Source organism: Paenibacillus camerounensis (assembly GCF_000723885.1).
Classification (GTDB): Bacteria; Bacillota; Bacilli; order Paenibacillales; family Paenibacillaceae; genus Paenibacillus_AQ; species Paenibacillus_AQ camerounensis.
This window is the reverse complement of sequence record NZ_CCDG010000008.1, coordinates 1-115,343: the sequence shown is the minus strand read 5'-3', so window position 1 is coordinate 115,343 and position 115,343 is coordinate 1. Positions and strand designations below refer to the sequence as shown.

The window sequence follows — 115,343 nt, the reverse complement described above, 5'->3', positions numbered from 1 at the left end:
ACATAGGTTACGTTGTCCTGAATGGTAATGATTCCGATGTCCTCGGCGGTCATTCCCTCAAGCCTGACAATTGTACCGACAAAGTCGACCGCGCGCAGCTTCTTTTTCTTGCCGCCGTTGAAATAGAGCTTCATGATATTCCGGTTCATCACTTCGGTCTTGCCTGCCTTGCGGACCTGCTGCTTGCCAAGCTTCTGTTCAAAAGCCGGTTTAGCATAGGCCACAGCATCCTCCGAAGGAGCCTTCATGTGCGGGAGTTCAAACCCGATATAGCCCTCGATGTCCTTTACCCACTTATGCTCGTTGGGCGTGACAAACGTAATTGCTTTGCCGCTTTTGCCTGCGCGGGCGGTCCGGCCGGTGCGGTGCACGTAGCTCTCTTTTTCCATCGGAATATCGTAGTTGATGACATGGGTAATGTTCTCGATGTCAATGCCGCGGGCAGCCACGTCCGTAGCAATCAGATAGCGGAACTGGCCCCGCTTGAACGCATTCATCACTTCAAACCGCTCATCCTGCATCATCCCGCCGTGCAGCTTGTCAGCAGGAAATTCCTGGTCAGCCATCCCGCGGAACAGGTCGTTTACCTGCTCCTGTGTCCGGCAAAAAATAATACAGCTGTCCGGGTTCTCCACCGTCAGCAGGTCCAGCAGCAGCCCGAACTTGGCAGCCTGTCTAACCTCAATCAGCGCATGCTCAATCGTCGCCGTCGTAATCCCGCTGGCTTCAATCTCAATATCCGCAGGCAACGTCATATATTTGCGGCACAGGTTCTTGATGGCTTCCGGCAAAGTGGCCGAGAACAGCATCGTTACCCGTTCCTTAGGCAGCTGCTTAATAATCTTCTCAATCTGCTCGATAAAGCCCATGCTGAGCATCTCATCCGCTTCGTCAATGACGAGCGTTCTGATCTTGTTCAGCGGCAGAGTGCCGCGCTCGATATGGTCGAACACGCGTCCCGGCGTACCAACGACGACATGTGTTTTTTGGGACAATTCAATCTTCTGCGGGGCAAAGGGCTGCTTGCCGAACAAAGCTACCGCCTTGATCCGTTTGAAACGGCCGATGTTGGTAATATCCTCTTTTACCTGAGCGGCGAGCTCCCGTGTCGGCGTCAGCACCAGCACCTGCGGCTTGTTCTCGGCCCAGTCCACCAGCTCGCAGACGGGTATACCGAATGATGCGGTTTTGCCGCTGCCGGTCTGTGATTTGACAATCAGATCCTGCCCCTTCAGGGCAACAGGAATAACCTTGCTCTGCACTTCAGTTGGATGGGTGTAGCCCAGCACGTCCAGCGCCTTAATAATCTCTTCATGTAACTCATAATCTCTAAATTGTAACTCACTCATGTAGTTGTTTGTTCCTTCCGTGTTAAGCATTGTCCCATTATAACAGCTTCCGGCTGCCTTGATTCCATTCTTTATAAAATTGTTCCAGATACAGCAGCATAAAGGCATGCCGCTCATCAGCCAGCTTACGCCCGTAGGCAGTATTCATCAGGTCCTTCAGCTTCAGCAGCTTCTCATAAAAATGGTTAACCGCCGTCCCTTTGGAATAATCGCGGTATTCCTTCTGCAGCGATTCATCACGCGGCGCCTCCTGTGGATCGTAAACCGGACGGCCCTTGGCTCCCGAGAAAACCATCGTCCGCGCGATTCCGATTGCCCCCAGGGCGTCCAGCCGGTCCGCATCCTGTACACATTGGCCTTCCAGAGTAGACATCGGAGCACCTCCGCCGCCGCTGAAGGACATAGTCTCAATAATGAGCATGATATGCCTGATCTGTCCCGCATCCTCCATATGTTCATCGAGCCATTGCTGAACCTTGCTTAAGCCTGCTTCCTTGGAAGTATTGAGCTTCTCGTCGGCCACATCATGCAGCAGTGCGGCAATGGTGCAAATGAGGACATCCGCGCCTTCCATTCCGGCAATCAGACCCGCCGTATTCCGTACACGGTCTGTATGGAACCAGTCATGTCCGGTAGTATCCCGGCCCAGCTGCTCCTTGGCGTAGCCTTCTGCTTCCGCTATCAATTGTTCATGATTCATAATAAATGCCTCTTTTCACGTTAGTCATCCATTATCCGGCCCCTGTTTATTTTGCCGCTTGCACAGCTCCAATCCATCCGCTATAATGTGCATTAATCAAAATGTGCAGGGAGCTGATTTCGGTGAACCTTATAAACAGCATTACCATCATACAGAATCAGCTTCATCATCACAAGCGGCGTTAGCACACCTGAAGGCATTCAGGGAGGGCTAACGCTATTCGCGTTTGACCTCCCTGCGGAATAGGAACGCGCAGGACCACGGGGTCCGGCGCGTTTTTTTATATTCCAAACCTAAGGAGCTGTTGAATATGCAGAACATTAAAGGAACTTATGATTATTACGGGGCTGAACAGGCGGTAAGACAAAAGGTCCAGACTGTGCTGCGCGGGCTGTTCGGGCTGTATGATTACGAGCCGATGGAAACGACGCTGCTGAATGAGCTGGAGCTGCTAACCTCCAAGTATGCCGGCGGCGATGAGATTCTCCGGGAAATGTACCAGTTAACCGATCAGGGCGGCAGGACACTGGGATTACGTTATGATCTGACCATTCCATTCGCCAAGGTGCTTGCATTGAATCCGGGTATTGCACTTCCCTTTAAACGATATGAGATCGGCAAGGTATTCCGCGACGGTCCGGTTAAAAGAGGGCGTCTGCGCGAGTTCCTGCAATGCGATGCCGATGTGGCCGGCATTGCCGGACCGCAGGCCGAAGCCGAGCTGATGCAGCTGGCGGCAGATGTATTCCGGCAGCTGGATATCCCTGTCGTGCTCAAATGGAATAACCGCCGGTTTCTGGGCGAAATACTCTCAGCAGCCGGTGTTCCTGCAGAGGACAGCCTGTCTGTAATGCTGACGCTCGATAAGCTGGCCAAAATCGGCTCGTCCGGTGTGCTGGCAGAGCTGCAGGACAAGGGAATCAGTGCAGCAGCAGCAGATTCGATTGAAAGGCTGCTGGAGTCAGACGATACGGATTTCAGCAGTCTTACAGACAGCTACAAGCTGGCCGGACAGCCGGGTGCACTTGAAGTGCTGGCACTGCAGCAGCTGATCGATGCCACCGGATTGTCCGCGATCTGCATCTTTGACCCGTTCCTCTCACGCGGCCTGTCCTTTTATACCGGAACGGTATATGAAATTTTTGATGCAACCGGGGGCTATACCTCAAGTCTCGGCAGCGGCGGACGGTATGATAACATCATCGGCAGGCTCGTCGGACGGGAGGATCTTACTATTCCGACGGTCGGCATCTCCTTCGGCATGGAGTCGATTATGGCCCTGCTGGGAGAACGTCCGGTGCCGGAGGCCGATTCCGGCGTGCTGCTGATTCCGATCGGTGAGACTATGCCGCAGGCACTTACAGCTGCTGCCGTGCTGCGGAACGCAGGCATCCGGGTCAATGTCGATACCGGCACACGCAAGCTCAAAAAAACACTGGCCGCCGCCTCTGCTAAGGGCATCCGGTACTGCCTGCTAATTGGCGAAGATGAAGCGGCACAGGGAAAGCTCCGGATCAAGGATATGGTGCCGGGGACAGAGCAGTTGGTTACAGCGGACGAAGCAATACAGATTATTTCCGGTTAAGGCCGTTCAGTATAAAAGCCGTATCAGCTCCTCGTCTGATACGGCTCTATACCGGCTTACTCTCTGCTTTTTAATTTATTCAAGCTTTTCCCCGTTGCTTTCAATCACCTGCTTATACCAGCCGAAGCTCTTCTTGCGGAATCTGGCCAGCGTTCCTCGCCCATCATTGTCTTTATCTACATAGATAAAGCCGTATCGCTTCTTCATTTCCCCTGTCCCTGCGCTCACCAGATCGATGCAGCCCCAAGGGGTGTAACCGATCAGCTCTACACCGTCAGCCACGGCTTCCTTCATTGCCGCGATATGGCCCTTCAGGTAGTCAATCCGGTAATCATCATTGATTGCGCCGTCCGCTTCTACAGTATCCACAGCCCCAAGGCCGTTCTCTACCACCATCACCGGAATCTGATAACGGTTATAGATATTATTCAGTGACCATCTGAGACCCTGCGGATCGATCTGCCATTCCCAGGCACTGGCCTGAAGATATGGGTTTTTCAGTCCCATGGACAGGTTGCCGCCGATGGCTTCCTGATCCGGATCGGCGCTTACACATGTCGAGGAATAATAACTGCAGGTATAGAAATCAACCCGGCCCTCCAGCAAAATCTGTTCATCCTCTTCCTCCATAGCGATTTCAATGCCATTGTCGGCAAAATACCGTTTGGCAAAGCCCGGATACGCGCCCCGCACCTGAACATCCGAGCAGAGAAAGTTCGATATATTATCCTTTTGCTGCGCGAGTATAATGTCCGCAGGATTGCAGGTCAGCGGATAGGAGCACATGTAGGCGATCATACAGCCTATTTTGAACTCCGGATTAATGGAATGCCCCAGCTTCACCGCTCTTGCACTGGCGAGAAACTGGTGGTGCAGCGCTTGATACCTGAGCTGTTCATCACCGGAAGCTGCCGGAGCATGGCCAAACTCCGTATTGCCCTCCGGCAGGATCGCTCCGGCCATGAATGATCCGAATGGCATCGTCAGAATGTTAATCTCATTAAAGGTCAGCCAATACTTCACCACGTCTTTGTACCGGTTAAATATCACTTCGCAATAGTTAACATAAAAGTCCGCCACCCGCCGGTCGGTCCAGCCGTTGTACTTCTGCGCCAGATGGAACGGAGCTTCATAGTGGGAGATGGTGACCAGCGGCTCAATGTTATATTTCCGCAGCTCGGCAAATACATCATCATAGAACTTCAAGCCGGCTTCATTGGGCTCGGCATCATCCCCGTTCGGAAAAATTCTCGTCCAGGCCATGGACATCCGGAACACCTTGAAGCCCATCTCCGCAAACAGCCGGATATCCTCCTTATAGTGATGATAGAAATCGACCGCTTCGTGGCTCGGATAGTTCAGCCCCTGCTCAGGAACCGGTGTGATTTTTCGGGGAGTGGTGTGCGTGCCGGCTGTGATTACATCTGCAGTACTGAGTCCTTTGCCGCCCTCGTTGTAACCGCCCTCCAGCTGGTTCGCCGCTGTTGCTCCCCCCCACAGAAATCCTTCCGGAAAATGCTTGGTCAATGGTAACATCATTATTCCTCCTTCAATAAGTTTGTGTTAGATCATTACGGTTAGCAAATCCTCTCTGTAGCCGATAGACTTCTTCCCGGTTTCAATAACATCCAGGTAATTGTTTGAATTCGAAACGATGACAGGTGTGGTCAGAATATAGCCCGCCGCTCTGATCGCCTCCAGATCAAATTCCATAAGCAGATCGCCTTTTTTCACATTGTCCCCTTGCTTCACTCTTGGTGTAAAATGCTGTCCTTTCAGCTTAACAGTGTCCTTGCCGACGTGAATCAGAATATCTACCCCGTGATCGCTGGTGATTCCAATCGCATGACCGGAGGCAAACAAGGAGGTTAACACCCCGTCCACCGGAGCAAATACTTTGCCTTCCGCCGGTTCAATGGCAATTCCTTTGCCAAGCGCCCCTGTAGAGAATGCCTCATCCTTAACATCGGAAAGTGCGATAACTTCACCTTTTAACGGACTGCTTACCGTCTCCTGCTTCACCAGAATGTCACCTTTCGGACCTTCGGCAGGCTGATCTTTTACAACATCATCCTTAAAGCCGCCGAAGTACATCAGCAGGAACCCGAGCACAAAGCTCACGCTAATTCCGATAATGGCCCCGTAGAATCCCGCATCCATCCCTTCAGGACTGATATAGCTCGGAATTCCGAAAATCCCCAGACCGCCCATGATATAGCCCTTGGTTCCCATCAGCCCGATGATACCGCCGCCTACACCTGCTGCGATACAGCTGAGAATGAACGGCTTTTTGCGCGGAAGGGTAATCCCGTAGATGGCCGGTTCGGTAACCCCGAAGATCCCGGAGATGACCGCCGGAATAGAAAGCGATTTCAACTTAATGTTTTTGGTCCGCAGCAGAATCGCGAGCACAACACCTGTCTGGGCAAAGGATGCTCCGAAGACGCCGGCCAGGATCGGATCATATTTCAGCACGGTGAGGTTGTTGATGGCAATCGGCACAAAACCCCAGTGCAGGCCGAAGATAACAAATACCTGCCAGAACGCGCCAAGCAGAATGCCGGCAATAACCGGACTCAGATTATAGATGAACAAAGTGCCTGCACCAAGCAGCTGGCCTGCCCAAGTCGCAACCGGACCGATGACAATCAGTGCCAGCGGTACAATGATGAGCAGGGTGCAAAAAGGAACAAGGAAGGTCCGTACCACGCTTGGAATGATTTTTTTGAACACCGCTTCAATCTTCGCGCCCACATACGTCGAGAGGATAATCGGAATAACGCTGGACGAATAGCTCATCAGGATTACCGGAATGCCAAGAAAGGTCAGGTAAACCGGCGATTCAATGACACTGCCGCTAAACAAGGTATACAGCGGTTGACCGGAAGCCGTTATCGACGAAAATGTAGGATAGACCAGCGTTGCCCCGATTGCCATCCCCAGAAAGATATTGGCGTTGAATTTCTTGGCCGACGTATACCCCAGGAAGATCGGGAAGAAGTAGAACAGGCAGTCACCGATTGCGCTTAGAATCTGATAGGTACCTGAAGTACTCGTTAGCAGCCCAAGGGATAGGAACAGTGCGGTAAAGCCTTTAATCATCCCTGTTGCGCACAATACGCCCAGCGCCGGTGTGAACACACCTGAGATGATATCGATAAATTTATTAAAAAGGCCAACATTCTCATCCGGTATTTCAGCTGCCGCTGACTGAAACCCGCCAATTGCCGAGACCTCTGCATATACCTCCGGCACATGGTTGCCGATAACGACCTGATACTGGCCTCCGCTCTGGATTACCGTTACAATCCCGTCCATGCTCTTCAGCACCTCGGTGTTCGCCTTGCTCTCGTCCTTTAATTTAAACCGTAAACGGGTGATGCAGTGTGTCAGACTGTTAACATTTTCTTTGCCGCCTACGTTCTTAATGATGGCTTTTGCGAGCTGCTCGTATTTCATGTTGACCGCTCCTTTATTAAATATTTCTTATAAAAAAGACGAGACCTAATAGATAACATACAGAGCATGTTATCTATTTTGGTCTCGCCTGCTTTACCAGTAACAATCCAAAATGATTATTCAGTTTGCCGGTCTGTTACACGATGCACGTGAATGGTCAGGTACAGCTTTTCCTCATCCGACAGTTCGGTATTCAGATACTTCTCAATCTTCATCATGCAATGATATGCATTCTTATATTTTGCCTTGACTTGCTGTAATAAGAAATCATCATCCAGCTCCATCTTCTTCTTCTGATGAATCCGCTGGAAGTAGAAGCGCAAATGGGTTATGAATCGCTCGAAGCTGATCGACTTCTCATCGAGGGTGATATTGTAAGTGTATTTAATAATGTTCAGAATGTCTTGTATTTTCTGGGTCTGGCCTGCTACGTCCGATGTCTTATGGTACGAGCTGTTGATCTGGGCGTTAATTAAATGAAGAGCGATGTTGCCCGCTTCATCTTCTGACAGCTCTTTATTGACAGAATCCCGGATGAATTCCAGCGCCTTTAAGCCGACGGCAAATTCTTTGGGGTAAATCTTTTTGATTTCCCAGATCAGCGGATTAGGGTTCTGAATCCCTTCGTCATACATCTTGAACGTATTATAGATGTGATCCGTGAGTGTAACATAAATATATTCACTTAAGGGTACCTCCAGCATGTTCTTGCCGTATTCAATGATATCGTAGCAGAGCGATACATATTCAGACGGGACATCCTCAAGCAACAGCTTGAACCGCTCGGAGGCTTCCTTTTGCTTAAGTATGAAGACCTTTTCTATTAATCCTTCTTCTACAGCATCACCAATGTTCTTTTTGAAGCCGATTCCGCAGCCCATGACGACAAGCTCCTGCTTTTGCGAATCTTTGGCGACAATGGCGTTGTTGTTAAAGATTTTTTTGATAATCATCCAAGCTGCCTCCTCTATATCCCTAAATAGTGTACCCGCAGGATTTAGACACTGGACGAAAAGTCTCAGGCCAGCCGACACTGTTAAGCGCTTCCAGGGAGACTAAAATTTCAACATCACCTGCTTTGTTGTATTAGTTCTGTAACTGTAGCGAGTACAAGTAGTGAGACTAAAAAAAGGCAAAACCCAAAACATGTCTCAACACATGTCCTGGGTTTTGCCTTTTCAGTAACAATCCCAAAGTCAGAATAACATGTTTCATTGCCTTTGACAAGTAAAAAGTATGCGCTTTCTTTCGGCCGGGAAAACAATCTGCTTTTGCCGGAAGTTCAATTAGTACTATTAGTACTATTAGTACTATTAGTACTATTAGTACTATTAGTAGAAGTTCTTACCAAAAATCGGGATTCCCCGGTGCCGCACATTATCAACGATTCCGGTGCAGCCGCTCACGGTATTCCTTCGGGCTTCTGCCGCTGTACTTCTTGAAGGCGCTCACGAAAGTGCCCGGGCTGTCATAGCCGACGAGCAGGGCGAGGTCGCTCAGCTTCAGGCTGACATCCGGCAGCAGCTGCTCCGCTCTGCCCATCCTGATCTTGACGGCATAGTCAGCAGGCTGCATGCCGACATGCTGCTTGAAATGCCTCAGCAGACTGTCCTCCTCCATCCCGAAGATCCGGGCTGCCAGGGCAGGCTGAATCTCCCAGCCGTAATTCCGCTCTATATATCTTCTTACCGCCTCGGCAAGTCCTCTTTCCGGAGACTGGCGGGCCAGCTGCACCTCCTCCATGACCAGCAGTCCCAGCGCAGACAGCTGCTCTTTCAGCTCCGGCGCAGTTATGCAGGCTGCAAGCGCGCTGTGACTGTTCCACACATATTTGGACAAGGCACTCCCCCGGAAAGCGAATTTTCCGGCAGTAACGGCCAGCAGGAGCTGAATCCGCAGCCCCTGATACAGCTGAAAGCCTGACAGCGGCGCATCCTGCCTTCCCGGTCCGAATAGCGCATCCAGTTCCTGTCCGAAGGCGAAGGTATCTGCAGTCCCAATCAGGTGCAGCAGCCGTCGTTCTTCATCTGGAGTCAGCCAAGTCATGGCGGAGGCAGCCCCGCTGTCTTCTCCTTGCTGCATCTCCGGCAGGCTGCCCCGGCCGAGGGCGCACAGACAGGAGGCGAATGCATTTTTCAGCCGCTTCAGGCCCTTGAGCTCAGCGCCTGCTGTAATCGTGCATTCATATTCCATGCGGGTGCTCAGCCTCTGCCCCAGTTCTTCCATAAATCTCCCGGCACGGTCCGCATGCTCTGGCCCCTCCTTGGCAGGAATCAGAAAAAAAAGCTGCAGGGAATTAGCTTCACTGGCAAACGGATAGATATGCTTCCAGCCTGCTGCCGTCTCCCGGCAGGCAAGCTGGAAGTTCATCCCCGCTGCTTGCTGTCTGCGTCTGGAAGCAGGAGACAGCTCCTCCGGCGGCAGCTTCAGCTCAGCGGCGGCAAAACGCAGCCTTAGACCCTCAGCAGCCAGCGAAGAGAGCTTGAGCTGGCGCAGCCGGGTTCTGGCCTGCTCGGTGCTCAGCCAATCCTCCCGGATCAATTCCAGCAAAAAACTCTCCTGCAGCTGCTGCACCTGTATGCTTCCCGGCAGCCGCTCCTCTTTAAGTGAGATTTCTACCATGCTGTTCCCCCTTTCAATGTGCCATAATCGGTAAACCTGACATCCTATTATATTCTTACTTTAATTATGGACTAAAATACCAGGAAGAACCGCTGTAGAGCCAAATTTATGTTTTCCCCGGACTCATTCCCCGGAAAAGCATGCAAAGAAGCGGTCCCTGCAAGCAGGAACCGCTAATTGTTTTACAGTTATATTTTGAATTTGTCGACCAGGGTCTGGAGCTCCTTGGCGCTTTGGGTATTCTCATCCGCCATAGCTGCTTCGTGAAAGGTTTTCTCAACGATGTCAGCGGTTTTCACTGCAATATCCTGTACTCCGATTGCCCCCTCATTAACAGTAGCAGCCACTTCGTTCACAGCAATGGCAATACTGCCTACAGTCTCATTCAGATGATCGGCAGCCTCGGCAAATTGCCCCATTAGCCCGTTTATCGTGGAAGCATCCTCGTTATACTGCTGGCTGACTTCATTCAGACGTTCATAGTCGGCAAGCACGTTCCGGTCAATGAAGTCCAGTACGGCTTCCGAATGCTCCTTCATCAGTCCGACGGAGGTGTAGACATTTTTGACTACATCGTGAATGCCTGATGCGGTCTCCGAGGATTTCTCGGCCAGCTTGCGGATTTCGCCGGCCACAACCGCGAAGCCCCGGCCTGCCTCACCCGCCCGGGCGGCTTCAATCGCCGCATTGAGCGCGAGCAGATTGGTCTGGCTTGTAATCGACAGGATGGTATCCGCAAGCACGTTGATCTCGTTGATGGCTCCGGACTGTTCGATCGCCTGTTCCATTTCAGTGCGTACCGCCTCGTAGATCCGCTTGGCTCTGTCCGTCGATTCCAGGGCATCATGCTGCAGGGCCAGCGCACGCTCTGTAATATGGCCGGACACTTCTGCCCCTTCTCTGACCCGGCCGGAGATCAGCTGGACATTGGTCTGTACCTCATGGATCGCTGCCGTCATCTCCTGGGTGGAAGCCGCCGTCTCCTCCATCCCTGCGGACAGCTGCTCAGTTGTAGCCGAATTGTCATGCGCATTTTCGCGCACGTCAACCGAAAGCTTTTCCAGAGTCACCGCATTATCCAGCACTTTGGTTGAAATGTTCACCAGACTTCCGGCCATATCGCGCAGAACCGCACGTGTATGGAACATAGCTTTGGCAATTGTACCTGTCTCGTCCTTATTCCGCACCAGATGCTCATATTGCTTATCATATTTCAGATCCAGCTCCGCCGTCCGGTTAATCAGCTCCGTCAGCTTGATGATCGGTGAAGAAATCCGGGTTGCCACAATAATGCCGATCAAGAGCGTCAGCAGCAGGCTGACCAGACCGAGCAGGATAATAAAGGTTGTCATACTGTCGACAGGCTTCATGATTTCACCGATGTCACCGGTCAGCACAAGCGTCCATTTGGTATCGGGCATTACGGTGAACGCGGCCTTTTTCTCCATTCCGTTAAAAAGATACTCTACGTTATCATCCGGAACCTCAGCCCCGGTCTTCACCTGCTCTACTACAGCCTTTATCTGCTCATTCTCGACAGGAAGGCCAATCTTGGTTTCATCAGGATGGTACAGCATATTCCCGGTCTCATCCACCAGATAAGCGTAGGAGGAAGGGACATTGGCCACCTTGGCATCCGCCAGATATTTAATAATGCTGTTCGCGTTGACGGCTGAGGCGACGAATCCGATCATCTCGCCGTCATTCATTACCGGATGGGCAAAAGCCAGCACATAAGCCCCTGTCGATTTGGACTTCAGCGTTTCGCTGATCACAGCCGCCTTGGTTTTGATCACATTGATCGTGTAATTACGTTCACTGAAATCTGTGCCCACCAGCCCCGTGTCACTATCAGCAATCCCGATTCCCTGCATATTAACTACAAACATGTGCTCGAGGTTGCCGGCATCCTTGACCTGTGTCTGGAGCCTTACATTAACCTCAGCCTGCAGCTCATCACCGGCGCTTAATTCACCGGACGCATCCCTCGCCAGCAGCTCAATAATTTCCGACTCGCCGGCCGCCTGCTGCATGCTCCGCTTTTCTTTGTCGATCATGGCTTCGATTGTCTGTGCTTTGTTGGTATTAACCTGTGCCATCGCAGATTCGGTGAGATCCATTATCGTGCCGGTGGATTTGTTATACGTGAAAACCCCCATCATTGCCGTAGATAGCAGTGTAACGACGACCATCATAACCGATAGCTTCATCCGAATTTTCATTTAATAAGCACCCTTCCGCCCTCATCTTATCCATCTTCTTAAAAAAGTCTATTTTTTGTAACATTTATTACAATTTATATCGGATTGTACCGGTGGATAGTGAAGATAACATGAAGAATTTCAGCGAAAAATATCACACTTTGTCGAATTATAGGGTTATTTAGCAGATAAAATAAAAATGGACCACGGCAAAAAGACCGTAGTCCATTTAATCAGGCTATTGCTCCGTAACGGGAGCACGCCGTTTTACACCTCTGCCGGGAAAAGAGCGTCCAGTGCCGGACAAGGCAGCTTTTCCAAATACCGCTCCAGCGGCTTCGGCATATTGCTGTAGATTTCAGTAAGTGAAGTGCCTTTGTAAATGTTGCCGATAATGACCGGATGACACAGCTCAGATATCAGAATATCGCCGTTGCCGTGCAGATGCAGCTGCTTCTTGCCTTCAATACAGTGCGGGAAGTAGACGCCCGGCTGCTCTGCAAAGCCCAGTCTGTCCATGAACCGGTCCATACAGGTAAAGTACAGCGTGGTGTCCTCTTTCCGGTTATCAATCAGCTGCTTAACGGCATTCTTCAGGTTCTCCTGTGCCGCAATTGCCTTCCAGCCGGTGTGGCCCATAATAATGCTGTTCTGGATTTCGTGAGTCCGTACTCCCATGGAATATACATGGTCGCTGATCTCCTGCATGTTATCCTGCGTCTGGTCGAACAGCAGCGTTTCCAGCACAACGTTCACCTCTGTTTTGGCGAACAGGGTGATGTTCTCTCTGATTTTTTCGTAGACTGTCGGGTGAATGTTGTAATATTTCGAGAAGCCCTCAGCCGTCGTAAAGTTAAATGAAATATGTATCGTGGTCAGGCCCGCCTTCACCAGCTGTTCGATCCGCTCCGCATTCAGCAGACTGCCGTTAGAATTCAGCTGGGTCTGGATGCCGCGGGAAGAGCAATAGGACACAATCTCCACACAGTCCTGGAACTTCAGCGTTACCTCGCCGCCGGAGAGGCGGACCCGCTTCAGCCCCGGAAGCTCCTCCAGAATGCGGATAACCTCCTTGCCGTTAATGGCCTCACCGTCGTTTCTATTATAGGCGCAGCAGTAATCGCAGCGGAAATTGCAGTTCGAGGTGACGCCTACTTCAAGCCCTTCCAGCTCATAGGTCAGCGGCTTATCAAGCTCCAGTGCTTTATATTTTATGCTCATGCTTAAACGTCCTCCTGTAAGTAAAATAGTCAGCCAAGGGTCAACCTTATAAATTATAAAGGTTTCGGGCTCAGGTTAATGTGACATTTGTTGTGATGGACTTGTTCCATATGTCCCGAGAATGCAAAAAAGAGACTGCACGCAGCAGCCTCTTCATCATTAACAACATTATAATTCCACGGATTTACTCATCTCGTTCCATACCGGCTGGCCGATGAGGCCCAGACGCCAGATGGCGATGCCCTTTAGGCCGTAACGCTTTGCCAGGCCGATCTTCGCATTCACAGAGCTCTCATTCTCACTGTATACCGAGATGCCGAGGATCAGCTTGTCCTTGCTGACCTGCTCCAGCGCCAGGCGGATTCCCTGATCAACCTTATCCAGCGGCTCCGGTCTGGATTCATCTTCATAGGCATACGCCATAATGACGAGATCATCGGCCAGTGAAGCTAGCGTCTTATAGTCATAGCCCTTATAGGAGCCGTTCAGCGGCGGCAGAATGACCGTCAGCTTGAGTCCTGCCGGACGGGCTGCCGCCGCCAGATTCTTCACGAACGTATTGAACTGGCTCTGCACCAGCTGCTTGTCCCCGGTCAGCCCCAGGCCCTCCAGATCAAGTCCGATCCCCTGGAAGCCCTTCTCCGTTGCCAGCGAAACGATGCTTGAGATGGTCTGCTGCTGCAAGGCGGGGTCTTCCAGATTCTTGGTCAGCTCAAGCTCCTTATCTCCCGAATAGACCATCAGATAAGGGGCCGTTCCTCCGGCTGCAGCGTTCTGGACAATCGATTCCGGCGTCACATCACCGTCAGCCTTCGGCCACCAGAAATCTGTACTGCCTGTCGTAAACTGCCCGCTGCGGTCAAGCCGGCTCCAGCCGAAATGGACGGCATCGAAGCTCGGAATCAGCGATACTTCGCCGTAAGATTTCTGGGCGTAGAAGCCGAGTGTATACAGGTCTCTTTGGGGAGAAGTAATGGACACGGTTTTCGTCGCCTGATTCCAGCTTACCCCTGCCCCGAACTGCTGGCCGAAGAAGCTGAGCGGAATCATCGTCGTGCCGCGGATATTCTGCGGAGCAACAGCCAGCTTGACTGCTGCGCCGTTGACTGTTGCTGTTGTGCTGCCCAATGTAAGAGTGACCACCTTGGAGCCTGAGGCGCCGGTCTTGGTTGCCGTAATTTTCTTGGCTGTCTGGTTCCACTCCACCTTAATCCCGAGCGCTTCGGAGATGGCCCGGAACGGAACCATCGTTGTTCCGCTCATGACTGCCGGTGACACCGGGAAGGGCAGCGGATAACCGTCCAGCATTATGGTCACGCTGCTTGCTGCAGCTTGCGCAGGCTGTACAGGAAGAGCAGCGAAACCGCTCATCGAAATTGCAGCGCATAATATCAGCTTACTTAAGCTTTTCATATCTTCTATTCTCCAATCTGCAAGATTCTGAATGACGGACAATCACGACCCTATCATTTTACCAAACTAGCACAATTTAGCAAATTAATAGATTGTTACTTTTGAATGTCGCTGATGACATGTCCTCAGAATCCGGCAGCCGGGACAGCCTACATAAACGCACTTAAAAAGCCACCGACCGCACGCCGGGCATCCACTCCAACAGCTACCTCAATAAACTCCCCAACCTTGGGCTGCGCCCGCAGATCGGCTACGACCATCCCGCAGGTATGCTCCCCCTGATGCTCGACACGCACCTTCATCTTCCGGCAGGTCAGCAGATCCGGCTGCAGCGCAGCCATCAGTGCCAGCGGATCATGCAGCGGTGCTGCATTAATAATGTAATTGGCCTCACGGTAAAAGTTGAAATAATGCTGCAGCGACCGGTCCATAAAGTCAATCACTGCCCGGTTCTCTTCCTTGCCGCACCGTTTCAGCAGCTCCATATGCTCCGCCGTAATCAATGTTTCCAGCGTCACATCAAGGCCCACCATCAGCACAGGCAGACCGGAGGTAAATACCCGGTCAGCCGCCAGCGGATCACCCCAAAGATTGGCTTCGGCCACAGGGGTCACATTGCCCGGCTTATAAATCGTACCGCCCATCACAGCTACCTTTTTCAGCTTGCCTGTCAATCCAGGGTCCAGTTCAAGCGCCATCGCCAGATTGGTCAGCCGTCCAAGCGTCACCAGCACAATTTCTCCGGGGTGCTCATTAGCCAGCCTCACAATAAATTCTGCAGCTGTCTCTTTAACCGGCTGCCGGGAAGACGGAGGGAGCTGAACGCCGCCAATGCCGTTCTCCCCGTGCACATGGGGCGAGAAGCCGCCAAGCTCCCGGGCCAGTGCCTTGGAAGCGCCGATGGCAACAGGAATTTCATAATCCGGCTTAGCCAGATCCAGCAGCCTGAGCGTATTCTCTGCCGCCTGCTCAACACGGGTATTGCCGAAGCCGATAGTAATACCTTCAATTATTACACCCGGAGTATGGAGTGCATATAGTATTGCAAGTGCATCATCAATGCCGGTGTCGCAGTCAATAATCATTCGGGTTGTGCTCATGTACAGTTTCTCTCCATTCATCTCTGTATCTTGCATAGTCAAGCAAAAAGCCTGCCGCGGTCCTCTGAACAGCCAGTGTTCAAAAGGGCTAACGGCAAGCTTACTGAAATGTTATATCGTTTTACTGCTGGACGTAAGGTGCAGCCGCCCGGCTGAAGCGCTCCAGGGCCTGGGCAAGGATTGAACGCGGACAAGCCAGATTGATACGCAGATGACCTTCACCTTCTGCACCGAAAACAGAGCCTTCATTAAAAGCAACCTCCGCCTCCTGGTACATCAGCTTCTTAAGTCCGGCTACATCTAGCCCGAAAGCAGAGCAGTCCAGCCACAGCAGATAGGTTGCTTCCGGACGCATAACCTTAACCGCAGGCAGATGCTCTCCAAGATAGCTGATCGCATAATCGGCATTTCCGGCAATATGCTGGATAAGCTCGTCCAGCCAGGCTTCTCCTTCATTATAAGCCGCTTCTACCGCCTCCTGGGCAAAATAATGCGACATATGCAGGCTAAGCGTCTTCAGCTTGCGCTCGAATTGGCGGCGCAGCTGCGGATTTTTGGCTACTATATACGAGGTCTGCAGGCCCGGCAGGTTAAAGGTTTTGGTTGCTGCCAGTGTGGTTACCGTAATATCTGCAAGCTCCTCTGACAAGGAGGCAAACGGGATATGCTGATGTCCAGGCATAATCATATCGCAATGAATCTCATCCGAGATGACGGTGACACCGTAACGCAGACACAGCCCGCCCAGACGCAGCAGCTCCTCACGCTTCCATACGATTCCGCCCGGGTTATGCGGATTGCACAGCAGCAGCAGCTTGGCGCCGCCCTGCATCAGCTCCTCGAGCTGGGCATAATCCATCTCATAGCGTCCGCCGCTTAAGATCAGCGGGTTCTTGGCTACTATGCGGTCATTCATGTTAATGACATCATAAAAGGGATAATAGACCGGTGATTGCAGAATTACTTGATCCCCCGGCTTGGTTAGCAGCTCAACTGCAAGGCTGAGCGAGGTGACGATCCCCGGAGAATCTGTAATCCATTCCGGCTGAAGCTCCCAGTTATGGCGGCGGCTGTACCAGTTCACAATCGCCTGTCTGTATGATTCACCAGTGACACTATATCCGTAGATCCCGGATTCCACCCGGCGCAAAATAGCTTCCTTCACCGCAGGCGGGCTCTCAAAATCCATGTCAGCCACCCACAGCGGCAGAATGTCGCTGTTGCCAAACAGCTTTTCACTCTGATCCCATTTGTAGGAGCGGGTATTGCGGCGGTCAATTATGCGTTCAAAATCATACATTCCTTCCATCCCCTGTTCTTTGGCTTTTCAGAATATTGTATCACAGGGGGAGTCCATCCGGCATCCTTTACTGCAATCAGCTGCCTTTACGCAGCCGTTCCAGGGATTGGACCAGCCTGTCCTCTTCAAACGGCTTTAACAGATAATCAACAATCGCCTGGTCAAATGCCCATAACGCATGCTGTTTACTCTCCGTGGTGACTACAATCTGGATCGCCGGCAGCAGCTGCTTGATCTGTTCGGCGACAAGAACTCCCTGCAGGCCCTGAAGCTGAAGATCCAGAAACAGCACATCCGGCTGAAGCAGGGTCATCTGCTCCAGAGCACTCTGCGGATGAGAAGACTTTCCGATCACAGCGACTTTTCCTGACCTGTGCAGCATCGCATCCAGCTTGTAGAGATCCTTCTGATTCACATCCAGCAAAAACGCTCTAATCATGCCTCTCCCGCCTTTCTTCAGGAAGTTGTTTTTTAAAAAAAAGCTGTCCTGCACGCCTAAAATCAGACGCCTTGGGACAGCCATCATTTGTAATAAGACCTGTTTATCCTTCTGCCCTGGCAGGCACCTTATTTCAGTACCGGCGGCAGCAGGCTGCGGACATCATCATTGTTAACGATCAGATGAATATTGTTCATCGTCCGCAAAGAGCCCGAGATCACACCGGCCAGCTGGCCGTGTGCATCCATCAGCGGCCCCCCGGACATTCCGCTTGCTACCTGTGCCGAGGTCAGAATTCTGCTGCGGCCGTTAATCTCTGCTGCAGGCGTGTTGACGATGCCTTCGGTGATAATATTCGTATTTTTTAAAGGATACCCCAGTGCGAATACAGCCTCGCCATGCTCTACCGCATCTTTGCGCACCTGAAGATAAGCATAGACATTGTTCTTCATCTTCATCGCGGCGGGCGCAGGCAGCTCAAGCACTGCTACATCCTTCAGCTCATCGTATTTCGTAACTTTGATCGGACTGATCACAGTCCCGTCTGCCATTACACCTTCCATCCGGTCAGCACCTTTTACAACATGGTACGCGGTTACCGCCGTGCCGCCGGGGGACAGGATTACTCCCGTACCCGTGGCACTTGCCGTCCCGTCACTTTTCAGCACCCGAAGGTAGAACATCGCTTTTTCAGCAAGCTGATAGGTCTGTTCGGCATTGTTGACGACCTGCGTATCGGCACTGGTTGTGCCGTTGTAGAAGAGGGCTGCGGACAGCAGGGATACTATGATGCACAGATAAGCCAGCTGTTTTTTCATCCGCTACTCATTCCTTTTTCGTTTATTGCACTGCTGACATGATATCTTTGAACGCCCAGTGCGATGCCGGCAGATCGTTATATTTCACAGCCGTTACCGTCAGCTTTTTGGTGCCGACAATCCGGTTGATCATAACAACAGCTTCTGCACGTGTAATCGAAGCATTCGGCTTGAAGGTTCCGTCAGGGAATCCCTGTACATACCCGGCCTTGGATAAAGCATTCACATACTGCTCTGACCAGTGGCCCTTCAGATCGGACTGCTTCGTCAATCCGGCATTTGTAACATCCAGATTCAGCACAGTGGTCATGATCTTCGCGAACTCGGCTCTGGTCAAACCTTTGGTTCCGCCGAACCCGCCGTCAGGGTAACCCTGGATAATGCCAGCTGAAGCAAAGAATCCAGTCAGCTTGTCATACTCTGCTGTCACATCAGTAAAGAGATTGCCTACATTTACATTCTCCATATCAAGCAGCGGGGCAAGGGATGCGATCAGTTCATATCTTGTAATCGCTGCGCTTGGTTTGAACGTACCGTCCGTATAACCGGTCATGTACTTAACCTCATTTGCAGCGCTCTTCAGATTGTACTTCGCGTTCTCAACCGCATACTCGATAGTGATGACCGTATCATCCTGATCGGTAATCATTTTGATGGTCATATTTCCGGTAATCAGAAGCTCTCCGGTGTACTTCGTGCTGTTCACCGTCGGTGTACTGCCGTCCAGCGTGTAGTAGATGACCTGCCCTTCAGGAGCAGTCAGCTTCAGCTTGCTGTTCTTGGCAACCTTCACCGGCGCCTCGCTGTCACTGTTGATGCTTGCGTTGCTGGTGACCGCTGTAATTGCCGGTTCTTTGACAGGAGGCACGAAGAACCCGCCCCCGCCTCCGCCGCTTCCACCGCTAGGAAGCGTCCATGTTTCTGTCCATACCTTGCTGTACTCTTTGCCTGTAACAATTGTAACAGCCTTAACTGTTGTGGCTGTCTTCAGCACAATCGGTGCAGTGTACAGCAAGGATGTTTCATTAGGCGTGCTGCCATCCAAAGTGTAATAGATGCTGCCGCCCGGCTCATCTGTTCCAAGGACAACCGAAGTCTCCGTTGTAATGATATTGTCCTTGGCATCTGAGCGCAGCTCAGGTGCCGCTGCTGTTGCCGGATATTTCACTGCCGGCTCGTTGATCATTACGCTTCTGCTCAGCCCTTGAGCGGACACCGTAAGTTTGGTTCCGGCTCCGTCTCTCAGTGTTCCAGTCGTTCCGTTCAGAACAACTGCTGCCGGATCAGCACTCCAGTTAACCCCTTCTGCACCTTTCAGCGCAAAGCCGGATGCTATCCGGTTGACCAGATCCTGCGGGCTCAGAACAACTGCGGCTGTGCTGAGCATTCCTTCCTTCGTCCCCTCAAAAGCTGTGAGTCCAGGATAGTATCCGTTATGCGCTGTCCAAGATCCGGCTGTAAGGCCGGCAGGAAGTGTCCCGTTAACCAGCTCGGCCGCTTTGAGCCCGGATACATTAGAAGGGCGTGTTACTGCTCTGCCTTCAGCATCAGAGTAAGCAATATTCACCTTCAGCATCTGTGTATTAAACACAGAGCCGCTGATAGTGGCTTCGTCCGCCTTCTGTCCGGCAATACCGCCGAAGAATGCAGCACCAGGTGTAAGCACACCGTTCACTGCTGCTCTAATCTCGCCGGTATTCAGGGAAGCCGCAATTGCTCCGTCTGCAGCATATCCGGCAATACCGCCGCTCCATGCTTTCTGAGTACCCTCTGCAGAAATTCTTCCTGCAGAATAACTGTTACTGATGCTGCCGCTGTTGGTTCCGGCAATACCGCCGGCAACTGCTTCAGCTGCAGCTGCGTTAACATCTGCATATGACATGGAATCAGTGATAATACCTGCCGGTGCGTTCTGGCCTGTGATGCCTCCGGCCGCCTGTCCAGTTCCGTTAATGCTTGCACCGGAGCTGGAAGCCGAGATTGAACCGGCGTTCACACCGGTAATTCCGCCGATACGTCCGGCACCGGACAACGTCAGGTCTACAGCATTAACCTTGCTGATTGTTCCTTCGTTGACGGCTGCTGCACTGCCTGCAGCTTCAGTCCCCTGCAGTGTACCGCTGATGGTAACACCTGAAATTGTTCCGTTGCTGCGGTTTATTCCGGCAGCAGCTCCGACATTTTTACCTGAAGCTTTAACACCTTCAAAGCTAACATTAGTAATGGTGCCGAGATTCTCAGTTACAAATCCAATATAGGATTGCTCTGCGGAATCCAATACAAGACCGGATACTGTATGGCCTTGACCATCGAATATTCCTTCAAAGCTATGGAACGGAACCCACGGCTTACCTTCCAGATTAACGTCGGCAGCGAGATTGAGGGTATGGTAGACCGGTTTTTCGGTAGCCGATCTGTTGTAAAGAACATAATAATCCAACCCGGTCTCATTATAGAGCAGGACTGCTCCGGTTAATTGCTCCGCAGAGTTCAGTGATATTACACCCTCTGCGGCATTATCCATGAACGAAGTATCATGATCCATGTTCCAGGCTCCGGATGCAAGCGGATCAAGTGCTGATGCCGGTGCCAGTTCAGCAGCATTTACTGCAGCGCCGGCATTTTTTCCTACTGCCGGAAGAGTGCCTACATAGCTGGAGCCATTAACTTTGCCGTCACGGAAATTGTAGCCGACCAGTGCGCCCTGCTGGAAATCAGCTCCCGGTGCGCTGGCAGTAATGGCCGGTACGTCTGCGTAAACATTGCTAAGGGTACCGTCATTGTATCCGGCAAAGCCGCCTGTGAAGGAACGGGTTGCCGATTTAATTCCTGTCGTGGAAAGCTTCGCCTGCAGCGCGTAAGAGCTGCTGATGCCGGCGTTTCTTTCTACAGCTGCGGCAAAACCGCCAGTGCGTGTATCAAGTGCAGTGTTCGCCACATCACCGGATGCATAGGAACTGCTGATGCTGTAGTGGTCAACTGAACCGGCGAAGCCGCCGACATAAGAACCCAGTCTTCCGCTGACATTCAGCGCGCCTGTGGCATAGGAGTGTGAAATCTGTCCTTCGCGCACATCGGTATCACCGAGCAGACCGGCGAAGCCGCCTGCGTAAATGGTGTTGTCTTTATTGGTATCATTGATATTTACCGAAATGTCCGCATGGGAGTAAGTAATCACAATATGATCACCCATACCCACAATTCCGCCTGTACGGGTAGCAGGCAGCGAGTTATCCAGCGTCAGGGCAGTTCCTACCGTAATTGCCTGTCCGGCAGGTGCTGCTGCTTCACTGTAATGAATCTCGCCGTCAGCTCCCTGACCAACGATACCGCCGACATTATAGACACTGCTGTCATCAGCCTTCAGGCTGTTGGCAGCGTAGGCGTCCACAATAATACCGTTGCTGTAGCCTGCGATACCGCCAAGATTTACTGTTTTACCGCCATGGACATTAAGGTCTGCTGACGAGCTGGAACGGTAAATCGAAGCATTATTATTACGGCCGGCCACACCGCCTGCATACAGATCCATCACATGGTCTGTTCCGGCAACTGTTACAGTACCGTTATGAACATTGGCAAGATAGATTCCGTTGTATAACGGATACGCCTTACCGAAATCAAATCCTTCATCTCTGTTACTGCTGGAGATAGCTCCGGCAATACCGCCCGCTTCAGCTTCACCTGTCTTGGCTGTCACTGTAATTACCGGTGCAGCATCGACACTGTAAAGAATGGAGCTGTCGGATTGTCCGGTGATTCCTCCGGCAATTACCGATTCACCCGGAGCTTGAATCGTACCTGCAAATGAGCTGTTATTCACAGCAGCATTCACTATGCGTCCGGCAATACCGCCGATTACAGCCTGCAGAGAATCTGCTGCTGAGGCAAGTGTTACTTTATCTACGGTCACATGATCAATATCAAAGGTACTGCTGAGTGAAGCAATGGATTTAAGCTTCATGCCGCCAAGTGTGCCTTCCTTATAACCAACCGCTGCACCAACGGTACCATTACCGGACAGCTGTACACCGTTTCCGGTTCCGTTAATTGTAATATCCTTGAGCACTGTACCCGCTGCCGCTTGTCCGGCAACACCGCCCAGGATGGAGTCAAGCCCGGAGGCTTCAATTATTCCGTCTGTAAAGCTTACTTCCAGTCCGCTTGCTGTGCCTGCGGTAAATGTACCGATAACACCGCCAGCTATGCTGTTCATTCCAGAAGCACTAATGCGGAGCTTGCTGGTTACTTCAGTTGTCAGCCCGCTGACATCGCCGGACTGAACACCGATTACACCCCCGACTACAGCCTGATCCGCAGAGCTGCCGATGCTGCCGTCGATGGCATTGACGGAGTAGGTTGCCGCGGTCAGATCGGATGTGTTATCACCGATAATGCCGCCGGCAATGCCGCCGCTGTATACAGTCTCGATCCGGCTTCCGCCGTCAAGAGTCAGGTGCAATCCGGTAACATTACCTGTATTCTTGCCGATTACAGCTCCAACCGTTCCGCCGCTGATTTTGATACCGTTCAGCAGCTTCAGATTTACGTCGGATACCGTACCCAGGTTAAGGCCGGCCAGAGCGCCGGTGAACTGGATACCCGAGACAGTCAAAGGCTCAAGATTAACGGCAGATACTGCTCCAGCTTCCCCAATGATTCCGAACAATCCGGAGTAGGTGAAGACCGGCTGCAAGGTCAGACCGTCAATCAAATGGTTACCGCCGTTGAATGTGCCCTCAAAAGCATTCTCTTCCTTATCGCCGATCGGAACCCATTGCTTGGACTGAATGTGAACCGGGTTCGTGATTGTAATTGTTCTGCCTGCAAAATTGAATTTGTCCACACCGGCGATAGTGCCGTTGACAATGGACGCAAGACCCGCAAGCTCAGCCTCGGTAGTAATCTGGAATACGATAGCGTCCTTATCCTTCATGTACCAGTTGATATTGGCATTGACGTCATTGCCGAGATCGCCGCCCGTATTGGCCTCACGGTTCACTTCAGGATATTTGTAATCTGCATTCAGTGAGCCGTATTTCCATGCACCGGCGAAATCCCAGCCGGACAATTCAGGGAACACCGTTCTGTCTTTCAGCGTCGCTGAAAGAATGGTAGTCAGCCGTACGTGCACGTTCAACCAGCGGTGGTTGCCTTCTGCAAAGTCCGGCAGATCCTTGTTGATGTTGAGCGATTCATCTTTAATATAGTAGGTTTTGTATAAAAGCTCTTTGCTGGCATTGTCATAACGTCCGGCAAAGCCGCCGGCGTATGCGCCGTTAGTGGCCGAAACCTCAGCCGCAGAGTAGGCATTAGAAACTTTACCGTCTTTTATTCTGCCGATAAAGCCGCCTACATAGGAATGATCACCTGTTGCTGCCACGCTTTTAGCTACATATGAGTTCTTGACTGTACCTCCGGTAAGCTCGCCGATCAGTCCGCCTACGTTCGTGTAAACTCCGCCGGCAGTAACTCTGGAGGCAGTGTAAGACTGCTCTACAGTACCAGCGCTGTTGCGGCCGATCAGTCCGCCAAGGAATACGGATTGGCCTGCTGTACCGGTCGCTTTACCGTTCAAATCGATATCGATGTAAGAGCCTTTAACTGCTCCGGTATTCTCGCCTACCAGACCTCCGGCCAGAGTGCCTGCGCCTTCAATGGTAAGATTGGCGTTTGAATAGGTGTAGTACAGCGTACCCTTTTCGGTGTTGAGTCCGGCCAAGCCGCCAAAGGTTACGTTATTGCCCTTGGAGGATACCGAAATTTTATCCGTAATGCTGTTATTGGCAATCAGGCTGCGGTTCTCGCCGACCATCCCCCCAAGAATGGAGGAAGGTGCCGTTGCCGCGATGCTGCCCAGTGTGCGCGTGTTCTGAATCGTACTCACTGCCGATCCCGGGTTCATCACCGGATCACCGGGACGGGCATCGTTGAGTCCGACAATTCCACCGATGGTAGAATTGGCCGCTGTTGCATTTACCTTCAAGCTGAGTCCTGTTAAATAGCTGTTAGTGATAACTGCTGAATTGGTACCCAGGTTGTAGGCGGCAATCCCCGCTGTTTTGGCGTTAGCACCGTTGATCGTCAGGTTAAGTGTCTTTCCGACCAGGCGCTCCAGTCTGGATTTGTCATTATAGCCGACAAGTCCGCCGGTATAGCCGTTTGCCGCATCTTTAGTAGTATTAATAAGCAGGTTCTCCAGGTTGACAGTCGTTGTGTCTCCGCTTAGTGTACTGTTCTCCAGTGCACCTGCCAGACCTCCGACTCTTGCCCCTGTTCCTTTAACCGAAATATTGACATAATCCGGCGCTGTTGCTGCAACGACTGGATTAACAATATCCGTAGCCTGGGCGTAACCGACAAGTCCGCCGGCTTTGACATCTGTACCGTTAACGGTAACTACTGCCAGCTCGCCGGCATGAAATACCGGAGCGTTGATGCTGGAGCGGTTAGTAACTGCATCCGCACCTGCCGAACGTCCGGCAATACCGCCGGCTTCGGTGCGGATCCCGCCTGCTGTGATGCTTACGGCATTAGCTGTTGCATCTGTAAGAGAGCCTGTATTCAAGCCGGCAACCCCGCCCAGCAGCGCATCTGCGCCTTCAGAGCTGAGGATGATGTTCTCGGCCAGCACATAGGGTGCTGCACCATGGTTCTCTCCAAAAATACCGCCGGCATGGGCGGATGCACCCTTAGCCTTAATCTCAATCCGCTCGGAATGCAGATGAAGCGCGGAAGTCCGGTTGACACCGATAGCACCGCCGACAATTCCGTTGTCCGCGTTCATTTCAATGACAAAGTCCTTCGCCACAACCGGTGCTTCCGTTGTACCGATCACCGCCAGCGTGTTCAGGTTACCAGCTACTGTACCGAGTGTGTAGCCGCTTCTTCCGCTTTCAGTGATCAGTCCCACTCTGGCAGCCTGGCTGTTAGTCAGAGTAAGAGCTTTGTCATTCATACCGACAAGTCCTCCGGCAGTAACATTATCTGCACCCGCAGCAGGGTTCTTCACCGCTGCCTCGATGGTCAGGCTGTTGTAATCTGCACTGTTGGCATCCCCGGCATAAGCGCCGTTGATTGTTCCTTGCGCATTACCGGCGATACCGCCGATTACACCGCCCTCTAATGTTGCTTTCAGACGGATGTTTTTCACAGCTGCATTGTTAATGGTACCGTCCAGATAACCGGCGATACCGCCGATTGTTCCGTCAGAGGTAATGGTTGGAATAATGGCTGCATTGCCTGCCTGCGAGGACAGGATGCTTCCGCCGATTTCATACCCGGCAATACCGCCGGTATACACATCTGCCGAGCCTACGGCATCAATCGCACCAGTAAAGGAGGCGTTGACAATGCTTCCGCCTGCATCATACCCGGCAATACCGCCGGTGTAAATGACGCTTCCTCCGCTAGCCTGAATGTGTGCGGTATTCAGGTAAGCATTCACTGCCGGATTGTTAAGAACAATCCCCTTCTGGGCGTAACCGATTAATCCGCCTGTGTAGATATTTTGTGAGCCTGTAGCTGTTACATTTGTAGCATTGTTATACTCTTTGGTCCAGGTAACCGTGCTGCCTGCATAACCGGCAATCCCGCCTGTATGCACATTTGTTCCGCCGTTATTGGTTACTGGTGCCGTATTCACAAACACAATACTGATATCGGGAACTGTTACAGTACCTACTGCACCGAAAAGGCCTCCCGCATACGTGCCTGTTGCTGACGGAGCATTGATGCTGACAGCACCGCTGTTATTCGTCGAATCAGAGAATACTGCTGTATTATCGATTTGCCCGAGAATACCGCCCGCATATACAGTGGAGCCTCCGTTTACAGTAACCGGACCACTGTTACTGATGATCGTGTCTTCATCATTCATCGTTACGGAGCCTATAGTATGGCCCGCGATACCCCCGGCATAGATGGAGTCGCCGCCCTGTCCGTTAGCAAGCACAGCACCGGTGTTTGAAACCTTCTTCAGCTTCAAGCCTCCGGCATCCGCATAGCCTGCAATACCGCCGATAGCGGCTGTACCGTTAGCTGTGATAGAAGCATTGTTGAACGAGCTGGCAATGGAGCCTTCACCCATCCCGACGATCCCGCCGGCATATGTGTGGTAAGGTGCACTGTCTGTTGCAATCTTGATGTTGTTCGTAATGTCGTACACAATGCTGGAACCGGTCATTTTACCGACTGCAGCCCCTGCATACACATCGTAGGTCACGCTGGTCACGCTGATTGAGCCGTTATCAGAGAATATAAATCCCCCTACGGTACCGTTTATCATATTGCCGACAAGACCTTGATAAGACAAGCCTGACGGCAGCTTCATTTCAGAAATAGTAAGGATAGATCCGTCTTTGGAAATCAGTGTTCCGCGGAACGGATATTCGCCGTTACCGATCGGTACCCAAAGATAAGCACCGAGATTCATGTCGCGGTCTATTTCAAGGATTTTACCGCTAAGCCCGTTTACCTTGCCGCCGTCTGCGTCAACATCCTCATTGACGAGCTTTGCCACCCCGGCCAGCTTGGCTTCGGTATCAATCTTAAAAGTTGTATAAACCGGGTTGTACCATGACGTATCCGCTGCACCCGACCAGGTCTGCCCGTCGGCTTTGACCATCAGGCCACCTGCAACCGCTGCGATAGTCAGAACTATCAGTGCAACCGCCAACCCAAGGATTGATTTTTGCTTTATTGCCATCATGACACCACCTTAACTAGTATGAAATGCTGTACAGTAGGATACCCGCATCAGCCACTCAGCTGATGCGGGCCCTGCCGTTCTATTGTTTGTCTGTAATATACTGATCCAGTCTGATTGCAATAGTAGCAGCTTCAGCTCGGGTCAATACGCCGGCAGGATTGATGTTTCCGTCCACACCGCGGATGATGCCGTATTTGATGCTGAGTGCAATGGACTGCCGGGCCCAAGCCGGAATGGAATCCTTGTCAGCATAGGCTGCAAGAATCTGTGTAACCTCAGCCTCGCTGAGTGTCTCGCCGCCGGCGCTGATTACATTCAGCAGTCTGCCGACCATGGTCATTGCTTCCATCCGCGACAGAGTAGCCTGCGGTGCATATTGGCCGCCGTTCTGGCCGGTGACGATACCCAGCTCAGCTGCGATTGAGACACTGCGGCTGTACCAGCTGTTCGCCGACACATCCGAGAAATTCTGCTTACTGAACGGATTGTTCATCAGCCCTGCAACTCTCAGGAGAATCGTCGGCAGCTCTGCACGGGTAACCTTGGATTGAGGTGCAAAGCTGTCAGCCGCTTTACCCAGAACAAACAGTTTACCCGAGGCGGCGTTGATATCCTGCTGAGCCCAGAAGCCTGCAGCCACATCCTTAAATACCTTCTTGTTACTGATGAAGAACAGGCTGCCTTCACCGGTCAGCTGTACATCCACAGCAGTACTGTTGCTGTTCAGCTTCCAAGGTATCGTTGTCCAGTTTCCGCTGGCATCCTTCAGAACCACTGCGGTGATACCACCGGCAGCTATGCCTGAAGGGATCGCAACATTGGCTTTAAGGGCAGGTGCCCATTTGCCGGAAGGCAGATTGACGGCAACATGTACCCCTTCGCCTGCTCCCAGCACAGTGAAGTTCTGGGTTGACGCAATTGCGGACATTGCTGTCTTATCATTAGCATTATTGCTTCCAATGCTGATCCGGAGCGGCCCGTTAAGTCCTGACAGATGATCCGGTGTCAGGACGAGTGATCCGAACGGCACTTGGATTACCACATTTTTCTTGGCTGTAACAGCCTGCTGCACGACGCTCTGATCAACCGTAATATCAAAGCCTCCTGCTGCTGTATCTGAACTGCTGATTGTAATATCCCCTGTACCGTCTGCAGCTTTGCTGCTGTCAGTCAGATGAATGACGGCTGTAGTGCCGTTCCAGGTCGCTTCTACATCCTGGCCGTTCAGTGTTGCTTTAGGCGCACCTTCAGGAGCCGGTGCAGGAGCTACTGGTCCAGGAGCACCTGGAGCACCCGGAGCACCTGGAGAACTTGGGGCACCAGGTCCATTGCCCGGTAATGCGGAGTAAATGACCGCAGTTACTTGGGCGGCTGCCATTGCCAGTTTATCCATGGATGTCCGCTTGGCAACGACGATCTCATCACCCGGCTTCACGAATACAGCACCGTCAGCCGGCAGGATCTGCCAGTCGCTCAGATCCGATTGGAATGCCGGAAGGGCCCCGCCTTGACCTGAGCTGTAAATCTTGTAAGCCAGTTGTTGTCCGGTCATATCCCCGGAGTCGGATACAATAATTCTGGTCTGGGTTGTATTCGTCCCTGCAGGCACTGCAGAAATAACCAGGCTACCCAGCTTCACAGGCTCAGGCACTTCAACCGAAGCAACCGTATAGCCCTGGATGGTTACTCCATCCGTTACTGTGTACTCCCCTGTAATCAGGCTTGAGCCGGTTGCGAGGGCTGTAACAGTAGTGGTGCGTTTTTGTGTTGCCTGATCCACGACAGTCACAACATCAACCGAATCTCCGGATGCTACAGAGTAGGTGATTTTACTCATGTCACTTTGGCTTACTTCCACCTGCTTATACTTCAGCTTGCCGTTCTCGTCCTTGCCGTCGGCTACCTTAAGGTAGGCCTTGGCAATGATGCTCTTGTCTCCAGGCTGCAGAGCAGGAACCTGTTCGAGAATCAGCGCCGAAGGAACATCAAAGCTTTCATTGGAGATGTTCACAACTGCCGTATTTTCATTACCGGCACCGTCTGTAGCGGTGAATTGAAGCGCAACAGTCGGATCAGCCGATGCCACAGGCACCTCTGCATTAAAGGTGCCGTCTTCAGCAACCGGCACTACCGTACTGCCTACTTTCAGCAGCGTTCCTTTAGTTGTAGTACCAGCAACAGTGATCTTGTTGCCCGAACCGTCGTTAGCCGTTCTTGCTCCGGTCGCCGGCTGGTCAATGTAGAGCACCGGTGCAATAGTATCAACCGTCAGATACAGCATGGTTACCGAAAGATCCTTGGTTGCTGTATTCGTTGCACGCAGCTCTACAGCAAACGGTCCGTCTGTCTGGAACTTGGTCAGCTTCAGCGTCCCCTGGCTTCCGTTAGCCGTATTGCTAAGCGCTACCTTACCGATTGATTCTTCCGCATAGAACGCTTCTACGGTTACATTCTTCTGATCCGAAGTAAACGTCAGTGTCTGCTCCGTTTGCTTGGTAAGCAGATTGATGTAAGCGCCAGTGTTCTCAAGCGTACCTTGACCTGTTACATTCAGCTTAGGCTTAACAGGTACAGGAAGCAGCTTCTTCGCAGCAGCAATCCGGTCTGCATAATGGTAATTCTGGTTCTTGTCATCCGCTTCAGTCGGAACCGTTGCTGCCGACACGCCAATTTCGTATTCATAGCCGACTTCAAGACCGACATACTTGACATCCTTCAGGTCCATTACGGTTCCTTCAAGACTGCCGAGATCCACCTCATCAGTAGTTGAGGTTGCGGACCAGCCGCCGATCAGAATACCCTCATACTTGCCTGTTGAAGCATTCCAGTAAGGGGCAAGCTCCTCTTCAGTGAACAGAATTTCGCCGAAATTGTCATAATCCTTCATTTCGCCGTCCTGCAACCGTTTTGCATCAATAATATAGCTGTGTTCATAGCCGCTGTGTCCGGCTTTCTTCGCGCCCGGTTTGAAGGAAAGGGCAAACAGTCCGTTTCCTGCCGGTTCAACCTTCAGATCGCTTACGTTCTGCGGTGCAAACGGATCGACAATCTCAAACTTTTGCACCGAAGTCTTCGTAGCGAAGGTAGCGCTGGATTTCAGCTCGGCACGCAGATAGTAATTTCCTTGTCTCAGCAGTCCGCGGATATCCTCCGGATTGCCCATCAGGGTTACATTGGTAACATCAATGCTTGTGCTTCCGCTGGTTACTCCGCCGCTGACGCCGCCGTTCTGGCCGACCGGAATATCCTTGGCAATGAGCAGACCGGGATCGCCTGCTTCAAGCACGGGTTCTCCGTTATCCAGTGTCGTTGTTTTCTTGGAAACTGCGTCCTGAGCCAGATACAGATTGATTGTATCTCCTTCGGCTGCATTGGCTACTTTCCAGGAAGCGTTGAACTTGTCCGCATTCGAGTTGTCCTTAGCGAGAACGATATCGTTCAGCTGCGGTGCAGTCGGAACGTTAAGCAGCTTGGTTTTGACCGGAGATACTGCAGTCAGTGTCCATTTGCCGCCATTTACCTTATCTGCTGGAACGATAATATACGCTTTACGCACATCGACCTGGTCTTTGGAGCTGCTGGCCGGAATGTACTGGGTGAATGCATTAGCCGTCGGGTCTGTATTCGTATTATCGAATTTAACCGGGAACGCCTTCCCGCTTCCATCCTTCAGCGTGAATTCCGGACGATCCTTAGACTCATATTCCATTTCGATAACCGCATTACCGGTTACATTATCCATTGGAATCTCATGCACTCTGCCGCTGTTTTTAACCGTGATGCCGCCTACGCTGACGTTCAATGAACCATTCTCAACGTAATCCACACCTTCAGCAACTTCGCGGTATACAATTTCCTGATTCTCCTGCTCAGCTGCCGGAACAGCCGCCTCAGAGGTTGCTAATGTCTCTACACCTTGTCCGATAACCATCAGGCGCGGTCCGAGCTCAGGGTCATCTACAACCAGATGAATAACACCATCCGGCAGCTGGTCTGTCGAGGTTCCGAATTCAACCCCGCCGCCCCAGTAATATGTGATTCCGAGCGAGATCAGCAGAATGCCGATACTGCCCCATACCTTATCATTGTTGACTCCGAGGAACATGCTGGAAAGCGGCATACCGCCGACAATCGGCACACTGTTCGGAATTTGGATTTTGGAGCCGATATAGCCCTCGAAATCTGTACGGTTCTTCTCCAGGTTCTGTCCGACGAAGATTCCCGCCTTACCGATAATGATATCCCAGCCGCCGATATCCATCTCAGCCTGAACGCGCACGAACCATGGGGTTACCCACTGGGCTTCAAGCAGCGCCTTGGTCAGCATCGGCAGCTTATCATCATCCTCCGGCTCTGCCATCGTGGAGAAGTCCATCTTGCCTTCTACTTTAAGTCCGGTCCGTTTAACCGTAAGATCGACATCTCCGAAGAAATACGCCGGAGCCATCCCGAATCTCAGGCTTACACCAGCTGATACAGTCAGCGGGAACGGGTCATCCTTGCTTCCGCCCGCAATGGTATCGGCAAGCTCACGGACCGCGCCGCGAATTCCTGTCAGATACGTAGCACCCGTGATCAGAATACCCGGGGAAGGAAGTCCTGCTCCGAAGGCAATAACATCCGGGAGGATACGGCCGTCTCTGACCTTCTTCAGTGACAGCTCAACGGACACTTCGAGCATGTTCTTAAGCTGGGCATCGAATGCCAGTCCATACTGGTTCTCTACCGGCTCTCCGCCGATCTCCTGAACAAAGTGGGTTACTGTAATTTCACCGCTTGGACTCTTAGGCCCGTCGTCATCTTTTTTCTTGGCGCCTTCCTTCTTAGGTCCGAACAAACCGACCGATTCGCCCAAGTCGAATTTAAGTGCCGCATCAATGCCGACAAAACCTTTATCGTTAAATACGACGTTATTGATTTCTGCATTAATAATCTTCATTGACAGGGAGCCGCCGAAGGAAATCCCGCCTTCTCTTAACATAAAGTCATTAAAAGAAAGTCCGAATCCGTCAATTGAGAAGCTCGGTGCTGCGAACAGCGACTGTCTGTTGAAATATACATCCTCGATCATAACCTGGCGCAGCGGATTCAATCTGTCGCCTACGCCGCCGACGGCCCATTTCAGGCTGCCGTTCTGGGTATCATCTTCAGGGTTCGTATTCTCTTCTTCTTCTTCATCCTCATCATCTTCAATGCCAGCGGACGGCATATTAAAATTCTCGTCGCCCAGCGATTTGTTGAAGCCGTTGAAGAAGTCCAGCGTCCATTCCCCTTTGTGGAAAATAAAGCCGCTGCTGGCAACGCTCAGCGTTCCATCCCCTTTAATAAAAAGGGTATCCAGGAACGGCATGTCATCTGACTGGGTCTGTCCGAAGATATTCAGCTTGCCGCGGACAAACGCCAGATCCTTACCTGTATAAGCTACAGCATCATTTATAATGGCCGGTTCAGTCTTTGTATCTACAATAACCTGTTCATCGGCTTTGGAGCCGACCTGCTTGATCATCCCGCGGATCACTACAACGACTTCGCGGTCAATTTCTTCATCCTCTGCTTCAGCCTCGAATGCCTCCAGGTCTTCTTCAGAATCAAATAATTGATAGTTGTAAAGCGGTGTTTCTTCCAGCGCTTCATCATCCATAAATTCACTCAGTTCAAATTCAGGATCAACGGCCTTACTGGCCATTCCGATAACCGCTTTGGTCTTCTTGTATTCTGTTACTGCATTATAGAGGAATGCTCCGTCTTTAAACGGCTCATTCGGGAAAAGGCTGTTCAGATCGTCGAGCAGATCTCCGCTTACAGACGAACCGTTCGCGATACCGCTGACGTCCACCAGCTGCTTGTACACGACCATAATGCCGGCTTCGCGGATACGCGATTCGTCATTGTCGGATACAAGGATGGTCTGTTCCGTGGTGATGTCATACATGGAGGCAATTTCCTCATCGCCGCCGGCATCACCCTTATAGTCAATCTCCACCTGATACTCACCGAGCGGCAGCTCTGGTCCGAGATCAGCTTCAATTACATTGCCGGCCTCGTCAACCATATCCCCGCCGCGGTAGGTTATACGCATATCACCGGACATTCCGTCATCCGTTGGCTGCATAACGACGGCGTCCTGGACATTAATTTTATAACGTTCTCCGGTCACGGTCTCCTTCAGATACAGATCGAAGTTAGCCGCTGTCGTATCGTTACCGGTGTTGTAGGCTTCGATATTCGACAGGTTGACTGTCATATACTTCACGTCCGTGCTGTACAGCTCATCCGGTGACATTCCGTATACATAAGTCGGAGTCGCTTCTCCCACCGGCGGCAGCAGAATGAAATTCGATTTGCTCGATTCATACTGTGCCTTGATGCTCTCATCCGCGATCCCTTCAATTTCACTCTGGGTCTCCGGACTGCTGGCGGTAAGCATATATTCCCGCGTTACCGGCCAAGGTCTGCCTTTGGCCTTCACCTTGAATGAAGCTGCAATCGTATCACCCGGCTTGTACTTCGGCTGAATACCCTGCTCCGCTTCTTCAGGCGTTGCCGATTTCTTGAATTCCAGCGTCCGGCTTCGCGTATTCTCAATAACCGCATTGCCGTTGGCATCTCTTACAACTGCCCCTTTACTGTCAAGCTTGACGAAATCAAGTCCGCTTTCCAGCTCCAGCTTCACATTAATCTTGGAATGCTCCATATTGAATGCGGCCAGATTTTCCACCTCAGCGGTGATATCAAAAATGCCTTCGTCGCGGTAAGCACTGTTATCTTCAAGCGTAGCCAGCTGTTGAATCTGGTCTACAAATCGGACAGAGAATACTTTGTCCGGGGCAATGATTTCCCCGAGGCCGTATACTGTCTCGAAGCTCTGGAAGCCTCCGGCTGCAATTTTGTCCGGGTTCCAGTAAAAGGCGACTGCAGAGTCGGCGCTTCCGTAATCATTGGTGTCACGGGTGAAATCCAGATTCGGATTCACCTTGTAATCCCATTTTGTATTAGCCAGACCGTTCCAGTGGCCGACAATCATCTCATCCACAATATTGATATTCTGCTCGGCAATATTGTTGAAGCCGTAGGCGACAACATTCGTCGCCTGCGGATTGGTCAGGTCCAGCTTATCACGCATAACCCAGTAGGAAGGAAGCTTGTAAAGGGCTGCGTCCTCTTCAGGAATGCCCGCTGCCCGCGGGTCATGTGTAAGTTTTCTTTCAACCATCAGCGGAGCCTGGTAAGCTGTACCGATCTGGAACAAGGGTCCGTCATTGGCTCCGACCATAGTATCCAGCAGGATCCGGCTGCCGACTTCTACGACAGCACCGCTTTTGTTATTGACTTCATAGCGGATATTGATATTTCCGGAATTCACCTTATCCGTGCTGTCAGTGTAGAGCATGAGAATCTGCTTGATCTCTACGCCCTTAATTTTCCACAGCATTTCAAGCTGCTTGGTTCCGTTAGAGTTTTCCACAACCTTTGGTGCTGTTGTTTCGGAATAAAAACTGCTGTCGAACTTATATTTGTTACCGTAGATATAATCTGTCCCATCAATCCGGAACGTCGTAAACGACGTTTCCGGATCATCTCCCTGGAACAGCAGATTGGTATTCTGGTCCTTTTTGCGTATGGGCTGGCCATCCACTGTACGGACACCGTAACGGCCCGTAGCGTTATCCACAGTGACTTTAATGAAGTCATTGGTAATCGTGGTTGTATTCGTTGCCTTAGCCGCATCCGCCAGGGCATGCAGGCTCTCTGATGTAGACAGGAATACCATCACAAAGGAGAGCATCATCGCACACGTTTTTTTAAGCAGCTTCACCTATAGTCCCCCTGTTCATAGTTCTTTCTAGTTCGTGCTGCTGACGAAGAAGGTCGCATACTCACGGTCGCGCTCCTGCGTTCTCACGATAATTGTGTACCAGCCGGCTTTCGGGAAAGTAACCTTGTACTGTCCGCTTACCAGCTGATCATAGGTGATTTTGGTAGCGATAGATTTCATTTGCCCTTCGCGGTAGAGACCTGACTGATACATCAGATCAAACGTACCCCACTCGTTCACTTTGTCAGTGCCTGAGACCTTCATAGTGTTGTAGCCGCTGATTTTGAAGGTAATGGTATTGCTGCTGAACAATGCGGATTCTCCGGAGGATGCTGAAATCAGGGTATCATTCCCGAAAATAAGCAGCCCGCCGTCTTTGACTACAATGACATCCTGCGTTGCAACCGTCTTGTTGCCCACCTGGTCAGTAGCAGTATAAGTAACCTGCTGGCGTCCAAGCTTAGTCAGATCAAGACCGGCAGCCTCAACCTTCACATTCGCTGCCGACGATACATTATCGGAGACCGTGTAGCCGCCGAGATCAACGGCAAAGTTGAAATTCTGCTTGTTCTGGGCGATGCCGACAGCACTCTTTTTCAATGTCAGCTCAGGTGCGGTGTTATCCAGACCTTTTACCGTAACCGGAATCTTGCTCGAATTGCCGAGCAGATCGGAGATCGTCATTACGGTTGAACCGGCACTTTCGAATTCTCTGGAGTAAGTGAACGTGCCGTCAGCCGCGCTGATTTTGTTAGTGTAGCTTGCGCCTGAGCGGATTGGCTTCAGTCCAGAGAACACCATATTCGGCGCTGTCGTCTTACCCGACACTGTCACCTTAACCTTGCCCTGTGCGTATTGTTGTCCGCCGATTGTAATAACCTTGCTGTCAGAAACTGCATTGCCTGCAGCATCAACGAATGTATAAGTGATTTTGTCCGCATCCGGTGCTGTGTTCAGGATATTGGTTACGGTCTCTTTGACAACTGTCGTATTACCGAACTGGTCAGCTACAGTAAAGGAAGCTACACCGTTCTCTTTCAGGGATACAGTCTGGTTCTGGCTCGTAATAAAGATCTGCTTCGCCGAATTATCCGCCTTTTGCACTTCAAGCGTTACTCCGGAAGAGAGCACCACATTGCCGTTGCCATCCTCAATTGTGCCGAACACCTTGCTGCCGTCAGCCCCGTATTGATAGGAGCGGACAATTTTCACTTTAGGTGCTTCCTTGTCAATATTGTTCACTGTAGCTACCGCTGTGCCTGTGTTACCTGCGGCATCCTTGAATTCAAAGGTGAACGAGCCGTTTTCCTTAAAGGTATACGAGCTCTTGCCGTTGTTGTTCGTAATAATAATCGGCTCTGAAGGGTCAACCAGCAGTGCCGTTACATTGCTGTTCGTCAGTGCTGTGAACGGATATTCCACGGTAGCCATAGGCACCGTACCATCCACATTCTTAACCACGATGTACAGGGTGTCTGTACGCTCAGCATCATTAAGGTCAATGAGATCAAAGCTGTAGAAGCCGTTTTCCTTGACATTAAAGGTGTTGCCTGTGCGTGTCGGTACAGTCGGATTCACCTTGCCGACAATGACTTTTACGCCTGGAGGGGCTGCCACCTCAATGTTCGCACCAATCGTCGCATTCACCGGACTCGTGGTGTTCATGCTGGCCAGAGCATAAACCGGAGCATCTTCCGGCATCTGGGCCGGTAACTTCAGCTTGGCTGCGTCACTGATTTTGCCGCCCGGTGTTCTGTATTTCACCATCACTTCCAGGAAAGCAGGATTACCTGTCGGAACCTTAACCGATACAAAGTTGGTGTAAGGCTTCCAGTTCACCCAGCTGCTGCCGTTATCCGGTGAAATCGAATATTCATAGCCGGCTTTATCTTCTGTGTCGAGGCTCAGCTTCACAATGGCCGTATAGCCGTCTTCTGCATCACCCGACAGATACAGGAGTGCCGATTCGGCATCTGCCGGAGGGGCTTCCTCATCTCCGCTGGCCGAAACCTTAAAGCTGTCAGGAGTATGCACGATTACACTGTTGCCTGCTCCGTCAATAGACAGCACATACAAGGTATAATCAGCCACTTCACCCGGCTTCAGATCCTTACCGGTAATTTCAACAGCTCCGCCGACCGGAAGAGCCGTCCAGCCCGTTGAAGCCATATCCGGTGCAGCTTCAGCCGCTTTGACCCACTGATACTTGGTGATTGCGCCTGTCTTGCTGAACAGCTCAGATACGGTAACATTCAGCGTCTGCTTAGGCAGCGGGTAGTTAACACCGTTCTTGCTGAAGGTTACCAGTGAAGGCTCGTTATCAAAATAATAGGCTTTGGAGTAGTAATACGCCTTATCGCCTTGCTTCACAATTAAATGCACATACTGTACACCGTTCTTGGTTGTGTCGGCCGGAATCAGATAAGTGAGCTTCTCCGGCTCTTCTGCAGCCAGCAGCATGGCTGCCTGATCGGTATCTTCTGCCGGCTTGGCATCCGCTGAAGGTGCAGCAGATGCTTGAGAACCACTTTCCGGTGCCGCTGTTGCTGCCGGTGATGCTGAAGCTTCCGGCTCAGGTGTTGCTTCCAGTGTGTTGACAGCTACCTGCTTAAAGCTGCCTGCATTCAGGAGACCGGCAGACAGCAGCTTCATCATTGCTGCCGGTCCGACCGCTGCACCGATCACAGGTTCAATTGCCGGATCTGCTGCAGGTGTTGGTGCCGGAGTGATTTCAGGGCCGCTGCTCTCCACCGGTGCTGGAGTCGGTGCCGGTGTTGCTGCTGCGCCGCCGTTGACGGCTTCCGGTGAAGGAGACGGTAATGCTTCAAGAAGCGATTTTTTACCCGTCACTTCTGCCGGCTCAAGTGCCGTAAATTCGCTGTCGCCAGCCGGATGATTGGAGCTGCCGGTAATGGCATATCCGACGAAATCCGGTGTAATGCCACCGATGCTGAACATAACATCATGGCTCTGCACATAATTCGCATTGGCTTCCGGCGAGAAGGCAGCCGGCATGCTGTCCTGTGAATTAACAGTGACCGTCTTGTCGTAAGCTACATTCGTAGTTTCATTCCCGGCTTTGTCAGCCGCCTTTAGATAGAGCCAGTAGCTGCCATCCTCAAAAACATCTTCGTAAGTGGATTGGGTTACTGTTGTGCCATTGTAGTTAGCAGGCTTCCAGTCCACATCCGCCGGCTGATTGCCGTCCTTAACCCACTGATACTTCACGGTATCGATTCCGCTGTGCGGATCAGATACAAGGGCTGTAATCTCAACACTGTTGGAGTTGTCGTTGCTTGGAGTCCCGTTAGCAATGACAGGAACCTGATTGTCCAGCTTCAGGATACCCACGTTATGCGTCCAGTTGGAGTCAGCCTTCTTGAAGTAGTCCAGCTTCCATACATTCGTGTCCCCGTATTGTCCTACAGCAACCAGTGCCTTGTTGTCGGCATATAGGATCTTCTCATCTTCATTCCCTGGTGCTTCTGCAAGCCATGCCTTGTACTGCTCATCATGTTCTCTGACATATTGCTGCTTCAGCTCATACTGCTTAAGCTCACGCGCTGAATCCCACGTCATGTCTGCAGTCCATGTGTGCAGGTACCATTCTCCGCTGTTCTCGGAAGTAAAGGCTTCTGCCGGAGGTGCCAGCAGGTTCGTCTTGTTATTGGCAACCTGGAGCTTAATATCATGGAACTTGTCCGGATACAGCTCCTCGGAAGGCTGCTTCGCAGATAGTGCATACCGTTTAAGCGCGGCATAGTTGTCTTCCGGTACGGAAGCGAACGGGTCTGCCGGATTCTGGCTCCACAGGTAGTACACCAGGCCGACTGACGGTGAAGCCGAGCCGGTCATATTCGAAGGGCGGTAAATCCCCCGGCTTGGTCTGTCAAGGCCGCGGTCTGCAGCTATCGGATCAAGGGAAGGCACCTTTACTGCCGGATCATTGGCATCAATCGTTACTTTTCCTTTTTTCTGATAAGTGGTGTTGCTGCCCCCGCCGGTTTCATAGCGGTAGCCGATGATCGGCAGCGTGTTGTCGATGGACAGGTTCGCCCAGTCGATCTTGGAGTTCACCAGCGACGTATCGCCGTCCACATGCTCGCCGTCATAGTTAGCCGGCTGGAACAGCAGGTTGCCTGCATAGTCCTGTATAACGTTAATGTCCGTGTTATCGCCCTTAGCATCATTGGAGAGCGCAATTACCTTAAGCAGCGGCGCTTCTACAGCAGTACCGCCAGGCACGGTCATCCGGAACGTCCAGTTCTTTGTATTGGAACCGCCGGTGTAGTAAGCCTTCATGCCGTTGTTGAAGCGCAGGAAGGTCTGAGCCGTAGTCCAGCCTTTTTTCACAACAGCTTCTTCGGTCATTTGCACCGTAAAATCAATAATATCGCCTTCATTGAGTGTTACCCCGGTCAGAATCTCCGGCTGGATGCCGTTACCGACCTTGGTATACTTCGGCCGCACCGCATCGACAATGACCCGGTAGCCGCCGCTCTTATAGTTGAACGGGTCAACGGTTCTGCCCTGAACATTCGGCAAGCTCGCTGTGCTGCCGGCATTCGGGAAGCTGATCGTTGCCATGTTACCCGCCGCATCCGCTAGTCCGGCTGCTGTGAATTTCTCCTGCATGGTCTGTTCCATTGGCGGATTGTTCGGGGTTGTCCCTGCAATCTTCGGCTCCACCGGAAGGTTTCCGCTCTGGGAGTACTCGTTCGGGCTGTAGGAGAAGGCGATCGAATTATGCAGCGTACTCAGATTGGAGGAGCTGTAAGTGATGTTCTCCAGATACTGCTGCTGGCCTGCTCCCGGAAGTCCTGTACCCGCCGGATTCACAAACAACGGATGACGGAGGAAGAAGTCAGAGTTGCTTGCCACCAGAGAGGTCGGCAGAACGGGCTCTGTGAAATTGTAGGCGACCGTAACATTTTCGCTCTTTTTCACATATAGCTCGGTTTGGTTAATCGTTGTATTCTCACGGGTTGCACCGTTGCCGGTGAAGGTGTAGTTGTTCAGGACCGGGCGCTGCATGTCCTCGAAATTGAGGTAAAAGCCGCGTACGCCTGCTGCTTCACCGTCATCATCGCCTTCACCATAGACCCATATGTTAATGACAGAATTGGGCTTGATGACAGCTGAGGCGGACTTGTTATAAACCTGGCTGCTCCCGGTTCTTTCATTAATAAGCGTTGTTCCGTCAATACTAATTCTTATGGCCGATTGACGTGTCCACAAGAATCCGGAGTGACGTCTTAGAACCGCGAACCCGGTCTTCATCTCGGCATGTCCGCTCTTGGCCATCTCGCGCAAAATCGGATTATCCGCTACACGGACCTCGAATTGAACGGTCGCTTCATTATCGTTAACCCCGGCAAAAATATTTCCGCCCGCCCAGTCATATTGGGCATCCTTGTCGGTTTCAGTCTGTCTGAACCCTTCAACCTGATTATTGTAGAAGTTAATAAATGTATTGGTGGCACTGTAGGACAGATTTCCTATACGCGCACCGCTCTTAAAGACCACTTCAATGTCCTTTGCCGCAGCCTGCACTCGCCCTGTCCACACATCGGGTATCAAAGACAGCAGCATAATAATCGTTAGACTTAATGCGGTGTATTTCTTCGCTTTCCTGCTCATCAGCAATTCGATGCTCCCCCTTATTGTTTCATCATTCTCCGTCCGCCGTCCTACAAGAATTGTTTGTGTTTAGTCTTATATACCTTGTGTCTGCACGCTCTCTCCTTTCGGCTCCCTTACGACGGACAAGAATGATTAATTACTAAATACCTATTTTTTCATATCTGAAGTCCATTCTAGCAGGCGGCTCTAAACAAACTCTTAACAAATCTCGACAAAATGCTGTTTCAGAGGGGTACAAAGGGGGTAATCTGAATAAAACTTCGTATTTTTTTCGCTTTTATTGAATTTTTTTTATTTTTTTCGACTATTGCACTCAGAAAATTGTCGAATACGACTATAGAAAACAAAAAAAGCCCGGACAGTAATTATTGTCCAAGCTTGAAGCTCTTGCCTCTATTTAAATGTACCCACACTATCAATCATCGCCGCAGACAGAATAAAAGACAGCGCCAGCCCCACACTGATTCGCACATAATCTCCTCCGGTTACCGGCTCCCACTTTTTTATTAAGAATACAATCATCAGCACGAAGATCAGCATAACCGGAATTCCGGCACCCAGCAGCAGAGCAGCTTCCATCAGATCAAGCCCCTGCCGAAAATGCCCTGTTGCCCCGTACAGAAACCAGCTGACCGCAAACCCGCAGAACAGAATCCATCCGCTTAACATAATTCTAAACCAGACTATCATTTATGCCCCCTAATGAATATGAAAAAATCCGAATATCCGTTTTTCTACCAGTGTTCAAATATCGCGATGCAAAATAATCTACCACAAGCCTCTGAACAATCTCTGAAACTCTTTAATTTTTTCTCCCCGCAAAAAAAGCCAACCGCACCGGCTGGCTCCCGCTCTACACTCTATATAAAGGTTACTTCGTTACCGCACTCCGGTTAATCGCCTTGCCCACCTGCTCCAGGATGGCAGACATCGAATCAGGGTCTTTTACATCATAATCGTCGATATTCAGGCGCAGCACCGGGCAGGCGCTGAATTCATTGATCCACTGGGAATAACGTCCGTGCATATGCTCCCAGTAGGAGACATCAGTCTGGATCTCCATCTCGCGGCCGCGTTCATTGATCCTGGTGAGGATCGACGGCAGGCTGCCTTCAATATAGATAAGCACGTCAGGATGCGGAAAATACGGCGTCATCACCATAGCCTCATACAGGCTGGTATACGTGTCATAGTCGGTCTTGGACATAGTCCCCTGATCGGCATGCATTTTGGCAAAAATCCCGGTGTCCTCATAGATCGAACGGTCCTGCACAAACCCGCCGCCCAGCTCGAACATCTTCTTCTGCTCCTTGAACCGTTCCGCCAGGAAATAAATCTGCAGATGGAAGCTCCATCTTTCAAAATCATGATAAAACTTCTCCAGATAAGGGTTATGGTCCACCTGCTCCAGCGAGGTCTGGAAGTTCAGGCGCTGCGCCAGCGCTCCGGTCAGTGTCGATTTGCCGACGCCCACCGTTCCGGCTACTGTAATAATGGCGTTGTCCGGGATGTTATATGTGTTCATTTCATAAGCTCCTTTAATTGTGCGGCGATTGCACGGTAGTCTTCCTGGTTCTCCACAAAATCAACCTTATTCCCGTCTATCGTCACGATAACGGTCGACGGCTCACGGACGGCCAGTTGGGCCATAGCATCGTCATAATCTTCGATCAGCTGCTGCAGGTAGACTTGGGAGATTTCTTCCTCAAACGCCCGGGCACGCTTCGCAATTCTCTTCAGCAGGGTATCCAGATCCGCTCTGATATACAGAATAATATCCGGCTTCGGCAGATCATCGGTAAGCACGTGGTAAATCTCACGGTATTTGTCCCGCTTCGTGCCTTTGAGTGTCCGTTCGCTAAAAATCAGATTTTTATAAATATGATAATCCGAGATGACCGGCTTTCCTTTCTGTATGTACTCGGTCACGGTATCTTCAAGCTGCTTGTAGCGGTTGCAGAGAAAGAACATTTCGAGCTGGAAGCTCCAGTCGTCCATATTCTGATAGAACTTGTCCAGAAACGGATTCTCCTCCACAATTTCTTTGACGACCGGGAGCCCCAGCTCTTCGGCCAGCATCGTAGTCAGTGTAGTCTTTCCGGCCCCGATCGGGCCCTCTACTGCAATAAAAGGTGCATGTTTCATTAACGCTGATTTCCTCCTCAGATACGGACAAAACTAAAAAAACAGACTAAGATATTGTATCACAGGTCAGCCGACAATGAGCGACATTTTTCCGCAGAAACTTTTTATACGGAAAGCGCGTCTAAATGTAAGTTAATGGAATTCGTTGATGATAGGATGACTATGAGAAAGAGTCCGCCGTTCTTCACTGCCCTGCTATGCATCTGTCTTACCGATCAGATTACAATCAGTCCGTTCCTACGCAAATCCCTGAGCTTACAGGTATGCCGATGTACATATCCGGGATCAGACGTTTCAAACTGCTGGCTGAGGGAGTCACCACGATACAGAATACCGGCAGGCATATGATTATGCAAAAGACAGACTGCGCTTTATCAGCAAGCAGCTCGGTGCAGCCGCAGAGTGGTTGCCGCAGGAGGAACGGATCGCGATTACCATGCAATAAGGACGATATATGCAGACTGAAATAAGGGGATCTTACTATGAAAAAATGGACTAAACTGCTCAGCCTGGCGCTAAGCTTAGCTACAGCAGCCGGCATTCCTGTAATCAGCAACGCCGGAGTGGCTGAGGCTGCTGATACTGCAGCCTCAGTTACCACTATCGCCGCTTACGGGCCGGATCATCTGATCAAAAGAGACGGCAGCCTCTGGGTCTGGGGCGACAGCCGCCCGGTTCCGACACGTATACCGGGCCTTACAGAGGTTATGGCTTCCTTCGGTCTTGCCGGGGGCGGAGGGCTTGCTGTTAAGCAGGATCTCTCCGTCTGGCAATGGCAGACGAATGCCAAGACCTCAGCCATGGAGACCGTACAAGTGCCGGAAATGACCGGTCTGACTGATCTTGCAATGGTACAGGGTACGTACCTGGCTAACAACGCAGAAGGTGCGCTCTATCAGGCAGAATTACAGGACAACGGTGGAGGACCAGTCTCTTTCTCCCTTGTTGCGGGGATAGATGGAGTAACGGCTGCCCGAGGCTATAGCGAGGATAATGAGCAGGGCTCCTGGACAAGATTCCTCATCCTCAAGCAGGACGGAACGGTGTGGACCTCAACGGATCAGCTGCGCTCCTTCCAGCCTGTCCAGAAGCTGTGCGGAATCCTGCAGTTGGAGAGCAACTTTGCGCTTGCCGGGGACGGCACAGTCTGGACCTGGCCTATCGAATCGATCTATAATCCGGTTGCCGGCAGCGATGTAATGAATCCCGTACCTGTAACCGGACTGAAGGATATCCGTATCCTTCATGATAACGGGCGCAGCACGCTCGCCATCGACCATAACGCCGGCCTCTGGTTCCGGGGAATGACCATTACCGGCAGCTCCGACGGCACGGCCTTCCATGAGCAGGCGCTACCGCTGCATTTTAGCGGAATCTGGAATGTAACGGATGCTTATATTATGGAACGTTCTATAATCGCTTTAACATCCGACGGCAAGGTATACACGGCCTCCATCGGAGAAGAGACTATTAACGCAGATGCAGTGTTCACATTACTGGCTTCCAATATAACCTCCATTGAGAGCGGCGGACGCCACGTTATTATGCAAAAAAGTGACGGAACCCTCTGGGGGTGGGGCGTCAACAAAAATGCCCAGCTCGGCTACGCTAACTATGATTTCAGCTTTGACCAGCCGGTGCCGATGCAAAAGCCTGTTTCCCTCACCTTAAACGGAGAGACGGTTAATCTGACGAACGGTGTAATCACCCGCGGCGGCCAGGACTTTGTTCCTTTACGCTCACTATTCGATAAGCTGGGAGCTATCGTCGCCTATAAGGAGAATCATACAACCATACCAACCAGTAACGGAGGCACAGCTTCCAAGGTGGACAAAATAGTAACCATCACCCGAGCCGCCGCGAGTAAGCCTTCACTCTCTATCTCCATAAATACCGTAAGCGGCGAGACAACGGTCAACGATACAGCAGTAGCCCTTGCTACGCCTCCGTTCATCGTGAATGGTACCCTCTATCTGCCGTTGCGCTTTATCAGCGAGCAGCTCGGCGCCACCGTCAGCTGGCTGCCGCAGCAGGAGGAGATTGCGATTAGTATGAAGTGAGGCAGCCTTGCTCTATGTAGCTATAGTGCATTTAAAGTGGATCTAAACAAAAATGTCTCCATCCAGAACAGCCCCGTGTCCCGCCTAATAGGCGGTGATACGGGGCTGTTTTTTTCATCCTTTATGTGCAATAGGCTTCAAGGAAGTGCTATAACTGCACTCTCTGCAACTATCCGGCGCAAAAAGAGTCCATCTCTCATTTTAACTGCAGTCTGTGCAATTAAAAATCCCCATTTTGCTTCTCAGAGCCGATATTGGTGCATTTAGTTGTATAAAGTGCAGCTAAAGCCGCGGTGACAGCAAAAATGAGCATAATAAGTGTACAAAGTGCAGCTATCCACATCCACTATCTTCTTTCCATGGAAAAGCAAAAAAGCGCCCCGCAAGCCAACTCCAGCCGGCTTGCAGGGCACTCTAATATAAAAAAGAATTAAGACAAACGGCCGCTGAAGTCACTGTATTCAAACTCGCGGATGATCTTCAGGCCTTCTTCATCATTGTATGAAGCAATAGCCGGCAGGTTCACGCCGTTGAACATATGGTTCTTCACCATGGAATAGATCGCCATGTCGAGGAAAACCAGCTTATCACCGTATTTCAGCGGTTCAGGGAAGGAATAATCCCCGATAATGTCGCCGGCCAGGCAGGTCATGCCGCCGAGCCTGTACGTGTACGGATATTCTCCAGGCTGCCCGGAGCCGATGATGTTCGGCCGGTATGGCATAGCGAGCACGTCGGGCATATGGCATTCAGCCGAAGTGTCGAGAATGGCAATGTCCATGCCGTTATGCATCGTATCCAGTACGGTAGCTACAAGGTACCCGGTATTCAGCGCAACCGCTTCGCCCGGCTCCAGGTAGATCTGTACATTATAGGTTTCTTTCATATGAAGGATACACTTGATCAGTGTCTCCAGGTCATAATCTTCACGGGTAATATGATGGCCGCCGCCGAAGTTGAGCCATTTCATGCCGTGCAGATACTGCCCGAACTTCTCTTCTACAACCTTGAGTGTGCGCTCAAGAGTGTCGGAGTTCTGCTCACACATCGTGTGGAAATGCAGCCCATCAATGCCGTCAAGCTCTTCCGGACGGAAGTTCGGCAGGGTTACACCCATACGTGAGTAGTTGAAGCAAGGGTCGTACAGCGGCACTTCAATCTCAGAGTATTCCGGATTGACACGGATACCGCAGCTGATTGGCTTGCCGGCATTCTGTACGCGGTCCTTGAACCGGCTCCACTGGTCAAACGAGTTGAACACAATGTGGTCGGTATAGCCAAGCAGCTCGGTGAACTCACGGTCCATGTAGGCCGGTGCATAGACATGCACTTCCTTGCCCATCTCCTCGAAGCCCAGACGGGCTTCGAACAGGGAGCTGGAGGTTACACCATGCAGATACTTGCCGACCAGCGGGTACAGTGCATGCATGGAGAAGCCTTTTTGCGCGAGAAGGATCTTCGCTCCGGTGCGCTCCTGAACGTAGTTAAGGGTCTCCAGGTTCTTCTTGAGCAGCCGCTCATCAACAAGATAGGCAGGTGACGGCAGTGTGCTGATGTCGATATCGATCTCTTTCATTGCCTTACGCCCTAGTCCAGCAGCGTTGGCGAGAAATCTTCTTGCCAAGGCAGACCGTGTTTGTTAAGAGCATCCATGAACGGGTCTGGATCGAACTCTTCGATGTTGTGCACGCCCGGCTTGTTCCAGATGCCCTTGATAATCATCATAGCCCCGATCATGGCAGGAACACCGGTTGTGTAGGAGATAGCCTGGGAGCCCACTTCTCTGTAGCATTCTTCATGATCACAGACATTGTAGACATAATATGTTTTTGGCTGGCCGTCTTTCGTACCCTGAATGATACAGCCGATGTTGGTTTTACCTTTGGTTCTTGGTCCAAGGGAAGCCGGGTCAGGCAGAATCGCCTTCAGGAACTGCAAAGGAATGATCTCTTTGCCTTCATACACAATCGGCTCAATTGAAGTCATACCGACATTCTCAAGCACCTTCAGGTGAGTCAGATAGTTCTGCGAGAAAGTCATCCAGAAGCGGATTTTCTTTACGCCTTTAATATTAACAGCCAGGGATTCCAGCTCTTCATGGTACAGCAGGTAAATATCCTTAGGGCCGATCTCCGGGAGATCGTAGACTTTCTTCTCGGACAGCGGAGCTGTTTCAATCCACTCACCGTTCTCGAAATAACGTCCGTTAGCAGTAATTTCGCGGATATTGATCTCTGGATTGAAGTTGGTGGCAAACGGGTAACCGTGGTCGCCGGCGTTCGCATCAACGATATCAATCGTGTGAATTTCGTCAAAATAATGCTTCTGGGCATACGCAGTGAACACACCGGTTACGCCAGGGTCAAAGCCGCTGCCCAAGAGTGCTGTAATACCGGCCTTCTCAAATCTTTCCTTGTACGCCCACTGCCAGGAATACTCGAATTTTGCAGTATCCTGCGGTTCGTAGTTAGCTGTATCTACATAATGCACTCCGGTAGCCAGGCAAGCATCCATGATCGTCAGATCCTGGTATGGGAGAGCCACATTAATCACGACATCCGGCTGGAAGCTCTTGATCAGTTCAATAACCTCTTCCGTGTTGTCCGCATCAAGCTGAGCCGTAGAAATCTTCGTCTGGCCGCCATCCAGTTTCTCCTTAAGAGCATCGCATTTCGACACCGTACGGCTGGCAATACAGATCTCTTCGAATACATCCGGGTTCTGGCAGCATTTATGAACAACAACGCTTGCTACACCGCCAGCGCCAATAATTAACGCTTTTCCCACAATTAATAACCCCCTAAATTTGCTTAAGTTATTAGTTATTAGCCTTGCTGCTCTGGATCCGTTTCGTTGTCAGTCGTTTCGTTTCATCAAGCTTGGGCAGGCTACATCCTATGAAAAATCAACAAGGCTGATTATACAGAAACATTCTCAACAAATCAATAAAAAACGACAAAAATTGATACATAGTCTGTAAAATCTCGCAATTATCCCGTTAATACTCCTGAACACATGTAAATGCGCGCTTATGCTTCGTTTTCCTGAGTTTTTATAAACATATCCTCTCAGAAGCAGCAGCTTGTCATACCATCATATTAGGCAAGAAGGACAACTAGGCTATTGTATCACAGCAGCGCCTTTCTTCATACGAAATTATTTCAAAATCAAACTACAGGCTCACCTCCGGCATCCAGGCGCACTAGTTATCTTTACCCGTTTTGGCTGTCCGTTAACGGCTTCTTGCTCCGCTGTCCGCGCTAGAGTCCGCCTGTCTAAGCGGATTTAGTTAGGCATAGTATGTGTAACAGCAGGAATCCGATTCCTCCATATGCTACAAAAAAAGCTCAAACGCGCTGTTCCCAGCCGCTTGAGCCACCCTGCAGGATCACTTATCTTACCCGTGCCTTGAACAGCAGCAGGATAAAGTAAGGGACCCCGATAATAGAAATTACAATGCCGACCGGCAGCTGAGCCGGGGCGAATACAGTCTTGCCGATAAAGTCAGCCAGCACGACCATTAGCATGCCAATCATCCCGCATAACGGAATAATGTATCTATAGGTGTTGCCGATCAGGCGCCTTGCAATATGCGGGGCAATCAGCCCCACAAACCCGATGCTGCCCGACACAGATACACAGGCACTGACCAGCCCGACGCAGCATAACAGCAGAATCTGCCTTTCCCTGCCGGTTGCAACGCCGACGCCCTTCACGCTTACTTCATGAAGCTGCATCAGATCCAGCACTGCGCCTCTCCGCCATATTATTGGCGTTAGGATGACCAGCCAGGGCAGCGTGGACATTATCTGCCGCCAGTTCGCATTACTGATGCTTCCGGAAAGCCATACGGTTGCCATTTCAAAGTTCTGCGGGTCCATCTTGAGTGAGATATACAGCGTAACCGCCCCGAATCCTGATGCCAGTGCGATCCCCACCAGAATCAGCTGCTGCGGATGGAACTCGCCGTGCGATCTGGCGAACACGAACAGCAGGATAACCGCGATCAGTCCTCCGATGAATCCGAACATCGGCATGGACAGCACCGACAGCCAGGCCGGTGCCTGCATGGTGCCTGCTGTAAAGAACATGAACAGCACTACGAATGCCCCGGCGGCGGCATGAATACCCAGAATGCCCGGGTCAGCCAGCGTATTGCGCGAGATTCCCTGCAGTACGGCTCCAGCGATGCCTAGCCCGAACCCGACAAGCGCACCGAGGACAATACGCGGCAGTCGGAATTCAAAGATAACCAGATCATAGTCCTCGACCGGATTAATCCGCAGCAGGGTACGGACAACATCCTTAACCGTAAGGTCGAAGGTACCGTTGGTAAGGCTGATATAGACCCCGGCCAGGGTCAGCAGGCCGAACAGCAGGAACAGCAACCAGAATCTGCCCTGTTTGGACTGCGGTGTAAGAGAAGGCTTGCTCATGCCTGGCTGCCCCCTCTCGTCTTCACCAGATAGAGGAAGAACGGCACACCGAAGATTGCGGTAACGACGCCGACCGGCGTTTCGAACGGATAATTGATAAACCGGCTGATCAGGTCACACGCTGCCAGGAACAGCGCCCCGAAGAATGCGGCGAACGGAATGATTTTGCGGTAATCCTGTCCGATCAGCAGCCGTGTAATATGCGGAATAATTAGACCTATGAAGGCGATTTTCCCGGCGATCGCCACCGAGATGCCCGTCAGAAGGACGACGCTCAGCATCGTCAGCCCCTTAACGGCAGTGACCTTGAGCCCAAGCCCCGCTGCCGTTTCTTCACCGAGCGACAGCATGGTAACCGGACGGGACATCAGCATGCCCAGTGTCAGACCGGCAACCGCAAACGGAATCGCCAGCTTGATTACTGCCGGGTCCATCATATGCAGCCGGGCATTATACCAGAAGCTGATATCCTGTGAGACCTGAAAATAAACGGAAAGCGCCTGGGACACTCCGCTGAGAAAGGTGCCGATTATAGTCCCGAGGACAGCCATTGCCAGCGGCGAAGAACCGCCTGGAACCAGCTTGGCGATCCCGAACACCAGCGCTGCACCAAGTGCGGAGCCGGCAAGTGAATACAGAATCATTGTCATTGACGAGGTCCCCGGCAGAAATACCATGCACAGCGTAACCGCGAACACCGAGCCGTCACTGACCCCCATTATGGAGGGCGAGGCCAGGTAATTCCGGGTCATCCCCTGCATTAGCGCACCGGACACTGCCAGAAATGCACCGATCAGCAGTGCGCCGGCAACTCTGGGGATTCGCGAAGTGAGAATAATCTGGTGATCAATATTATCCGGGTCAAAGTGTACAAGCGCGTTCCAGATCGTTATGTAGCTGATATCCTTGGAGCCGTAAAGCACGGACAATACACTAACTAATACAATCAATACAATTCCCAGCACCAGCAGGGAGGCTGCTCTAAATCCGGCTGCTCTTTTCATCTCATCCCACTCTTTTAACGTACTCTAATTATGATAATGATTATCATTACCGATTATAGCGGTACGCCGGCTGGTGCTCCATGGACAAATTACGGAACATGTATGGACGAATGGCTGAGGAATAGATGCCTGGTCTCCCGGATCATACGCAGCTGGGCATAGGCTGACTGTTCACGCCACGGGTCTGAAGCCAGAAAATGTACGCGGTGCCGTTGTACTGCCGGAATCTTCAGCCACTGCAGATCATTCTGCAGCCTGCTCCACTCATTCAGCGTATCACTCTCCCTGCGGATCAGCATCAGCAGGTGATCCGCACCGATAGCTGCAATGTCCTCTGGAGTTACCGGGATGTTGTAGACGCCGCCTCCGCCGGTATAAGCAGGCTGCAGCCGCAGCTCCTGATACAGCATGCTGGCTATACTGCGGCTGCAGTGCAGATAGAGCTTACTGTACAGCATCCGGATGACCACAACAGATTCACTGCCGATCTGCGCATGGAGCTGTTCTCTGGCCTGGCCTGCTTCCCGGTCAAAATGGGCCAGCCATTGCGCTGCCTGCCAGGATTCCCCCAGCCGCTCCGCCAGCTCCAGAAACTGGCTGCGCCAGTCAGCCGGCTCGGAGGACAGATAATGAACCGGCGCAAGCCGCTCCAGTGCCGCCTTTTCTTCCGCCAGCAGCGTGTCCTCAGCCAGAATCAGGTCAGCAGGAACCTGCCGCAGGATCTCCAGATTGGCCTGCCAGTCCTGCTTGCTGCGGTAGGCGCTGATATGGACAGGAATTTCTGTCCGGTAATTCCTGTAGTAGTACTCTGTCCATTTTGGATGCAGAGCCGCCGCGTAAGGCATCAAGTTCAGCGGGAGCAGCTGTCCCAGCAGCGAGGAGGAATAAGCCACCAGCTTACGGCGCCGGCTCTTCATATAAACTGCGGGCGGCACACCGATCATTTTCTTGAATTTGCGGCTGAAATAGAATTCATCCGCATACCCGACCTGGTGGGCGATCTCCCTCAGCTTCGCACCGCTCTCTGCCATCAGGCGTTTGGCCTGCTGCAGCCTTAGCTCAGCGGCGTAATCCAGAGCACTTTTACCGTATTTCCTTTTGAACAGATCATTGAAATATTTAGGGCTGAATTCGGCGGCCTGAGCCAGTGATTGTGCGGTTAAATCCCGGGTGAAATTGTCTTCTATGTACTGCTTCGCCTGTTCCAGCGCATAATTCGTATCCCTTGGCCGCTGCCGTCCGCTCACCCGGATACTGTGCAGCAGCTCCTGAAATGCAATCTGCGCCCGAAAGCTCACTCTCCGCCGCTGCATTTCCTCCTTCTGTGCCAGCTCGCTGCACACTGTCAATATGGACTGCACCGGGATCTGTGCCAGCAGCCCTGACTGCGGAAGCAGCTGCGCATTCTTGAGGGGACGGCTGCCTTCGTCTGCTGCGCCGTACCTGTAGACATTAAAATAAAATATGTACATTTCCAGACTCCCCGACTGCTCCACAGTGCCGAAGGTTTGTCCCGGAATGCACAGACTGACTGAACCGGCTGCCAGCTCCAGCAGGCCGGTGTCAGCCTGAAGCTGTACCGTTCCGCCTGTCACTACAATCAGTGCATAGGTTAATACAAGCTGCTGTGGCAAATGCATCTCGTCTGTACCCTTCACAGCCTGAACGGACAGCAGACGGAAGGCAAGCTCCTCCCAATCCGGCAGCTCCTGCTCCTGACCGTCTCTTATTTCCTCATCCAGCATTTCCAGCTCACCACCATCAGTAACTCTATAAGTCCTTCCAGTATAATTGATAATGATTATCAATGGAATCCTGTATGCACAAAAAAAGACTACTCCTGCGCCTCTTGGCTTAAGAATAGTCTCTTTACGTCCTGTATCTGTCCTTAATGCCCGAATCCGACCCGCGGCCGTTCCCGCTCTTTGGTCTCCAGCGCAACCGCGCGGATAGAGGAAACCGGGATATACAGCAGCTGATACTCCGTCCGGTATTTTACAAAACGTTCATCAAGCTCCTCCAGCACACCTTCTCTAACGCTGGTTCCGTCCAGAAAATGTACCGCCACCTTCTGTCCAATCAGTTCCTGCAGCATGCCCATCAGCTCCTTTTCAATTATAAACTGGAAATTACTTTGTCGATGATGCCGTAGTCCAGCGCCTCATCTGCCGTCAAGAAATAATCGCGGTCCATATCCTTTGCGACTTTGTCAGCCGGCTGGCCGGTACGTTCTGCTGTAATCTGTACGATTTTCTCCCTGATCTGCAGAATCCGCTTGGCACTGATGGCAATATCGCTGGCCTGGCCCTGCGCTCCGCCATGCGGCTGGTGAATCATGATCTCGCTGTTAGGCAGTGCGAACCGTTTGCCGGGAGCCCCGGCCAGCAGCAGCAGTGATCCGAAGGATGCCGCAAATCCCGTGCAGATCGTACTGACCTGCGGTTTGATTACCTGCATCGTATCATAAATACCGAACCCTGCGGTAGTCGACCCGCCGGGACTGTTAATGAACATCTGAATATCCTTCTCCGGGTCCTCTGCCGCCAGAAACAGCAATTGGGCAATGATGCTGTTGGCCAGCTGATCATCTATCGCCGCACCGACAAATACAATCCGGTCCTTCAGCAGGCGTGAATAAATGTCATAGGACCGCTCACCTCTGCCTGTCTGTTCAACTACATACGGGATAACACTCATCCTTCATACCTCCTTAAAGTTGTACTTTGAGTGATATCTTGTAACCGGATGAATGCCGGAAAAGGATACGGTATCCGGCTGAAAAAAAAACGGATTGGCCCCGTATCTTTTATGAGGAGGTATTCGCTTATATAATAGAGGGAACTGAACTTACAGTGAGGATTGCCACAAAGGAGATGACCGCACATGCTAATCCTTGATCAGCACGTTATAACTGTCGGGAAAGCGGATGCTGAGAATCTGCAGCCGCTTCATACGGCCCTGAGCCGCTACTGCCTGTCGCTTACCCGCTCCAGTCATGAGGCCGATGATCTGGTTCAGGACACCTGGACCAAAGCGCTGAGCTACAGCGGATGGCCGGCGAGTCCTAACCGCCAGGCATTGCTGCTGCGGATTGCCAGACATACATGGATTGACAGCCTCCGGCGTAAATCGGCGCATCACCGTGCTATGGAGCGCGGGCTTCAGCCGGAAGATACTCTCACGGAAGAAGAGCAGTCTAGCCTGAGCGAACTCGAAACGGTATTTCATGCCCTGATGAAATCCCTGCCGCCGCTCCAGCTGTCCGTATTTCTGCTGCGCGATGTGCTAGGCTACCCGGCACAGGAAACGGCAGAGCAGCTTAATACCACGGAGGGGGCGGTCAAAGCCGCGCTGTACCGGGCAAGGCAAGCTCTGACAGCTGTGCGCACAGAACTGTCTGCGGACGGGCCGGCCCTGTCCGCAGACAGTGATTTCCGGCTGCTGCTGGCCGCACTGGCCCAAGCTTACGAGCAGGGGCAAGTCCCTGTGATGCTGGAGCTGCTGCGCCGGGAGAAGGCTGCCGGCGTTACAATGGCAACCGGCTTCAGTACCGTTCAAGCCCGCAACCTGTCCGCTCACACCGCTTCCGGATATACCGGAATCCATGGGGGACTGCGGATGGCTGCCTGACAATCTGCTAAGGGGGTTAATCATGAGAAGCATACTTGTACTTGGAGGCACACGGTTTTTCGGCAAACGGCTGGTTCAGCGGCTGCTGGAGGATGAAGATACACAGGTTACTATTTTGACAAGAGGGCAGACAGCAGATGAGTTCGGGGATGCTGTTACACGGCTGAGCGCAGACCGGTCTGACACGGAAGCATTGGCGGCAGCGGTTGGCGGCAGGCACTTTGATGTTGTCTACGACAACATCTGTTACTCACCCGACGATGCTGCGGCAGCGGCCGGGATCTTCGCAGAAACTGCCGGACGGTACATTCTCACCTCCAGCCTGTCAGTCTATGATCCCGGCCCGGAAATACTGGATGAAGCCGATTTTGACCCGGGGAGTTATCCCATCCGGCTGGGCCCGAAGGAGAACTTCAGCTATCAGGAGGGCAAACGGCTGGCCGAAGCTATTCTGCTGAATCAGACGGCCTTCCCGGCAGCGGCAGTGCGGTTTCCGATTGTTCTCGGAACAGATGACTATACGCGCCGGCTGCATTTTCATATCGAGCAGATTACAGCAGGCAGACCCGTTGGCATTCCTGATCCGGAGGCCTTGATCTCCTTTATCCGCTCGGATGAAGCTGCAGAATTTCTGTACCGGCTGGGCTTTTCTTCGCTGACCGGGCCGGTTAACGCCTGCTCAGACGGGGCAATTGCCATCCGGGAGATTATCTCGCTGATTGAGGCAGTCACCGGTAGACAGGCTATTACGCCGCGCCAGGCAGCGGATAAGGATATGTCACCGTTTGGTATTACCGGATCGTGGCATATGAGTACAGCAAAAGCCCGCACCGCGGGCTTCACATTCCTTCCGCTCGGCAGCTGGCTGCCAGAGCTTATCACTGTGCTGCATGCCTCACTCGGCCATCGCCAGTAGCAGGGCTTCATCATCCGCTTCCTTGCTGCTGCGGGCTTCGTCCATATTGAGTACCAGGCCGCTATTGCCGTGAGGCTTGGCGGCTTCTTCGTCCTGTCCAATTTTAAATACATTTATTTCCCGGAACAGCCGCTGTGAAATCTCGCTGATCTCTAGTGCCTGGCTTGCGATAGCGTGAATAGCCTGATCCTGCTGGGTGCTTGCTGCATTCACTTCCTGAACACCTGCCGCCGTCTGCTCGGCTACGGAAGCCACGGAATGAATGGATTCCCCCAGCCGGGAATTAATACGCTGCGTCTCCTCAACCTTGCCGTGAATATGTGTAATCTGCCGGCTGATTCCGGAAATCGAGCTGTCTATCGCCTTGAAGGAGGCCAGGGTTTCAGCAACCTGGGAATCCTGCTGCTCCAGGCTTTTTTTCGTTTCCAGCATTTCTTTCTCAAAGTCCGCCATATTCTCCTGCAGCTCTCCGATAATCCGGCTGATCAGAATCGAAGAATCGCTGGTCTGTACCGACAGGTGGCGGACTTCATCCGCGATCACTGCAAAGCCTTTCCCGGCCGCGCCTGCCCGTGCCGCTTCAATCGCCGCATTCAATGACAGAATGTTCGTCTGCTTGGAGATTTCCGTAATGGAATTTGTAATCCGCGAAATATCACCTGACTGCTCAACCAGCTTCTCCAGCGCTTCATATACTTTACCTACAGAGGAACGTGAGCGCTCTGAAATCCGCTGCAGCTCTCCTACCGTATCAGACCCTTTACGTGCATCAAGATCAGCCATTCCGCTGGCCGCCAGCATTTTGTCAGTATATTCTGTAATCTCAGCCACTTCCCGCTCAAGCTCCCGCAGCAGCACCGCACTTTGTTCAGACTGGACAGCCTGCTGATCCGCCCCTACCGAAATTTCCTGAATCGTTCTGACAATTTCCTGATTTGTATCCGCAGTAACGGTCGACGATTCCTGGAAAGACCGGGAATAATCCGCAAGCGTTGAAGCAACCTGCACCGTCTGGCGCAGCATCTCACGCACACGGGTCACCATGTGGTCAAAATGGAAGCTCAGACGCCCCAGCTCATCATTGTACGGAGAATTGATCTGCTGGCGCAGATCTCCCTCCGCGATATTGCGCAGTGCATGCTGAAGCTTGCCTACCGGCGAAAGGAACGATCTGATCAGCAGCACAGCTAGTACCAGCATAAACAGAACTACCGCACCTGCAGCATAATAGACAATGGAGACGGTACGCTCCAGCAGGGTGAAGGATTCCGCCTGTGCATTGTCTGCATTGTCTGATGCTGCCTTATATAGTGCCGAATTAATCTTAAGCAGCTGCTGATGTACAGCAAGCGCATTTGTATGCAGACCGTCAATCTCCTCAAGCACGGTCAACGGGTCAAGGCTTGTATCCTCCATCGTCTCTACCAGCTTGCCGACATAACCGCTGTACATTTTGAATGCCGACTGCAGCAGCTGCAGATCCTTCCACGCAGAGGTTTCTTTATCGAATTCAATCTCAGCTACAGCTGCTTCAAGCTTCTGCTGCTTGTCCATATACGGCGCTGCCAGCTCCAGGTCACTGGATTCTGCAAGCTCTGTCTCCAGGCTGTTCAGCTCCTGCAGCAGCTGGGTGATGTTCGAAACGGTAATCCTTTTTTCCATCTCCGACTTCTGGCGTTCCATCGACAGCTCTACCTGACTAATTTTCTGCCCCTGAAGCAGCGCTACTCCCAAAAAGATAAATGAAATCGCCGTAAAACTGAGAATCAGCTTCCATTTCATGGATAAATGCAGCATCTTTCTTTTCAAGCCTATCATCCCTTCTATTTAGAGCCTTGGTTGTATCGTTATGTATGTAATATTTGCCACGCTCTCATTGTAGAAGCTGGATATTAACGGCTCTGCGGTGTTTTGTATTCGTACCGTAAAGAATATGTTGCAATATTGTTAACACAAGGCAGCCGCCAGCATAGCAAAAAGACAGGCACCCTTACCGGGCACCTGCCTGAAATTTTAATACATAGGTTTACTGTGCAGCACTTTCATCCATATACATGACTTCCCATAAATGCCCGTCCGGGTCCTGGAAGCTCCAATTATACATAAAGCCGTGATCAACCGGGTCGTTGAACGGTTTGCCTCCCGCACCCAGCGCCTTCTTCACCAGCTCGTCCACTTCTTCCCTGCTTGCAGCAGAAATAGCGGTAATAACCTCTGTGTGAGCGGCAGAATCAATGATGGTCTTGTTCGTAAACGTGCCGAAAAACTCCCGTGTCAGCAGCATCGCATACGTATTGCCGTTAATAATCATACAGGTTGCGTTCTCATCCGTATACTGAGGATTAAATTCAAACCCTAAAGCGGTAAAAAATTCAACAGATCTCTGAAGATTGGCTACGGGTAAATTTATAAACACCTGTCCAGCCTGAAATCCCATTCGCTGATCACCTCGCACATGAATTGGAGTGAACTCCGGTTAGATTATAGCATGTCCCGAAACAGTAATACTAACCCGCCTGACCGGTCAGGGCAGTCCGAAGGGCGGGGGCGCCCGCCGGACCACGCTAAGCGGAAAGTCTTTTACTGTACTGCCTTCAGCAGCTTAGCCAGCAGATGTGCAGTTTCTTCACGTGTGGCAGAAGCCTGCGGGGCAAAGTTAACCTTGCCGTCTGCTGCCGCCTGGCCGGATAGAATGCCTGCCTGCTGTACGGATTTGGCCGCCTCCATCGCATAGCTGCTGATCGATGCCTGATCGGCAAAACTGGCAGCTGCACCGGCGCTTACCGGCAGGCTCCAGTTCATCGCTTCAGCCAGACGGGTAATCATTACCGCCAGCTGTTCCCGTGTCACATTAGCCTCAGGATTAAACCGGCCATCCCCAGTACCGTTCACAATTCCGTTGACACTGGCCCAGCTCACTGCTGCCGCATAATAATCATCAGCCTGCACATCAGTAAAGCTGCCTGCTCCGGCTGTGTTCAATCCGGCTCCGGCCAGGCGGGCCAGCAGCAGCGCTGCATCTCCGCGGCTCAGCTGAGCCTTAAGGCCGAACTGCCCTGCCGAGGTTCCTGAAATAATGCCGCGCGCCGCCAGATAAGTGACCGAGTCTTTGGCATAGCTGCTTACGGTATCGTTAAACACCGGCTTGTTATAGCCGACAGCATAAACCGAGAAATGCGGGGTCTTAAAGGTCAGCACACCAGCCGCAGCGTCATAGCTGCTTGCAGGCAATACAGACAGTGCCCCTGCCGCGGTTACATAATATGCAGCCACCGCGTTGGGATCTTCACCCGCAGATAAAGTGTAGGGAATGCTGACCACAGCACCGCCTGCACCAAAGCTGGAAACCTCCCGGCTTCCGGCTTTTACTGTCAGGCTGAGCACAGGACGGGTACCGACCAGACTTGAAGCTGATACAAGCGCGGCTTTGGCAACCGTCAGACTGACAGCTTCTCCGGCTGCTGCAGTATGGATTGCCGTGATTGCAGCACGGTCCAGCGAGATCGTACCTCCATGGCTTGCAAAAGTCACTGTTTCTACTGTACTGGCGGAAATCTCAGACCATACTGAAGCAGGTACATTAAGCACTGCCGTTTCGGCTGTATCTGCGGCAGCTGTCCGGAACAGCAGCTCATGTGCCGCAGATCCCTTCAATGAATCCAGTGCAGCTGTCACATCCTCCAGGCTGACCGGATAGGAAGAATTCCCTTCCGCATCCACCTCAGCCGCAACTTCTACAACCGCCTTGCCGCCGGCAGGACTGACAGAAGGTTCTGCTGCCGGAGCCGGAACTGGTACGGTTGAACCGCTTGGCGTACCGGAGCCCGGCAGACTGACCACTGGATTAGCGGCTGATACTGTTACCTGTGCTTCAGCCAGCCCGTAGCCGTCTGCACTGTACACGGAGATTACAGCTGTCCCTGCGGCAAGCGGTGTTACCTTACCGGCCTGGTCAACCGCAGCGACAGCTGAATCGGAAGAGCTCCAGATTAGCTCTGCGGCAGTTCCGCCGGCAGGCTGCACATCTGCTGCAAGCACTTCTGCAGTACCGCCGGCTTGCATGGACAATACTGCCTTATTCAAGCTTAGCGTTGTCACATTCAGCTGGTAAATCGCCACTGTACCGCCGACTTCATTGGCAACCAGCACCAGCGGAAGTCCCGTCGGGCTGTCGGCTGCAGCGATAAATTCAATCCCCTCAGGACCAGTATCCGTTTCAATATTATTTTTGGGTGTGAACTCGCGTGTATTGATGTAGTTCACAAATTCCGGCTGCTCCGGATTGGTCACATCATAGGTCATCAGGCCGCCGATGCGCTCCAGCCCGATAAAGGCCAGCGCCTTATTGCCCACCTTGCCGGTCTTAACATATTCAGGCTCCGGCCCTTTTTTGGTACTGCGGCTGTCCATTGTAGTGTTGCTGTTGCTGGCATTGAAGTACGCCGGCAGGCGTTCAGCCGTAATCTGCTCAAAGTCGCTGCCGCTGTCATATACCTGCTTCATGCTGGAAGCATCCCAGATGGAGAAGGAACGGCCTCCATACAGATACATTCCGTCATGGCCCATATCCGACATGACTTCAACGCTGTCATACTTCGTTGTTCCGGCCAGGAATTTGGCCGCGTCCGATTCAGGATTGAGTAAGCCTTTCATTTTCCCGATGGTGCTGGCATTCTCCTTGCTGTCCCATTCCGTTGCATCGCCCTCATTGGCTGTGAACAGATAGGTTTTACCGTTGACCGTGTACTGGCTGATCCCGTCCGGCATATACACACCATAGAACGGGACGTTCTCAAGACTGATCAGGTTATCCCTTTGCAGATCCAGCGCATTGTGCGGAAGGCTCAGATCCTTGAGTCCCAGACCTTTCACCCACAGCAGCTTGCCCGAAGCAATATCCACAGCAGCGATAGCATTGTTCTCCTGCAGACTGATATAAGCCGTCTTCTGGTCTTCGGACAGCTCGATGAATTCCGGCTCCAGATCACGTACAGCGTCTTCTTTGGCGCCTTTGCCGGTAATCAGCTTCGTCTCAGGGTCTGCTGCCCCGCGGATATGCACCAGATCATCAATGACAGCAGGATTATCGAATTTCACCAGGCTTACTGCCTTGGTCAAGGTATCAATAATCGTAATACTGCCCTCCGGATCGCCTGCCAGGGTACGCGGCTCCGCCTCATCAGCAGTCAGGATATACCGGCCGTCTGCAGTGTATTTGACCATATCCGGCTGTATCCCGGCTTCAAACGTCTCCAGCAGTTGTCCGCTGTAATCCAGTACAAGCACTTTGCCGTTCTTCATCGCATCGGCTTCCTGAACAGCCACTGCAATCCTTTTGGTCGCCGTATTCACATCGACGCTGGTTAAATCCCCGTAGCTAAAGCCCCCGGTTTCAGCCAGCACCTCTATGTTGATGCTTGCCTCCTTCTCCGGGTGCAGTCCGTCTTTAAGATTAACAATATCTACTGTCGCGGGATGTGCCGACCCGTTAACCAGATAGAATCTGCCGTTATCCCGGTTATAGCGGACAATCTCAGCCACGCCGCCGTCCTCACTGGTCGTTCCGACCGAATATCCGCCGATCTTGGTTACGCTGATCAGATCCTGCTTGGGATCAGGTGCAGGCTTGCCCACAACAAGACTCAGCGTTCCGGTCACCCTGGCCGGAGCCGCAGAGCTGTCATAGACGGTATAGCTCACAGTTGAGGTCCCTGCCGCTAGCGGGGTTCCGCTGATAGTGCCTGTAGACGGATCAAGCTTCAGCCCTTCCGGCAATCCGTCTGCGGTGAAGGAATACGGCTGGATTCCTCCGTACACGGACAGGGCAACCGTATACTGTGAGCCGGCTGTCGCCTTTGGCAGCACGGATGTGGCTATGCCCAGGGCAGGTGCCTTGACTCCCCACGCACCATCCCTACTACTGTGCGGCTTCATCAGATTCATTGCAGCCGCATCAAGCGAGTCGAAGCTGATCTGCTTCAGATCCTTTTTGTTGTTGTCCGTATCCGCGAAATCTGCGCGGCGGACCGACTTCTGCTTGGAGGTTCCCTCCTCCTTGCCTGTCGGGTAATCCCCTTCATAGCCGTCGATTACAGAGCCCTTGTCATTTCCAGCTGTGCCGATCATATCCACATAGGCAGCGCTTCTGCTCTCGAACGGATTAACCGCAGTCAGCAGATCGGTATTGCTGAGCAGAACCACCTTTACACCTTTATTATTGAAAAGCAGCCCGCTCCACGTCTGATCACCCTTGCCGCTGATATCGCTTTGGAAGGTCGGGTTATTTTTACTGTCCGTAATAAGATAAGAAGAATGCGCCTTAATAGTGCCGCTCAGCGCAAGTCTGCTCCAGGCACCGTTCATCGACGGATCAGAGTATTGCAGCGACCAGCCGCTCAGGTCCACATCCGTGTCCAGAGGATTATAAAGCTCAATATAGCCGCTTGAAAAATAACCGCCGGTAGTATCTGCATCCCCTCCGCCATATACCTGATTCACAATAATATGAGGAACGTTAACATTATAAGAGCCGTCAGCATTATACGGAGTGCCCTGCGGCAGTGCTGCAGCCGCTGCTGCAGGGGCTCCGCCCCAGGCGGGAACAAGTGCAAGTTCGGCCGCAAGCAGCAGAGAGAGGATGGTAGTACCTGATTTTTTCAAGTCGTTGTCACTCCTATTAGCTTATTTTTTAAATAACTATAGTGGACGAGTGTTTGCGATTGTACGGGTTTGTATCAACGGAGCGTAAAGTGCGGGGCCAAACCGGCCGATCCTGAAAAAAGCCTTAACATTCCGCTGACCCCTGCCAAATATTCACCTGCTATGATCAGGGCAACTAAAGTCCTGGAGGGGATATTGATGCGTCTTGCCTTGTTTACGGACACTTATCTTCCGCAGACCAATGGAGTCGCCCGTACGCTTCACCGGCTGACCGGACATCTGAACCGCCGTGGAATTGAGCATCTGCTGTTTTCACCAAAGTCCGCTTCTGAAGAGGATTGTGATGATCCGGTACGCAAAATTTCCAGCATCCCCTTTTTCCTGTATCCCGAGTGCAGATTGGCCCTGCCCGGGCTGTCCTCCATTCACAATGAGCTCCGCGCCTTCCGCCCCGACCTGCTGCACCTGGCGACCCCTTTCAATCTCGGTTTATACGGCCTGCGTTACGCCCATAAACATAACCTCCCGCATGTCGCCTCCTACCACACTCATTTTGACCGCTACCTCCGCTATTACCGGATGCCCAGCCTTATTCCGCTCTACTGGAAGTATATGAAATGGTTCCACCGCAGCTGTGACGCCATCCTGGCACCTTCCCGGGAAACGGCGGGTGTTCTGCGTACACGCGGCTTTACGGGGCTGCGGCTGTGGTCAAGGGGAGTAGACTGCGGTTTATATAACCCTGAGAAGCAATCAGAGAATGTGCGCGGGCGTTACGGGATTCAGGCTCCGCTGATGCTGTTATATGTTGGACGGATTGCTCCGGAAAAAGATATCGCAACGCTCATGGCGGCCATGCGTCTCCTGCCCGGCTCCGTTGCTGCCGCCGTCCATCTGCTTGTCGTCGGGGATGGGCCGCTGCTGCCGGAGCTTCGCGCCTCCGCCCCTGCGAATGTCACTTTTACCGGCGGCAGGCACGGGGATGAGCTGGCGGAGCTATACGCCTCCAGCGACATCTTTGTGTTTCCGTCTGCTACGGAAACCTTCGGTAATGTCGTACTGGAGGCGATGGCCTCAGGGCTGCCGGTCATTGCCGCAGATGCGGGCGGCCCGCGCGAGCTGGTCGTGCCCGGCCGGAGCGGCACGCTGTTCAGCCCCCAGCAGCCGGCGGCAATGGCCGAGGCCATCTGCAGGCTGGCCGGGCTGCCGGAGCTGCGGCTGGCGATGGGCCGGGAGGGGCGGCGCCTGGCGCTTAGCCTATCCTGGGAGACAATCTTCGACGGGCTGATCCGCGACTACGGGGAGGTCATTGAAGCCCGGCGTGTGAAGGGCCGTTCGGGGATATACACGGCTTAGCCGCAGAGGCACTTTTGCCTTTCATTTCGCCGTTCGGCCGGGGGTTCGGCGGAATCAAAGGCATTTTGGCCTCTCATTTCGCCGTCCGGCCCGCTCTCGCCGGAATCAAAGGCACTTTTGCCTCTCATTTCGCCATCCGGCCCGCTCTCGCCGGAATCAGAGGCATTTTTGCCTCTCATTTCGCCGTTCGGCCGGGTTTCGGCGGAATCAAAGGCATTTTTGCCTCTCATTTCGCCATCCGGCCCGCTCTCGCCGGAATCAGAGGCATTTTTGCCTCTCATTTCGGCAATTGGCCCTCTTCGCCGGAATCAGGGGCATGCTTCCCTCTATCTCCACTGGCTACACGCCGACCGTCACGACTCTCATCATCTATCTGCCCTTCCCTACTATAATAAATAGCAGAGCCCGACCGATCTTCTGCCATAGAAGATGGGTCGGGCTCTTTTTGAAAAGCTGCTATAGACGGCTGCGGCCGCCTAGTACCGGTCAGAAATCTCCTGAAATTTCTGGCTGCATTTCACAAAAATCTCCACGATATCGGGGTCAAAATGCCGGCCGGCATCCCCGACAATAATATCAACTGCCCGCTCATGGCTCATCGCCTCCTTGTAGACACGTTTGCTGGTTAGCGCATCGTACACATCAGCAACCGCCATCAGCCTAGCCGATAACGGGATTGCATCGCCGGTCAATCCTTGCGGATAGCCGGTACCGTCCCATTTTTCATGATGGGAATAGACGATCTCCTTGGCGAACCGCAGAAAGGTTTCGGTGCTGTTCATCAGCCGCTCGGCACGCAGGACCGCATCCCGGCCCTGGGTCGTGTGCGTCTTCATTACTTCATATTCTTCGTCTGTCAGCTTGCCCGGCTTGAGAAGAATATGGTCCGGGATGCCCACCTTGCCGATGTCATGCAGCGGAGCCGAGGTGACAATCAGGCTGATATGCTCGGGGCTGAGGACATCCGCATATTTATCCGTCCGGCCAAGCCGGGTTGCCAGCTCCTTGATATACAGCTTGGTTCTTTGAATATGATTACCCGTCTCGGGATCACGCATTTCCGCCAGCGCCGCCATCGCCATGACCGAGACCTCCTGAATCAGCGATATCTCCTGGATCCGCCGGGAGATTTCTGCTTCGAGATACTGGTTTTTGTCAGCAAGAAAATCCTTGGAGCGCTTAAGTGTCAGATGTGTCTTCACGCGAGAGAGGAGTATCGGCGCACTAATCGGCTTGGTAATATAATCGACCGCACCGGAATCGAAGCCCTTGTTCTCATCCTCCACCTCTTCTTTTGCAGTCAGAAAAATCACCGGTATCTCCCTCAGCACCTCATCCTGCATCAGCCTGCGGCAGGTTTCGTAACCGTCCATGCCCGGCATCATAATATCCAGCAGAATCAGATCGGGGGGAGCAGCCTTGGCAATCTGCAGCGCTTTTTCACCGTTCGTAGCCACCTTCACCTTGTAGCATTCCTTCAGCAGGCCGCTGAGCAGGGCAATATTGTCCGGCGTGTCGTCTACGACTAATATAACAGATCTTAAATCCAGCATTGTTTACATCAACCTCTGTTCATATTGACTTTTAAGGAGGACCTGCCGGGTTAATTCCACAGCCTCCTCATATTCGAACCGGCTAAGGCTGTGCTCCAGCCGCTTCATATCTGCCTGTTGTATCAGATGGGCCACCGTATCCCTTATATCGGCATAATAATCAACAGCTTCACTGTCATCATCCAGCAGCAGCTCCAGCAGCCGTTCAAGGAGTTGCACAGCCGGGACTGTCAGCTGTCCGGTCTCTTCCGCCGGCACTGCTGGATGCCGGCTGCTGCCCAGCTGCTTGAGAATGATACCGGAGCTGTCCTGCACAGCCGTTTCCAGCCTGCGCAGCAGCTCCTCCAGCTCCTCCGGCTCTGCTTCACTGATGAACATTGCACCCAGGCTACCGGCCAGCTTCTCGATCTCGGTAACCCCGAGATTTCCCGATACCCCTTTCAGGTTATGGGCCAGTCTTTCCGCAGCTGCAGCCTCCTCCTTCCGGAGCGCCTCACGCAGTGCCTGAACCATTTCATGCTGGCTGTCCGCATACTTCAGCAGCAGGCTGCTGTACAATGTCCGGTTGTGCCCCACCCGGGTCAGACCGCCTGCCGTATCAATTCCGCCGAGCCGCAGAATAGACAACGCACCAGCGTCAGCACTTGCATCAATTCCTGCACCAGCACTTGCACTTACTTCAGGACTCACTTCCGTAGTTGCTCCCGCACTCGCATCAGCACTAGCTCCCGCACTTGCCCCAGCACTCACTTCCGCACTCGCACCAGCCTGCCGGGCCGTCCCGTCTGTAACCCATCTGCTGATCTTGGTGAACAGAATATCCGGGTCAACCGGCTTGGCAATATGCCCGTTCATCCCTGAAGCGAAGCTGCGCTCCCGCTCCTCCTGCATCGTCCGGGCCGTCATGGCAATTACCGGCAGTCCCGGAGACAGCTCGCGGATTCTCGCCGCCGCCTCGAAGCCGTCCATCTCCGGCATTTGCAGATCCATCAGGACGATGCCGTAGGGCCGGTCCGCAGGCATTGCTTCAATGAGCCGCACGGCTTCAGCCCCGTTCACCGCCAGATCCGGCAGCATTCCCTGGCTTCTCAGCAGCTCCGCGGCAATCTGCCGGTTAATTTCATTATCTTCAGCTACCAGCACCCGGGTTCCGGCCAGCCTGTAATCCTTTTCCTGAACCTGCGAAGCCGCTTCCGGCAGCAGAACTGGAGAAGCCGTATTCTGCGCCAGATCAAACCAGGCGGTAAAGGAAAAGGTGCTGCCCTGCCCTTCCACACTGTCCACCCACAGACTGCCGCCCATATTTTCTACCAGCTTGAGGCTGATGGCCAGTCCCAGTCCCGTTCCGCCAAACCTCCGCGTAGTCGAGCTGTCGGCTTGGGTAAAGGCCTGAAACACCTTGCTCTCCGTCTCTTTGCTCATGCCGATGCCGGTGTCGCGCACGCTGATCTGCAGCTTGACCCTGCTGTCAATCCGGCTGTTCAGCTCAGCAGCAATGGATATCTCACCCTCACTTGTGAATTTAACCGCGTTGCTCAGCAGGTTCGTAATAATCTGTCCCAGACGCAGCGGGTCACCGCTGAGCTTGGCAGGCACCTCAGGCTGGATTGTACAGAGCAGCTGCAGCCCCTTTTCCCCGGCCGTCTGGCTGGACAGATCCAGTGCCCCGGTAAAGACCTCCATGAGTGTAAAGTCCGTGTTCTCCAGCTCCAGCTTGCCTGATTCCACCTTTGAAAAATCAAGAATTTCATTAATGATGCTCAGCAGTGAGGTTCCGGCATTATGGATTTTGGAGATGTAATCCTGCTGTACAGGGTTAAGGCCGGTCTTAAGCGCGAGATACGCCATGCCGATAATCGCATTCATCGGTGTACGGATCTCATGGCTCATATTTGCCAGAAACTGCGACTTGGCGGCTGTTGCCTCTTCCGCCAGATTAAGCGCCGATTTCAGCTCCGCCTCCTGCCGTTTGGCATCGGTTATATCCTCCGATACGCTGAGCAGGTAGAGCGGCTGCCCCTCGGCATCCATAATCGGAAGCTTGGTGGTCAGCACATATCTGAGGTTGCAATGCTCGCCGTCGTCGGGAATAATCTCGATTTCGCTGAAGGTCTGGCCGGTGGCAATTACTCTTTTATCCGCATCCATCAGCTTGCGGGCAATCGCCTCAGGGAACACCGTCCCCAGATCCAGACCTACCAGCTGCTCAGGCGCTATGCCAAGGAAATCCGCACTGGCCTGATTAGCCTTAAAAATCTTCAGGGTCTGCGCATCCTTCACCGTTATCATGAGCGGCATATGGCTGATGATGGCATCAAGGAAATTGCGGTTATCGATAATCTCTTTTTCCTTATGCTTCAGATCGCTGATGTCCGTCATAATCCCCAGATACCCGCCGACCGAATAATCGGACAAGCGGAATGCAGACAGGGAATACAGAATATGGTGCGCTTCCCCCGAAGCAAAGGTTCTGATAATCTGCCGGTTCGAGGATCGGCCGGTCGCTGCCACTTCAGTCATCATCTCGCTCAGATTACGGTACCCGTCCTCCGGCAAATGCGGCAGCATACTCATCGGAATGCCGGCCAGATCAGTGCGCGACACCTGAAAGGCCTGCTCATAAGCGGCATTACAGCCTAGAAAGCACTGCCGTTCATCAATATAAAATAGCGGATACGGCAGCGTATCAATTAACTGTGAGGTGAAGAACAGCTGGTCTGACAGCTCTTTTCTCATCCGCTTGTATTCGGAAATATCCTCTTTAATGCCGACGTAATGCGTGACCTCACCGCTGTCATTTTTAATGGAAGAGACAATCACCGCTTCCGTGTATTCCTCGCCGTTCTTTTTGCGGTTAACAAATTCCCCGTGCCATCGCCCCCCTGCATCCAGCGTTTCATTTAATTGATTATAGGTCTCACGTTCAGTCTTGTCCGTCTTCAGGAGGGATGGTGTCTTGCCGAGAATTTCCGCTTTGGAGTATCCGGTCACCTCAGTAAAATAAGGATTAATATATTCAATCTGCCTGTCTTTGTCCGTAATCAGAATAGACATCGGCGCCTGCTCAATAACATTCAGATAGAGGCGCAGCTTCTCGTTGTACTCCCTTTCGGTTTCCAGCATTTTTTTGGCGGCGATAGTCTGCTTGGCATACAGCCTTACAATGAAATAGGCCATAATAATGATCGTAAAGTACAGAAACACATATACAGAGAAGCCTTTCAGCAGCACAATCATCACAGGATACATTAAAAAGAGAATCCCGCCCTTCAGCATCCGCGGACTATTCTCCGGTGTGGCTGCGGGTTCCATCTTGCTAATCTGCAGCGTCCCCATCATACCGCTTGCTGCTATACCTGCGATGGAGAGCCGGTACAGGCTGTCTATGTATGGACTTGAGATTAGTCCGCCGTGCAGCGCCTGAATGAGATCGAGCGTCCCGATCAGGGCAATCCCCAAAATCAGCAGGATACAGCCGGGTGTGCGCTGGCTGCTGTCCATATAGATCCAAATCAGGGTAAGTCCGGCCAGCACCAGCAGCGGTACGAGCAGATAAAAGAAAACGGCGAACGACTGCAGGCCCCCCGGCATCCAGTGAAAGGCTTCATCCTGAAAAAAGATAAACCATATACTGCCCACAATGCACTCCACAATTGTAATCTGATCCCAGAGAACCTGCAGTCTGCTGATTCGCTTTTTCAATCTTCTGTAAACATGTATAATGCCGAACAGAATCGCAACTCTTGCCGGAATATGAACCATTACTGCCAGCAGCACACTGTGCGGCTCCTCTCCGAAAGAAAGGGTCTGGCCCCCCGGAAACAGAGACAGAAAGAGATTCCCCGTCGACCACAGCAGGAACGCAAGCTGAATCCATTGGCGTGATTTTTTTAACTCCGGCCCGCTGGCGCCCCCTCTTTTCCAAAAAGCACAGCAGACCAGCAGCGGTCCGCCTGTTACAATAATCATCCACAGTATGCTGCTGTATTGGATCTCTACCCAGATACAAGCCAATATGTACAGCACCAGAGCCGCCCATACCCCGCCTATCCTGCCATTCTCCATCCGCCGCCAACCACCCTTTATTTCTATATTATTTCCTCTGCTGCAGCTCTACTGTCCGTTCCTCATAGCGTTGTTTCATTCTACCTCTTAATGCTATCTTATCCCTACACCTTTTTTCGACATTCTTCTGCAAAAAACTTAGCCCGGCCAAGACTCCACCTGGGAGTTTGGACGGGCTATTCACACTTATATGGGCGGGATCGCCGCTCTTTAATCCTTCATCTTAAGATAATAATCCCCATACGGCAGTTCGCTGCTTCTCTCCAGCTTATGGTAGCCCAGTCTCTGAAGCACTGCGACCCGGTGCACCGCCTGGGGAACCGCCTTGGTTAACAGGCCGCTGAAGGTGAAATGCTGCGGAAACTGCAGCTCTACCAGCTCTATTATCTCAGCTAACACATCAGCCTGCTCATACTCAGAGGCCAGATCCAGTCTTAGAATACCGGCCTCACCCTTTTCCTCCCCCTGCCCAAGCTTCCTCGTGAAAAATTCGACAGTTCCGATTACCCGCTGAGATGCTTGATTAACAATACTGAATCGTACAAACCCCCGTGCCCGGAATTCTGCCAGCCAGGCTTCAATACAACTCTCCATTTCCTCAAGTGTGTTCATTCTGAACCCGTAATGGCAGTTGTCGCTGTTAAACAGAGGGATGGATTCCGGATCACTATAGCATCTGAGCAAATCCTTAGCATCCTCCATCCGGACTAACCTCAGGCTGAAGCTTTCGGTTTCTAATACGGGACAACAGGTATACGGGTCTGTAAAGTCAAGGTTCATGATATAATCCTCCTTATGGAATGGGAATGAATCCATTATAAGCAGGTAAACCGGACAACAGCCTGTCGTCATTTCTCATATTGCTGCACAATCATCCGGGCATGGCTCTGCAGCCGCTGGCGCAGTGTCTCAGGCTCCAGCACGGTACAGCAGCCGGCGTTCAGCAGCAGAATTCCGAACCAGCCGGTTTCTGTCTCTGGCACACTGAATTGCAGGATCAGCTCAGCGCCGCGTTCTTCAACTACGCTGGCATTCGGAAAAGCTTCTTCCAGCTGAACCCTCCTGCCGGCAGGACAGGCAAGCTTAATGCTGATGCAGGGCCGTACATCCTGATGGGCCGCAAGCAGTTGCTCCGCATTTCCGTGAATATGAATAAAGGCCTGACCGGTATTTCGGATTTCCCTGATCCTCGACAGACGGAACAGCCGGTAATCCTTACGTTCGCAGCAATAGGCAAACAGATACCAGGCATACCATCTGTATGACAAAAGCAAGGGCTCCACATATCGGCTGGAGACAGACTGCTGCGCATCCGTATACTGAAACTGGACCGCAGTCCGGCTGCGGATCGCCTCTTCGATAACTTCGATTGAACGTAAGGTTCCGTTACCTTCACGCAGCGTATCCAGCTGCAGCCGGAACGGCTGCTCAGACAGGAGGCCCGCCGGGGACAGGGAGATCATTTTTTCTACCGTTTCCTCTGCCCGCCTGCTGTTGTAGCCGGAGACCAGTCCCTTTAACGCAGCCACAATGTACATGTAATCCTCTGACTGGAGCAGCTGCCTGTTCATTTTGTAACTGTCCAGAATGTAATAGCCGCCGCTCTTGCCCTGTACGGAGCCTACCGGGATGCCTGCCTCGCCAATCGAGTCCATATCACGCTGAATCGTACGCGGGGAAACCTCAAATTTCTCAGCCAGGGCACGTGCACTGACCACATCCCTGTTAAGTAGGTATACCACTATACCCAGCAGCCTGTTTACCTTCATCTTAGATCACAGGCTCCTCAGCCATACTGAACCACTCACTCCCAAGCAGTCCGTATGCAAAGGTATCCTGCCATTTGGGTTCACCGTGCTCATCATGCTTAAAATAACCGGTCTTAAGGAAATACCCTTCCCGCCGCAGCTTCAGCCGCTCAAGCAGACGCCATGACGGTGCGTTATCCGGATTACAACGAGCCGTTACACGCCGTATCTGCAAATCGCTGAATCCGTAATCCAGCAGCCGCCGGCAGGCCTCCGCCGCATACCCGCAGCCGTGGAACCTGCTGTTAAACACATAACCAAGCTCCCAGGTCCGGAAAGCGGCAGGCTGCTGCTGCTGAAAATACAGGTTGCCGATCAGCTTGCCCGATTCCTTCAGGCAGACAGCCCAAAATGCCGGATCACCGGAACGCCGCAGCGCCTCAGCCTCACAATCAGCCTCATTATGTACACCGTATGGCTCAAATTTCACAACGTCTTCCCTGGAAAGGTACTCATACAAATCCGTGGCATCCTCAGGCTTAAACCGCCGTAATATCAGCCGTTCTGACTCCATTACTTCCAATGTATTCACCTCATAACGATAGTTATTGGACGCACCAGCCCTAACATCCATAATTTCCCTAACCAGTATAAATGAGCTTACGGGTTTCTTCAAATGAACATATGAAGGCGGCAAGGGAGTCCGTTACGATGAGATTCTACTATATAAAAGAAAAAGAGATGCCCCGCCGTTACCCGGCTGACGGAACATCTCTTGTCCATACCTTACTTGCGGATACTGCTGAGGCTTCCGCCCTGTGCAAACACCCGTTCAATATTGCGCTGCACATCCGGATCGGGAATGAGCGGCGGCGCCTGGTGCGGCTTCACGCGGGCATCAATAATGACATTGTCGCAGGCCCAGTGCTTGTGCACGATTCTGCTGTTCACACCGTGAATATCATGCGATGGGTTGCTGCGCGTAAAGGTCGCCCACAGGAAATTGTTCAGCTCTTCGCTCATGAAACTGCTGTCATCGCACAGGATGATCATCGGGCATTCCGCAAGCGGACCCTGCGCTTCAATGGCAGCACTCAGGCGGCTCATTTCCTGCTCGGTATCATCATAGGTCGTAAATGCAGGTCCCGTAAGCGCCACTATACCCGGCAGGACCAGCTTAGCCTCACCGAAGCCCTCCAGAGAGGCCAGAACCTCCGGCACCTCTGTGCACAGCGTTCTTTTTACATCGCCCACTGCGGCAAAAACAACCTTACTCCCCGTGTTGATCCCCGTTCCCGAGTAATCCAGCGTATCAATGGTTGTATTCGTCTGGAAATGAATATCCCGCCGCAGGTCGATCCGCTCCAGAATATACGTCAGGAAATCAGGGATATCATGCGTGCTGACCGGACGGTCCTCCACTGCAGTGATGAACAGATATTTAGCCAGACTGAGCTGGCCGGTGCCGAGCACCCGGTTGGCAATCGTCAGCAGCTCTGCCGGCTGCTTCAGCTGCTGGTAAGGCGTGTAGCGCTCGCTGCCGATCGCGAACAGCAGCGGATGCACACCTGCCGCATCGACGGCATGTACTTCTTTTACACCGGGCACCTCATTCTTGATCGCACTGCCGGTCAGCTCATGGATCAGCTCGCCGAAGGCGGTATCCTCCTGCGGCGGCCGTCCTACGACTGTGAAGGGGTAGATTGCGCCTTTTTTGGCATAGACCTTATGCACCTTCATTACCGGAAACGGGTGAGTCAGGCTGTAATAGCCCAGGTGATCACCGAACGGCCCTTCCGGCTTCGTGTCGCCGGGATGGATCTCGCCGGTAATCACAAAATCCGCATCCGCACTGACGCAGAAGCCGTCAACATAGCTGTAGCGGAAATGGCGTCCGCCAATCAGGCCGGCAAAGGTCATCTCGCTGAGGCCTTCCGGCAGCGGCATAACCGCAGAGAGTGTATGGGCTGGAGGCCCTCCGATGAAGCAGCTGACCTTGAGCGGCTCACCCCGCTTAACCGCATGGCTCTGGTGGATCCCGATGCCGCGGTGAATCTGGTAATGGACGCCTACCTCTTTATTAATCTCATAATCGTTGCCGCTGAGCTGAATCCGGTACATCCCCAGATTGGAATTCATGATCCCCGGCTTGTCCGGGTCCTCCGAATAGACCTGCGGGAGCGTTACAAAAGCGCCGCCGTCCCCCTGCCAGTGCTTGATCTGCGGCAAGTCGGAGATCTGAATCTCCTCGAAGCCAGGCGGCAGTCCGCCAGGCAGCTTGAGCGGCAGCGCCTTACGGGCCGCAAGCCCTGTGCCGACATATTTGAACGGTGCCTTCAGCGCCTTCATCGGATCATCCCGGAGGGCGATAACATCCTGGGATGATTCCCACGTATCCCGGAAAATAAACTTGCTGCGCTCGATTGTGCCGAACAGGTTGGATACCGCGCGGTATCTGGAGCCCTTTACCTTTTCGAATAACAGTGCGGGTCCGCCTGCCTCATACACCTTCATATGGATGGCTGCCATCTCCAGGTGAGGATCGACTTCCTCACGGATCCGGATCAGATGCCCGTGCTTCTCAAGATCGTTAATGCATTCTTCCAAATTGCGGTATGTCATTGGTCTTACTCCAATCTGCAGAAGAAATAGGTTCCTCTTTATTATCAATGAGCCGGGAGCCGAGGTCAAACGCCTAATGTGCCGCAGCAGATAAGTAGAAACGGCTATGCCGTTTTTCAGAGAAGGCGGTAACCGTTCCTGCGAGAAAGATAAGGATTATGGATAGCGTAAAACATATAAAAATTCTTGTATTTCAAAAAAACCTGCCCGAACCCTTGTTCAGACAGGCATTACTCTATAATTATTAGAATCAGGCTTTGGCAGGCAGCCACTCAGCAGTAAACTCTGCCACATCATATTCATAAAAAGCCTGCAGCACCTCTTCCCGGACATCCGTGAACAGCTGATCCGCTACTCCTGCAACCAGCCTCGGAATCGCGTTCCTCATCCCCGAAATGGCCGAGGCTGATAATCCGTTGCTGGCTAAGGCCGAATAGTTGAACACAAACAATCCGTGCAGCAGCTGCTCCCCCTCCTCACCCCTGCTCTGCAGGGCGAAGCCCGGGCTGAGATACGGATGCGCGTCGAGCAGCGGATTGACCGCATCTGCCGGCGCCTGATAACGGTCGCTCCAACGCGCGATATGGCTCTCAATCAGCCGCAGCTCGGGGCGCAGGCCGGGATCACTGAGCAGCCCGGTACTGAGAACCAGGAAGTCAAAGGCAAACTCGCCTTGGGGCGTAGTCACTACGGCCTTATCTCCCGCCGCTTCCACCTTCAGCCAAGGTGAGCCGAGATGCAGCCGGAAGCCCGGCCATGCCGCTGCGCGGGCGAAGGTGTCATTCGTCGGCGGCTGGTTATATTTGAAGAAGTGCGAGATGACCCCGTATTTATCTTCATCCGCAAGGGTATGAAACCGCTCGATCATCCCTGACTGCTCCATCTGGCGGATCGGATTGACGCACGGCAGCTGCTCCCGGCGGACGAATACATGGGCCTCTGCAGCACCGTGCGACAGCAAATAGTTGGCATTGTCAAAGGCCGAAGCGCCGCCGCCGAGAATAGCGATTGTCCGGCCGGCCAGCGCAGCACAATCTATAGCCTCCGACGTGTGCGCATACAGATGCTCCGGCAGGCTCTCAGCGATCATAGGCGGTACATGCCATTCGCCGCCGCCCTGAATACCCGTTGCCAGCACTACCTTGCGGGCCAGCAGCATACTGGAGGGCGCACCGGCTCCAGTAATGTGCAGACGGTGGACTCCTTCCTCCACAGGCTCGATCAGCTTAAGCGTTACTTCGTTAATGACAGGCAGACTAAGCACGCTGCGGTACCAGCGCAGGTAATTCATCCAGTCGCCGCGCGGGATTTTATCAACTGCTTCCCAGCCTTCCGGGCCGGTCTGTGCTTCCTGCCAGGCGCGGAAGGTCAGTGATGGAATACCCAGATCAATTGAGGTAAGGTGCTTCGGTGTCCGCAGTGTAACCATCCGGGCATAAGTGTCCCAAGGCCCTTCCCTCCCCTCCTCATTCTCATCAATAACAAGAATATTGGAGATCCGTTCCCTCAATAGTCCAAATGCCGCTCCAAGCCCGCTCTGGCCGCCGCCTACAATAACCACATCATATACATGACCTTCGGGATGCTCCAGGGGACGCAGCCAATCCTCGCCGCCGTAGGCCAGATAGGAAAGATCCGTTCTCACACGTTCGTTCAAAGCTTCCAGGCTCATCATTCCTCAGACCTTTCACCGGCATTATCAGGAACCTAGCCGCTATCAGGCTGTTCCTGTGCGCTTCAGTTATATTATTTGCCATATTATATCCGCTGCGGGCTGTCTTTTGAATATATATGTGAGGTTAATTGTCATTATAGCTAAAAAACAAGTAAATGATTGTACATTTCACCCAAATTTCAGCGCCTGGTTAACCTCATCCATCATTCTTTGTAAAGAATCCTCATCAAAAATCAAGCTTGTCCCTTCCAGACATTCCGCTGTCCCGGGATCAAAATCTGCAAAATCAGTATCCTCTCCAAGAGAGTACAGCTTAGCGTCTGCAAAGCCCTCCCATTTCGTAATCGCCGGCTGCACCAGCAGGTTCACCACATAGACCAGCCCGTGGCCCATCACCTGCTGCAGCAGCTGTTCATCCGGTACAGGAACTGTAATATTGAAATCCAAATCAAGCAGCACACTTCCCGCTGTAAAATACTGCGCCAGTGCGGTCATCCCAGACGGAGTATCTGTAGTGACTGTATGCATAACAAACCGGGAACGGTCTCCCAGATTCATGTGCTCCTGCCTGCTGCAGTATTCTACTATGCTGTGGCCCTGAATCCATTCAAACATGGCTTATACCTCCTATTATTTAGTACAAGCAGGAACATAATATATCCCCTATAATATCCTATTCAGGATGATTGTAGGGGATACGGGTGTGTCTATTCTACTTTAAGGCTGCACTATTATTAGAAACGGGCTACAAAGAATTCGCGGTTAGCGGAAACACTTTTTGTTGTCAGAAGGTTGCCCGCTTCATCTCTTATCCGCAGCACATAGGACACTGTGGTCAGAGTAGAAATGGCTGGAAATTGGGCTACACCGAAATCGTCGAAATCCCTAGTCGTTGTAACCGCTCCGCTAGTCAGCGAGGCTGTCCAGCCGGTGGTATCCTTGTTGACATTACCCGTGCTTGTTGCCAGAACAACGAAGCGGCTAAAGGTTTGTTTGATCCGTTTTCTTTTTACGACCTTCTTTGCATTCGTTTTGCGGGCCAGTAATGCTTTTTTTGCCATCAATGCTTTCTTGTCAGCTTCTCTCACTTTGCTTCACCACTTTCTTTTAAGATAGTGTATTAAATGCAATTTAAGAGCTGCCTGAAAGCAATACTGACCTACTCTCGTAAAAATGTAGTGGTTATCCCCTTTTCATAGATAGGTGTCCGCTGGGCTGCTCTCTGCATAGAATGTGCTATTGGAGAGGTGAAGCGACAGTCATGGATGAATCAATATGGATACGGCATTACGCCGCCAAAATCAACAGGCCCTTAAAGCACCAGCTGCGGAATTCAAAAGGATCTGCGAAAAGAGCTGTCCCAGTCCCGGTAATTGTCCAATTCAAGCATAAGCTGACCCCGGCCCGGATCCAGGCTCTGCAGAAGCATATAGGCGGACATTCTTTTCCTGTAAAGCACAGGCTGCCTCTGCTGAATGCCGTATCGACGCAGGTTTCGGTGAAATGTCTGGAGCGGATCTGCAGCTGCGGAGAGGTCGGCAAGGTCTATCTGGACGGAGTGAAAAAAGCATTCCTGAATATCGCCACGCCTTCGATCGGTTCAGCAGCTATTCAGCAGACACGAGGGCTTACCGGAAAAGGGGTTAACATTGCGATCATAGATACGGGAGTTTATCCCCATCCCGATCTGACCCGGCCGGTCAACCGGATTATCGCCTTTAAGGACTTCATTAATCACCGGAAGAAGCCCTACGATGACAATGGACACGGCACGCATATCAGCGGGGATGCCGCAGGTAACGGCTGGGCCAGCAAAGGTAAATACAAGGGGCCTGCTCCCGAAGCAGGTATAGTAGGGGTGAAAGTGCTCGATCAATACGGCGAAGGCTACGACTCTACCATTATTAAAGGTATAGAATGGTGCATCGCCAACAGGAAGCGTCTTAGACTGCGCATCCTGTCCATGTCCTTCGGCGGACCGGCAGCTGCTTCAGCTGAGGATGATCTGCTCGTTCAGGCAGCCGAACATGCCGTTAAGGCCGGACTGACCGTTGTTATCTCCGCCGGGAACAGCGGCCCTTTGCCAAGGACGATTGATTCTCCGGGAATCAGCCCATCTGCGATTACAGTCGGAGCAGTTAACGACCGCCGGACGCTCACCCAGACAGATGACCGCATCACGTTCTATTCCAGCCGCGGTCCTGCTCCGGGCGGCAGAGTTAAGCCGGACATCGTGGCGCCCGGGGAGATGGTCATCTCCCTTCTAGCACCCGGCTCCCGGCTGGCCCGTCAGCAGCCCGGGCTGAGGGTGGGTAAAAGCTATATCAAGCTGTCCGGCACTTCCATTTCTACGCCGATCGTCTCCGGTGCGGCCGCCCAGCTGCTGCAGGATCGTCCATGCCTGACACCGCAGCAGGTTAAAAGGACCCTAAAGCGTAATGCCTTCCGGCTGAACCTGAAGCCTAACACTGCCGGGAGCGGTGAGGTGAACATGCGGTTTCTGGACTGCCGGAAGAAGCGGAAATGATGGAGCTTAGGCTAATTCTTTTATTACTTGAAGAACTTCCTTTACATCACAGCCGGGATTTAAGTGACTGATTATTTCTTCCGTGACGGGGCAATCAGTATACATTTTGGCAACAGCTTCTATTGATAGTGGCAGCTCAAAATAATCTGCTGCAAATGCTGCAAATTCCTCGGGTGTTTGGTATATACAGCCCAATAAAAAGTCAGACCCGTCGCTTTCACCTTCAGGAATCTCAACTTTTCCCTTGTGCCAGCTAGTATCACTGTTTTTACGCCAAATACAAAAGGTCACATCATCTTTCTCAATGGCCTCATCTTCAAGTAAATTTAATAATTCCTTTGGAACGTCATCATAAATCCCTTGCCATACTTTATGTTCATCTTGCGCATAAGGGCTTAATTCAGATTCATGATCAAAGCCTTTTATGATACAGCCTTCATGGGAGAATAAAATAATCAGATGATCACCTGCACCATTATCTATTTTGGCCATACAAATGCCCTCACCCCAATCTTGAATGAAGCTATGGTAACAGAGCCATTCCTCTTGACACAGAATTAAATTTAGGGATGCCTGGATTTTCATCAGCTTTTTCAATATGATTGGATTTGGCAAACGCTCAAACACCTTTACTTCCAAGAATCCTCACCCTTTCATCTTTCCTTGCAAAACAGCTAATATTTCCCCTTAGTTCAAGAAACAGTTCATTAGCAAATGATCACTTTACTCTTTCGGAAATATTTCCACTTATTTCTTCAGGATTTTCAACACCAATGATCAACTTTGATATTTTGAATTTACCAACTTTAAAGCTATCCAAATCTAAATGAAGAGTCTCAAGCTCATTTTCAAAAAAGTGCAGCTGATAACCACCATTTGATCTAAATAACCCATTTCTCCTTTCTCCAAATAAAGCACCATATACTTTAAAAGCATTTGGTATCGGTCTACCTGTTGTTATTCCTGTGATTGAAGAGTATGGAATTTGTAGCCCCTTATCTAATTTTAAAAAGGGTGAGTTTCCAACGTCGATATTTACGTAGGTTTCCATTAGTTGAATTGTACGTTCCATATTTAGATCCCCCTCATTTTCAAATAATCCATTTAAGCCTATAATTACATATAATACCACAAACCCTCTTTTCTTCATAAAATTTAAAATGCCCGAGGGAGCGTAATGATGTTTGATTCGGAGCAAGGGCCGAAAGGCCTGAAGCGTGAATATGGTGTTATGTGATGTCCCCGACTTCTTCTAATACCCTCATACTTGTTTATTCTTCTCCATTAACTTATTGAATAATGACTTTGAGAGTCGAATTTGTTGTTCTAAGACAACTAAATCTCCACCAATCTCTTCACGATTCCCCAATTCCAAAATAAGGGTTTCAGATAATTCATATATACTTGTAAATACTTCATCAAACTTAATATACATACTCTTGGTTACTAATTTCCCTTCCTTTGAAAAAATTGAATGGATAATATTTGTTGAATTCTTAATTTTTCTTTGGACTAAATTTATGGATAAAACTTCATTATCAACTAATTGAAATGTTATATAGTTGTTCGTATCTGGATAAAAATAAACTTGAGTTTGTTAAGCTTCACGTGATCACTACTTTCAAATTGGTTCTTAAGCTCTTGGGGGATTTCACATACTCCCTGGCTTAAGGGGCCTAGCCCAGGTGCCATACACTCACTTATTGATAGCCAAAACAATTTCTCATCAAAGTTTTCGTTGTACAAATCAATAGGTAGCTCCTTAAATGCTTTGGAGAGTGCTTTTATAAGCTTCAAGTTCTTAACAAGTCTTTTGTATTCCCATGGACGCCATAAAAGTTTTACATTCATCTCCGATAAAACTTCGATTTCCATAAATACATACTACATAAGGCTTGATATCACCACCTATAAAGTTGAACAGTTGTTTTCCACAACCCCATTTTGAGCTATATAAACCCACTTTCCGAGCGTTACTCCCAATTCTGCAAGATTAAAGTATGTTAAAGTATGGCTCCTGGGAAAATAGTTTGTCCGTTAGCATTCAATGAGCATGCTTTCTGTTATTACATATTATCTTCGTACTGCACATCAGTTCACTATGACTCTCGATGAAAATGCTTCTTTAAGCTAAGGGTCAAGTTTTGTTTATTTAAAGCCAATTTGGTAATATTGATTAAGAATTTTGTTAGGGACACCAAAATGAAGGGGAATGGTATTTATTTTTAGAGATGCGCAACATGCTTGGAATCCTACTCCAGAAGAAATAAAAACTTGGGCTTACAGTGAAGAGATGATCCCAGAACAAGATTGGGAATTAGCTGTAAATAGCTTTGGAAATATACCAATGATTTGTACTTTTGTTGACGATAAAAACTGCAAACACATTCCATTTTTCCTTAGCAGCCTTTATGTTTTCACAGGAGACATTGTTAGGTCAGAAGACATTCAAGAAATTGAAAAGCTAAAAATGTTATTAGATAAAGTGACTATTTCAGCTGAATCAGAAGAACTAACCAACTGGATCAATCGTTCAAAGGGTCTTATAAAGCAGCCAAACACTTATAATTACGCATATTGGGGGCTCGGTTCCAAATATGTTAAATGGGAACGTTAGTTCAACAATACTTTCTCGTTCAGAGCTGCCGTCGATTAAAATTTTGGGGCTACGATTCCCCTCCCTTACCGCGCAGTTTGCGTCAAATATACACTAACAAACACGCGACTATTCCAACCCACATAAAAGGAGCCATCGATCCAGATTTGCTCATAGTTTGACGTAACAACCTCTGAGAACCTCTATATCCCCATGCAGTAAGACACATGACCAGTAGGAGCAGGATGCCCTGCTCCAATCCGAATACGAGACCAACGACCGCCACCAGCTTCACATCCCCCGTCTCACTACCCCAGGCCGGAGCATAAACATCACCAACAGAAAAGCAGCTGGAACCAGCCCCAAAAAGTACAGAAGGCTGGTCACCTTTAGCCGGTTGCTGTTATGCTGTCTTTTTGTTGTATCTTCCCCTCCTTTTGTTCCTCCAGCTTCCGCTCTTCGGGCACCAATTCGCAGGCGCTCTGACTGGAAGCAATAGTTTTGCAAGGAGAAGCTTCCACACTCGCTTATTAAACATTCTGCTTCAGCACCTTTCTACGAAATAGCAACACGAGGCCGAATAGACCGGGAATCAGAAGAATTAGCACCAAACTGCTAAAATGGAGGAGGTTGTTAAGCATAAATAGTTGGTCGACAGTTTTTATGGTGATGGTGGCGAGGTACAGCAGCGGTAGCAGCGCGAATATAACGACCTGTATTTTGAACTTGAACATCTGAGAGAGCCCCAAGGAAGCTTGATAATAGAAGCCGGTGAAGGTGCAGAACATCTGCATCAGCCAGATCACCATAAACGGGAACTCCAGCCGCTCGATGAAAAAACCTGAGATTTCAAAGCTGCGGATTAAGTCGATTGTCGGCCAGGGGCTCGTCACGATCGAGCTTATAGAGAGTCCTCCGATTACAGTGATAACCGTTATAGTATAGATGAAAATAACCACCCCGACTCCAAAGAGCATTGTCTTGACGGCTTGTTCCGGCTTGTCCATAAAGGCAACTAGAATAAAACTGGCTTTGATGCCACTATAGGTTAGGGTGGAAGCAGGAAAACCGTGGATAATCGGTGTAAGACCATTTCCAAGAACGGGACGCAGATTGGTAAACTCGAATATTTTATAGCTTAGCAATAAGCATAACAGAATCATTGTAATTGTTATCGGAAATATAATCTGGAATGCTCGAGCTATGGCATTGATTCCTCCAGAAACCAGATAAGCAGACACCCAGAGGAATGGTAGGATGACCGCCCAGGCCGGGGTACCTTCCAGCAGGAAGAATAGCGTGACCTCGACCATGAAACGAGCTTCAAGGCCTGCCACGAGTATGAAGTGTATAATTAACAGCAGGCAAAGCGCCTTAGCCGGTAGTGACCCGACGATTTTGGGACCGTATTGAAATACTGTTTTCCCCGGGAACTGCAGCCCCAACTTCACAATAAGCCAAATCGCCAGCATCGCAACTCCTCCGGCGATCAGCACCGGTATCCAGGCATCTGGGGTCTTCGTGCTTTCTACGACCAGCCGAGGGAGGACCAGAATGCTGGAATTAATCATTGTAATGATTAGGAACACTGCCGCTTGCGACGAATTAATCTTGTCCTCCGTACGTCGGAACATTTATCCAACTTCCTTTCTTGATCTGGTTCAGGTTCTACGTTTGCAACGCCGGGGCTTCGGCATGATCAGCAGGCGCCTCATCAGGGACAGCGGGGCACGGATAAGATACTCCTTCCATTCGTTGATCCGTTACGGACTGCCGGGTCAGCGAAGGCACGCCGAAATGCTTGCTGCCAAATCAGGGGGAAGAGAACACTTCATGTGTTGCGTCATAGATAGGAACCATATCATCCATACAGCACGGACCGGTATAGATGATTTAATCGAAGCAACATGAGATCAGCCCCAGAGAAAATATATTCACATGAGCATTTGGCACTAATCCATGGAATTTCAGAATGGTGCAAATACTGGTATATAATTAAGTGTTTCCAATATCAAATGGGAACTAGTCCTAATATCCGAAAATAAATAAAGTGAGATTCGATATCAACAGTGCTGCGCTGGCCACGCGGCTTCCACCCAATTTCGTTTCGCGTAATAAGCACTACGAGCAGGATCAAGTAGTTGATCCGTTGAATATAAATCATGTAAAACACTTTAAAAATGAGGTGATTAATGATGCAGATCAATATTTGGGATTGGGTTCGTCGCAGTTGAGCGATTACCTCAGCCAGTGTTGGATTTTTTTTGTAGCCTAGGAATAGACCCGACTAAAGAGGGCGAAGTCTCAGAATACTGTAAAAATGATGACGGCTCACATTTGTATGGTGGGTTTTATCATATAGTCGGGGTGTTAATCAGCGGTCCTGACTGTTGGGTTAAGACAAGCGAAGAGATCAGCCACTTAGAAGCAAATAACTTAATCGAAATTAGTGGATTTACTTTTGGATTTACGAACGGGATAAGCCTTCTCCCTGATGGATTCCCTGAGCCTTCATTACAATTAGAGTTTCAAGGGAATGTCCCATGGCGGTTGATGAAAAGCTTTAAGACATAGTCGATTCAACTCAATTAGAATTATCATACTCCCTGGATTGCTGAAAGAAGCTCCTGCGGTAGATCATCATTTCCCACTTGCACGTTGTAGTATCTCACTCACAAAATAGCTCTTAGCATTTGAATATCCGGCGCGGTCTTTTTTGAATCGTTCAGCAAGTTCAATTTTTAAATCACTGTATCTTTTAGCGGTCTCGGGATGACCTCTCATATAATCGCGAAAGAGAATATGACGCTTATATTCAGCACTGTCCACGGTACACACGTACAAATGATGCCAAATAACATCAGTTGGAGGAATAAATGCCTCTCGTCCTTTAATTCCCAAGTCACCTTCATGGACATAGCCGAGAGTAGCAAGCCTCTGTATAGCTAAGGACACATCTTTCTGCGCAGGAACCACAATGTCCATATCGATGATGGGTTTTGCTGCTAATCCAGGAACTGAGGTACTTCCAACGTGCTCAATTGAGACTATTATGTCTTCAAGTACCGGCAGTACGAATTCCCTCAATTCAACAAATACTCCAGTCCAACCAGGATCGTAATCAACAACTATTAATTCAGAACCCATTCATTCTCCCTCCTAATCAGTAGTTACTCCCTTGAAGTACGATTCAATTCGAGTTTTTATGTAAGAATCATTTTCAATATCCCAACACCGTCTTCTTGAGGATATAACCACACAGAAAGAATCACAGTTACAATTAATAATGATACCCGTATAAAAAGGTTCAATGCTCCTGTGCGTTTTCTAAATAAAAATAGATATAAAAGGACAATTACGCTGTTGAGAAAGTATATATTTGGTAAATAAATTATGCGTCCTAGTCCTGTATATGGGAAGATCAGTATTAGGAGTGTAATTACTAGTATTGAAGGTAACATCGCAAGTAAATATATATCATTATTATTTCCTACCCAAAAGTTATTTGAATTAATTCTGGGCAAACCCAAAAATGTTGTATTACAATTAGAGCATTTGTATGAATAAGGAATAAAAACAGGAATTATAGCAATCAATGCACCGTAATCAATGGCACCTGTAAAAAAGTAAAAATTTAAAAATAAGTAGATGGAAAGTAAGAGTCTTGTATGGAATGAACTTATCTGTTTGATGTTTGTATTTTGACAATTAGAACAGCAATTCATATTTTCACCTCTTATTTATCATAGACAACGCACACCATAAATCTGCCTTCAGTTAAATTATAGGATATTTTGTTTTATTTCAATAGATAGAAATCCAAATAGGAAATTCATTTTATCTAGTCCGATTGGCCTTAATTTTTCTTTTGGATTACTATGCTATCAAAGTTGATCAGTTTGGAGAAGGAATCGGCATTATTTCTCTCCTTTATATTAGTCCTATAGAATTTGTCTTAGGATTAATGGGTCTTATGAATAAAAAAAATAGCTATGCCGCTCTCTTGGGGATAGGAATCTGCTTAGCAGACTTTTTACTTCCTTTACTCATGATGTGGATTATTCATGTTCCATAACATTTTTACAATATGAATCTGGAGAACGCCTGCTTCAGCAACAGCAACCTCAGCGGCAGCATATTTACCGATGCTATTGCAATACAGAAGGAATGACGATTGACGGAATACCGCTGCAAGAGCTGCTGGCCGCCTATGCCCAAAGAAATACTTAAGCTACCGGAATCATCAAAGAAGCCGCTGAACACTGAACGTGTCCGGCGGCTGTTACGTGTCTGTGTCTCAAACTCTATCCGGACACAGATCCAGCGCCACCTGCCGTGCCCAGGCCAGCAGCCATTCGTCTTCGCCGTAGTTTCCGACACATTGAAAGCCTAGCGGAAGTCCGCCTATATCGGCTGCAGGGATGCTGATAGCCGGGCACCCGGCAAAGCTCCAGACTGCCGTCATGCCAACCCAACCGGTATTGTTCTCCTCCAGCTTAGGCGCGGTTCCGCCCTGTGCCGGTGATACCCACAGATCTATCCCCTCCTGCTCCATGAGAATCTTCAGACTGTCTCTTAATACCAGCTGCAGCTGCCGGTTTTCAGCCAGCTCCCCCTCCGGAACAGCCTCACCGCCAATCATCGCGTCCCTTACACTGGCACCGTAAAATTGTTCATACGTACTGAAACGATCCGCATGCTCACGGGCTAATTCGCCCTGAATAAACCGCAGCATCGCATTCCCGTAGATGAACTCATCTTCCCAGGGCATCTGAACCTGCTTCACCTGATAACCAAGCTGCTCCAGGGATTGAATCTGTGCTGCAAAAACTGCCTTTACCTCTTCACTCATCAATTGCGTGTATATGCCCATGGGAATACCAAGCACCGGTTTACCGCTCACCTGACGGGAATTCCAGTGCGGAACAAGCAGTTCAGCCGCCGTCTCCATACCGGACAGATCCTGGGTGAACAATCCGAGCGTATCAAATGACGGCGATAGCCTGAGTACTCCGTCCAGCGGAACTCTGTCATAGCTCAGCTTATATCCGACCACTCCGCAAAACGACGCCGGACCGAGAACAGACCGCAAAGTCTGTGTTCCCAAAGCCAGCGGACACAGGCCGGCGGCAACCGCAGCAGCCGAGCCTGCACTCGACCCGCCGGGGGTATGCGCAGGATTATGCGGATTAAGCGTAGCAATGGGACCATTGTAGGCAAACTCCTCGGTTACCGTCTTCCCGGCAATAACCGCTCCGAGTTCACGCAGCCGTGTAACTATGGAGGCTTCTTCGCCGGCCAGTGCCTCAGCAGGCAGCCGGGACCCCGCTTGCGTCGGCAGATTATTAACATGGATCAAATCCTTGATTCCGACTGTAATTCCCCAGAGGGCTGGTTTACCGGCAGTACCTGGGAGAGAAGCCAGCAGGCGCTCCTGCTCCAGCTTCAGTCGCTGCTCCAGCCGGGCTTCAGGCACAAAAGCATGAATCTGCGGCTCCAGCTCCCTAAATCTTCTCAGATATCTGTCAATTGACGTACTAAGCGAACTCTCTGCTTCTTCGGTGTTATGTATCAGATCGTTAAGAGAATTACGGATAAGCTGCATATCATCATCTCCAGGATCAGTTTGGACATTCTACTGACATACGAATCCCGCCCGTAAAGGTTACATTTTATTCCTGAACCTTATTGAAGTACAGACAGTTCAGCTCTGCTACCTTCATACCTGCTATTGGCTATGCTTCACTCCGGCTCTTATCCGGCGGAATATGCCCAGCGGCTGTTCCTGCCCCCTGGCTAGCCTTTGGATATTCGGCCAGTGTGCAATGACTGCCAGCAGCAAATACAAGGTTACAAACAAAGGTATCCATAACCTTTTTGCAGGATCATACATCCAGGAATACAGTGCCTCTGCCACAAAGAAAATTAATGCAAATATGGACATCCGGTCCACAATGAGCAGCAGCAGGATGCCTCCAGATAATATAATCAGCGTGGGCAAAGGCTGCAGGACGATTAACACTCCGATCCCTGAAGCGAAGCCCTTTCCAACCTTAAATCCCAGCAGAACGGGATAGTTATGTCCGGCAATCACAGCCAGACCGGCTAAATAACCGGCAAATAATCCGGCTTCTGTTCCGCCAACAGTACTCATAACGAATTTGCACACAAACACGCAGACAACCGCTTTTAACAGATCAATCAGAAATGTGGCAACCCCGTATTTCAGGCCAAACACCCGGGTCATGTTAGTCGTTCCGGCATTGTTGCTGCCAAGCTTCCGGATATCACTACGCATCAGCAGCCTGGACAAAATAACAGCTCCGCAGATGTTGCCAACGAGATAACCTGCCACGCAAGCTAAGGTGAAATGCCACAAGTAAGTGATAACGATAATTACATCAGCTCCTCTTTGTACCCTATGTATTTCAATTGAGCCTCAAGCAGTTTTCTTCCTTTTGCCGCAACTTCCGGAACATTATGCCCTGTGCCCCAGTAAATATCTCCGAGGGCCAGCTTAATGCAGCTGATTCTGATCTGAATATGCTTCTCCCGCAGAATTTCAGCACCATAACCTTCAAAAAACGCCTTCATTGATACTTCGTCATTAATAAAATATTTCTCGAATAAAGCCGCGAAGCTGTCAACATCCACGCCCCACAGCATATTCTCAAAATCAATCATCCCGGCATGACTACCTCCCCATGAGTTCAACGTATTATCCGCGCATCCACACACTTCCACAATATACCATTACCAAACAACAAAAAATAGCCGTCTGAACACACCGGTTTGTGTCTGACGGCTAGGTTTGTGCAGCTTAACGTTCTAGTATAAATTTCTGATGCGGATAGTCAAACTCCTCAGTCAGCTCAGCAAATTTTTGATACAGCGGCCGGGGTGCAGTTCCTTTTTCATCCTCTGCGCGGAAGGTAGTCACACTAATCTCTGTATTGGCCGGGAAAGTTATCACGGACAAGTCCGGTCATTACCATCCAGGAGTCGAGCTCCGGTAACGCTGCTAATCTTACTTCGTAGGTGGAGTTAACTTGTGTGTCCCAGACATATAGTTCGATTTTCGCCACTTAAATCTACGATTTATCCATATTTCCAAGCATTAGTTGGAAAATTGCCACCTAAGAATGCCTGAAAGCCCCCTGTAGACCCCAAACAGGAGAATTAACTGACTTATTTCCAGCTAATCCCTTTAACCCACCGAATCAGCTTGAATTAGGTGGAGAATTTCCACTTCATTCGATTAAGCCCGCCCACTTACCCGGAACAGCCAGAACTCGCTGGGTTAGCTCCTTGCCTCAGCATGCGCCAGCTCACCAGCTCTTTACCCTAGCGCTCGCTAGTCCGTAGTCTGCTCTTTACCTCAGCTTGCGCCAGCTCACCAGCTGCTTACCCCAGCACACTCCGCAAATACCGCCCGGTATGCGACACCCCGACCTTCGCAACCTGCTCCGGGGTGCCCTCCGCGACCACATAGCCGCCGCCGTTGCCGCCTTCCGGTCCCATATCAATAATATAGTCGGCTGATTTCATCACATCCAGGTGATGCTCAATAACGATTACTGAATGCCCCCCGTCCACCAGCTTGTTCAGCGCCAGCAGCAGCTTCTGGATGTCGGCCAGGTGCAGGCCGGTTGTTGGTTCATCGAGAATGTACAGATTGTGCGCGCCGCGCTTGATCTTTGCCAGCTCATTTGACAGCTTCACCCGCTGGGCCTCCCCTCCGGAGAGCGTGGTCGAGCTCTGGCCGAGTGTCAGATAGCCCAGACCAAGCTCATTCATAATACCGAGCTTATGCTTAAGGTACTTATGATCTGCAAAAAATTCCGCTGCTTCCTCGACCGTCATTTCCAGCACATCCGAGATGGATTTATCCCGGATTCTGATCTCCAGTCCTTCCTCCGAGAAGCGGTTGCCCTTGCACACCGGACAGATCGTTTCGATGTCAGCCATGAACTGCAGGCTGGTGACGATGATCCCGTCACCTGCACAGTGCTCACAGCGCGTGCCGTTGGCATGGGTCAGGCTGAAGTCAATCGATTGATAGCCGCGCTCCACGGCCTCCGGCTGCGAGGCGAACAGATCACGGATTTTATCATACAGCCCGATATAAGTGGCCGGGTTCGATTTGCTGTTGCGCCCGATCGGCGACTGGTCGATGTTGATGACATGGTTCACCAGATCTGCGCCGAACACATAATCATGCTTGCCGGCGACGATCCGCGCGCCTGTCTTGTCGATTTTGAGCTGCTTGGTCAGGATTTCGTTGATCAGCGAGCTTTTGCCCGAACCGGAGACACCGGTAATGCAGATGAATACATTCAACGGAATATCGAGATCAACATCCTTCAGGTTGTTCTCACGCGCACCTTGAATAGACAGAAAGGTATCTCCCAGATTACGCCGCTGCTCAGGAACAGGAATAACGGTTCTGCCGGACAAATAGCCGCCCGTGACAGACTCTGCCGCATTCTTTATATCCTCTAGCGTCCCGCTCGCAACAACATTGCCGCCGTGAATCCCCGGTCCCGGACCAATCTCAATGATATGATCGGCACAGCCGATTGTCTCCAGATCATGCTCGACTACAATTACTGTATTGCCGAGATCGCGCAGCTTTTTCATAGTATCAATGACTCTGCCGGAATCACGGGGATGCAGCCCGATGCTCGGCTCATCCATTATGTAGAGCATGCCCATCAGCTCACTGCTGATCTGGGTGGACATTTTGATCCGCTGCATCTCACCGCCGGAGATACTGTCGCTGCGTCTGCCGAGATTGATATAATGCAGGCCGATCTCGATCAGCAGGCTGATGCGCGTATGCAGCTCACGGACAATTGTCTCCGCCACATCCCGGACCTCCTGCTCAAAGCGGAGCGTTGTAAGAAAAGCCAGCAGCTCCTGAAGCTGCATCCGGCTGAGCTGATCAATATTTTTACCGCCGACCGTCACCTGCAGCCGCTGCTGCTTGAGCCGGGCACCGCTGCATTCCGGGCAGATTTTTTCTATCATACAATCCTTGATGAAGGTCGGCTCAAAGGCCTCAGTCGTGGAGGATTTGCGGATATAGTGCTTGTACCAGCTCTCCATCTCGTGAACAAAGCCGGCAAACGTCCGGTCCCGGCCGGTCAGCCAGTTTTTCTTCTGGGAGAACGGCGGCTGCAGCATCGGCACAAGCTCCCCCCTGGAACCGAAGAAGAGCAGCTCATGGATTTCTTTTGACAGCTCATGAAAAGGGGTATCCAGACTGAAGTTGTATTTCTGTGACAAGCTGTACATCAGCACTGTGCGGTAGCTGTCCTTGCCGGAGGTGTTGAATACCGTATTCTTGAGTGCGCCTCTGCTGATACTCTTCTCCGGGGCAACCACCAGAAAATGCGGCTCCACCACATAGGACATCCCCACTCCAAGGCAAGTATGACAGGCGCTGGCCGGTGTATTAAAAGAGAAATGAAACGGCTGCATATCACACAGGAAGAAGTGATGGTCCGGGCAGGCAAAGTGCTCATAGAATCCCACCGGTGCGCCGCCCATTACCTCCACCTTAATCATAATATCTTCATCCAGTGCCAGAATGGCCGCTTCTATGGACTTCGTAAGCTGGATATAGGTATCATGGCGCAGCGTAATCCGGTCGATCACAATCTCAATGACGTGGGACTTGCCCTCATCCGTCTCCAGCTCATCCCCCAGCGATACCGGCTCCCCGTCAATCAGCAGATGCTTGAAGCCCTTTTCCCGCAGCTGCTGGAAGGTATAGCTGTAATCCTCACCGTATATTTTGTAGACCGGAGCCCGCAGCTCAATCACCGTCCCCTCCGGCAGACCTGTAATATGCTCGGCAATTTGGGCAGCTGACAGCTGTCGCAGCGGCTTGCTGCATTCCGGACAATGGCCTGTACCCGCTGTGGCAAACAAAAGACGCAGATAGTCATTGGTATCTGTTACCGTCCCCACTGTAGAGCGCGGATTATTGTTGCCTTTCTTCTGCTCAATCGCTATGACCGGAGACAGGCCGCGCACATAATCCACCTTTGCTTTTTTGAGCTGGCTGATCCGGCTTTTGGCAAAGTTAGAGATGGAATCGAGGAAGCGCCGCTGTCCCTCCCCATAGATCACATCGAATGCCAGCGAGGATTTGCCGGAGCCCGAAACACCTGTAATGACCGTCAGCTTATCGCGCGGAATCTCCACCGACACATTCTTGAGGTTGTTCTGCTTCGCCCCGGAGATTTCAATACTCGTTCTTATGGACATTTGCCTGTTCCTCCCCGTTATGGTATGTATAGAAATCCGATTTCTTCCGCCGCCGGCTTGCTTTTGGATGTAATGCGGATGGTCTGGGATACCTTCTCAATGATCCCCTTTTCGGCCATATACTCCAGAACATTGATCAGATAATGCCCTTCCATATGAAAATGCTTCGTCAGCATCGTCATCGTCTTAAGCGACTGATCCCCCATAAAATCAAGCACCGGACGGCTCATGGCATCAAGATGGCGGTCCAGCACCTGCTCCATCCCCCGGATGGCACTCCAGAGCTCTGTTTCGCTTAAAGGCCCGGACAACGGCTGCTGGTAAAAGGGGGACATCTGCTCCGGCGAACGCTCCAGCACACTAAGGACAGCTTCACGGGTCGGCGGCTCACCTGCTGCACACAGCTCCATACCGGCGATCAGATCGGCAGCCTTCAGGAGAAAGAACTGGGTGTACCTTGCATCCTTACGCACTGTCAGCCACTTCTGGCATTTGTGGAAAATATCAATCAGCTCACATGATCTCCACAGCAGCGAACGCGCAATATCCTGGGTGCCCATCCTCCGCATCTCGTCGAAATACTCATACAGGCTGTCATCCGAGCTGTAGACCATCTGTCCCTTGGCAAAATACGACTGCGGCATCGAGCCGCCGAGCAGCCGGTCCATCCCGCGCTTAAAGCTGCTCCGCTCAAACAGCTGAACATTGATGATGATGCCGTCCTCATCCAGACAATATGCATTCTGCTGCAAGGTCTGATCGCGGATGATCAGGGTCATGTCGATGTCGCTTTTCTCCCAGACCGTATCATAAGCCAGACTCCCGCACACTATGACTGCAATCACATTAGCATCCTTCTTCACCCTGTCTACAAAGCTGTCTGATGCAGCCCGGTAACGCTCCTGCAGCTCCCTAAGCCCGCTCTCTTCCATATCCCTTCCTCCTTCTGTAAGTCCTCTACTCCATATGACTGAAATCGCTTGCCCTTTCAATATCCTATGGTAGAATTATACACCTCATCCCTTCCCCAAAACCGGACACTAATTGCGAAGTACAGGAGGAGCGCATGGATCATTACTTGCTGGAAACCATTAACCGCACCACTGATTTTATAGAAGAGCATCTGCTTGATCCGCTGTGCCTTGACGATATTTCAGATCATGTTAACGTCTCCAAGTTCCATCTGCTGCGCATCTGGAAAGGGGCTACATCTACCGGCCTGATGGAATATGTTCGGAGAAGGCGGATTGCCCGGTCGCTGGGGGATCTGCTGAACCAGAGGGACAGCATTACATTCATTTCGGATAAATACGGCTTCAGCTGTGAGCGGACCTATAACCGGAGCTTCAAGGAGGAGTTCGGCACTACACCGGCCAAATGGCGCCGCTCGCCGTCACCGCTGGGTATCCTTGACCGCTTCAATGCTGATTTTATGAGCCGTGCCGGGGAAGGTCTGGTCTTCTTCCGCTCGATCAATGTCGTCCCCTCCTTCTCCATTGCCGGACCGGAATATACACTGATGGATGGGAGAAATGCCGATTCTGTGGATGCAGCCCGGCTGGGCGTTGACTTCTTCACCCTTGACCGCCAGCGGATTCTGAATCCCGTACAGAAGGATGTCTACATCGGGTTTACGGCTGTCCCGAAGCCGTTCCGGGGCCTGACCTTCTACCAGCCTTCCCTGCAGATCAGCCGCAGCAGCATCATTCCGCCGGATATGAATGTCCGGCACACGAAGCCGCATAAATACGGGGTGTTTACTTATATCGGCCTTCACCGGCCTGAGGAAATTTCAGCCGATTCCCTAAGTGAAATCTGGAAATATATCTTCGAGGTCTGGATGCCGACCGTACACTTTGAGCTGGAGGAGAAATTCAGCTACGAATCCGTCAATTATGCCAAGGGCAACAGGCATTACTGCGAGTGTGATCTGTATTTTCCGATTGCGGGATTATGATAAAGGATTCAGATCGAAGCGCATGCAGATGCCCTTCCGCATTACCCGCTACTGACGCAATCAAGCCAGGCTCTGGAGCTCAGAGCCTGGCTTGATTATCCGTTTATTCTTTTACACCACACGCCCAGTTCAACCTCCGTAACGAAACCGATCCGTTCATAGAAGGGCTGTCTGGGACCTGTATAGGCCTTGACCATGCCTTTGGAGCGCAGCCGGTTCAGTGCTTCATAGATTACCGCTTTACCAAGCCCGCATCTTCTGTAATCCGGATGAGTGCCTACCGGTTCAAGCATACCGATCCGGTTCGCTTCATCCACAAAAACATTACAGAACGATACGACCTCTCCCTGTCCGTTAAGCACCGCGAGATCCAGCTCTGGACAGTAACCCGGCGCCTCGCGGATACCTCCGTAGAATTGCAGCATCCGCTCCGCATCCTTCGTCCCCGGATATTGAAACGCCATAATATGGCCCAGAGCCTTGGCGCTATTGGAGACTTCCTCCCCGCTGCACAGTCTGAAGCCTACCGGCAGGAGCACCGGAAACTCCTTATCGAGCACAATAGAGACCGCGCTGTCGCTTTCATCCGGCAGAAGCCCGTATCCCCGGCTCAGCGCTAGCCTTTCCAGGCTGCTCATGAATGTCGGAATGGCCAGCTTACAGTATTCGGCAGGCTCCCGGCCGGTCCTGCCTTCTATGAAGTCGAACATTTCACCGGTGAGGCTGTCCGGCGGATCGTTCGAATCCAGCTGGAAATAGAAGTCGCCGTCTTTACTGGCTACTGCTGCGAGCCTCCCGGCATCATCCTCCCACAGCCCGATGTTCCGTTCCCAATCCTGAAGCGTGCCTGCTCTTAGCTGAAAGAAAAAAATCTCGAATTCCCAGCGGGCAATCAGCCAGCTGTTCGGCTGTTTCAATCGGCCGTAAGCATCGGACAGGAACTGGCGGACCTTCAGCATATCTGTACGTTCATACGCTCTATAATGATAATCCAACTCTAAACCCTCCCTACAAATTCTTGTAATCTAATTGTAGGGGAAATTCAGAATAGAATAAATACCCATCTTTGTTATAAATAAACTTTACTTGGGTCCGCTAATTGCCCAGCATTACTTTAACAATCGAATCCAGCTGCAGCTCCAGGGAGTAAGGGTCCTCCATAACAAATTCATCGCCTTCGCTTCCAAACGAGCCATACAGGTAGACTTGTCCTTTTTGCACTGCAGAGAGCCCCTTCCAGATGCTGCTGTTCAGAATTTCTGCAGCACCCTCATCCCCGGAGCCGTATACAAATACGTGATCGCCTATATACTCCGGAAGCACTTCAAGCGAGATATTCTCAAAGCCTTCCTTCATATTTAACGCTTTGTCTGTCGGCGGAAGCTGCAGCATCTGATAAATGGTTGAGCTGCCGTAATTGCCGCCGTCTGCCGCGAGCACATACAGGGAGTTGTTCGCAACCTGAACTATGGATACCGTCTCGCCCTCCTTGACGATGCCTTCAATCTTCTTGCGGGCAACCGCTACCTTTGCTTCATATTCTGTAATCCAAGCCTCTGCTTCCTGCTCCTTGCCGAAAATTTCACTGATTCTGCGGAATTTATCCAGCGGTCCTGAGGTGGATTCCCCTTCCCAGTATGGCAGGAATACAGTAGTACCGATTTTCTTGTAATCCTCAATGTTCTTCTCAATCGATCCGATAATCAGATCAGGCTCCAGATAAGCCAGCTTCTCCAGGTTCATCGGGAAGCCGCCGAGGTCCTCAATGCCGGCGATCGTATCGGCGGATATGCCGGAATCAGCAATCCAGCTTTCAGTCAGCATATAACTGCGGACACCAACCGGAATAATCCCCAGCTTCAGCAGCTGGCCCATATACTGGTCAGAAGCCACCCGCTGCGGGTTCGCCGGCACCTCCACATCCCCAAACAGCGTGGATACCGTTCTGGTTGTCTGCACAGCTGCTGCCTGTTCTTCAGGCTTTGCAGATGCAGGAGCAGCAGTCTCTGCGGCTACGGCATTGGCAGTGTTGCCTGAACCGGCGGCATTTGTATTAGTATTGGTACCCGCAGCCCCCGAACAGGCTGTCAATAAAAGCGACAGGCATAATACCATAGTCATTGCGGTGAATTTGAATCTTCCTTGCATGAATAGATCCCCTTCCGGTCTATAGTGAAATTGATTCTCAATATCACTATAACCCGGCAGCAAGCCCTGCTGAACGGCAGATTTTAGCATCGGGAAGGGCATATCCTGACTCGTTTTACGTTTTAGCAGCTCATTTTTCAGGCGGATAGGAGAAAGCCCCTTATATTTTTTAAAGCTTCGGCTTAATGAATGAGCATCCGGGTATCCTACATTCTCTGCAATCTCCTGTAAGGTGGCATCCGTCTGCAGCAGCAGTTCCACCGCCCGTTCCACCCTCACCTGCCCCAGATAATGAATCGGGCTTGTATTCATCCTGCTCTTGAACAGCCTGGACAGATGGCCGGCGCTGCAGCCGAGCTCTCCGGAAATCTGCTGCAATGTGACCGCCGAACGGTAGTGGTCCCGGATAAATTCTACTGCCTGCATCACAAGCTCCGGCTTCTGCGCCTGAACATTCTGGCTGTACAGCTGGCGGAGAAGCTCATATACAAACTGGTGGAACAGCGCCCGTACGTGCAGCTTCCCGAGTCCGGAGCCGTCTCCCCACTCCCGCTCCAGCAGCTCAACCTTTTCATATAAAGTGAGGGGATTATGCGGGACAAAGGCGTATTGATTAAGAAAAGGATTATCCTGCTCCATCAGCCTGATAATCTCCCTCAGATTCGCTGAACCCGGTGTAGCCCGGTACAGGAGCAGATAATATTCGAGCCCGCTGTCCGGGAAGATCCGCAGTCTGGCGCCTTTTCCTCCATGCAGCACATGAAATCGCTCTACCCGGTGCCTGCTGTGATCCAGATAGACATCGGCTTCCCCGCGTACAATGTACAGAAACGCGCTTGACGGCAGCCGGTAAGGCTGCAGCTCCCCCGGCGCAAGAATCGTGTGACGGACATCCATTATTTTAATAAACACGTGATTCCATAATAAAATATGATCGTTCAGATTCATTCCGGTACGTCCTGCCTCCAATCTCAACTCCTATAACCTCATTATAATTGATAACTATTCTCACTGAAACAATAAAAAAAACAGCCATTTAATGGCTGGATTCATAACGAATAGACCACCTCGCTGCGCAAGTCATCCCTTGCGCTTCCCCTTGGCCTTCTCTATATTCTCTGCAGCCCTGAATTTCACAATCCGGGTGATCAGGTCATAGGGCATCGGCTGGTCAAGCGGGAACTGGACGGAACCCTTGGCCCCTTTATAGACGGACAGCTCGTCTTTAAAAGCTTCGATTCCCCGCGGAGCCGGATAGAATCCGATGTGCTTTTTGAATGCGGCAAAATGCACAAGGTTGCCATGCAGGTCAAACGTAGGCATCTGATAGCTGATTTTCTCGGTGGCTTCCGGTGCGGCTTCATGAATGACCCTGCGTATATTCTGCAAAAGCTCCCGGACCTCCGGTGCAGCCTGTTCAATATATTCATCCATGCTCTCAAATGTAGCCTTGTTATCGTCCATTTCATCGCCCTCTCTCATACAGCCGGATATATTCGGAAACTGTAATTTTGCGGCTTAGCTGACCGATCAGTTCATAAGGGATAGTGCCTGCCGGCTTGAACCGGATACAGGATTTGCCCATATCCAGCTTGGTCTTCATATGCTTCGGATACTCCTCCCGGAACCACGACAGCAGCTCAGGCTGCATATAGATACCCATGTGATACAGCGCGATATGATTTTTCTGCGAGGCTATACTAATGAACGGCAGCGGCTGCTCCGGCTTCACATGATAACCTGGAGGATACAGCTCATGCGGAACCATGTATTCAATCCCGTAACCCAGGACCTCTGCAAATCCTTCCGGAAGGTTTTCTTTTATTACTGCTCTAAGGCTGGCAATAATCGTCCGGCGCTCTTCAGGCAGCTGGCTGATATAATCTTCCGGACTGCTGGCGTTGTACTCCATATTTGCTTCTCCTCCTCTAATCAGGCTGTTTATATTACCCGAATTATTCAGTAATCTGCAAGGCGCCCGTTATCATGCCACGCACCATACATCACGTTGTCCCGCGTATTTGCTATGAATTTGTCCAATCTGCTCTGGAATAACTCCGGCTGCTTCTTATAGCCCTGTATGTTGTCAATACGGATTCTGCTGTAGAGTGCCGGAAACGCCAGAAAGTTCGCATAAACCTGAGGGTCCTCTTTTAATGCCTGCTCAATTCCTTCATCTATTACAAAAGATTCGGGTCCCATATCCGGCAGCACGCGTCTGCCCTCATCGCTCAGCAGCCCCAGCTTGTCCAGCCGGCGGACCCGTTCTTTATTCAGCTCGGTCCATGAGCTTCTTTTAGATCTTGGTGACAGCCGCTGTACGACCCCGTGCTCCGTGCTTTTCTTGACTCCGTCGATCCAGCCGAAGCACAGTGCCTCTTCAACGGTATCCAGATAGAGCAGCTTGTCCGGGACAGGCGTCATACTTACAATAACCCAGCAGCATTTCTCCGTCCTGCCGTATGCCTGCAGCCAGCTCCGCAGTTCTTCACGGGTTGTTAATAGTAATAGATTGTCCATCTCCATAATGTGCATTCACTCCTAACGGACTCGGCTGACCTTAGCCTGGCTCTCACTCATGTTACCATAAGCTAACCGGACACGGGTGCTCTTATCTGCTGACTTCCGTCAGCCATTCCATACAGACAGGTATGAATGCCGCATAGTCCTCCAGCGATTCAATTGTGCCGGTAACCTGTGCATATATCCCCCGGTGACAGGCTCCGGCGGCTGCATCAACGACCCCAGTTCATACTTGGCGCACAGCGCCGCAAAATCCGTCTTATAGCTTATTGCCTGCATCATGACTTGTTCTCCTTTATCCGATTTATGCAGCAGCTTACCCGTAACACCCCTATATTCGCTAAGTGTCATCCTGATATTAACTTTCTGATGCATCAGTTTTAACATTCATAGAATTTTTCTATGTTAACCTGTAGCTAATAGCGCGGGGGAGTGAACGGAATGAACCTGAATTTAATTAAGCTGCAGATTGTGGAGCTTTTGTATAAACACAAAAAAATAACAACCGTTGCAAGCGTTCTCGGGCTGAAGCAGCCGACGGTAACCTATCATCTCAAAAATCTGGAGCAGCAGCTTGGGGAAAAGCTGTTCGAGCCGAGGATGGACAAAATGATTCTCACAGAGAGCGGGAGAGCCTTCCTTCATTATGCGGTTAAAATCAATGCCCTGGCGGCTGAGGCGGAGCGCGTCGTGAAGGAATTTAGCCTTGCCGGCCGCAGCTCGCTGAGCATTGGTGCCAGCTATGTTCCGGCCACCTACATCCTGCCCGGAATCCTCAGCCGGTTCGGTGAGCTTCATCCAGAGACCACCGTGTCGCTATCAGTAAAGCCTTCGCCTGTGATCAAAGAGATGCTGGTCAACCAGGAGCTTGACCTGGGAATCCTGTCCACCGAATCCTTTTATCTGCCCAGCCTGCACAGCCAGCCGCTCTGCGAAGATGAGCTTGTGCTCGTGTTCGCACCGGGGCACGAATTCGCAGGCCAGCCGGAGCTGACCCCTACCCTGATCTCCGGGGCAAAATTTATCCAGCATAACAGCCAGTCCAGCACCGGCCGGATCACCAGCAAATGGTTCGAGGACTGCGGATTTGAGCCCCGTGCCCACCTGCTGCTGGATTCCCTGGAGGCAATTAAGCAGTCGCTGATTAGCGGCAGATATGTATCCTTCATTTCACGGCTTGCAGTTGCCGATGAGGTGGCCTCCGGTAAGCTGATCATGCGTCCCATTCCAGCGTACCATTGTCAGCGGCGGATTTTCTATTCCTATAACCGGGACCGCCACCTTTCGCCGTTCATCGGTTTATTTATTGAGCTGATGCAGGCGCTCTGCTTGTAAAGTTCTTCATGATTTGGGTTTTGGTTTTGTCTTCCACATAGTATAATATACTTCATCTGGCAGAGAAAGGATGTTGATGATTACATGAAATTTACTGAATATCCCTATGAGCGTCCTGATCTTGACAAGCTTAAGCAGGAATTTGCAGCCCTGCTTAAGGGTCTGGAAGCAGACAGCCTTGAGGAGCAGAAGGCCTCTATTACCGCGATAAATGAGCTGCGCAGCGATTTCGAAACCCTGCTGAATCTGGCCTACGTCCGGGCCTCGATCAATTCCCTGGATGAATTTTACAAATCCGAGCGAAATTATTTTGATGAAGTTGAACCTATTGTCCAGGAGTACATAACCGATTACTACAAAGCACTTGTAAAGTCCAAATACAGGACTGATTTCGTGCAGGAATGGGGGGCCCAGCTCTTTGACCTGGCTGAAATCTCGATCCGTACCTTTAGTACGGAGGTCATTGAGGATCTGCAGCTGGAGAACAAGCTGTCCACCGAATACAGCCAGCTCATCGCTTCAGCCAAAATTATGTTTGAAGGCGAAGAACGCACTTTATCCCAGCTCACACCGTTTGAGATGTCGCCTGACCGGGATATGCGCAAACGCGCTTTCCAGGCCAAATACGATTTTATGGCAGCACACGAAAATGATTTTGACCGTATTTATGACGAGATGGTTGCTGTACGTACAGGCATCGCCCGCAAGCTTGGATACCCCTGCTTCGTTGAGCTTGGCTATGACCGGATGAACCGGACCGCCTATGACGCCGGCATGGTAGCCAACTTCCGCAAGCAGGTGCTTGAGCAGATTGTACCTGTAGCACAGAAGCTGAAGCAGCGCCAGAATGAACGGCTGGGTCTGGACAAGCTGAAATTTTATGACGAATCCCTTGTTTTCAACAACGGAAATGCTGCGCCAAAGGGGGATGCCGGCTGGATTGTGGCTAATGGTGCACAAATGTACCGGGAGCTCTCACCTGAAACAGACGAATTCTTTACGATGATGCAGAACAATGAGCTGATGGACCTGTTGAGCAAAAGCGGCAAGGAAAGCGGCGGATACTGCACCTATTTCAACAAGTACCAAGCGCCATTTATTTTCTCAAACTTTAACGGAACCTCTGGAGATATTGATGTACTTACCCATGAAGTGGGCCACGCCTTCCAGGTGTACTCCAGCCGCAGCCTGAATGTGCCGGAGTACGCTTTCCCAACCTATGAAGCGGCAGAGATCCACTCGATGAGCATGGAGTTTTTTGCCTGGCCGTGGATGAACCTGTTCTTTGAAGAGGATGCCGACAAATACCGGTTCAATCATCTGGCCGAAAGCCTGGAGTTTATTCCTTACGGTGTATCGGTAGATGAATTCCAGCATTTCGTCTACAGCAATCCTGAGGCAACTCCTCAGGAGCGCAGGCAGGCCTGGCGGGAGATTGAGCAGAAATATCTGCCGCACCGCGATTATGACGGCAACAGCTATCTGGAACAAGGCGGCTTCTGGCACAAGCAGGCGCATATTTTCCGCACCCCGTTCTACTATATTGATTACACGTTAGCCCAGCTGTGCGCATTCCAGTTCTGGAAACGTTCTAACGAGGATTTCGCAAAGGCCTGGAGTGATTACCTGAGGCTCTGTAAGGCTGGCGGCAGCAAATCCTTCATTGAGCTGGTAGAGCTTGCCGGACTGATCTCACCGTTTGAAGACGGCTGTGTCAGCTCCGTAATCGGCGAAATTGAGAATTGGCTGAATTCAATTGACGATAAAGCATTGTAAGACAGCTGCATTGTCTGCAGTCCGCAGGCAGATTTAATAGAAAAGTCCCGTTCCCCGGATTAAGCCGGAGCGCGGGACTCTTTATTTTCACTGCAACAAGCTCTATTACTCAGCTATAGCTTTCTGTCGGCGAAGCTCCGGAAATTACCGGTTACTGCCACTGGAATGCTGCCCTTCAGATAAAAATAATCCTTGGCCTTCCAGGTGTGGCTGCCTTTGTCGGACCTGCGCACATAGACATAGTTATACTGTGAAGTGGCAAAGGTGCGGAACCCTTTTCTTTTGCAGCGCCTAAGGAAGTTAACATCCTCACCCACCGAGCGGTCGGGAAACAGCACCTGCTTACACACCTGTTTTCTGAACAGCAGCGTCCCTCCCTGCAAAAAGACCACCGGCTTATGCTGCTCCTTCGGTGACCGTACAATCAGCCGGCGGCTTTTCTCAAGATAGACAAGACAGGCATGCTTTCCGACGATATCGCTGCGTGTGCGGTTCAGCGTCCTGATCTGTTCGTTCAGATAATACGGGGAATAATAATCATCGTCGTCAAACTTGGCAATCAGCGGATAACGCGCCTTGGTTATGGCACTGTTCAGGCATTGGCCGAGCGAAACCGACTCCGGGAGCTTATAGACGGTAATGTTGTGCCCGGAGCCTGCCCTCATCTGATATGCCTGCAGCTTCATACTGTCCTTGTTGAGGATAATAATCAGTTCCTTATATTTCACCTTCTGGTTCTTGTAATTGGCAAGCAGATTATCAAAAAACTCCGGGCGATTCGTGCACACGATTATTGAGACTGCATTGACATGCTTATTTGCCGCTCTTCCCACTGCCCCTCTCCCCCATCCTGTTATCCCTTTAGCATATGAGCCCCGTCCAGCGGCCGTTCGGGCATGAGCGATATAGCGGTAATCCTGGTATCATTAGCTCACATTTGTTCCATTCTTCCCCTGAGAGGGAAGATGTGAGTTATTGATTGTAGCCGTACTTTTCTCCTGTAGGGTATAATTTCGCTTGATCAGGCCACCTAGCCTGTCAAATATAGGTACATATGGAGGGGATTCTGGTTTTGTTAAAAAAACGCTTGCTGTCTGTGCTCACATCCATCCTGTTATTGTCATCCTCACTTCCGCCGCTGGCCTCTGCAGCAGAAGTGTCTGATCCCGATCCGGCTGCCGGTATGATTAATATCAGCAGTAATTGGAAAGGAAGTGTATTCGGCGATGTAGGCGGCCAGGACAAAATTACGGCGGCAAACTTCGGCATTACAGAGAATGCAGATTCAACCGTTACCCTGCGCAGCTCTGCTGACCGCGGCAAAATTTCCGGCAGCACTGAAGGGATTGCTTATTATTTTCAGCAGATTGATCCTGCAGCAGATTTCGAACTCAAAGCTAAGGCACATGTGGATGCCTGGACAGCCAACAATCAGGTGTCATTCGGGCTCATGCTGCGCAGCAATGTGTGGGATAACCAGTCCGGGGCATATACAGGGGATTTCACTGCTGTAGGTGCTTTGGACCAAGAAATGAAAGCGTTTTATAAATCGGGTGGCGGCAGCCTTCAGAAGACCGGCTATCTGTTTGATACAGCCGGCAAGCCTGCGGCAGGGGAGGATTATGACATCAGCATCCGGAAAACCGGGAATCTGTATGTCTTCACTCTCGACGGCGTCACCAAAACACTTGAAGGCTTCAGCGGTGCTGTTCAATATGCGGGACTTTACACTGCCCGGAACACAACCGTTACTTTCAGTAATGTACAGCTTCTTCAGGAAAAGCCAATCGAGCTCGGCCCGTGGACGTACAGCGCTTTTGGCGGAAACACCAGTGCAGTGAAGAATCCTGCGCCTGTAGACGCAACTGAGACCTCCGTGACTCTGGAAACCTACGGCGGAAAAATCTCCGGGAGCGACGAAGGGCTTTCCTTCTATTTCAGGGAGATCCCTGCCCAGGCTAATTTTGAGCTTACAGCCACAGCCAAGGTCCTTTCGTTCAACAGCAACAGCAGCATCAGTACACCGAACCAGAAATCCTTCGGGCTGATGCTGCGGGACAGCGTAGGTGTGAACGGCGATTCAGCCGCAGCAACCTCCAATTATGCCGCGGTTGGCGCGCTGGATCAGGTGATTAAGGGATTCTACAAACAGTCATCACAGGTAAAGCTTGCCCCGTTCAGCGGCATTTCTGTCCCTGCAGCCGGTGAAGAATATGCGCTCCGTATCAAAAAATCCGGCAATACGCTGCAGCTCAGCACCGGCAGCCAGACCGAAACTATAACACTGGACGGAGCGTTCAGCGATACCCTGTTTGCCGGGGTGTATGCAGCCAGAGATGCTGTAGTTGCCTTCAGCGATGTGGATATCAGGCTAGAGACCAAAGCGGTTACTTCCTTAACGGCAGATACCAGCGCTATGGTAAAGACCTCTTATTTCATCGGAGAAGCCCTTGACCTGACCGGCTTATCTGTAAAAGCTGTCTATTCCGATAACAGCGAGGCTGTCCTGTCACCGGCTGATTACATCGTTACCGGCTTTGACAGCAGCAAGGCCGGGGCTAACACGGTAACCGTTCATTATAACGGTGCTTCTGCAGCAATTACCCTGCAGATTCTTCCTCTGTCCGTGTCCGGGCTGACAGTCAAATACTACCCGGCCAAAACCGTCTATTATCCGGGTGATGCCTTCGACCCTCAGGGACTTGTCCTTCTGGCCGGCTATAACGGCAGCACCCCGGGAACGGAGCTGGACAGCACCCTCTACTCACTCTCCATTAACGGCCAGCCCGTAACGGAGCAGGCACCGTACCTGTTCAGCGGACCAGGCGTCTATGAGGTGACCGCTGCCTCGGTGGAGACTCCGGAGGTAACAACCGCCTTTAATATTAAGGTTGAGGATGCAGCGCTAAGTAAACTGGAGATCCGCAATCTTCCGAAGCAAACGGTATATTACATCGGGGATACACTGAAGCTGGAGGGGCTGGTGCTCTATGCCCATTACAGTGACGGTACCTCCCAGCGGCTCATGAAAGAGGAATATAGCGTTTCTGCGCTTGACACTTCTGTTCCCGGTTCACGTGAGATTACCGTTAGCCATAAGGGCGCTACTGTTAAATTCCCGGTTGAGGTCAAAATAAAACAGTTAACCGGCATTGAAGTGACAGTATACCCGAAGACTAGCTTCCTGCTGGATGACAGCTTTAGCAGCAACGGGCTTGCCGTTTCCAAGGTATATGACAACGGGGACCGGGAAGTGCTCAGCGGCTATACGCTTGACACTAGCAAGTTCGACAGCAAGACTCCCGGTGTGTATGATATCGTGATCATCCCGGCCGATCCCGCTATTGATCCGATTAGCTACCCTGTAACAGTCAGGGAAACAGCCCAGCCGGTGTGGAGCAGCACTCATTTCGGGCAGTCCACATCTGCCGCCAATAATCAGACTGTTGTCCGGGAGGACGGCTCCATTCGTTTGATTGCACTTGAAGGCGGAGGCAAGGTTACCGAGGACCATGACGGCATCACGTTCTACTACACTGTGCTTGATGCAGTCCAAGATAACTTCGTGTTGTCTGCTGACATCCAGGTATCCGCTTATGCCAAATCCCCGTATGACGGTCAGGAATCCTTTGGCATAATGGCCCGTGATGTGATCGGCACAGAAGGCAATTCCAGTGTATTCGCCTCCAATATTGCTGCCATCGGCGGCTACAGCGGCGGAACCAAGAGCAGCAACGGAACCCAGCTGTTCGTGCGCACCGGAGTGGAATCTTCTGACGGGGCCGGCAGCAAGGGAATCAAGACCGTCATGCTGAATACCGAGCAGCCGGCTCCCGGTAATACGTTCCCTGCCGCTCCCTACCGGCTGACTCTATCCAAGACGAACAGCGGCTTCACCGGCCAGATTAATGACGGCAACGAGGCCGTGTTCTTCACACCGGATATCCTTAACGTGCAGGATGGCAAAATGTATGTCGGCTTCTACACAGCCCGGCTGGCTACCATCGACGTCAGCAGCATTCAGCTGACCGTTACCTCAGCCGCGACGGATGCTCCTAAGATTGATCCGCCGCAAAATGCAGTGACACCGGCATTTGATATTCTTTCGCTGGGCAGAACCTCCCAGTCTGATTACTGGATGATCCTGCGGCCGAATGTCAACGGAACAGTGACACTGAAGCAGGGCTCTACAGTCATTGCACAGGATGTCAAGGCAGAAGCCGGGAAACGGCTTTCGCTTTCCGCTGAACTTGCGGCACAGCAGGATACGAATTTCAGCATCAGCTTTTTGCCGGATGATACCCAGTACCTGACCTCCTACGATAAGATTGTCCGCAACTTTACCGTCACCATGAAAAGCTATGCCGAAGGTAACGATATTTACGTCTCCCCTGCCGGAACGGTCACTGGCGACGGTACACCGGAGCACCCGCTCGATATCGACACCGCGATTGATTACGTGCAGCCCGGACAGCGTATTATCGTTCAGGACGGCCGGTATGTGCGTTCAAGCAAGCTAGAGATCAAGAAGTACAATGACGGAACGGCTGACGCCATGAAGGTGCTGGAGGCAGCTCCCGGTGCACGCCCTATATTTGACTTTGATAAAAAAACAGAAGGCGTCCTGCTGAGCGGCAGCTACTGGCATGTCAAAGGACTTGATTTCACGCGTACAGCAGGCAATACCAAAGGATTCACTGTAGGCGGCAATCATAACATCGTGGAAAACAGCCGTTTCTATGCCAACGGGGATACCGGCCTGCAGATCAGCCGGACGGACGGAACCGCTGTGGAACTCGCGGAGTGGCCGTCGTACAACCTGATTCTGAACAGCTCCTCCTTCGATAACCGCGACCCTTCCGATAATAATGCCGACGGCTTCGCGGCCAAGCTGACCTCTGGTGTCGGCAACGTGTTCAGAGGCTGTCTGGCGTACAATAATATTGATGACGGGTGGGATTTATACACCAAAGCGGGGACGGGAGCGATTGGCGCTGTGCTGATTGAAGACAGCGCGGCCTTCAACAACGGCCACCTGACTGACGGAACCTTGGGTGCAGGTGACAAAAACGGATTTAAACTGGGCGGCGAAGGTATTTCTGTCCACCATATCATCCGCAATTCCGTTGCCTTCGGCAACGGGGCATACGGCTTTACCAGCAATAGCAATCCCGGTGTCATTGCCGAGAACAACATCGGCTTCAACAACACGCGCGGCAATTTGAGCTTCACTACCTATGATCACATTACGCCTAATTTCACAATCGGCGGCTTCCTGTCCTACCGGACAGCCAGCATCGCTAAAGACCAGTACCCGGCGGGACTGGCAGCGGATAATAACTATATGTATGACGGGACTGTATCGGCTAATAAATCCGGCAAGCAGCTCAGCGATGCCAACTTTGTCAGCCTGACTCCGGTCAGCGTCTATTCAAGAGATGCCTCAGGGAATGTAGTCTGGGGAGATTTCCTCAAGTTCATTCCATTTGATGATAGTGAACCAGGAGAAGAAGAGCCCGCTGCGACTCCAACTCCCGGAGCAACACCTGCACCGTCGCCTACTCCAGCTCCTGCTCTTCCGGGCGGTACCGTAACAACGGCTGATCCCGCCGTAAGTACAGTTCAGCCGGATGGCAGTGTGAGCATCACTCTGGCAACGACTGCTGTTCAAGGTAAAGTGCAGGCAGTGCTGAGTGATGCCGTGCTGCAGAAGGCACTGGCAGTGGCACTGAATCAGGCAGACGGAACCAGACTCCTCCGGCTTCAGCTGAAAGAGAATGCTGCTTCCGGCGCTTATGCAATTACAATTCCGGCGTCCGCATTTACAGCCGGGACCTCCCGGCTGCAAATAGAGGTTAACACAGCTATTGCCAGTGTAGTCCTTCCAGATCAGCTATTTAAGGCAGATGAGCTTGCAGCTGCCAAGGCTATAACCCTGCAGATCAGCTTAACCGAGCCATCTGGATTACTGAAGGAACAGCTCGGCGAAGCCCCGCTGGTAGCCTTTGAGCTTCTGTTAGACGGCAAGCCTGCCGGAGACAGCGGTTCAAGCTCCGGCGTCCAAGTGCGCCTGCCTTATACGGCAGCCGTACCAGCCGCTAATCAGCCGTTTATCGTTGTCTGGCAGATCAGTGCTGGCGGCGCTATTACAGCGGTTGTGGACAGCCGCTATGATACAGCCGGGAAACAGGCCGTTTTCACGGCGGACCGTACTGCCGGACAGTATGCCGCTGTTCTACATCATCCATCCTTTAAGGATATCTCCGGCAGCCATTGGGCCAGTCATGAGATTGAGTTACTGGCCTCGCGCGGAATTCTCAAGGGTATGCCGGATACCGGCTTCCTGCCGGAACAGTCCGTGACACGCGCAGACTTTGCCTCCCTGCTGGTCAGGCTGCTGGGTCTGTCCGGAGCCGCGGGCGGCACAACCATAAGCTTCGCAGATGTTCAGCCGGAGGATTACTTCTACGGGGAGCTGATAACAGCCAAGCAGCACGGCCTGATCAACGGACAGCCGGACGGATCTTTCCATCCTCAGGAACCTGTCTCAAGGCAGGATATGTTCGTAATGACTGTAAGAGCACTTAAAGCTGCCCGTATTCTGCAAGGGGACTCTGCGGCCTCCTCTGCTCTCAGCTCCTTCGCTGACCGTGCGGAGATTGCTAGTTACGCTGCCGGTGACATTGCTGTGCTGGCTGAGGCAGGCTTCATCAAAGGCGATGCCGGCGGCCAGCTCAATCCGTCAAAGCTATCCACCCGCGCAGAAGCAGCTGTACTGATCTACCGGATTTGGACGTCGCTGTAACGCAAAGGGCTGCTGATTAATCCATTACGGCATATGTGCTCTGACCCTGCCCTCGCAATCAACCGTTCAGCGCGGGTAGCATTTATACAGAGCACGGTTTACCGGGCTTAGCTATAAGTATCCCAAACAGCAAAAAGAGACGGCAGGAATACCGTCTCTTTTTGCTGTTTCTGTTGAAGCGAACTGCATGGACTATACTGTCCTATTCCAGCCCATGCTGTTTGCGGATATTGTACAAACCGGTAAGCAGCAGCTCGGATGGATCACGGTTCAGCTGGAAGTGTGTAAAGAGCAGCTGAAGCGGAATGGCACATACGTTGTTCCCGGCAGTAACAGCAGGGAAGCCGGCTTCAAATACCGGACCGTGGTCCTCATTCCAGGCCAGACCTGCATGCACCTTCTCAGGAGCGAACTCCTCTTGTACAGTCTTGATGCACAGTGGAACCACCTGATTGTCGATAACCGCTTTAGCTTCTTCCTCTGATTCCGGCTGCTTCGGAAGCGGCTTGCCGCCTTTTGTCTTCATCAGCTCATGGAAGAAGGAGGATACCCATACTTCAGGGTTCTTGTCCGACTGGAACCGGTTCACCAGCTCGCGCAGGAAGAATCCGGTGGAATAGACTTCGCCTGATTCATTTTTCACATGGTATACAAATACGGGCCCAAAAGCCGCCAGATTAATAATTTGGCTCTGCACCTCTTTAAAATACATCTTCAAAGCTACCATACCATTATGATGAACCGCTTTGACCAGCTCATTCCATTTCTCTTCAGTCATACCTGCCGGGTTATTGCTTGTCTCTTCACTTACAGTCTCATTCGCTGTTTCATTCACTGTTTCATCCATTGTTTCGTTCTCATTATTCATTCGTATTCTCACCCCGCTATCTATCATACCATCAACCGGCCCCGGGTAAAATATAATCCTCAGCCTGTGCATCAGCCGGAGAGCCGGCATACGCATAATAAACCCTGTCATTACGGGCTTCCATCCGGTTTTGCGTCGTATTTTTACAATACAGTGAAAACCATTTCCTGTAAAATATTTATAGAATCTTCCGCTCAAATACTACCGATACCTGTAAAGGAGCTTTCTGATGCTTATGGCGACCGCTGGTGCTTCATGGTGTGATCCCGGCATACAAGCAGAAATGGCTTAGCTGTCCTAAACAGGACGGTAAGCGTTTCTGCGAGAAATATAAGGAAAGTTTATAGCGTAGAACATATGAATCCTTATATTTCAAAAAGACACCTTCACAGCTGTAGCTGCGAAGGTGTCTGCACTGCTGAAGTTATACCGGATTACTTGGCAGCTTTGGCTGCATCAAGGATTGCCTTCAGATAGCCGTGGGTATCCACAAGTGTTGCGCCGCTTACTGCGTCAACTACCTGCTCAGCCGATTTGTATGTCAGTGTCTGTTCCAGGGATTTGATCGTTCTGCCGGTCGCGAACTTCTCAATCGCTGCCAGGTTCTTATCATAAGCTACAGTGGAGCCTGCTGCTTCTGCCATGTGCTCGCTGTAGTATTTGGAGTTGGATTTCTTGGAAGCCAGAACGACCTTTGGATCTTTGTAGTTCTGCCCAAAATCCTTATCAGAGTTAGGTACACCCTTAGCCACATCTGTGCTCAGGAACTGGTAATCATCCAGCGAAGCTGCTACGATAACTCCGTTCTGAACGACGGCTACCGCTACTGTAAAGCACTTGGTTCCATGGGCTGCTGCCTCAACACGGCCCACCTTCAAAGGCGCACTCGCTGCAGAAGTCACGTTGTTAAGTGCACTGCTGTTGCCTACGCCTACAAGTGCCAGTGAAATTCCAGCCACCAGCATTAATTTTGTAACTTTTTTCACAAACATTCCCCCAGTCATGTTATAAAAAACGCTTACACCCTATTTTTATCAAATTCCAGCACGAATCACAGTTACAAATGTTACTAGAAATATGTTAATTCATGGAATTAAAGTATGCCTGTTGCCGGCACCACAATATAGCCAGAATAATAACGCCCAACAATAGCACAAAAGTTGTAACCGCTCCACCCTCAGGACCAAACGCTCCACCTGTAAAAACCGCCGGTCCCGTCAAATTCATTCCTAAAAGCGTCCGCCCGTTATCCGCAAACCCGCTTACCGGAAATCCGTAAAGATTGCCAAGCGTAACATTCCAGGCAAAGTGCATACCGCAGACTCCCCAAATATGTTTCGTAACAATCGCATAGCCGGCAAAAAACAATCCGGACAAGATCAGATTAATAAAAGATAACATTGTAACCCCGGAGCTGAACAGATGAAAGATCCCGAATATGACCGACGATAATATTATTGCAACAGCAGGTGTGCTTTCCTTCGCCAGCATGGGAATTAACCAGCCTCTGACAGCCCATTCCTCCGCTGCGCTCTGAACCATCCATCCGAGAGCAATGACAGCCGTCTTAAGACCTCATATAATCTGCGCATCCACTCACCAGCTTATATACATTATTGTTATTTTTGCCCTATCATAGAAACAGAAAGCTCAGCTATAATAAAAGTCCCCATCGTTCCATAACATTAGCAGCATCCTGTTAAAAGAACACTCACGCACATAAATATTCCTGTTTGGAGGCGCAATGATCAGACATATCCCTAACACGCTCACTGTCATGAGAATGATCGGCTCACTCTGCCTGTTGTTCCTGGAACCGTTGTCCGGCTTGTTTCTTGTTGTCTATACCTTGTGCGGGGCGAGTGATGCGCTGGACGGCTATATTGCCCGCAAAACAAAAAGCGCCAGTGAAGCTGGCGCGAGTCTGGATAGTATGGCTGACTTCCTTTTTATAGGTGTGTTACTGCTGGTACTCCTCCCGCTCCTGCATTTACCCGTTTGGTTGATATACTGGATAGCCGGCATTGCCGTACTCCGCGGCGCTTCTCTGCTGACCGGGTGGCTCAGATACCGTACGCTGGCGTTCATCCATACCTATGCCAATAAGGCAACCGGACTGCTGCTGTTCTGCTTCCCGTTTTTGTATTACCTGTTTGGACTTACGGCACCTGCTAGCCTGCTGTGCATTGCAGCCAGCCTGTCAGCCCTTGAGGAATTGGCAATCAATATCTGTTCGCGGGAACTGAAGAGGGATGCCCGTTATTTTCAATGGAAAAGATAGACTGCCGGCGAAATCGCCTGCTATTTCTAACTGATCATCATAATCAGGACTGCTGAAACAGTGTGGCGGACATCCTGCCCTCGGGGCATAAGAACATATAATAAATACCTTCTCCGTATTCCTCTACGGCTTCCCAGTCCAGCTGTCCTATAAAATGCATGCTCTGTGAGCAGCAGGGACACAAGGGATATTCCCCATTCTGAATCCAGGTCGGATAACCGCCAATCTGCGAGGCCCAGGGCTCCATCGTCCACTGAACAGCATAGTAAGTGTTCCTAGCTTTCTCTGCTATCCGGAATTGCTTACCGGCAGACAGGTATTCCCGCCTCTCCTCCTCCGGATCCGTCTCCGGCAAATAGCCGGGCTTCCGGTTAAAAGCGCTCCACCGTGCTCCTTGCAAGGAATCCAGCTCCATAAACACCGGTCCGTAGCAGCTGCAGATTATGCAGGTCTGTACCTGCAGCTTTTGTCCGTTCACTGGAAGATGTTGCACAGAAGGGTGGTCTGCATGAATATCCAGAAGGACAGTAAGCGGACTCCCGCACCATTCACAATTTTGCCTGCTTTCAGTGAGAAAGCTTGCCTCCGGTTCCTCTGCATATGCTGTAGCTTCAGACGGGTTTATTTTTTCAACAGCATAATTATCCAGGTAAAATAAATCCCGCCGTTTCCCGTCCGCAGTCAGCTCCCAGCCGGCTTCATGCGTATACCATTCAGGTGCAATGTGCAGCTCCTCCGCCCAGTCCGGCATTTGCTCCCGCCACTCCCTGAAGCGCTCAACGATAACCTCATCTCCAATCCAGCTTAAAGCCAGCAGCAGCAAATTCCGGTTCTCCCCGTCTGTCTCCAGCTGCTCCAGCAGCAGATTCCGGATATCTGCCGGTGCATCTTTATACAAAATCCCCGGATGATATACCTCTCTGCGCAGCAGTTCAGCAAGTGTTCCCGTTCCGCTCAGCAGCCAGTTGTTATAGCAGACCAGCGACATCAGAATATCAGTGCATCCATCCTCATCCTCTGCCCTCAGCAATTCAAGCGCATAAGCCTCCAGCCTGCCTGCTTCCTCCCCGGAAAGTGAGTGGTACAGCTCCTCCTTGCCGGATTTATACGGTGTATACACGATTAACGGATCATGCGGCCTGGAAGCATGCATAATCTTCAGCAACTCAACAGAATCTGTTACTCCTGCATATAAATCCACGGTTGTACGATTCTTCATGACGTATGCCTGCCATTCCTGACGTTCCTTTGCCTGCACGCAGGGCATGCAGTAGCCGCCGGTTTTCTGAACCGTAGCCGGAAGAATGGTCGCGCTGCAGCCCTCACTTTTACAGGGGATACGCTCTGTCATCAGAACCCCTCCTTTGCCCTAAATATTCTCCTCCCAGCGCGCAATTTCCTCCCGTACCAGCGGAGCCACCTCTGTTCCAAGCAGCCGGATCGACTCCATCACCTCACTGTGGGCCATCGTCCCGTGGGGGACATGCAGGAGGAATCTGGTGATTCCGACTTCTTTGCGTAACTGAATGATTTTGTCCGCGACTGTACGCGGATCACCGACGAATAACGCGCCTTCCGGGCTGACTGCCGCATCATAATCTGCGCGGGTATACGGCGGCAGGCTTTTTTCAACCGCCCGGACATTGGTTCTGGCATAGGTCGACGGGAAAAACTGTTCAATAGCCTTCGGCGTACTGCCGGCAACAAAGCCATGCGCATGTGCCGCAACCGGCAGCTTGGCGTAATCATGGCCTGCTGCTGCTGCTGCCTCTTTATACAGCTTGACCTGCGCGGCAAAATCCAGCGGGCGGACAGGTCCGATCATCGCCAGCGCAAACGGCAGACCAAGCGCGCCCGTGCGAACCGCAGATTCCGGGCTTCCCGCACTGGCAATCCAGACCGGAAGAGGGTCCTGTACAGGACGCGGATACACCGGCAGATTATGTATAGCGGGTCTGTGCTTACCTTCCCACGTCACATATTCAGACTGCTGAAGCTTCATCAGGAGATCGAGCTTTTCTTCAAACAGACTCTCATAATCCTTCAGATTACAGCCGAATAGCGGAAACGATTCTATAAATGAACCCCGGCCGACCATAATTTCGGCCCGGCCGTTACTTAATCCGTCCAAGGTGGCAAAATCCTGGAACACCCGCACCGGGTCAGCCGATGACAGAATCATCACCGCACTGGTCAGGCGGATATTGCTTGTCAGGGCCGCTGCCGCAGCCATCACCACTGCCGGAGAGGAAGCGGCAAAGTCCGGCCGGTGGTGCTCCCCGACCCCATACACGTCAAGCCCGACCTGGTCGGCCAGCACGATCTCTTCCACTACTTCACGCAGCCGTTCTGCATGGCTCATAGTCTTACCTGTAACCACATCCGGTGTGGTCTCCACAAATGTACTAATTCCGAGTTCCACGGTTCTGTTCCCCCAAGCTGTTGTTATATATCACTATCATTTTTTACTATTTCATCATTCTATCTCTAAATTGCTGAATATTCAAAATTAATATTTACTATATAAATTGAATTGAAACTTAATAAGTAAGGTTTGGCGTGACTCCAGAGTATATTTGGACTTCCGGCCGCAGCAAAAAGCAGGTCAGGCAGCCACTTAAAGTGACCACCCAGCCTGCTTTACGTAATTTTCAATTTGTCCTACTGGTTAGCCAGAATATCGGACAGCAGCTTTTCAGCACCGTCAAAGATAGAATAGCTGTAGCCCCAGAACTGGTTGAAATCGATCAGATAGATTGCTTTGTTCTTAATGGCATTCAGGCTTTGCAGCGACGGATCAGCATAGAAGGCTTTGAGCGTCTCCTGCGGGTCAACACCTCCGGTGTAGACAGAGAGCAAGAGTACATCCGGGTTGGTAGCAAGCAGCTGTTCTTTGCTGACATCACCAGTAACGTCTCCGAAGCTGTTCGTAATACCCAACAGACCAAGCACATCGCCGGCAAATGTATCGATGTTTCCGCTATAAATAGCAATTGCACCATTTCCGCCGTCGGATACATAAGCAAAGGTCTTCGCATTGCTGGCTGCAGCTTGATCTTTAATCGCCTGGGCACGCTGTTTCAGCTCCCCGATATAAGCAGTAGCATTCTCCTGCACATCAAAGATCTGGCCGATTTGTTCAATGTCCTTATACAGGCTGTCCAGCGTAGCACCCTTTACACTGGTATTCTGCAGATAGGTTTGGATGCCAAGTCCGTTCAGGCCCTCAACGGTTCCAACTCCCCAGTCGGCATCCGCGAACAGGTCTGCACGTCCCAGTACCAGATCCGGGCTTGCTCCGACAACCAGCTCTTTGCTGGCATAATTCTCGGAGATTACAGGGATTTTCTTGAAATCTTCCTGGACAGAAGGGTCACCTGCACCATACAGCGCAGCAACACCTACCATTTTGTCAGTCAAGCCCAGTTTGATTAAGAGCTCAGCGGCACCCTGGGTATTGGCAACGACTTTCTCAGGCGCTTTGTCAAAGGTTACAGATTTGGCTGTCCATTCCGTGCCCTCACCGTTATTCGTGTAATTCTCAATAGTCAGCGGATAAACTGTGCTTGTACTTGGAGCAGCAGTCGGAGCCTCAGTGGCCTCAGCAGCTGTATTAGCTGCAGGCACTGCCGTTGCAGCCGATGCATTCTCATTTTTCGTGTTAGAAGAGCATGCTGAAAGAATCCCTACCAGCAGCAAAACCGCCAGCAGCGGCATAAATCGTTTAAAGCTTTTCTTCATCATTCCTATCCCCTTTTCTATATGTCTGGTACACAGCCTTGCCAGCGATGGTGTAAGCTTCCGATCTGCAAGGAATACAATCGTAGAATATAGAAAGCAGGAGCATATGTCAATGATAATAATTCTCATTGACAACGATTCTCAACATACGGTATATTTTAAACTAAAACTTTATAATTAAGGAGTCTAGTATGAATGTCATGCAAACCGAGCTAGCCGCGCAGCCGGCAGCCAAGCGATCTATCATCAATAGCCGTTACGGATTCACTGCTATTATAATCATTCTGCTGGTTATTACGGTTCTGTCAGCGGGTGCTGCCGTCTCCTTTGGACAGGTGGACATCCCCGTCTCCCAATCCTACCGGATTCTGTTACACCAGATTACCGGCATTCAGATTGGAGATGTGCAGGATCTGACTACCGGATCTTTTGTAGATATCATCTGGAAAATCCGTTTCCCGCGTGTCCTTATGGCCCTGTTCATCGGTGCAGGTCTTACGCTGTGCGGAACGATTATGCAGGCCGCTGTACAAAATCCGCTTGCTGATCCTTACATACTTGGTATTTCCTCAGGCGGTTCGCTTGGTGCAACCTTCGCTATTCTGGTCGGCTTTGGGACAATGGGCTTTCTGGGGCAGACCGGCGTAGCCTTCTGGGCCTTTGCCGGAGCCGTCGGCGCTTCCCTGCTTGTACTTCTCCTTGCCAATGCCGGAGGTAAAATGACTTCGGTCAAGCTCGTACTCGCCGGCATGGTCATCAATGCGCTATGCACCGCTTTTGCCAATTTCATCGTCTATTTCGCCAACAATGCCGAAGGTATTAAGACCGTTACTTTCTGGACTATGGGCAGCCTGGCCGCCTCAAGCTGGGATAAGCTGCCGCTGATTGCCGTATCCATAACACTTGCCTCTGTTTTTTTCCTGATGCAGTTCCGTGCTTTGAATGCCATGCTGCTTGGAGATGAAGCGGCTGTTACACTGGGAATCTCGCTGGGTGCTTACCGCAGAGCCTATATGATCCTCACTGCACTGATCACCGGTATTATGGTTGCAAGCTGCGGAATGATCGGCTTCGTCGGCCTGATTATCCCCCATCTGATCCGGGGTCTGGTCGGCTCTGACCACCGCAGGCTGCTCCCGGCTTCAATCCTGTTCGGAGCAATCTTCATGATCTGGACTGACGTGATTGCCCGGACCATTGTTCCGAATGTGGAGCTGCCGATCGGGATTATTACCGCCCTGATTGGTGCGCCGATGTTCATGTATATGCTGGTCAAAAAAGGCTACGCGTTTGGAGGCAAATCATAATGGACTTAAATGTTGAACGTCTGGCGGTCTCTTTTTCCAATGTTAGTATTGTTAAGGATGTATCGCTCAAGGTCCGCAACAAGCAATTCGTCGGTCTGATCGGACCGAACGGCTGCGGCAAATCCACGCTTCTGAAGAGTATTTACAAAGTCATTAAGCCTAAGCAGGGGAACGTCTTCCTCTCTGATCTGGACGTAATCAAAGCAAGCCCGAAAGCGGTCGCTCAAAAGCTGGGCGTTGTCGGCCAGTTCAATGAGCTGAGCTTCGACTTCACTGTCCGTGAGATGGCTGCAATGGGCCGGACCCCGCATAAGGGGATGCTTGAGACAGACAATAAGCAGGACCATGAAATCGTGACCTCCGCCTTACGCATGGTTAATCTGGAAGGCCATTCCGGGCGCAGCTACAATTCCCTGTCAGGCGGCGAGAAGCAGCGTGTCATTCTGGCCCGTGTGCTGGCACAGCAGCCGGAATTCATGATTCTTGACGAGCCGACTAACCACCTGGACATCAAATATCAGCTGCAGATCCTGAACATCGTCAAAAAGCTGGACATCGGCATACTCGCCGCACTCCACGACCTTACACTTGCTGCCGAATACTGCGATTATCTGTATGTGATGAAACAGGGTCAGGTTGCGGCCAGCGGCAGACCGGAGGATATCCTCACCAAGGAGCTGATCGGACAGGTCTTTGACGTGGCCTGCGAAACCTACCGCAATCCGGTTACCGGGGCACTGGGCATCGCATATCTGGAAACCAGATGATCCGTGTATAATAAAGAGCGCCTCCATTTGCTTTAACGGAGGCGCTCTTTTAGTACTTAAGAACCTAATTTGCTGACTTCTGGCAGCTGTATTGAAATAGCGAATATAGGCACATACCCTGGCCTAATGTATACGAAAAAACGAATACAATAGGCCACTAAGAGGGCAAACTAGCCAAATGTATACGAAAA

75 protein-coding genes and 1 pseudogene (1 of these 76 running past the window's edge) are annotated in these 115,343 nt (G+C 51.3%); 15 read left to right on the top strand and 61 right to left on the bottom strand.

Features of this window, described 5'->3' with window-relative positions:
• Together BN3772_RS03620 and BN3772_RS03615 are read right to left on the bottom strand one after the other, a co-directional pair.
• Positions 1 to 1,349: the 5' portion of a DEAD/DEAH box helicase gene (locus BN3772_RS03620; protein ID WP_042196751.1), read on the bottom strand. 97 nt of this gene lie to the left of the window's left edge; the window shows 1,349 of its 1,446 coding nt (coding positions 1-1,349); its start codon is at positions 1,347 to 1,349; the stop codon falls past the left edge of the window.
• A 37-nt stretch (positions 1,350 to 1,386) separates the two neighbouring features.
• Entirely contained in the window at positions 1,387 to 2,049 is a 663-nt protein-coding gene (locus BN3772_RS03615) for an HD domain-containing protein (protein WP_042196747.1), read from the bottom strand.
• A gap of 310 nt (positions 2,050 to 2,359) precedes the next feature.
• Here BN3772_RS03615 and BN3772_RS03610 point away from each other — a divergent pair, with 310 nt between their 5' ends.
• Positions 2,360 to 3,634: a histidine--tRNA ligase gene (locus BN3772_RS03610; RefSeq protein ID WP_042196744.1), complete on the top strand. Its 1,275-nt coding sequence runs from the start codon at positions 2,360 to 2,362 to the stop codon at positions 3,632 to 3,634.
• 75 nt (positions 3,635 to 3,709) lie between these two features.
• Here BN3772_RS03610 and BN3772_RS03605 read toward each other — a convergent pair whose 3' ends face one another.
• The 17 genes from BN3772_RS03605 to BN3772_RS03525 all read right to left on the bottom strand — a co-directional run bounded on the left by BN3772_RS03605 (position 3,710) and on the right by BN3772_RS03525 (position 42,521).
• A complete protein-coding gene (locus BN3772_RS03605; RefSeq protein WP_209443616.1) occupies positions 3,710 to 5,170 on the bottom strand; it encodes a glycoside hydrolase family 1 protein in 1,461 nt (486 codons plus the stop codon).
• Positions 5,171 to 5,197: 27 nt separating this feature from the next.
• The gene (locus BN3772_RS03600; RefSeq protein ID WP_042196737.1) at positions 5,198 to 7,093 is read right to left on the bottom strand and encodes a beta-glucoside-specific PTS transporter subunit IIABC; all 1,896 of its coding nucleotides are present in this window, start codon (positions 7,091 to 7,093) and stop codon (positions 5,198 to 5,200) included.
• Positions 7,094 to 7,209: 116 nt separating this feature from the next.
• On the bottom strand, positions 7,210 to 8,046 hold the full coding sequence (licT, locus tag BN3772_RS03595) for a BglG family transcription antiterminator LicT (protein ID WP_042196735.1): 837 nt from the start codon (positions 8,044 to 8,046) through the stop codon (positions 7,210 to 7,212).
• Positions 8,047 to 8,473: 427 nt separating this feature from the next.
• Positions 8,474 to 9,715 carry a helix-turn-helix transcriptional regulator gene (locus BN3772_RS03590; RefSeq protein WP_042196732.1) on the bottom strand — a complete coding sequence of 414 codons (1,242 nt, stop codon included), beginning with the start codon at positions 9,713 to 9,715 and terminating at the stop codon, positions 8,474 to 8,476.
• 188 nt (positions 9,716 to 9,903) lie between these two features.
• Positions 9,904 to 11,937, bottom strand: a complete 2,034-nt coding sequence (locus tag BN3772_RS03585) for a methyl-accepting chemotaxis protein (RefSeq protein ID WP_042196730.1) — start codon at positions 11,935 to 11,937, stop codon at positions 9,904 to 9,906.
• A gap of 246 nt (positions 11,938 to 12,183) precedes the next feature.
• Entirely contained in the window at positions 12,184 to 13,137 is a 954-nt protein-coding gene (locus BN3772_RS03580; protein ID WP_042196727.1) for a radical SAM protein, read from the bottom strand.
• Positions 13,138 to 13,305: 168 nt separating this feature from the next.
• Positions 13,306 to 14,550: a stalk domain-containing protein gene (locus BN3772_RS03575; RefSeq protein WP_042196725.1), complete on the bottom strand. Its 1,245-nt coding sequence runs from the start codon at positions 14,548 to 14,550 to the stop codon at positions 13,306 to 13,308.
• Positions 14,551 to 14,699: 149 nt separating this feature from the next.
• Positions 14,700 to 15,650, bottom strand: coding sequence for a nucleoside hydrolase (locus BN3772_RS03570; protein WP_042196723.1), 951 nt, complete (start codon positions 15,648 to 15,650; stop codon positions 14,700 to 14,702).
• A 121-nt stretch (positions 15,651 to 15,771) separates the two neighbouring features.
• Positions 15,772 to 16,950 carry a MalY/PatB family protein gene (locus BN3772_RS03565; RefSeq protein ID WP_042196720.1) on the bottom strand — a complete coding sequence of 393 codons (1,179 nt, stop codon included), beginning with the start codon at positions 16,948 to 16,950 and terminating at the stop codon, positions 15,772 to 15,774.
• A gap of 76 nt (positions 16,951 to 17,026) precedes the next feature.
• Entirely contained in the window at positions 17,027 to 17,389 is a 363-nt protein-coding gene (locus BN3772_RS03560) for a LytR/AlgR family response regulator transcription factor (protein ID WP_042175181.1), read from the bottom strand.
• 128 nt (positions 17,390 to 17,517) lie between these two features.
• Positions 17,518 to 18,207 carry a S1 family peptidase gene (locus tag BN3772_RS03555; RefSeq protein ID WP_042196714.1) on the bottom strand — a complete coding sequence of 230 codons (690 nt, stop codon included), beginning with the start codon at positions 18,205 to 18,207 and terminating at the stop codon, positions 17,518 to 17,520.
• A 22-nt stretch (positions 18,208 to 18,229) separates the two neighbouring features.
• Positions 18,230 to 26,914 carry a chitobiase/beta-hexosaminidase C-terminal domain-containing protein gene (locus BN3772_RS03550; RefSeq protein WP_042196711.1) on the bottom strand — a complete coding sequence of 2,895 codons (8,685 nt, stop codon included), beginning with the start codon at positions 26,912 to 26,914 and terminating at the stop codon, positions 18,230 to 18,232.
• An 82-nt stretch (positions 26,915 to 26,996) separates the two neighbouring features.
• Complete coding sequence (locus BN3772_RS03545; RefSeq protein ID WP_042196708.1) at positions 26,997 to 34,733, bottom strand: S-layer homology domain-containing protein; 7,737 nt, start codon at positions 34,731 to 34,733, stop codon at positions 26,997 to 26,999.
• A 27-nt stretch (positions 34,734 to 34,760) separates the two neighbouring features.
• Positions 34,761 to 40,379 (bottom strand): hypothetical protein, encoded by a 5,619-nt coding sequence (locus BN3772_RS03540; protein ID WP_042196706.1) that lies wholly within the window; start codon positions 40,377 to 40,379, stop codon positions 34,761 to 34,763.
• A gap of 390 nt (positions 40,380 to 40,769) precedes the next feature.
• The gene (locus BN3772_RS03535; RefSeq protein WP_042196705.1) at positions 40,770 to 41,066 is read right to left on the bottom strand and encodes a hypothetical protein; all 297 of its coding nucleotides are present in this window, start codon (positions 41,064 to 41,066) and stop codon (positions 40,770 to 40,772) included.
• 181 nt (positions 41,067 to 41,247) lie between these two features.
• Positions 41,248 to 41,901 carry a deoxynucleoside kinase gene (locus BN3772_RS03530; protein ID WP_042196702.1) on the bottom strand — a complete coding sequence of 218 codons (654 nt, stop codon included), beginning with the start codon at positions 41,899 to 41,901 and terminating at the stop codon, positions 41,248 to 41,250.
• Positions 41,898 to 42,521: a deoxynucleoside kinase gene (locus tag BN3772_RS03525; RefSeq protein ID WP_042196700.1), complete on the bottom strand. Its 624-nt coding sequence runs from the start codon at positions 42,519 to 42,521 to the stop codon at positions 41,898 to 41,900. The genes BN3772_RS03530 and BN3772_RS03525 overlap by 4 nt, the downstream gene beginning before the upstream one ends.
• A 482-nt stretch (positions 42,522 to 43,003) precedes the next feature.
• Here BN3772_RS03525 and BN3772_RS03520 point away from each other — a divergent pair, with 482 nt between their 5' ends.
• Positions 43,004 to 44,581: a stalk domain-containing protein gene (locus tag BN3772_RS03520; RefSeq protein WP_042196698.1), complete on the top strand. Its 1,578-nt coding sequence runs from the start codon at positions 43,004 to 43,006 to the stop codon at positions 44,579 to 44,581.
• Between the two features lie 430 nt (positions 44,582 to 45,011).
• Here BN3772_RS03520 and nspC read toward each other — a convergent pair whose 3' ends face one another.
• The 7 genes from nspC to clpP form a co-directional block, all read right to left on the bottom strand.
• Positions 45,012 to 46,148, bottom strand: coding sequence for a carboxynorspermidine decarboxylase (gene nspC, locus BN3772_RS03515; RefSeq protein WP_425280409.1), 1,137 nt, complete (start codon positions 46,146 to 46,148; stop codon positions 45,012 to 45,014).
• A gap of 20 nt (positions 46,149 to 46,168) precedes the next feature.
• Complete coding sequence (locus BN3772_RS03510; protein WP_042196693.1) at positions 46,169 to 47,368, bottom strand: saccharopine dehydrogenase family protein; 1,200 nt, start codon at positions 47,366 to 47,368, stop codon at positions 46,169 to 46,171.
• 605 nt (positions 47,369 to 47,973) lie between these two features.
• A complete protein-coding gene (locus tag BN3772_RS03505) occupies positions 47,974 to 49,017 on the bottom strand; it encodes a FecCD family ABC transporter permease (RefSeq protein ID WP_042196690.1) in 1,044 nt (347 codons plus the stop codon).
• Positions 49,014 to 50,021, bottom strand: a complete 1,008-nt coding sequence (locus BN3772_RS03500; protein ID WP_042196688.1) for a FecCD family ABC transporter permease — start codon at positions 50,019 to 50,021, stop codon at positions 49,014 to 49,016. The genes BN3772_RS03505 and BN3772_RS03500 overlap by 4 nt, the downstream gene beginning before the upstream one ends.
• 89 nt (positions 50,022 to 50,110) lie before the next feature.
• On the bottom strand, positions 50,111 to 51,766 hold the full coding sequence (locus BN3772_RS03495) for a helix-turn-helix domain-containing protein (RefSeq protein WP_042196686.1): 1,656 nt from the start codon (positions 51,764 to 51,766) through the stop codon (positions 50,111 to 50,113).
• Positions 51,767 to 51,909: 143 nt separating this feature from the next.
• Positions 51,910 to 52,116, bottom strand: coding sequence for a hypothetical protein (locus BN3772_RS03490; protein WP_042175159.1), 207 nt, complete (start codon positions 52,114 to 52,116; stop codon positions 51,910 to 51,912).
• A 20-nt stretch (positions 52,117 to 52,136) separates the two neighbouring features.
• The gene (gene clpP, locus BN3772_RS03485) at positions 52,137 to 52,718 is read right to left on the bottom strand and encodes an ATP-dependent Clp endopeptidase proteolytic subunit ClpP (RefSeq protein WP_042196684.1); all 582 of its coding nucleotides are present in this window, start codon (positions 52,716 to 52,718) and stop codon (positions 52,137 to 52,139) included.
• A gap of 186 nt (positions 52,719 to 52,904) precedes the next feature.
• Here clpP and BN3772_RS03480 point away from each other — a divergent pair, with 186 nt between their 5' ends.
• The gene (locus BN3772_RS03480) at positions 52,905 to 53,651 is read left to right on the top strand and encodes an RNA polymerase sigma factor (protein WP_052380367.1); all 747 of its coding nucleotides are present in this window, start codon (positions 52,905 to 52,907) and stop codon (positions 53,649 to 53,651) included.
• Between the two features lie 22 nt (positions 53,652 to 53,673).
• Positions 53,674 to 54,567 carry an NAD-dependent epimerase/dehydratase family protein gene (locus BN3772_RS03475; protein ID WP_042196682.1) on the top strand — a complete coding sequence of 298 codons (894 nt, stop codon included), beginning with the start codon at positions 53,674 to 53,676 and terminating at the stop codon, positions 54,565 to 54,567.
• On the opposite strand, the gene BN3772_RS03470 is transcribed toward BN3772_RS03475, so the two are convergent.
• From BN3772_RS03470 to BN3772_RS03460, 3 genes are all read right to left on the bottom strand, one after another.
• Entirely contained in the window at positions 54,547 to 56,376 is a 1,830-nt protein-coding gene (locus tag BN3772_RS03470; protein WP_052380366.1) for a methyl-accepting chemotaxis protein, read from the bottom strand. The two genes, BN3772_RS03475 and BN3772_RS03470, sit on opposite strands and share 21 nt — an antisense overlap.
• Positions 56,377 to 56,593: 217 nt before the next feature.
• Positions 56,594 to 57,004 carry a VOC family protein gene (locus tag BN3772_RS03465; protein WP_042196680.1) on the bottom strand — a complete coding sequence of 137 codons (411 nt, stop codon included), beginning with the start codon at positions 57,002 to 57,004 and terminating at the stop codon, positions 56,594 to 56,596.
• Positions 57,005 to 57,147: 143 nt separating this feature from the next.
• Entirely contained in the window at positions 57,148 to 61,227 is a 4,080-nt protein-coding gene (locus tag BN3772_RS03460) for a choice-of-anchor I family protein (protein WP_042196675.1), read from the bottom strand.
• 198 nt (positions 61,228 to 61,425) lie between these two features.
• Here BN3772_RS03460 and BN3772_RS03455 point away from each other — a divergent pair, with 198 nt between their 5' ends.
• Positions 61,426 to 62,583: a glycosyltransferase family 4 protein gene (locus BN3772_RS03455; protein WP_042196673.1), complete on the top strand. Its 1,158-nt coding sequence runs from the start codon at positions 61,426 to 61,428 to the stop codon at positions 62,581 to 62,583.
• On the opposite strand, the gene BN3772_RS03450 is transcribed toward BN3772_RS03455, so the two are convergent.
• The 10 genes from BN3772_RS03450 to BN3772_RS03405 form a co-directional block, all read right to left on the bottom strand.
• Complete coding sequence (locus BN3772_RS03450) at positions 62,580 to 62,864, bottom strand: hypothetical protein (RefSeq protein WP_042196670.1); 285 nt, start codon at positions 62,862 to 62,864, stop codon at positions 62,580 to 62,582. The genes BN3772_RS03455 and BN3772_RS03450 overlap by 4 nt on opposite strands.
• 195 nt (positions 62,865 to 63,059) lie before the next feature.
• Positions 63,060 to 64,136, bottom strand: coding sequence for a response regulator (locus tag BN3772_RS03445; protein ID WP_042196668.1), 1,077 nt, complete (start codon positions 64,134 to 64,136; stop codon positions 63,060 to 63,062).
• Positions 64,137 to 64,139: 3 nt separating this feature from the next.
• Positions 64,140 to 68,201 (bottom strand): PAS domain S-box protein, encoded by a 4,062-nt coding sequence (locus BN3772_RS03440; RefSeq protein WP_052380365.1) that lies wholly within the window; start codon positions 68,199 to 68,201, stop codon positions 64,140 to 64,142.
• A 210-nt stretch (positions 68,202 to 68,411) separates the two neighbouring features.
• Positions 68,412 to 68,981, bottom strand: coding sequence for a GNAT family N-acetyltransferase (locus BN3772_RS03435; protein WP_042196666.1), 570 nt, complete (start codon positions 68,979 to 68,981; stop codon positions 68,412 to 68,414).
• 68 nt (positions 68,982 to 69,049) lie between these two features.
• A complete protein-coding gene (locus BN3772_RS03430; protein WP_052380364.1) occupies positions 69,050 to 69,970 on the bottom strand; it encodes a helix-turn-helix transcriptional regulator in 921 nt (306 codons plus the stop codon).
• A 1-nt stretch (position 69,971) separates the two neighbouring features.
• Positions 69,972 to 70,523, bottom strand: coding sequence for a GNAT family N-acetyltransferase (locus BN3772_RS03425; RefSeq protein ID WP_042196820.1), 552 nt, complete (start codon positions 70,521 to 70,523; stop codon positions 69,972 to 69,974).
• Between the two features lie 212 nt (positions 70,524 to 70,735).
• A complete protein-coding gene (locus BN3772_RS03420) occupies positions 70,736 to 72,571 on the bottom strand; it encodes a UbiD family decarboxylase (RefSeq protein ID WP_042196664.1) in 1,836 nt (611 codons plus the stop codon).
• Between the two features lie 250 nt (positions 72,572 to 72,821).
• Positions 72,822 to 74,243 (bottom strand): flavin-containing monooxygenase, encoded by a 1,422-nt coding sequence (locus BN3772_RS03415; RefSeq protein WP_042196819.1) that lies wholly within the window; start codon positions 74,241 to 74,243, stop codon positions 72,822 to 72,824.
• A 171-nt stretch (positions 74,244 to 74,414) separates the two neighbouring features.
• A complete protein-coding gene (locus BN3772_RS03410; RefSeq protein ID WP_042196662.1) occupies positions 74,415 to 74,861 on the bottom strand; it encodes a hypothetical protein in 447 nt (148 codons plus the stop codon).
• Between the two features lie 119 nt (positions 74,862 to 74,980).
• On the bottom strand, positions 74,981 to 75,307 hold the full coding sequence (locus tag BN3772_RS03405) for a hypothetical protein (protein ID WP_157643535.1): 327 nt from the start codon (positions 75,305 to 75,307) through the stop codon (positions 74,981 to 74,983).
• Between the two features lie 200 nt (positions 75,308 to 75,507).
• On the opposite strand from BN3772_RS03405, the gene BN3772_RS03400 reads away from it, so the two are divergent.
• Complete coding sequence (locus tag BN3772_RS03400; protein ID WP_042196660.1) at positions 75,508 to 76,773, top strand: S8 family peptidase; 1,266 nt, start codon at positions 75,508 to 75,510, stop codon at positions 76,771 to 76,773.
• 6 nt (positions 76,774 to 76,779) lie between these two features.
• Here the strand turns inward: BN3772_RS03400 and BN3772_RS03395 are convergent, their stop codons facing one another.
• The 3 genes from BN3772_RS03395 to BN3772_RS03385 all read right to left on the bottom strand — a co-directional run bounded on the left by BN3772_RS03395 (position 76,780) and on the right by BN3772_RS03385 (position 78,648).
• Positions 76,780 to 77,412 (bottom strand): hypothetical protein, encoded by a 633-nt coding sequence (locus tag BN3772_RS03395; protein ID WP_244444673.1) that lies wholly within the window; start codon positions 77,410 to 77,412, stop codon positions 76,780 to 76,782.
• Positions 77,413 to 77,491: 79 nt separating this feature from the next.
• Positions 77,492 to 77,845: a hypothetical protein gene (locus BN3772_RS03390; RefSeq protein WP_042196658.1), complete on the bottom strand. Its 354-nt coding sequence runs from the start codon at positions 77,843 to 77,845 to the stop codon at positions 77,492 to 77,494.
• A gap of 482 nt (positions 77,846 to 78,327) precedes the next feature.
• Positions 78,328 to 78,648: a hypothetical protein gene (locus tag BN3772_RS03385; RefSeq protein WP_042196656.1), complete on the bottom strand. Its 321-nt coding sequence runs from the start codon at positions 78,646 to 78,648 to the stop codon at positions 78,328 to 78,330.
• 337 nt (positions 78,649 to 78,985) lie between these two features.
• On the opposite strand from BN3772_RS03385, the gene BN3772_RS03380 reads away from it, so the two are divergent.
• Positions 78,986 to 79,390, top strand: a complete 405-nt coding sequence (locus tag BN3772_RS03380; protein ID WP_042196654.1) for a hypothetical protein — start codon at positions 78,986 to 78,988, stop codon at positions 79,388 to 79,390.
• A gap of 509 nt (positions 79,391 to 79,899) precedes the next feature.
• Here the strand turns inward: BN3772_RS03380 and BN3772_RS03375 are convergent.
• Both BN3772_RS03375 and BN3772_RS03370 read right to left on the bottom strand, forming a co-directional pair.
• A complete protein-coding gene (locus BN3772_RS03375) occupies positions 79,900 to 81,003 on the bottom strand; it encodes a GerAB/ArcD/ProY family transporter (RefSeq protein WP_042196652.1) in 1,104 nt (367 codons plus the stop codon).
• 1,006 nt (positions 81,004 to 82,009) lie between these two features.
• The gene (locus tag BN3772_RS03370; protein WP_042196650.1) at positions 82,010 to 82,516 is read right to left on the bottom strand and encodes a GrpB family protein; all 507 of its coding nucleotides are present in this window, start codon (positions 82,514 to 82,516) and stop codon (positions 82,010 to 82,012) included.
• A 937-nt stretch (positions 82,517 to 83,453) separates the two neighbouring features.
• Between BN3772_RS03370 and BN3772_RS31685 the strand changes: the two are divergent.
• Positions 83,454 to 83,540, top strand: a pseudogene (locus tag BN3772_RS31685) (pentapeptide repeat-containing protein); the annotation flags it as partial.
• A 126-nt stretch (positions 83,541 to 83,666) separates the two neighbouring features.
• Here the strand turns inward: BN3772_RS31685 and BN3772_RS03355 are convergent.
• The 5 genes from BN3772_RS03355 to BN3772_RS03335 all read right to left on the bottom strand — a co-directional run bounded on the left by BN3772_RS03355 (position 83,667) and on the right by BN3772_RS03335 (position 90,576).
• Positions 83,667 to 84,974 (bottom strand): amidase, encoded by a 1,308-nt coding sequence (locus BN3772_RS03355; RefSeq protein ID WP_042196646.1) that lies wholly within the window; start codon positions 84,972 to 84,974, stop codon positions 83,667 to 83,669.
• Between the two features lie 123 nt (positions 84,975 to 85,097).
• The gene (locus tag BN3772_RS03350) at positions 85,098 to 85,724 is read right to left on the bottom strand and encodes a glycerol-3-phosphate acyltransferase (RefSeq protein WP_280114373.1); all 627 of its coding nucleotides are present in this window, start codon (positions 85,722 to 85,724) and stop codon (positions 85,098 to 85,100) included.
• Positions 85,725 to 85,765: 41 nt separating this feature from the next.
• Entirely contained in the window at positions 85,766 to 86,053 is a 288-nt protein-coding gene (locus BN3772_RS03345; protein ID WP_042196642.1) for a hypothetical protein, read from the bottom strand.
• 720 nt (positions 86,054 to 86,773) lie between these two features.
• Positions 86,774 to 89,644, bottom strand: a complete 2,871-nt coding sequence (uvrA, locus tag BN3772_RS03340; protein WP_042196640.1) for an excinuclease ABC subunit UvrA — start codon at positions 89,642 to 89,644, stop codon at positions 86,774 to 86,776.
• 17 nt (positions 89,645 to 89,661) lie between these two features.
• Positions 89,662 to 90,576 (bottom strand): nucleotidyltransferase, encoded by a 915-nt coding sequence (locus BN3772_RS03335; RefSeq protein WP_042196639.1) that lies wholly within the window; start codon positions 90,574 to 90,576, stop codon positions 89,662 to 89,664.
• 134 nt (positions 90,577 to 90,710) lie between these two features.
• Between BN3772_RS03335 and BN3772_RS03330 the strand changes: the two genes are divergently transcribed.
• On the top strand, positions 90,711 to 91,601 hold the full coding sequence (locus BN3772_RS03330) for an AraC family transcriptional regulator (protein ID WP_042196637.1): 891 nt from the start codon (positions 90,711 to 90,713) through the stop codon (positions 91,599 to 91,601).
• A 95-nt stretch (positions 91,602 to 91,696) separates the two neighbouring features.
• Here the strand turns inward: BN3772_RS03330 and BN3772_RS03325 are convergent, their stop codons facing one another.
• The 5 genes from BN3772_RS03325 to BN3772_RS03305 form a co-directional block, all read right to left on the bottom strand.
• Complete coding sequence (locus BN3772_RS03325) at positions 91,697 to 92,596, bottom strand: GNAT family N-acetyltransferase (protein ID WP_052380362.1); 900 nt, start codon at positions 92,594 to 92,596, stop codon at positions 91,697 to 91,699.
• 100 nt (positions 92,597 to 92,696) lie between these two features.
• Positions 92,697 to 94,724, bottom strand: coding sequence for an AraC family transcriptional regulator (locus BN3772_RS03320; RefSeq protein WP_244444672.1), 2,028 nt, complete (start codon positions 94,722 to 94,724; stop codon positions 92,697 to 92,699).
• A 105-nt stretch (positions 94,725 to 94,829) separates the two neighbouring features.
• Positions 94,830 to 95,213 carry an iron chaperone gene (locus BN3772_RS03315; RefSeq protein ID WP_042196635.1) on the bottom strand — a complete coding sequence of 128 codons (384 nt, stop codon included), beginning with the start codon at positions 95,211 to 95,213 and terminating at the stop codon, positions 94,830 to 94,832.
• Position 95,214: 1 nt separating this feature from the next.
• Complete coding sequence (locus BN3772_RS03310; protein WP_042196633.1) at positions 95,215 to 95,661, bottom strand: DUF1801 domain-containing protein; 447 nt, start codon at positions 95,659 to 95,661, stop codon at positions 95,215 to 95,217.
• Between the two features lie 47 nt (positions 95,662 to 95,708).
• Complete coding sequence (locus tag BN3772_RS03305) at positions 95,709 to 96,275, bottom strand: YdeI/OmpD-associated family protein (RefSeq protein WP_042196631.1); 567 nt, start codon at positions 96,273 to 96,275, stop codon at positions 95,709 to 95,711.
• Between the two features lie 438 nt (positions 96,276 to 96,713).
• Here BN3772_RS03305 and BN3772_RS03295 point away from each other — a divergent pair, with 438 nt between their 5' ends.
• Positions 96,714 to 97,607 carry a LysR family transcriptional regulator gene (locus BN3772_RS03295; protein WP_042196628.1) on the top strand — a complete coding sequence of 298 codons (894 nt, stop codon included), beginning with the start codon at positions 96,714 to 96,716 and terminating at the stop codon, positions 97,605 to 97,607.
• Positions 97,608 to 97,691: 84 nt separating this feature from the next.
• The gene (locus tag BN3772_RS03290; protein WP_042196626.1) at positions 97,692 to 99,383 is read left to right on the top strand and encodes a M3 family oligoendopeptidase; all 1,692 of its coding nucleotides are present in this window, start codon (positions 97,692 to 97,694) and stop codon (positions 99,381 to 99,383) included.
• A 113-nt stretch (positions 99,384 to 99,496) separates the two neighbouring features.
• Here BN3772_RS03290 and BN3772_RS03285 read toward each other — a convergent pair whose 3' ends face one another.
• Positions 99,497 to 100,216 (bottom strand): glycosyltransferase family 2 protein, encoded by a 720-nt coding sequence (locus BN3772_RS03285; RefSeq protein WP_042196624.1) that lies wholly within the window; start codon positions 100,214 to 100,216, stop codon positions 99,497 to 99,499.
• Positions 100,217 to 100,455: 239 nt separating this feature from the next.
• On the opposite strand from BN3772_RS03285, the gene BN3772_RS03280 reads away from it, so the two are divergent.
• Positions 100,456 to 106,188 (top strand): bacterial Ig-like domain-containing protein, encoded by a 5,733-nt coding sequence (locus BN3772_RS03280; RefSeq protein WP_052380361.1) that lies wholly within the window; start codon positions 100,456 to 100,458, stop codon positions 106,186 to 106,188.
• Positions 106,189 to 106,390: 202 nt separating this feature from the next.
• Here BN3772_RS03280 and BN3772_RS03275 read toward each other — a convergent pair whose 3' ends face one another.
• The 3 genes from BN3772_RS03275 to BN3772_RS03265 all read right to left on the bottom strand — a co-directional run bounded on the left by BN3772_RS03275 (position 106,391) and on the right by BN3772_RS03265 (position 108,613).
• Complete coding sequence (locus tag BN3772_RS03275) at positions 106,391 to 107,056, bottom strand: hypothetical protein (protein WP_244444671.1); 666 nt, start codon at positions 107,054 to 107,056, stop codon at positions 106,391 to 106,393.
• 434 nt (positions 107,057 to 107,490) lie between these two features.
• On the bottom strand, positions 107,491 to 108,042 hold the full coding sequence (locus tag BN3772_RS03270; RefSeq protein WP_042196622.1) for a hypothetical protein: 552 nt from the start codon (positions 108,040 to 108,042) through the stop codon (positions 107,491 to 107,493).
• Between the two features lie 94 nt (positions 108,043 to 108,136).
• On the bottom strand, positions 108,137 to 108,613 hold the full coding sequence (locus BN3772_RS03265; RefSeq protein ID WP_280114374.1) for a CPBP family intramembrane glutamic endopeptidase: 477 nt from the start codon (positions 108,611 to 108,613) through the stop codon (positions 108,137 to 108,139).
• Between the two features lie 187 nt (positions 108,614 to 108,800).
• On the opposite strand from BN3772_RS03265, the gene BN3772_RS03260 reads away from it, so the two are divergent.
• Positions 108,801 to 109,337: a CDP-alcohol phosphatidyltransferase family protein gene (locus tag BN3772_RS03260; protein WP_209443611.1), complete on the top strand. Its 537-nt coding sequence runs from the start codon at positions 108,801 to 108,803 to the stop codon at positions 109,335 to 109,337.
• A 43-nt stretch (positions 109,338 to 109,380) separates the two neighbouring features.
• Here the strand turns inward: BN3772_RS03260 and BN3772_RS03255 are convergent, their stop codons facing one another.
• The 3 genes from BN3772_RS03255 to BN3772_RS03245 all read right to left on the bottom strand — a co-directional run bounded on the left by BN3772_RS03255 (position 109,381) and on the right by BN3772_RS03245 (position 113,081).
• Entirely contained in the window at positions 109,381 to 110,688 is a 1,308-nt protein-coding gene (locus tag BN3772_RS03255) for a hypothetical protein (RefSeq protein WP_042196620.1), read from the bottom strand.
• A gap of 18 nt (positions 110,689 to 110,706) precedes the next feature.
• Positions 110,707 to 111,759 (bottom strand): Atu2307/SP_0267 family LLM class monooxygenase, encoded by a 1,053-nt coding sequence (locus BN3772_RS03250; protein ID WP_042196618.1) that lies wholly within the window; start codon positions 111,757 to 111,759, stop codon positions 110,707 to 110,709.
• A gap of 239 nt (positions 111,760 to 111,998) precedes the next feature.
• Positions 111,999 to 113,081 (bottom strand): ABC transporter substrate-binding protein, encoded by a 1,083-nt coding sequence (locus BN3772_RS03245; RefSeq protein ID WP_244444670.1) that lies wholly within the window; start codon positions 113,079 to 113,081, stop codon positions 111,999 to 112,001.
• A 188-nt stretch (positions 113,082 to 113,269) separates the two neighbouring features.
• On the opposite strand from BN3772_RS03245, the gene BN3772_RS03240 reads away from it, so the two are divergent.
• Positions 113,270 to 114,385, top strand: coding sequence for a FecCD family ABC transporter permease (locus tag BN3772_RS03240; protein WP_425280408.1), 1,116 nt, complete (start codon positions 113,270 to 113,272; stop codon positions 114,383 to 114,385).
• The gene (locus tag BN3772_RS03235; protein WP_042196615.1) at positions 114,385 to 115,152 is read left to right on the top strand and encodes an ABC transporter ATP-binding protein; all 768 of its coding nucleotides are present in this window, start codon (positions 114,385 to 114,387) and stop codon (positions 115,150 to 115,152) included. The genes BN3772_RS03240 and BN3772_RS03235 overlap by 1 nt, the downstream gene beginning before the upstream one ends.
• The last annotated feature ends 191 nt before the right edge of the window (positions 115,153 to 115,343 follow it).

Coding starts and splice junctions, on each gene's coding strand:
- BN3772_RS03615 (WP_042196747.1), bottom strand. CDS start 2,049: ATGAATCATGAACAATTGATAGCGGAAGCAGAAGGCTACGCCAAGGAG.
- BN3772_RS03610 (WP_042196744.1), top strand. CDS start 2,360: ATGCAGAACATTAAAGGAACTTATGATTATTACGGGGCTGAACAGGCG.
- BN3772_RS03605 (WP_209443616.1), bottom strand. CDS start 5,170: ATGTTACCATTGACCAAGCATTTTCCGGAAGGATTTCTGTGGGGGGGA.
- BN3772_RS03600 (WP_042196737.1), bottom strand. CDS start 7,093: ATGAAATACGAGCAGCTCGCAAAAGCCATCATTAAGAACGTAGGCGGC.
- licT (WP_042196735.1), bottom strand. CDS start 8,046: ATGATTATCAAAAAAATCTTTAACAACAACGCCATTGTCGCCAAAGAT.
- BN3772_RS03590 (WP_042196732.1), bottom strand. CDS start 9,715: ATGGTAGAAATCTCACTTAAAGAGGAGCGGCTGCCGGGAAGCATACAG.
- BN3772_RS03585 (WP_042196730.1), bottom strand. CDS start 11,937: ATGAAAATTCGGATGAAGCTATCGGTTATGATGGTCGTCGTTACACTG.
- BN3772_RS03580 (WP_042196727.1), bottom strand. CDS start 13,137: ATGAGCATAAAATATAAAGCACTGGAGCTTGATAAGCCGCTGACCTAT.
- BN3772_RS03575 (WP_042196725.1), bottom strand. CDS start 14,550: ATGAAAAGCTTAAGTAAGCTGATATTATGCGCTGCAATTTCGATGAGC.
- BN3772_RS03570 (WP_042196723.1), bottom strand. CDS start 15,650: ATGAGCACAACCCGAATGATTATTGACTGCGACACCGGCATTGATGAT.
- BN3772_RS03565 (WP_042196720.1), bottom strand. CDS start 16,950: ATGTATGATTTTGAACGCATAATTGACCGCCGCAATACCCGCTCCTAC.
- BN3772_RS03560 (WP_042175181.1), bottom strand. CDS start 17,389: ATGATTAGAGCGTTTTTGCTGGATGTGAATCAGAAGGATCTCTACAAG.
- BN3772_RS03555 (WP_042196714.1), bottom strand. CDS start 18,207: ATGAAAAAACAGCTGGCTTATCTGTGCATCATAGTATCCCTGCTGTCC.
- BN3772_RS03550 (WP_042196711.1), bottom strand. CDS start 26,914: ATGGCAATAAAGCAAAAATCAATCCTTGGGTTGGCGGTTGCACTGATA.
- BN3772_RS03535 (WP_042196705.1), bottom strand. CDS start 41,066: ATGATAGTCTGGTTTAGAATTATGTTAAGCGGATGGATTCTGTTCTGC.
- BN3772_RS03530 (WP_042196702.1), bottom strand. CDS start 41,901: ATGAACACATATAACATCCCGGACAACGCCATTATTACAGTAGCCGGA.
- BN3772_RS03525 (WP_042196700.1), bottom strand. CDS start 42,521: ATGAAACATGCACCTTTTATTGCAGTAGAGGGCCCGATCGGGGCCGGA.
- BN3772_RS03520 (WP_042196698.1), top strand. CDS start 43,004: ATGAAAAAATGGACTAAACTGCTCAGCCTGGCGCTAAGCTTAGCTACA.
- BN3772_RS03505 (WP_042196690.1), bottom strand. CDS start 49,017: ATGAGCAAGCCTTCTCTTACACCGCAGTCCAAACAGGGCAGATTCTGG.
- BN3772_RS03500 (WP_042196688.1), bottom strand. CDS start 50,021: ATGAAAAGAGCAGCCGGATTTAGAGCAGCCTCCCTGCTGGTGCTGGGA.
- BN3772_RS03495 (WP_042196686.1), bottom strand. CDS start 51,766: ATGCTGGATGAGGAAATAAGAGACGGTCAGGAGCAGGAGCTGCCGGAT.
- BN3772_RS03490 (WP_042175159.1), bottom strand. CDS start 52,116: ATGCTGCAGGAACTGATTGGACAGAAGGTGGCGGTACATTTTCTGGAC.
- clpP (WP_042196684.1), bottom strand. CDS start 52,718: ATGAGTGTTATCCCGTATGTAGTTGAACAGACAGGCAGAGGTGAGCGG.
- BN3772_RS03480 (WP_052380367.1), top strand. CDS start 52,905: ATGCTAATCCTTGATCAGCACGTTATAACTGTCGGGAAAGCGGATGCT.
- BN3772_RS03475 (WP_042196682.1), top strand. CDS start 53,674: ATGAGAAGCATACTTGTACTTGGAGGCACACGGTTTTTCGGCAAACGG.
- BN3772_RS03465 (WP_042196680.1), bottom strand. CDS start 57,004: ATGGGATTTCAGGCTGGACAGGTGTTTATAAATTTACCCGTAGCCAAT.
- BN3772_RS03455 (WP_042196673.1), top strand. CDS start 61,426: ATGCGTCTTGCCTTGTTTACGGACACTTATCTTCCGCAGACCAATGGA.
- BN3772_RS03450 (WP_042196670.1), bottom strand. CDS start 62,864: ATGAGAGGCAAAAATGCCTCTGATTCCGGCGAGAGCGGGCCGGATGGC.
- BN3772_RS03445 (WP_042196668.1), bottom strand. CDS start 64,136: ATGCTGGATTTAAGATCTGTTATATTAGTCGTAGACGACACGCCGGAC.
- BN3772_RS03440 (WP_052380365.1), bottom strand. CDS start 68,201: ATGGAGAATGGCAGGATAGGCGGGGTATGGGCGGCTCTGGTGCTGTAC.
- BN3772_RS03435 (WP_042196666.1), bottom strand. CDS start 68,981: ATGAACCTTGACTTTACAGACCCGTATACCTGTTGTCCCGTATTAGAA.
- BN3772_RS03430 (WP_052380364.1), bottom strand. CDS start 69,970: ATGAAGGTAAACAGGCTGCTGGGTATAGTGGTATACCTACTTAACAGG.
- BN3772_RS03425 (WP_042196820.1), bottom strand. CDS start 70,523: ATGGAGTCAGAACGGCTGATATTACGGCGGTTTAAGCCTGAGGATGCC.
- BN3772_RS03420 (WP_042196664.1), bottom strand. CDS start 72,571: ATGACATACCGCAATTTGGAAGAATGCATTAACGATCTTGAGAAGCAC.
- BN3772_RS03415 (WP_042196819.1), bottom strand. CDS start 74,243: ATGAGCCTGGAAGCTTTGAACGAACGTGTGAGAACGGATCTTTCCTAT.
- BN3772_RS03410 (WP_042196662.1), bottom strand. CDS start 74,861: ATGTTTGAATGGATTCAGGGCCACAGCATAGTAGAATACTGCAGCAGG.
- BN3772_RS03405 (WP_157643535.1), bottom strand. CDS start 75,307: ATGGCAAAAAAAGCATTACTGGCCCGCAAAACGAATGCAAAGAAGGTC.
- BN3772_RS03400 (WP_042196660.1), top strand. CDS start 75,508: ATGGATGAATCAATATGGATACGGCATTACGCCGCCAAAATCAACAGG.
- BN3772_RS03390 (WP_042196658.1), bottom strand. CDS start 77,845: ATGGAACGTACAATTCAACTAATGGAAACCTACGTAAATATCGACGTT.
- BN3772_RS03385 (WP_042196656.1), bottom strand. CDS start 78,648: ATGGAAATCGAAGTTTTATCGGAGATGAATGTAAAACTTTTATGGCGT.
- BN3772_RS03380 (WP_042196654.1), top strand. CDS start 78,986: ATGGTATTTATTTTTAGAGATGCGCAACATGCTTGGAATCCTACTCCA.
- BN3772_RS03375 (WP_042196652.1), bottom strand. CDS start 81,003: ATGTTCCGACGTACGGAGGACAAGATTAATTCGTCGCAAGCGGCAGTG.
- BN3772_RS03370 (WP_042196650.1), bottom strand. CDS start 82,516: ATGGGTTCTGAATTAATAGTTGTTGATTACGATCCTGGTTGGACTGGA.
- BN3772_RS03355 (WP_042196646.1), bottom strand. CDS start 84,974: ATGCAGCTTATCCGTAATTCTCTTAACGATCTGATACATAACACCGAA.
- BN3772_RS03345 (WP_042196642.1), bottom strand. CDS start 86,053: ATGATTGATTTTGAGAATATGCTGTGGGGCGTGGATGTTGACAGCTTC.
- uvrA (WP_042196640.1), bottom strand. CDS start 89,644: ATGTCCATAAGAACGAGTATTGAAATCTCCGGGGCGAAGCAGAACAAC.
- BN3772_RS03335 (WP_042196639.1), bottom strand. CDS start 90,576: ATGGAAGAGAGCGGGCTTAGGGAGCTGCAGGAGCGTTACCGGGCTGCA.
- BN3772_RS03330 (WP_042196637.1), top strand. CDS start 90,711: ATGGATCATTACTTGCTGGAAACCATTAACCGCACCACTGATTTTATA.
- BN3772_RS03315 (WP_042196635.1), bottom strand. CDS start 95,213: ATGGACGATAACAAGGCTACATTTGAGAGCATGGATGAATATATTGAA.
- BN3772_RS03310 (WP_042196633.1), bottom strand. CDS start 95,661: ATGGAGTACAACGCCAGCAGTCCGGAAGATTATATCAGCCAGCTGCCT.
- BN3772_RS03305 (WP_042196631.1), bottom strand. CDS start 96,275: ATGGAGATGGACAATCTATTACTATTAACAACCCGTGAAGAACTGCGG.
- BN3772_RS03295 (WP_042196628.1), top strand. CDS start 96,714: ATGAACCTGAATTTAATTAAGCTGCAGATTGTGGAGCTTTTGTATAAA.
- BN3772_RS03290 (WP_042196626.1), top strand. CDS start 97,692: ATGAAATTTACTGAATATCCCTATGAGCGTCCTGATCTTGACAAGCTT.
- BN3772_RS03275 (WP_244444671.1), bottom strand. CDS start 107,056: ATGAATAATGAGAACGAAACAATGGATGAAACAGTGAATGAAACAGCG.
- BN3772_RS03260 (WP_209443611.1), top strand. CDS start 108,801: ATGATCAGACATATCCCTAACACGCTCACTGTCATGAGAATGATCGGC.
- BN3772_RS03255 (WP_042196620.1), bottom strand. CDS start 110,688: ATGACAGAGCGTATCCCCTGTAAAAGTGAGGGCTGCAGCGCGACCATT.
- BN3772_RS03245 (WP_244444670.1), bottom strand. CDS start 113,081: ATGATGAAGAAAAGCTTTAAACGATTTATGCCGCTGCTGGCGGTTTTG.
- BN3772_RS03240 (WP_425280408.1), top strand. CDS start 113,270: ATGAATGTCATGCAAACCGAGCTAGCCGCGCAGCCGGCAGCCAAGCGA.
- BN3772_RS03235 (WP_042196615.1), top strand. CDS start 114,385: ATGGACTTAAATGTTGAACGTCTGGCGGTCTCTTTTTCCAATGTTAGT.